This window comes from Rhodococcus sp. Eu-32 (assembly GCF_003336925.1).
GTDB lineage: Bacteria > Actinomycetota > Actinomycetes > Mycobacteriales > Mycobacteriaceae > Rhodococcoides > Rhodococcoides kyotonensis_B.
In genome coordinates this window covers 112,744-228,086 of the sequence record NZ_QGNK01000005.1, presented here as the reverse complement: position 1 = coordinate 228,086, position 115,343 = coordinate 112,744, and the positions used below count along the sequence as shown (strand labels likewise).

Here is a 115,343-nt window from a genome sequence, read left to right as displayed (position 1 = left end):
CACGTGAATCAGCGAACATATGAAGAAGCACTCACGACGCGATCTGCTCTAAAGGAATGCGCCCCCGGCTTTGTTGGTCAGTCGTCGATCTAGCTGATCGGCGATTGTTCAGATCTGGCCACGAGGGTGGAGTCGTCCTCCGCCGAACTTGGTTGTGGCAATGAATGTCCGACGTCATGCCGATTGTCGGCTCGTCCGAGTCGACTGCTGTGACCGACCTTCGGCACGAGCCGCTATATCAGTAGCGCCCGGTCTCCTGTTCGATATGAGCGTGAGCGTGTGGTTTCACGTGAAGCGTCGGCTCGCGAGAAGTGCTTGCGACGGCGCACCCGACCTGACCCGGGCCGCATCCTGCGTCGACACATGAGGACCGCGGGCGCAGCCCGGGCGTTACCGAACGTGTTGAACTACAGCACAGCATTTGGGTCTCCCCTCCCCCAGGGGACATCGTCGTGCCAAGGGGCAGTGCTCGGCGCCGGGCATCCCGTGAACGACGGATCGGGTAACCACCGTCTTTGGAATGGGCTCGGTTCAAGCCCGCCGGTCCCGCACACAGATTCACGCAACCAACAGCTGCTCTCGGCTCGTGTGGTCCGCTCGTCAATTTCGCAATCCCCGCGCCGATCCGAAGGTGTAAGTACGGCGGGTGGTCTGTCGGCGATCGTCGTTGCCGTCCGATCCGTGATGTGTGCGGCTGTGTTGCTCGGACGAGGCCCCCACGAGCGTTGCGGTCGAAACCGACGTCCGCGAGATCATTCGTTTCGACGGGCTCAGAGGACAGAGTTTCACGTGAAACCCGCGCCCGACGTTTCACGTGAAACCCGGACTTGGAACTCGGCAATACTGGATTGTGATCGAGAGAACGAAGAGAAACGTGTCGGATGCGTCGGATAGTTTGGCGAAGTGAGGCCCGACGCGGGAGGATGATTCAGTGGACTCTGAGGCGTTGAATGACGACCATGTGATGGCAACTGCAGAGCGCATATTCGGCCCTCGCTTCGATCTCGCGAAGAAGTATCACGAGTCTCTGGCAACCGATGGCGTCGAGCGCGGACTCATCGGACCCCGTGAGGTCCCCCGGTTGTGGGAGCGGCACATCTTGAATTGCGCCGTCGTAGCCGAGCTGATCGACGAGGGCGAGCGAGTCGTCGATGTCGGTAGTGGTGCAGGCTTGCCCGGAATCCCACTCGCGATCGCTCGGCCCGATCTACACGTCACGCTCGTCGAGCCACTCCTCCGCCGGACCGTGTATCTGGCGGAGTTCATCGAGGAGAACGATCTCAACGTTCTGGTCGTCCGAGGACGAGCGGAACAACCCGGTGTGAAGAAGGAAGCCGGCGGCGCCGACGTCGTGACGTCTCGGGCCGTCGCTCCGCTGGAGAAGCTCGCGAAGTGGTCCCTTCCGCTGATCCACGAGGGCGGGCGGATGCTCGCGTTGAAGGGCAGCAGTGCTGAGGAGGAGATCGAACGTGATCGGACTTCCCTTGCCCGTATGGGTGCTGGCAAGCTAGAGGTCGTGCAGTGCGGCGTCGGCGTCGTACCGACGCCCACCATCGTCGTTCGCGCTGAACGGGTTCCACGACGCTTTCAACGTTCATGACGTCTTCCGAGTTGTCACTAGTTCTGCACCAATCCAGTTCCGCACTAAGGAGCACATATGTCGGGTGGATCTGATCCAGCTGTTTCACGTGAAACACAGTCCGAGAACGGCAGCAAGACGCCGCGAGTCGATCGTCCGTCGTCAGCCGGTTCGGACTTCGGCGCTTACAGCAGTATCTCCCCCGACGACACTCCCATCGGTGCGGCCGCGCATCGCGCCAGCCAGGTACTCCACCCTGGCAGCGTGACGCTTCCCAAGCCAGCGCAGCGCCGCATGCTCACCATCGCCAATCAGAAGGGTGGCGTCGGGAAGACCACGACTGCGGTCAACCTCGCCGCTGCGCTCGCGGTCCAGGGACTGACGGTGCTCGTGGTCGATCTCGACCCGCAGGGCAACGCCAGTACCGCTCTGGGCGTCGAGCATCACTCGGGTGTGCCGTCGAGCTACGAAGTTCTCCTCGGTGAGGTCACTGCCCGCGAGGCGATTCAGAAGAGCCCGAACAGCGATCGTCTGTACTGCATTCCGGCGACCATCGACCTGGCCGGTGCCGAGATCGAACTCGTGTCCATGGTGGCTCGTGAAGGTCGCTTGAAGACCGCGCTTGCCGATCTCGAAGAGGTCGACGCCGATTTCATCTTGATCGACTGCCCGCCGTCGCTCGGCTTGCTCACCGTCAACGCATTGGTGGCGGCGACCGAGGTGCTGATCCCCATCCAGTGTGAGTACTACGCGCTCGAGGGCGTCGGTCAGCTTCTGCGCAACATCGAGCTCGTGCAGGCGCACCTCAACCCGGTGCTGCACGTGTCGACCGTCATTCTCACCATGTACGACGGCCGCACGAAGCTTGCCGATCAGGTTGCCGAAGAAGTGCGAAAGCACTTCGGCGACGCGGTACTGCGAGCTGTCATTCCACGAAGCGTCAAGGTATCCGAGGCGCCCGGGTACGGTATGACGGTCCTCGACTACGACCCGGGCTCCCGTGGAGCAATGAGCTACTTGGACGCAGGCAGAGAGTTGGCAGCCCGATCGGCGGTCGCGGCAACGGATGGAACGCAGGAGCGCTAGAGATATGAGTCAGGCACGAAAAGGTGGGCTGGGTCGCGGACTTGCGGCACTGATCCCTACAGGTCCGGAGGCCGGACCTCGCCTCGGCAACGCGGCTGCAGACGTCATCATCGGTAAGGAACGAACTGCCGCCGACGTCGAGAAGCCCGGTGTCGCGAAGGTCGAGAAAGAGAAGACGGCGTCTGCGCCGACCCCCACTCCCCCGGTGCGGAACACGGACGAGGATCTGGAGCCGGCCGGCGCCGTCTACCGCGAGATCGCACCGTCGCAGATTCGTCCGAACCCGAAGCAGCCGAGATCGGTCTTCGACGAAGAAGCACTCGCAGAACTCGTGCACTCGATCCGTGAATTCGGGTTGATGCAGCCGATCGTCGTGCGCGCCCTCGGTGACGACAAGTACGAACTCGTCATGGGTGAACGTCGGTGGCGCGCGAGCCAGGAAGCCGGCCTCGAGTCGATTCCCGCGATCGTCAGGGAAACCACCGACGACGCGATGCTTCGAGACGCACTGCTCGAGAACATTCACCGCGTGCAGCTGAACCCCCTCGAGGAGGCGGCTGCGTACCAACAGCTCCTCGAAGAGTTCGAGGTTACACACGAAGAGCTGGCAGCGAAGATCGGTCGATCACGGCCCGTCGTCACCAACATGATTCGTCTGCTGAAGCTGCCGATTCCGGTGCAGCGTCGCGTCGCCGCGGGAGTTCTGTCTGCCGGGCACGCCCGTGCTCTCCTGTCGTTGGACGCTGGCTCCGACGCGCAGGAAGCGTTGGCAGCACGCATCGTCGCCGAGGGTCTGTCGGTGCGCGCGACCGAAGAAGCGGTCACGTTGGCCAACCGAAACGACGATGGTTCGCCATCCCCGGCGCCGCGGCGCAAGCCGATCCAGATGCCTGGGCTTCAGGATGTGGCGGATCGGCTGTCGGATTCGTTCGATACCCGCGTCACCGTCAGTCTCGGGAAGCGAAAGGGCAAGATCGTCGTCGAATTCGGCTCGGTCGACGATCTCCAGCGCATCGTCGACATGATGGAAAATCAGAAGGGAAAATAGCTCCGAATTTTCAGGTGCAGACGTACCGGCTACTTACGTCACTGTGACGAAGGTAGGACCACAAAGGTCGTCGAGCGACGAAGGAGGATCGAAAAGTGTTGTTGCACAGACCTTTCCGATCCTCCATGATCCACGACGGTCGCAATCGGAGCGATCGCATATTCTTGACGAGGGTAAACGGCAACGGACGCTCACGATTGCCTGGATTCAGTGCTTGGAGGCTGAGGTAAGCAGTGTCGTCGTTCGTCACGGGGGTCACGCTCGACTCGTTCGATCAACTACCGGCGCACACTCGCCGGTGTCGCTTCTGGGTGCTCGATCCAGGAGTCGACGCACCCAGTTCCGACTCACTCGACCTCGAGTTCGAGAACGAAGCGTGGCTGTCGATGATCATGCTCGAGTGGGGGTCGTGCGGTCAGATGCTGTCGACCGGAGGAGAGAGCATCGGTTGTGCGTTGTACGCCCCGCCCGGAGTGGTCCCCCGCGCTTCGGCGTTCCCGACCTCACCCGTCAGCGCCGATGCGGTTTTGCTGACGACGCTTCGGGTCGAGTCCGAGGTCGATCGTGAGGACCACTCGGCCGCGCTGATGCAAGCCGTCGTTGCCGACCTCGTCAATCGAGGCGTGCGCGCACTCGAGGCGTTCGGAATACGCAAGACTGCTGACGATGCGAAGACCGGACCGACGGCCACATCGCAGCTGACATGTTCGGACACCGTGTGCATGATCGACGCAGATTTCCTCGAGAAGATGGGCTTCGACGTCGTCGCGCCTCATCATCGTTATCCGCGGCTTCGGCTCGAGCTGGATCGCGATCACGGGTGGAAGCAGGACGTCGAGAGCGCCCTCGAGCGGTTGCTGCTCGCGGCCAGCCTCACGATGGTCGATATCGAACACAAGGATCCGGTCGGCGTCGGATAGGAACCCGTGAACGACCGAGGGGCCGCAGGAGTGAATCCTGCGGCCCCTCGGTCTATATCGTGCTCAGCCTCGTTCGGCGGCAGCCAACTCCTCGGCCAACAACTCGGCGAAAGTGAATGTGCCGGTGGGCTGATCGTCCTGCCCGAGCAGATACAGACGCTTCACGGCGATGAGAATGGCTTCGGCGATGATGTCACGCGATCGAGGATCGCTGAGTACTTCGACGTCGGATGCGTTGGTGAGGTATCCGATGTCGACCTGAACCGTCGGCATGTTGGTGAGTCGCAACAGATCCCACGTACGTCCGTGGCTACGGCAGTCGAGAAGTGGTGTGCGAGCAACGATTTCACGCTGGATGTAACCGGTCAACACCTGCCCGATGAGCGAGGTCGATCCGTGCGAATTGCCGAAGTGGAAGCTGGCGACGCCGTTGGCTGCAGGGCTGGAGCTCGAGGCACATCTCAGCGAGATCATCAGATCGGCGTTGAATGCGTTCGAGGTCTCGGCGCGTTCGGCGACTGTGGGGTTGGTTCCGCGAGCACGGGAGAGGAAGGTTTCCATTCCCGTTGCGGCCATACGGCCTTCGAGTCGACTGGCGACGTCCCACAGGATCTCGGCCTCGCTGATACGACCGAACATGCCGTCGACGATCAGTCCGGTGTCCGCGCCTCCCAGATCGGGATCGATGACGATACGTTTGCCGGTCAGTTGCGGACCGGACTGCCGGACCAGTTCTTCTTCGCTGATCGCATGTGGTGATCCGCCGGTGACGCGAGCACCCAGCAAGTCGAGCGACCGCAGGGTCGCCGGGCCACAGATGCCGTCGGGCGACAGGCCGATCTCACGCTGGAACGACGAGAGCCCGTCGTGCGTCTTGGGACCGAAGTAGCCGTCGACCCGTTCGCTGTAGAAACCGAGGTCTTGAAGCCGGGTCTGCAGAGTCGCGACGTCGTCGCCGTACAGCGGGGCGGACAGCTGATAGATGAGGGTGCGGGCGCCGAGCCGGTACGACGCCTCCTTCAGGAAGCGATAGGTGGCCGGTCCGACGACGCCGTCGACCAGGAGGCCGCGATGCTGCTGAAACGCGCGGACGGCGCTGTCGAGCGCATCGTCGAACTCCGACACCGGTGCGGTCCAGTGCAACGGGTCCGACGAGTGCGCCGCCGCGTCCTCGTGCAGAAATCCCAGGGAGACGAGAGTGCTCCGTACCTCCGCAACGGCGGGTCCTGAATCGCCGCGACTGAGTCGGTGCATACCTGATTACCTCTCGTCGAAATTAGGTCGACTGCCGTGGAGACAGTATCCGCCTCCGGACGACATCTCGAGGGACGTCCGGAGGGCACGATGCCTCATTCAGTAGCCGATGTGCCGACGAACGCGTCGGCACATCGAATGATTGTCGCAGAAAGTGTTCGCCGAACTGCAATCCAGGCCGTTCGGCGACGGGTCACAACACCGCGTCGAGGTCCTTGAGCAGGGCGGCCTTGCCCTTCGCGCCCACGATCTGCTTCACGGGCTTTCCGCCCTGGAACAGGATCATCGTGGGAATCGACATGACCTTGAAGTCACGAGCGGCCTGCGGGTTGGCGTCGATGTCCAGTTTCGCGATCGTGAGCTTGTCGGAGTGCTCGGCAGCAATCTCTTCGAGGACCGGTGCAACCATCTTGCAGGGACCGCACCAGGTAGCCCAGAAATCGACGAGGACGGGCTTTTCGCTGGTCAGGACGTCATCGACGAACGATGCGTCGGTGATGGTGACGGTCTTCTTGTCATCGGACATCTCGGGTGTCTCCTCGGTTGGTCGAACGTGGGTTTTCGTTGGGTCAGGCGTTGACAGCGTCGACAGGCTGGTCGGCGTGCTCGAGCGTGTTGCTGGTGATGTCACCTTGCTCGGCGAGCCACCGCTCGGCGTCGATCGAGGCGGTGCAGCCTGTGCCTGCGGCCGTGATGGCCTGCTGGTAGACGTGATCCACCAGGTCGCCTGCCGCGAAGACGCCTTCGACGGACGTGGCGGAGGTCGGCGACGCAACCTTGACGTAGCCGGCGTCGTCCAGCTCGACCTGGCCCTTGACCAGTTCGCTGCGCGGGTCGTGACCGATCGCGACGAACATCCCCGTGACGTCGAGCGTCGACTTCTCGCCGGTGAGCGCGTTCTCGAGCGTGAGACCGGTCACCGACGTGTCTCCGAGAACCTCCAGGACGTTGGTGTCGGTGACGAAACGAATCTTCTCGTTCTTCTTCGCACGCTCGAGCATGATGCGGGATGCTCGGAATTCGCTGCGGCGGTGCACGATGGTGACACTGCGCGCGAAACGCGTCAGGAACGTCGCTTCCTCCATTGCCGAGTCTCCGCCGCCGATGACCGCGATGTCCTGGTCGCGGAAGAAGAAGCCGTCACACGTCGCACACGCACTGACGCCTCGTCCGAGAAGCTTCTCCTCGCCGGGGATGCTGAGGTAGCGAGCCGCTGCACCCATCGCAAGGATGACGGCGCGCGCTCGGTAGGTCTCACCACCGGCGGAAATGGTCTTGATCTCGCCGGTGACGTCCAATTCCTCGACGTCCTCGGTGCGGATGTCCGCGCCGAACCTCTTGGCCTGCTCGCGCATCTGCTCCATCAGATCAGGGCCCATGATGCCGTCGCGGAATCCGGGGAAGTTCTCGACCTCGGTGGTGGTCATCAAAGCTCCGCCGAACTGTGTGCCCTCGAACAGGATCGGCTCCAACTCGGCCCTGGCGGCGTACACACCAGCGGTGTACCCGGCCGGTCCCGAGCCGACGATGATGAGATCGTGAACCTTGGGCGTAGTCATGCGGGCCTTCCGATAGTCGTTCAGTGCTGAGCCGGTGGGCCGTGCCGCCGACGGATATGACAACACCAGGGTAGAGGGTGTTGTTCCCAGCCGGGTCGAGGCGCGGATCGCGGGACGTTCAGCTCAGGTCACGACGGAACAGGGGCTGTGGGTCGTCGACACCACAACCGGCACCCACTGCGAGGACGGTCAGACCGGCGTCGGGGCCACGGGAGAGGACGAGCATGGTGCCCTCACTTCCGTCGATGTCGACGGCGGCGGCACCCAGAACGACGCTGTTGCGATCGATTCCGTTGGCTTGCAAGCAATCCGGGAGAAGCCCGGCTTCGACGAGCTGCACCGGATCGCGGTTGGCCATCACCGACTGCACCACGGAGTCGTCGATGAGGGACGACTGTAGCGTCAGGACCGATTCCTCGCCCGGTAGGGCGACCACGTCGGGCTCCGAGGTGGACGCAGAACGAACGAAAAGTGTTGTGGCGACGGCGATCACGATCGACGCAGCCGCAGCGATCAGCAGGGGACGGACCGAACGGGGAAGTCCGCGCGAGGATCCTGTCGACCCCGCGTTCCCGGCACCGGCGAGCGTCCGGTCGATACGTTCGGCCACGTCGGGTGGCATCGACTCTCCACCGTCCAGATCGGCACCGACTGCGCGGAGCCGGGCCGACACCGCGTCGAGCGACGCCAAGATCCGCCGGGCATCGGCGTCGGCTTCCACGAGCGGCCAAAGCTTGGTGCTGACCGACTCCGGCAGAACGCCGGCATGGAGATCGGCGAGCAGTTCGACCGAGTAGGGCGCCATGGGTAGTGGCTCGGTACCGCGTGATGTCACTGCGGTCTCCTCTCCCGGCGCAGACGTACCTACACAGGGTAAGACGCGGTGGGTCGACTAACGGTTCCCGTCGTCCTGCAAGTACCGCAGCTGCACCGCCAGCTTCTGACGCGCTCTCGCGCAGCGACTCTTGACGGTTCCGGTGGGAACACCGAGCATCGCAGCGGCGTCCGCGACCGAGTAACCCTCCATGTCGACGGCCACGACTGCGGCACGCTGCTCCGGCGGGAGTGACATGAGGGCGCTGCGAACCTCGATCGAAGTCTCGACGTCGGACATCCGGTCGCGCGCATCGGGCGGTTCCTGCACATCGATGTCGGCGAGCGGTGTGGTCGGTCGCGACCGGTTCCGTCGAATCCGGTCCAGACACGCATTGACGACGATCTTGTGCATCCAGCTCCGCACTGCGGCGTCCGCTCGGAACGAGCCGGCCGTGCGGTGCGCCGACAGCAGCGCCTCCTGAAGCGCGTCGGCGGCATCCTCGTTGGTGTAGCTGGTGCGTCGCGCAGTCATCCACAGATGCTCGTGGTGCCGATGAACGAGCGCTGCGAACGCGTCGGGGTCACCCTGGACGTGCGCGTTCAGCAGTTCGACGTCGGATCGGCCCCCGAGAAGCCCCCCGGCTTCCCCCTTGATCCCGAAAATCCCCATACGAAAACGGCTCCCCCCGTGTTACCGCATTGGGGAGAGCCTAGGCCATGAAGACCGAACAGTACGAAACGTTCGATTTCACCTCTTTGCGTAGGTGAAACCGAACGTCTGCGGGGAAAGTGTCAGCTTCGGCCGGTGAAGCCGAAGTCGGCGATCGAGGACTGGTTGCGACCGTTCTCGGTGCTCAACCCGGTGATCCACAACAGCACGTGGTCGGTGGGTTCGGTTGCGGTGAGCGGAATGTCCGTGACGCCCTGTCCGAGCGTGGCCTGCCCGATCACGGTGGTGTCGCTCAAGCTGGGCGAGTCGCTGGGCGCAGAGCGGATCTCGACGACCGTTCCAGCAGACGGTGAGTTGACGAATGCACTGGTCAACACCTCGGACGACGGCAGCGTCGCCAGCAGGCCCACGCCGTTCTTCAGCGACGGGAACGGCTGGAAGTACGCGTCCGTCTGCCACACGGTCGACGGGTCGCCGTCGATCGCGTTCTGAGCCGTGGCAGCGCTGTCGGCACTGCCCTGCGGCGAGAAGACCTCGACCGAATCGATCGTGACGGGTGCTGCGGCCGGTGCCTGCGCTTCGGCAGCGCCCGGTGCAGCAGGGGCGGGCACGCTGGTGGTCAGTCCGAAGTCCTGCTCGGTCAGCGGCTCGTCGGAGCTACCGCCTGCAAGGAACGTGAACAACCAGTATCCGGCGAACCCGAGCACGACGACGGTGAGCACACCCAGCACGACCAACGCGATGTTGGTGCGCTTGGACCGCAGTTGCTGAGCCGCGATTTCCTCCGGGTCCGCCAACGAATGTCCCGACGCACCCGCGGGCCGCTGGCCGAGCCGCAGCGCAGGCATGAGGTCGGTCTTGTCGTTGACGACGGCCGCCTGGTCGAGCACGTGCTGAACCGTCGCAGCCGTGCGGATTCCGCTGTTCTGCTCGAGTGCGCGTGTCGCGACGGCCGAGATCTCGAACGGCACGTCGGAGCGAATACGACGCGGCTCGACGGCATTGCCGCCAGAATCGCGATCGGCGGGCTTCATACCTCCGACGGCACGCGGCGGCGCACCGGGACGGTCCGACGCGTCGGCCAGTGGCCAGCGCGCGGTGATGAGCGCGTAGAGCATCGCGCCGAGTCCGCGCACGTCCGACGCGGGTTCGGCGTCGGCGAGCGTTGCCGGGAACGCGAGCACCGCGTTTCCGCTGGTGCTGATGCGCACGCGATCGGGGTGATCGATGGACAGCGCGCCACCGCTGCGGTGTGCAGCTTCGGCTGCTGCCGCGAGCGCCTTGATGGCGCGTGCTGCTCCCGTCGGCGACGGTACGGTGTCGGCCATTTCTCGCAGTGAGCGTCCCGGCGTCCATTCGGCGACGACGATGCCACCCGAGCTGCCGCGGACGACGTCGAGCACTCGGGCGAGACCGGGAGAGTTGATACGGCCGAGACGCAGCGTCCGCGACAGGATCGCCTGCGGGCCCTCGGGCCGGTCGGGAGACACCGACGTCGCCTGCTGGTCGGCGTCGACGAAGGTCAGCGCGACTTCGCGGTCGAGTTTGACGTCGTGCGCCTGCCAGAACTTCAGTCCGCGTCCACCGCCGTGCGGGGCGAGCAGACGGTAGCGACCGCCGGCGACCGAGGCGCCGGGAATGAGCTTCGGTCCGCGCAGCGCACGCGTCGGCTCGGGCTGCGACTCGGGCCGACCTTCGACGGCAGGTGCTCGCACGGTGGCAGGCGGTTCCGTAGCGTTCTTGCCCGCGTCGGCGTCCTTCTCGTCCGCCGAGTCCTCGGGTTCGACCTGTGCCGCTCGAGCTGTGTCCACCGAAGCCGTCTTGCCCGTGGTGGACGCGTCGGTCGCAGGGACGGCCTTTACCTCGGCCGTTTTGTCGGCGTCGGGTGCCGGAGCAGCCGCGTCGCCGGATGTCTTCTTCTTGTCGGGTGACGACGCCGTCGGTGTGGCCTGGGTGGATGCGGCCTTCGCGCGCTCGTCCACCTCGACTCCTCCGGTCTTCTGGTCCGTGCCGTCGGCAGTGGACTCGGCCGGCCCCCCAGCCACTTCGTCGTCCGTCACTCTCTCTCCTTCGCGCGCTTCTACCCCGAGTTGTGCTGCCTGTCTGCTCCCGTAGGGCTGACCTGCAGAAGTCTGCGGCCCGGTCCGCCGGGGTCCAGGGTACGGGAGTCCCTGCTCCGCAGCGCCCCTTGCAGGGGTAGAGCGAACGACCGGTATCGAATCGGTAGTTTCGGGCGTCGCAGGCACGGGGTTCGTCGCGCTCTCGGCGGGTCGCCCGCGCAGTTTCCGCACGACGCGTCCGACAGCGACGGTCACCGCGAGCACCTCGGGTATGCGGCCGAACCACAGGATGCCGAAGGTGATGCCGAGCATGAGAACCGCGCAGATACCGACCCGCAGCATCGCGCCGATCATGCCCAGGGGCTCGGTGAGTCCGCCCAGGTCGGCGACTCGGTCGATGGCAAGCATGGCCGTTCCACCGGCGGCGGACGCCATCAGGACCATCCAGATGGTCTTGCCCACGTTGATCATGCGCAGATCGCCGAGGCTGCGGTGCAGCAGGAAGCCACCGATGCAGGCACCGACCACGAAACCGAGACCGTTGGCGACACCGAGCCAGAGCACGACCTGCTCGTCGTCCGAAGCGATGACCGGGGCGAGAGCGGACAGCGCGATCTTGACGCCGGTGATGCCGAGGATGATCCACGTCGGCGTCCAGGCCTGTTCGCGGGCGTAGAACACGCGCAGGTGGATGAGGACGAGTGCGTACGGAATCAGCGTGAAGGCAGACCAGCTGACGGCTTCACCGAGGCGGGGGGCGTCGTCGGCGAAATTCCCGAAGCCGAAGAGTGCCTCGCCCACCCATGGCCCGGCGAACGTCAGGAACACCACGATCGGAACGAGCGCGACGAGCGTGAGCCGCGTCGCGACCGACAGATCGTCGACGACGGCAGGGTCGTTGCCCTCGGCTGCGTTACGGCTGAGGCGCGGCATGATGGCCGTCAACACGGTGACGCCGAGGATGCCGTACGGCAGTTGGAGAAGAATCCAGGCCTGCGAGTAGATCGCGGGGCCCGAGGCGTCGGCACCAGACGAGATGTTCGTCGCGTAGATCAGTCCGATCTGGCTGATGACGACGTACAGGATGATCGCCGCGGCCATCCCACCGAACGCCTTGAGGCGGGCGTCGAACCCCCACAACGGCCGGAGGTCGACCTTCTCCCGCTTCAGTGCCGGAATCAGCGCGGCTACCTGCGTCACGACACCGGCCGTGACTCCGAGACCGAGGATCAGCACGTGCGGATCACTCATCTCGACGGGATCGAGCGTGATCTCGCCGGGAACGAAGAAATAGAGGGAGAAGATGCCCAGGACCACCAGGTTGTTCCACACCGGCGCCCACGCGCCGGGACGGAAGTTCTGACGCGTGTTCAGAACGGCCGTGAGCAGGCCGGACAGGCCGTAGAACAGGATCGCGGGCAACAGTAGATAGGACAGCGCGGTCGTCAGCTCGTTGCTGACCTTGGCGTCGTCCTTGATCAGCATGGTGCTCAGGAGCGGTGCGCCGATCGTGGCGATGACGGCGACGACGAACAACATCGTGAACGCGACGGTGAACAGCCGACGAATGAACGACGTACCGCCGTCGGGATCCTCCATCTCGGCCCTGACCAGGACCGGAACGACGATGGCGGTGAGCACGGCGCCGAGGACGAGCTCGGAGATCATGTTCGGCAGGATCGTCGCCGCGGTGAACGAACTGGCGATCGCGCCGCCGAGGATCGCCAGCATGACGATCTGCTTGAAGAATCCGGTGATGCGGCTGACGAGCGTCGCGACGGCGATCGATCCCGTCGACGCCAGCAAGCTCTTCTGCGGCTTGGGCTCGGGCTTCTCGGGTTCCGGAACCGGAGCGGTCGTGACCGGCGCGAAATCCTCGTCCCGGAACCGCGGGATCAGCTGCGTGACGGAATTGTCCGGGGCGGGTCCGCCGTCGGGCGACGGCGGTGCCGGGTAGCTGCGCATCTCACGGACGGGTTCGCGTTCCCACGGCGCCTGCCGAGGCGGTGCCGTGCGACGGAATACCTGTGCTGCGGGCAGCCGTGGGCGCGGGACGTCCCCTTCGTACGGGATGTTCCCGGTCATGGTCGTTCGTACCCTTCGTCGGCCGGGTCGGGTTGCCCCCTGAACCTGTGCCACAGTCGGCGCCCTGCGAGCAACAGCAGAAGGATTCCAGCGCAGGCGGTGATGATCGCGAGAGCCTGTCCGTACGCATTCGACCGTACGGACACAGTGGTTGCCTCGCCCAATTGTTGCCCGTCGAGCGTCGTCAACGCGAAGTCGACCGACAGATTGCGGGAGTCGTCGACCTGCGCGGGCACGGTGATCGTGCGGCTCCCGCGCGCGGGAAGAGCCGTTGCGCCGACGTCGGAGATCGTCATTTCCGCTGGTGCGTCGACCTTCAGCCGCACGTTGACGGGTACGGGGAGGTCGTTGCGTGCGACGAGCAGCAGCGGACTCTGCTCCGATGCCAGCGTGTAGACGCCGCCGGGTGCGACGACCGTCACTGCTCCGAACATGCGGTCCAGCGACGTTTCGGACGCATCCATCCGGGTCCGCGACATCGCGGCTGCGTATTCGGGGTCCGTGTCGCTGCCCGCGGTCGTGAGTGCGCGCAGTAGGTCCTCACGCAGCGGTGCGGTGAACAGCCGCGGGGTCAGGGCCGACTGCGGATCCTCGACGACGGACGCACGAAGCGATTCGATGCGCGCACTCTGCGCGCGCACGCGGTCTTCGAGGTTCGTGTCGCGGTCCACCTGCGGCACCGTCCTGGTCTCGACGGGCATCCCCGTCGGTGCCTCGGCGACCAGACTGGGCAGGGGCCGCGGCGTCGCGAGACCCGACCGCAGCATCGACGACACGGACGACAGAATCGTCGTCGGCTCGTCGCCGCCTGCGGTCCAGTACTGCGGCGGGGCGATCGTCACGGCCCGCGGGGAACCGTCGGGTTCCTCGAGCGCGTGATAGAACATCGCACCGACGGCATCCTGCAGTCGGGCGGCGCGGGAATCCCCGGACAGGTCGTAGCGCTGGTCTTCGGGTGTGAAATCGGGGGTCGACGGCACCTCACCGACTCCGGCGAGCGCGGTGGCCGACGCCGAGTCGAACACCGTCGTGTTCAGTGGGGCGTCGACGGTACTGCCCCCTGCGACAGCGGCGACGCCTCCCGCTGCGGCAGGCGCGATGCTGTTGTCGGCGAGCAGCGCGGTGGTCGGGCCGGTCGAGCGCAGGGCCGCGGCCGCAGGCGCACCCAGCTGTCCCGACGCGCTCCACACGACATCGCGCACCGACGTCACGCCCAGGATCGAATCGACGATGTCCGACGGCGACTCGAGGGCGCTCGCCGCCAGGGTGGCGTCGCCGACGTTGCCGATCGCGTCGAGGTCGACCTGCGCGAACGGGACCGCGGTGACGCACATCGAGTCGGCGAGGGTCTGCAGGCGGGACAGCCACGCTGCGGCGGCGTCGCTGCCGGTTCCGTCGCGCGCGGGGCCGGACGGGTTCGCCGGATCGTCGACGACCAGATAGCCGCGCTGCATGTTGGCGACGGTGACGAGCAGGTCGGGGTCGATCGCCAGACACATGCTGTCGGTGAGTCGATTCTCCGGATCGAGTTGATCGGTCGTCGTGAATTCGACGGCTTGGAGCAGTTCGTCGAGCCGGCCGCCCGTCGCGAGTTCGCCGGCGAGGTCGTCGTCGACGAGCCTGATCTTGTCCTCGATGGTCCCCGGGTTTCCTGCGGCCAGCCGTGGTTTGTCGGCGAGGGGCCAGAGGATCGTCGTCGCGACGGGATCCGTCGTGCTCGGCGGCAAGGGCACCGACGTCGGATCCGACGGGTCGCGCGGTACGCCGGTGACGGGCAGTAGGAACCGGGCGTCGTCGAGTCGCGCTGTTCCGCCGTACTCCGGGGTGCCGTTGACGTTGAGCAGCAGCGGGTAGACGCCGGGGCGATCGATGTTCAGCGACGGGTTCGTCGTGCTGCGCAGTGGCATCGAGACGGTGAACTGCGTGCTCGCGCCTCGCTCGAGGCTGTCGGTGACCGTCTGGAACTCGCCCGCGTACGGGTATTGCTCCTGATCGCGCGACAGGGACGTGCGCAGTTCCGACGGCTGATCGACGGCGTCGGCGCCCTGCATGCGCACGCTGATGTCGTCGACGCGTCGGTCACCGGTGTTCGTGACGGTGGCACGCACGGTCACGAACGGTTCGCTGCTGGTGGTCACGGTTCCGGGCGCGACCGTGTCGATCGACAGCTCCAGGAACTGATTGCCGCGCGTCGTCTCGGGAAGGTCGCTGTCGGCGGACTGATAGGTGACCTCGGTGCTCGACGACGGGATGCTCGAATCGGACCCGTCCGGCTCCTGCGCCAGAGCCAGCGAGGGCGCCGACGCAAGGAGGACTGCGGTCAATGCAGCCGCAGTGACCCGTGGCAACCGCACTTCTCACTCCCTGCCGACGGGCGTCTCGGGATCCGGGTTGCTCATGCCCTCGATCAGTTGGCTGGCGATCGCGGCCAGTTTACGTTCGTCCGCGTACGCGAGCTTCGACGACAGTTCGCTCAGCGGAACCCACGCCACCTCGGTGACCTCGACGTCCTCGTCGGACAGCTCGCCGCCGAGAAAGCGCAGAAGGTAGTGGTGGACGGTCTTGTGGACGCGACGGCCCTCGGTGACGAACCAGTAGTCGATGCTGCCCAGCGAAGCGAGCACATCTCCGCGGATGCCGGTCTCCTCGGCGACCTCGCGCATCGCGGTCTGTTCCGCGGTCTCGCCCTGCTCGATATGGCCCTTCGGCAGCGACCACAACAACCGTCCACGACGGTCGGTGCGGCCGATGAGAGCGGCGCAACGCTGGGACGGAGGGCCGTCGAGACCGTCGACGACCAGGCCGCCTGCCGACGTCTCACGCACGGTTCTGAGTTTGGGCTTGTCGCCGTCGGCACGTGCGGGCCGCCGCCGCGGGTTGCGGCGGCTCCTGTTCGCACGTTCGCCAGCAGACACCCAATCAATACTAGAGGGAAACCACGGCTTTCCTTTGCTCCCTCTCCGTCCTGCCGCACGACCTCTCGCCTAGGCTCTATCCACGTGGCAGAACAGTCTCCGTCCCCCCGACACTCCGATGCGCCCTCGGGTGCCGGTTCGGACGCGGACCGCCGCGAGCGCCTGCTGACGTCGGCCCGCGAGACGCTGTCCGGATTGTCCGACCTCTTGACCCCTCTGGCCGCCCGGTTCGCCGCCGAGGGACACGATCTGTACCTCGTCGGCGGGAGCGTTCGCGACGCGGTTCTGGGGCGGTTGTCCGGAGACCTCGACTTCACCACGGACGCACGACCCGAGGTCGTCCAGAAGTTGCTGACCGGTTGGGCCGACAATCAGTGGGACACCGGGATCGCGTTCGGGACGATCAGTGCCGCCAAGAACGACCAGCTGATCGAGATCACGACGTTCCGCACCGATTCGTACGACCAGGTCTCGCGCAACCCGGAGGTCGAGTACGGGAAGAGCCTCGAGGAAGATCTCGTGCGACGCGACTTCACCGTCAACGCGATGGCCGTTCGGATCGGCGCCGACGGCACCCAGGAGTTCGTCGACCCCCTCGGCGGCATGGACGCGTTGCTCGAAGGACTGCTGGATACGCCGTCGTCGCCGGAGAAGTCCTTCGGTGACGACCCACTCCGCATGCTGCGTGGCGCGCGGTTCGTCTCGCAGCTCGGTTTCGCGCTGATGCCTCGCGTACACGCCGCGATCACCGAGATGGCCGGCCAGATCGAACGCATCACGGCCGAGCGTGTGCAGGTGGAGCTCGACAAGCTGATCCTCGGTGAGTACCCCGTCGAGGGAATCGACGTCATGTGCGAGACCGGGCTCGCCGGCTACGTCCTGCCCGAGGTGCCCGCGATGAAGCTCGAGATCGACGAGCATCACCAGCACAAGGACGTCTACTGGCATTCGCTGACGGTGCTGAAGCAGGCCATCGACCTCGAGGACGGCGACCCCGATCTCGTATTGCGTTGGGCTGCACTGCTTCACGACATCGGCAAGCCCGACACCCGACGTCACGAACCGGGCGGCGGCGTCAGCTTCCATCATCACGAGGTCGTCGGCTCCAAGATGGTCAAGAAGCGTATGCGAGCGCTCAAGTACTCGAAGAGGATGATCGACGACGTCTCGCAGCTCGTCTTCCTGCACCTGCGTTTCCACGGCTACGGCAAGGGCCAGTGGACCGACTCGGCAGTGCGGCGCTACGTCACCGATGCCGGCGAGCTACTTCCCAAGTTGCACAAGCTCGTTCGCGCGGACAGCACGACGAGGAACAAGCGTCGAGCAGCGGCACTGCAGGCCACGTACGACGACCTCGAAGAGCGAATCGCGGCGATCGCCGCGCAGGAGGACCTCGCCCGTGTGCGACCGGATCTCGACGGCAACGCGATCATGGAACTGCTCGGCATCCCCGCGGGGCCCGAGGTCGGCAAGGCGTGGAAGTTCTTGAAGGACCTTCGGCTCGATCGGGGGCCGCTCCCCCGCGAGGAAGCGGAGCGAGAGTTGTTGGCGTGGTGGAAAAGCGCTTCGCGCTCGTGAGTGTTTATGTATAGCCCTCTATACATTCGCACTCACGTGCGGCGGAGCCGCATCACCACCGCCGCCAATCCCAGCAGATAGACGACACCACCGCCGAGCACGACGGCGTGTGCGGATGCCTCACCCGCGAGATCCGTCGTCGACGGGCCGACGACGAACGCGGCGACGGCGAGCGCCGCGACGAAGAAGATGTTGAAGACGGTGTCCTGCAATGCGAACACGCGCCCGCGATGGTCGTCGTCGATCTCGGTCTGCATCGACGCGTCGCCCGTGAGCTTGATGGTCTGGCCTGCGATGCCGAGCAGGAACGCGCCGATGAGCAGACTCGTCTGCGTGAGCCCGTCGATGAATGTCACCTGTACGACGGCGGCCAGTGCGAGTGCGCCGATGATCGATCGGACGCGACCGAACTTCGGCAGCAGGAAGGGCGTCAGAACTGCCGCGATCAGCATGCCCGCAGCCGTCGCTCCGACGGCGATGCCGAAGCCGGCCAACCCGCCGGGCAATGAGCTCGACGTCGCTTCGCGCAGGATCAACACCATGACGAGAGTGTCGACGCCGAACACGATGCGGTGGGTGCCGATGCCCATCATCGCGGCGGTGACCGTCGGCGACTTCCATACCGCGACGGCACCGGACTTCAATCCGGCTGCGATGTCCGCGAATGCACGTGATGTTCCGTCGTCGGGAATGGTTGCAGGACCCAGCGATTGGCGCGGAAAACGTGCCGCGGCAACCGATCCGACGATCGATCCGACGGCCGAGACTGCCACGGCGACACCCGATCCGGTGTCACCGGCGCCGATGTACCCGATGATCCCGACGGCCGCTCCTGCTCCCGCGGCTGCGAAGCCCGAACCGATGGTCGCGAGAAGAGAATTCATCGGCACGAGCCACGATGTTCGGACGACGTGCGGCAGGGACGCGGACACACCGGCCAGAACGAACCGACTGAGGCCGACGGTCGTCAACGCGAGGAGAAGCAGCGCGGTCTCGCCGCCCCCGGTGAACAGAACCGTGGCGGTGACGGCGATCAGGACCATGCGAAGCACGTTCGCCCACAGCACTACTGCGCGCCGATCCCATCGGTCGAGCATCGCGCCTGCGAACGGCCCGATGATCGAGTACGGCACCAACAGAACGGCGAATCCGGCGGCGATGGCCGCCGGATTCGATTCGCGTTCGGGGTTGAACAGAATTGCTCCGCTGAGCGCCGCCTGGAACAGGCCGTCGCCGAACTGCCCTGCGAAGCGGATCGCGGTGAGCTTGCCTGCACCGGGCGAATTGCGCAGTCGCGCCAGGAAGGTCTCGTCGCTCACTTACAGGACTGTAGCCCCAGTTACCTACGACGCCTGTGCCAGCTCCTTGTCCTTCCACCAGGCGACGGTGGCAGCGGCACCGTCGGACAGCGGTGTCGGACGTAGCCCGAGCATCTTCTCGCTCGCCGAGCTGTCGAGCACGTATGGGTGCTCGAACTGATACAACGTGTCGCCGAGCTCCTTGATCGGATCGGACACGACGCCGAGCGACTTCATCATCCACGCCGGGATGGTTCCGACTTTCGGTGTCGGAGCGTGTGCTGCCCGCGCGAAGGCCTCGATCATCTGGCGCTGCGTGACGGCGGGGGCGGTCGGCGCGTGCAAGAAGGTGTTCCACGGCGACGGGGTGGCTGCTGCCTCGATCATCGCGACGGCGAAGTCGGGCACGTACGTGAACGAGTGTGGCAGATCGGCGTCGGCGATCACTCGAACAGTGCTGTGCGACAATACTTTCGGTACCACGCGATCGCCCATGTGTGCCGACAGGACGCGCGGCCCGTAGAAATCCGAGGCGGCGACGCTGACCGTCGGTGTCGCGTGCGCATCGCGGGCGGCGAGCAATTCGGTGCGGACGCCGAGCTTGCGGTGGGTGGCGACGCGCGGCGAGTCCTCACGAATCGGGCCGTCGATGTAACCGTAGGAGTAGAGACTCTCCGGGAACACGACGACGGTGCCGGCAGCTGCGTCGAGCACGCGCCGTTCCATGGTGGGAAGCTTTGCGCGCCAGACCTTGTCCTCGTACGCGACGTGAGTGCAGTGGTAGATCGCCGTCGCGTTCTCGAAATGACCACGGAGATCGTCGGTTTCGATGTCGACGCGTCGCTTCTCGATCGACGGGTGGTCGGGGCCCGAACCGGAACGGGTGAGCACTCGGACGCGGTGACCTCGCTCGGCGAGCTGTTCGGCGACGGTCCATCCGACGGGCCCTGCACCGGTGACGACGTGTAGCTGGTTCATGATCTCTCCTTCAAGTGTGAGCACTGCTCTCTGTTTGTACTTCGAGTGTGCACCCGCCCGCCGCAGAAAGCAAGAGCACTGCTCTCATTCGGAATCGACCGAACAGCCGGAGAGCACTGCTCGCTATTGTGTGAGCCATGCCGACTACCCCCCGCGAACGAGCTCGCGCGCAGACGCTTGCCGACATCACCCGAATCGGCCGTCAGCACCTGGCCGCCGACGGGGCTGCTGCGCTGTCGTTGCGCGCCGTCGCACGAGATCTCGGGGTCGTGTCGTCCGCGGTCTACCGGTACGTCAAGAGCCGCGACGAACTGCTCACCCTTCTTGTCGTCGACGCCTACAACGAGCTCGGTGACGAGGTGGACGCTGCGGTGGATGCGGTCGACGACTCGATGGAGAAATTCCTGACGCTCGGCCGGGCTGTCCGTGCCTGGGCGAGGCGAGAACCCGCGTCGTACGCGCTGTTGTTCGGCAGCCCTGTTCCCGGCTATCACGCGCCGGCCGAGCAGACGACCGGACCGGGCATACGCGTCATCGTGAAGCTCGTGCAGGTCTTCGACCAGGCGGATCGCGACGGCCGGTTGTCGACGCCCCCGTCTCCGGTCCCGCTCGAGTCTTTGCACGACGACTTCGCGACGGTTCGTAACGAAATGGGAACGGAGATGTCCGACGCGGCCCTCGCCGGTGGCGTTCTGGTGTGGGCGTCGCTCTTCGGCGCGGTGAGCTTCGACGTGTTCGACCAGTACGGATCGGCGAATTTCGTGGATCGTGAGCTGTTGTTCGAGCATCAACTCGCGCTGCTGGCGGGGCTTGTCGGGCTGTCCTGACGCGACGAAACTTTCCGGCATTCCTTGCGGTACATCGGGTGGTCGGCGGTGCCACAATGTCTCCATGGCTACACATGCGGAGGAACCCGAGGACCAGACGGCAGAGAACCACGCTGCGTCGGTCGACGAAGCGGTGCGTCCCGGTAGCTTGCTCGTCAGTTCGATCGAGCTCGTCGAGCCGACGTTCCGGCGCACCGTCGTCTACGTCATCGAACACAACGACGCGGGCAGTCTCGGCGTCGTGATCAATCGTCCGAGCGAGACGGCCGTGCACGACGTGCTCCCGCAGTGGAGCGAACTGGCGGCGCGACCGCAGGCACTCTACGTCGGCGGACCGGTGAAACGGGATTCGGCGTTGTGTCTCGGCGTCGTGCGGACGGGCGTCGACGTCGAGGGTGTCGCCGGCCTCCGGCGGGTCGACGGCCGAGTCGTCATGGTCGATCTGGACTCCGACCCGTCGGACATAGCCCCGCTCGTCGAGGGCGTGCGCGTGTTCGCCGGCTACTCGGGGTGGACGATGGGCCAGCTCGACGGTGAACTCGCCCGCGACGACTGGATGGTGGTCTCCGCGCTGGCGTCCGACGTCATCGGCCCGCCGAAGATCGACCTGTGGGCCCACGTGTTGCGACGCCAGCCGATGCCGTTGGCGATGCTGGCGTCGCATCCGATCGACGTGGAACGTAACTAGTGCGAAGCCGCACTAATGGGCGAAATGCGTTGCGGTCGAGTGTCCTTCGCCCGCGGCCGACGCATTGAGCTGCTCGATCACCTCGTCGATCGCGATGCACAGTAACCGGCCCAGATCCGCGCTGAAACCCTCACGCACGACGATACGAAGCACGGCGACGTCGGTCGCGTCGTCCGGCATCGTGTAGGCGGGCACCTGCCATCCGCGGGCTCGAAGTTCGTGGGAGATGTCGAAGACGGTGTACGGGTGCTCGCCGGTGAGCGTGAACGCGATGACCGGGATGGCACTACCGTCGGTGACGACGACGAAGTCAGGATGCGCAGCCAGGTGCGCACTGACCCGAACGGCGGTGTCGCGCAACGCTTTCATGATGTCGGTGTAGCCGGGCCGGCCGGGACGGAGGAAGTTGTAGTACTGCCCGACGACCTGATTGCCCGGGCGTGAGAAGTTCAACGTGAAGGTCGGCATGTCGCCACCGAGGTAGTTGACGCGGAACACGAGGTCCTCGGGCAAGTCCTCTTTCGTGCGCCAGACGGCGAAACCGATTCCGGGATAGACCAATCCGTACTTGTGCCCGCTTGCGTTGATCGACTTCACGCGCGGCAGCCGGAAGTCCCACTCGAGGTGCGGGTGGAGGAACGGGACGACGAAACCTCCGCTGGCAGCGTCGACGTGGACGGGAACGTCCGGTCCCCCGTTCGCCGCGATGGTGTCGAGGACGTCGCAGATCTCCGACACCGGTTCGAGCTCGCCGGTGAACGTGGTTCCGAGGATGGCGACGACGCCGATCGTGTTCTCGTCGACGGCTTCTCGCACCTGCTCCGGCGTGATGACGTAGCGACCGGGCTCCATCGGCAGATACTTCGGCTCGACGTCGAAGTATCGGCAGAACTTCTCCCATACGACCTGAACGTTGCTCCCCAGCACGAGGTTCGGTCTGGAGCCGTCGGAAACCTGTGCACGCCAACGCCACTTCAACGCGAGACCCGCCAACATGACCGCTTCGCTCGAACCAATCGTCGACACACCCGTCGCCGACGACGGATCCTCCGGGTCGAGTCCCGGCGCATGGAACAGGTCCGCGACCATGTTGACGCAGCGTTCCTCGATCGACGCCGTCGCCGGGTATTCGTCCTTGTCGATCATGTTCTTGTCGAACGTCTCGGCCATCAACATCTCGGCCTGCGGATCCATCCAGGTGGTGACGAAGGTGGCCAGATTGAGTCGGGAGGAGCCGTCGAGCATCAGTTCGTCGTGGATGAATCGGTACGCGGCGTCGGGGTCGAGTTGCTCGTCCGGAAGTCGGAGCGCGGGTACCGGATTCGTGGCGAGCCTGCCGGTGTAGGCCGCCGAGATCACGCCGTTCGGATGCTTCTTACGGGCCACGTCGTCCTCCAAGTCATAGGGGTGTGACCTGACGCTAACCCCGCGGAGCGGGCTTCGCATCACCCTCGACAGGCGAAGCGCGCGCGTAGCGCTGGGCCAGGACCGCGCACACCATGAGCTGGATCTGATGGAACAGCAGCAGCGGCAACACGATCAGGCCGACGGGTTGGCCCGCGAACAGAACCGACGCCATCGGCAGACCGCTGGCCAGGCTCTTCTTGGAGCCGCAGAACACCAGGACGATGCGGTCGGCGCGGGTGAATCCGAGCGCGCGGCCGATGACGGAGGTGAGTGCGAGGACGATCGCGAGAAGCACGATGCAGGTGGCGACGACTGCCACGATGCGCCACACCGAGACCGACGACCAGACGTGCTGGTTCATGCTCTCGCTGAATGCGGCGTACACGACGAGAAGGATCGAACCTCGGTCGACGATCTTCGTGGGCTTGGAGTGTCGTGACAGCCAACCGGTCACGAGCGGCCGGATCAGCTGGCCGACGAGGAACGGAATCAGCAGCTGGGCGACGATGTCGAGAATCGACGACGCATCGACGTGGGCATCGCCCGACGTGTTCATGAGCAGGATCACGAGCAGTGGTGTCACGAAGACGCCGACGATGTTCGAGAACGACGCGCTGACGACGGCACCGGCGACGTTGCCCTTCGCGATGGACGTGAACGCGATCGACGACTGCACCGTCGACGGCACGAGACAGAGGAACAGGATGCCGGTGTAGAGGTCCTGCGTCAGGACGGTCGGTTCTAGGATCCGCAGCGCGAGCCCGATCAACGGAAAGATCACGTACGTCATCGCGAGTACGACCGAATGCAGCCGCCAGTGCTTGACGCCTTCCCACGCCTCCTGCGGGGACAGTCGTGCGCCGTAGAGGAGGAACAGGAGGCCGATCGCGATCTTCGTCGCCCATCCGAGGACGGTCTCTGCCGTGCCGGTGGCCGGAAAGATGCTGGCGAGCCCGGCCACGGCGAAGATGCCGAGGACGAAGCCGTCGGGACGAGCCTGTCGGAGAACGTTCACTCGGCTCACGATATCCCCGGCGGTCGGCGCTGACGCACGCGACCTTGTGACCGACCCCAACCGGAGATCGGCACGAAGCGTGGATGTCCCGAAAGTCGCGCAATGACTTCCGCGCGCTCGTCGTTGCGCTCTACTGTGTGGCGAGGTTCAGCGGACAGCATCGACGTTGTGCCACAGGGGGGTTGAGGTCCGGGGGGCCGTTCATGCTGCGTACTTACCTGGTTCGACCCCGAGACGTTTCACGGGATTTTTCGAGATCTCGCTGATTCGTGTCGTAATCGGTGCAGCCACGGCAACTTTCGCGTGATGCCGTCAGTAGAGAGCAGACGAAGAATGTCGATCAGAAGAGTCCGAGCTGGAAACATGTCCCGAACTACCGCGTCCGTTGCAGCGCTGTCGGCCGCGATCATGTGCGCGGGCATGTCCGTCGCGTCGGCGCAACCCGCCGAGGAACCGGCGCCGCCGGCCGTCGTCACCGAGGACGGGACAGAGGTCGTTCCTCCGGAGGGTAGCGAGGAGGAGCGCCCCAAGGCCGAGGAACAGGGAATCGAGCGCCCGGACATCTCCGAGGTGCCGTCCGAGGCACGATCCACCTACGATCCGGAGAGCGAAACCGTCGGCTACGGCCCGGTTCAGAAGAACTTCATCGCCGGGTTCCTCTACAACATCGTCCATCCTGACGTGGCACCGCAGGGCGCCAACGACTGGAACTGCAAGCCGACCGAGGCCCACCCGAATCCCGTTGTCCTGCTTCACGGTACGTGGGAGAACGCGTACAACAACTTCGCGCGTCTGTCGCCGGCGTTGAAGGAAGCGGGTCACTGCGTGTTCGCGTTGAACTACGGTGACACCGATTCGAGCGGACTCGGACACGTCAAGTCCATCCGTGGTACCGGCCCTGTCGCCGAGAGTGCCAAGGAAATCGCCACGTATGTCGACGCGGTCCTTGCTCGCACCGGGGCGGACAAGGTCGACATCGTCGGTCACTCGCAGGGTGGTCTGGTGACCAGGCAGTACCTTCGATTCGAAGGCGGAGCCAACCCGGCCGACCCGAGCCAGAACAAGGTCGGCACGGTCGTCAGTGTCGCCGGATCCAATCACGGAACCACTCTCGTCGGCATCGGCTCGTTGGGCCGGACGATCAACAACCTCGGACTGAACGTGCTCGGTCTCGTGGGCGCCATCGCCGGGCCCGCGGCTTCCGATCAGGTGATCGACTCACCGCTCGTCAAGGCGCTCGACGCGGGCGGCGACACCGAGCCCGGCATCGACTACACGGTCATCGGAACTCGCTTCGACGAGGTCGTGACTCCGTACAAGACGACGTTCCTCACCGCCGGTGAAGGCGCCACCGTCAACAATGTTCTGCTCCAGGACGGTTGCGGCGTCGACTTCTCGGACCACCTGTCGATCTCGGTGTCCCCGAGGGCAATCGGCATCATCAAGAACGCGCTCGATCCGGAAGGCACGCCGGCCAGTGCCATCCCGTGCGTGTGGAACGGACCTGTGACCGGCGGCTGATCGCCGGATGAAACCGAACCGCATCGCGTCGTCAGAGAAATGTCGACGCGGTGCGGTTTCCGCCGTCGTACTTGGCCTGGTACATCATCGAGTCCGCGGCGCGGGTGGCCCGGGTGACCACCGATGTTTCCCCGCCCCAGATCTCGCCGGGTCGAGCGATGATGGCAGCGCCGACGCTGACGGTGACGGGAACCTGATCGTCGCGCCGGTACAGAGCGTGGCCCACCTGACCTATGCGAGCATGAGTGGTCTCGTACGGCGCGCGGAACACGACGACGAATTCCTCCCCTCCCGTCCGCGCGACGAGGCCGTCCGGGTCGAAGAGCGCGGCCAGACGGTCCGACACCGTGACGATGACGCGGTCTCCCGTGTCGTGGCCGAAGTAGTCGTTCACCTGCTTGAAGCGGTCGATGTCGATCACGAGAACGACGAGACACTGCCCGAGTTCCTGACTGAACGAGACGAGTTCCTCGGCCGCGTCCTCGAGGCCCCGGCGGTTGAGCAGGCCGGTGAGCGGGTCGACGAGGGACCGCCGCGCGTCACGGCCGATCGCGGTCCACGCGATGTGCGCGAACAACGGGATCGCACCGTTGACGGCCAGGACGACGAGACCCGCGGCGAGGATCGTCGCAAGGTCTTCTTCGACGGACAGGCATGCACGAATGGTGATGACGACGATCAAGCCCACACACCAGATCAGATGCGCGAGCAGCAACCTCGGGCTGCAGAAGTAGGTGCAGAGCGCGCCGGTGACGACGAACAGGCAGCACCCGATCAAGGCCCCGATCGGTTCGTAGAGCACCAGGACGGACGTCAACCCCAGGTCTCCGAACACGGCGAAACCGATGAAATCGCGTCGTACTGGGAGCGGACCGAAGAAGCACCGCAGCGCGACGGCGAGCTGAACGAGCAGCATGACGCCGACCCACGCCTGTGCCCAGAATCCCTGCGGCCCGCGCGAGGAGAACAACATCAGGATGGACGACGCAGCGAACAGCAGTGTCGCTGAACCGAACACGATTCGAAGTGGTCCGTGCAGTCCACGCGTCGACCGATGGGAGACGATCCATTCGTAGTCGAACGGCTGGGTGTACCACTCCGTCAGTACGGCACGAACCGAATAGGTGTTCGGCCGACGATGACTCGCGGGTCGGCTACGTGAGACAGCGTCCTGTGCCGACGGCCTGTTCTCGTTCGTGCGAGCCTCCAGTCGTCACCCAGTGGTTGAAAAAGAGCCTAAACGACAAAAACGGCGATCGGTTTGTTTTCGGCGAATCATCGGGAGGATGCGAGCGTGTTGAGTGCCCCGGCAATCCGTTCTGCGTGCTCGGTAGTGATGGTCAGGCGCTGGCCGTTGGCGAACGTCACGAACACCGCGGGACCTTTCGCGGTCGCGACGGCGTAGTTGCCGCGTCCCTTGACGCGTAGGCCCCACCCTCCGAAGTCCTCGAACGGAGTGACCTCGCGGACCGACGCTCCGGTGATCTCGTCGATCGAGTAGTCGAACGCCGCCATTCCGAGGCTGCGCACGTGCAGACCCGCACGGTCGACGACGAGTTCGTAGCGCATCAGCGACACCGGGAGGATCGCCAGCGGGACGAAGATGGCCAGTGGCCACCACGACTCGACCAGCCAGCAGGTCAGGACGGCCGCGGCAGCGACGATCGCGAAGAGCACGATGGTCCCGACGCGACCGGCACCCAGCGGCTCGACGATCGGTAGGTCCGCGTCGGCGCGTGGGAGCGACGAGGGCGGCGGCTCGGTGGCGACGACGCGATCGCGGTAGTCACGCAGCAGCGACGCACCGAGAAGGCCGACGGCGAACCCGACGGCGGTTCCGAAGGCGAGCGCCCAGCCGGGAATCTCGATCGTCGTGACGTCGGTGACGTCCAGCTGACGCGACAGGATGGCTACCTGCAGTACGACGATCAGGCCGACGACGGTCGAGCCGATCATCAACATGGTTCTGCGCATGATAAGAAGGGCATGCGCGAGCGACGCGATCGCGCTGCAGCCACCGCCGACGAGAATCACGACGATGGCGAGGGTGATGGAGCTGGCCGTCGGGCTGGTGAAGCCGTCGGGAGCCGTGCCGGACCAGTGCGTCGCGATCTGGTCGGGTAGGCGTGGGCGCCAGATCCGGGTGAGCACGATCCCGAACACACCTGCCGCGATCGGCAGGAAGACGCCGAAAACAACGCCTGCCGGATCGAACGTCCGTTGCTTCATCGCCGGTTCAGCTTTGCTCACTCCGCAGGCTCCGCTCCCGGCATCAGCTCGGAGCGCACGCATCCTTGAGGCTGCAGGAGATGCAGGAGTGCCCGCATCCGCCCGTCTCCTCGACCGGCTTCGCGGCGGCGGCGCGAGCGCCGATGGAACCACCGACACCCGCGGTGACGAACGCCGCGATCAGGCAGGCCACCACCGCGACGACGGCGAACACCCCGCTCAGCATGAGGCCGGCGGCGCCGCCGATCAGCAGCAGGAGTGCCGACGCGGCCGTGGTGGGACCGGCCACCTTGTTGGCCATGGCGAACGTTTCGTCGTCACGCATCGACTCTGCGGTACGGACGCCTGCCCAGCGGTTACGGGGGAGTTTGCCCGTCAGGCTCGCGGCGGCGACGGAGCCGACGACGAGAGCGAGTACGAAGAGCAGTATCGACACGACGATCACGCCGGTAAGGATACGGCCACCACGGGTCCTCATACCAGGCGGCCCGATGGACCCCACTACTCTGGTTGCGTGATTGATCCAGTGGACGCAACTCCCGAGCACCGCTACACCGCGGATGTGGCCGGGCGCATCGAGCAGCAGTGGCAGGACCTGTGGGACGAGCAGGGCACGTTCGACGCCCCGAACCCGGTCGGCCCGCTTGCCGGTGACGTGCCTCAGGACAAGCTCTTCGTTCAGGACATGTTCCCGTACCCGTCGGGCAGCGGTCTGCACGTCGGACACCCGCTCGGGTACATCGCGACGGACGTCTTCGCGCGGTTCCACCGGATGCACGGACGGAACGTCCTCCATGCTCTCGGATACGACGCCTTCGGGTTGCCGGCCGAGCAGTACGCCGTTCAGACCGGCACGCATCCCCGCACCACCACCGAGGCGAACATCGCCAACATGCGCCGTCAGCTGCGTCGCCTCGGGCTCGGACACGACCGTCGCCGTTCGCTCGCGACGACGGACGTCGATTTCTACCACTGGACGCAGTGGATCTTCCTGCAGATCTTCAACGCGTGGTACGACGTCGACCTGAAGAAGGCGCGTCCGATTTCCGAGCTCGAGAAGGAATTCGCCGACGGTTCACGGCAGCTGGAGGACGGCCGTGACTGGTCGTCGTTGAGTGCCGGTGAGCGCGCGTCGGTGCTCGACGGGTTCCGCCTCGTCTACGAGTCCAACTCGCTCGTCAACTGGTGCCCGGGTCTGGGCACCGTGCTGGCGAACGAGGAAGTCACCGCCGACGGCCGCAGCGACCGCGGCAACTTCCCGGTGTTCCGAAAGAACCTGCGGCAGTGGATGATGCGCATCACCGCGTACTCGGACCGGCTGATCGACGATCTCGAGAACCTGGATTGGCCGGACAAGGTCAAGACCATGCAGCGCAACTGGATCGGTCGCTCGCGCGGCGCGCAGGTCTCGTTCTCGGGGATCGAGGTGTTCACGACGCGCCCCGACACCCTGTTCGGTGCCAGCTACGTCGTTCTCGCTCCCGAACACGATCTGGTCGACGGCCTGGTTGCGGCCGAGTGGCCGTCCGACGTGCCTGCCGTCTGGACCGGAGGCGCTGCCACTCCTGCGGAAGCCGTTGCGGCCTACCGCGCGTCGATCGCGGCCAAGTCCGACCTGGAGCGTCAGGAGAACAAGGAGAAGACCGGTGTGTTCACCGGCTCCTATGCCGAGAACCCCGTGAACGGAGAGCAGGTTCCGGTCTTCATCGCCGACTACGTGCTCACCGGGTACGGCACCGGCGCGATCATGGCCGTCCCGGGTCACGATCAGCGCGACTGGGAGTTTGCAACCAAGTTCGATCTGCCCATCCGTGAGGTCATCTCGGGCGGAGATGTCACCGAAGCTGCTTTCGTCGGCGACGGCGCGTTGGTCAATTCCGGCTTCCTGGACGGACTTTCGGTCGACGACGCCAAGGCTGCGGTCGTCGCGAAGTTGGAGGAGGACGGCAAGGGCCGCGGCACCATCCAGTACAAGCTGCGCGACTGGCTGTTCGCGCGTCAGCGGTACTGGGGTGAGCCTTTCCCGATCGTCTACGACAAGGACGGCAACGCCCACGCGCTGCCGGATTCGGTTCTGCCCGTGGAACTTCCGGAGGTCGAGGACTACGCCCCGGTCTCCTTCGATCCCGACGACGCGAGCTCCGAGCCGTCGCCGCCGCTCGCCAAGGCGTCGGACTGGGTGAACGTCGAGCTCGATCTCGGTGACGGCCTGCAGACCTACCGCCGCGACACCAACGTCATGCCGCAGTGGGCAGGCAGCTCGTGGTACCAGCTGCGCTACATCGACCCGACCAATTCCGAGACGTTCGCGGACCCGGAGAACGAGAAGTACTGGGTCGGACCGCGTCCCGAGCTGCACGGACCGAACGACCCCGGCGGTGTCGACCTGTACGTCGGCGGCGTCGAGCACGCGGTGCTGCACCTGCTGTACTCGCGTTTCTGGCACAAGGTGCTGTTCGACCTCGGACACGTCAGCTCCAGCGAGCCGTACCGCCGGTTGTACAACCAGGGCTACATCCAGGCGTACGCGTTCACCGATGCGCGCGGTGTCTACGTGCCGGCCGACGAGGTCGAAGAGCGGGACGGTGGGTTCTTCTACCAGGGAGAACCGGTCAACCGCGAGTACGGGAAGATGGGCAAGAGCCTGAAGAACTCGGTCTCTCCCGACGACATCTTCGCCGAATACGGAGCCGACACCTTGCGTGTCTACGAGATGTCGATGGGTCCGCTGGACACGTCGCGCCCGTGGGCGACGAAGGACGTCGTCGGCGCACAGCGTTTCCTGCAGCGCGTGTGGCGTCTCGTGCTCGACGAGGAGACCGGCGCTGTCCGCGTCACCGACGACAAGCCGACCGAGGACACACTGCGTGTGCTCAACCGTGTCATCGACGGTGTGGAAGCGGATTACACTGCGCTGCGCGACAATACGGCCGGTGCCAAGCTCATCGAGCTGACGAACCATCTGACGAAGGCGTACCCGGACGGCGCCCCACGCGGTGTCGTCGAACCGCTGATCCTGATGCTCGCCCCGATGGCTCCGCACCTGTCGGAGGAGCTGTGGAAACGTCTCGGACACGACCGTTCGCTCGCGCACGGGCCCTTCCCGCGTGCCGATCAGAAGTGGCTCGTCGCCGACACCGTCGACTACCCCATCCAGGTCAACGGCAAGGTGCGTAGCCGCATCACCGTGCCCGCGGATGCCACCAACGGCGATGTCGAGAAGACCGCGCTCGCAGACGAGAAGATCGTTGCTCTGCTGGGTGGCAAGGCGCCGACCAAGGTCATCGTCATCCCGGGTCGAATGGTCAACATCGTCGTGAAATAGTGCGCTGACGCACCCGTGCGCGGAAAGTCGGCCTCCGCTGCAACTTTCCGCGCAGGGGTGGCGACGCCGCACTCTCACCCTTTTCGTGTGAATGCACAGCCGAGATTCTTGGCATGCGCTTTAATTCGTTCCATGTCACAGGTCGGTAAAGCGCTCGTCCTCACGTTGATTGCCTTCGTCGTCGGAACAAGCGCTCTCGTCGCGCAGGCCGACCCGGGGCCGGGCTCGCCCATTCCGGCCGACGACCCGTTCTACAGCTGGGACTCCTCGCTCGACGTCGCGCCGGGATCCGTCCTGCGGTCCCGGCCGATGACGTTCGCGACGCCCACGCTGACCACGCCCATCCGGGGTGAGCAGGTGCTGTATCGCACCACCGATCAGCAGGGTGACGCCGTCGTGACCGTGGCGACGGTTCTGCGACCCCTCGTTCCCGGGCCGACGAAGATCGTCTCGTACCACATGGCGTACGACGCCCTCGGTTCTCAGTGCGACCCGTCGTACACGCTCAGCGGTGGTGCGACGAGTCCGATCGCGACCGCGGAGCAAGGCGTCATCGCCGGTTATCTGGCCGCCGGATACACCGTCGTCGCACCGGATTACGAAGGCGAAGAGCTCGAATGGACCATCGGGCGGCAGTCGGGGTACGCGGCGCTGGACGGCATCCGTGCGGCTCAGTCGTTCCTGCAGGTGCCGTCGTCGACACCCGTTGCGATGATCGGCTATTCGGGCGGATCGGTGCCGACGCAGTGGGGCGCCGAGGTCGCGCCGACGTACGCGCCCGAGCTGAATCTCGTCGGAATCGCGGCGGGCGGGTTGCCCGTCGATCTGGCACACAACCTGCCGTACGTGAGCGGAAGTGCGCAGTGGGCGGGCGTCATTCCGGCGTTGATCGTGGCGTACCAGCGCGCATACGGACTCGACACCGCGTCGTTCCTGTCCGAGTACGGGGCACAGGTGATCGATCAGGTCGACCAGGAGTGCATCGCGCAGTTCGCCGACGACTACCCCACCCTGACCGACGCGAGCATGGTGCGCGCGCCGTACACCTCGCTGCTGGAAGTGCCGGAAGTCGTCGAGGCCATCAACGACAACATCATGGGTACGGCAGGCACACCGAGGACCCCGATGTTCCTTGCGGTGGGTCACGCGGATCCGATCGGCGACACCATCATGATCACCGCCGATGTGCAAGCGCTCGCGCACCAGTACTGCACCGACGGCGTCGATGTTCAGTACGCGCAGTACGACGGGCTGACGCACGGAGAAGCGTTCCTGCCCTTCGAAGCTCAGGGCCTGCAGTTCCTGACCGAACGCTTCGCGGGATCGCCGACGCACAGCAACTGCGCCACCATCCCGGTCGGCAACAGTCTCGCCCCGACGCCCGTGCCGTGATGCGCCTTCGGGTGCCGCAGGCGCACTAGATTCCCCCGTCGACGCGCACTACCGAGCCGTTCGTAGCGGACGCTGCGGGACTGGCGAGGAACGCCACCATGTTCGCGATCTCGTCGGGCTCGATGAACCGCTGCAGCAACGACGTCGGATTTCCGGCCATGATCGCGGCCTTCATCTCGGCGACGGGTATGGACTGTGTATCGGCGATGGCTTCCACCGTCCGTGCGACGCCGTCCGAGTACGTCGGGCCGCCGAGCACCGAATTGACCGTCACCGCAGTGCCTTTCGTGAGCTTGGCGAGGCCGTTGGCGACGGCCAGCATCGCCGACTTCGACGTGCCGTAGTGAATCATGTCCGCCGGGACGTTCACGCCCGACTCACTGCTCACGAAAAGGACACGGCCCCAGCCTCGGTGGAGCATGGCGGGTAGAAGTCGGCGCGACAACCGCACCCCGCTCATGACGTTGACGTCGAAGTAGCGGCGCCAGTCGGCGTCGGAGATGGTGTCGAACGCCTTCAGCTCGAAGAGGCCGACGTTGTTGACCAGGATGTCGACGTCGGCGATGGTGCTGCACAGTCGGTTCACCTGCTCGTCGTCGGAGAAGTCGGCTGCGATGCCGTCGACGGATGCACCGGGTGCGTCGCGGCGTAGGCGTTCGACGGCCGTCGCGAGTGTGTCGCGGTCGCGGCCGTTGAGGGTGACGTCGACGCCTTCTCGGGCGAGTGTTCGGGCGACCGCGTAGCCGATTCCCTGCGTCGACCCGCTGACGAACGCCGACTTGCCGGAGAGTTTCAGATCCATGCCCCGATCGTCGCGCGGTCCGATCAGCACTCGATCAGCGCACACTAGAATTCGGCCGGTGAGCGAGCTACGAATCCGCGTTCTCGGCCAGGTCGAGGCGGAGATCGACGGCGTGGCAGTGCCCCTGTCGAAACCGCGGCACCGCGAGATTCTGAGCTTGTTGGTGGTGGGGCGCGGACGCACGGTGTCGACGTCCAGCCTGGTCGACGACCTGTGGGACGACGCCCCCGCCGGCGCCGTCGGATCCGTCCGCACGTTCATCGGTGAACTCCGCAGGATCCTGGAGCCGACGCGTCCGCCGCGGGCGGCGTCGGCTGTCGTCGTGACGCGAGGATCCGGATATGCGCTCGAACAGTGCAGCGTCGACCTGTGGCGGGTGGAGGCGGGAGAAGCCGGCCTCGACGAATGGCGCGGAACGGCTTTCGACGAATTCGCGACGCGTCCCTGGGCGGCCGGGGAGCGTGCTCGGAATGCCGAGCTTCGAGCAGGAATGACGGAGCGGCGCGCGGGAGAGCTCTTGGACGAGGGGCGTCCGGGTGCGGTGGTTCCCCTGATCGACGCGTTCGTCGACGAGCACCCGTGGCGTGAGGAAGGATGGCGAATCCTCGCCCTGGCGTTGTATCGCGTGGGGCGACAGGCGGATGCGCTTGCGGTGCTGCGCCGTGCCCGCGTGACGTTCACCGAGGGACTCGGTTTGGATCCGAGTGATCGTCTGGGAGACATGGAAGAGCGAATACTGAACCGCGATCCGGGACTCGACCGAAGTGGCTCCATCCTGATGCAGGTAGCCGAGCAGTCTCGGCCGAGCACACGGTCACAGCTCGAAAGTGCCTCTGCGCTCGTGCCTTTGCTCGCCCTGTCGGGATCCGTCGGTGCGGCGACCGAACAACGTCTCGCGACGATCGCCGCGGCCGAGCAGGTGGGCGATCCGGAACTGACCGCACGGGTGATCGTCGGCTACGACGTTCCCGGCAGCTGGACGCGGTCGGACGATCCGGAGTTGTCCGCCGCGATCGTCGCCGCAGCGGACCGGGCGTTCACAGGATTGCCGGCGTCGGCGTCGAAACGTGTTCGTGCGCGGTTGCTTTCGACCATCGCGATGGAATCCCGCGGGGTGGGCAGTCGGATGGCGGAGGCTGTGGAAGCGGAGGCCATTGCCCGACGGCTCGGCGACCCCGCGCTGCTGTGCCTGACGCTCGGCGCGCGCTACCTGCAGACGTTCGGGTCGACGGGTCTGGCACGCGACCGATGCGACATAGCCGACGAGACAGTGGAACTCGCGGTGGAGGCCGAACTGTCGACGTTCGAGATCGCCGGCCGGCTGTACCGGATGCAGTCACTGTGCGCGCTCGACGATCTCGCAAGTGCCTCGGTGGAAGCAGACCTGATCGACGGGTTGGCGCAGCGGTTCGATCGTCCCCTGGCGTCGGTGTTCACCGCGTGGTTCCGGTACACGTTCGAGGACGGACCGGAGCCTGTGGAAACCGCTGAGATGCCGGGCTTCACGAACGGATTGCACGCGCTATCCGATCTGACAGTCGCCGTGCGGAACGGAAAGCCTCTGCCCGACGGCGATTTCGGGCCCTACGAGCCATGGGTGCGTGGATTGTTCGAGCCGAAAGTGCTCGACTCCGTTCCCGATCCCCCGCACGACCTGATGTCGGAGGTGTGCTGGTACCTGACGGGTGTGGCGGCACTCGCTGCGGGACAGAGGGATTCGATGCAGCGCGTCCACGAGGCGTTGCTGCCGGCGGCATCCGAACGCGCAGCCGGCAGTGGATGCATCGACCTCGGGCCGATCGCGCCGCTGCTGGAGCGGTTGGCTCTGTAGTCCGCGCGGGCGAAATTTACCCTCCTATTGTGCGGAATCCGGGTTCGAAACCGCACAATAGGAGGGTAAATTTCAGCGGGAAGCGGCTGGACAGTCGGTCTGAGTGGCGCCATAATCGCGCCATGCCAAGCGTGCAGATCAAGGACGTGCCCGACGACGTCCACGCGACGCTGCGACGTCGTGCAGCGGAAGCTCATCAGTCGTTGCAGGAGTACTCGCGAACTCGTCTGATTGAGGAGGCGAGTCAGCCAACGGTCAGCGAGGTGCTGGAACGAGCGGGCCGTAGAAGCGGCGGATCGGTGTCCTTCAGCGAGGCCGCGGCAGCGGTTCGGGAGGATCGTGATCGTCGTTGATGCAAGCGTCACGTTGCGTTGGCCGAGCTGATGGGCGCTCCGCTGTGGACCGGTGATGCCAGACTCGCGAATGCAGCGGGTCCGAGATGCGAGCTCGTTGTCTTCGCTGATGTCAGAGGAACCGATTGACCAAAGGCCCGACCAGACCGAACGCGGTGGCGTCGGGAACCAGGTACTTGGCGACGGTTCCGCTGACGAACGCGTGCCATGCCGGCCCGCCGTCGGATTCGACCCCGGAGACGACGAACGCCTTGCCGACGAAGACTCCCGGGAAGTGGCGGGTGGCCAACTCTTCGTTGTGGGCTGCGACGGCGAGTAGTTCCTCGACGCGGCTGCGGTCGATGACGTCACTCATGCGCGACAGCAGGTCCGGCTGAGGGCGGTGGGCGAGCGGATCGCTGTCGACGAGGACCAGGCTGTCGACCGCCACGCCCCTGGCTTGCAGCTCGACGGCCACCGCGTGCGCGAGCAGTCCGCCGAACGACGCGCCGAGCAGATGCAGCGGGCCGTCGCTGTGGACATCGAGGATGTGGTCGGCGTAACGGGCCGCGAGTGCAGTCAACGATGCAGGCCGCTCACCGATCGCCTGGACTCCGAAGACGGGGCGATCGTCGTCGATGTGCTCGACGAGTTCGGCGTAGCAGCTGGTCAGGCCTTCGAGCGGGTGGATGCAGAAGACGGGCGCCTGGGTTCCGGTTGCTCGGATGGTCACGATGGCCGGGGCCGCGTAGGCGGTGATGGTGTGATCGGGCAGCTCGGTGGCCGGCTTCGAGTAATCGTTGACGACGGTCATGCTGAGCCTCCGAGGGGTGTGTGTCTTCGTTCTGCCTGATGAATATGTCGGGTGAGAGTCGCAATGTGTTACCCGGGTCTCATAACGAATCGGCACGCATGGAGAAGCCGTCGAGCGAAGAGCGGAAACCCGGCGACCCCGACACCTACCATCCACATGTGACCGAGACTGCTGCTCGACGCCGACGCATCCGGCTGGCGCTGTGCGCGGCCGTCGTATTCGCCGTGACCTCGCTGACGACCGGAACCGCCCACGCTGCGGCCCATCCCCTGAAGGTGTCGATCATCGGCGATTCGTTCAGCGCCGGTGTCGGGGCGAGCGCCGGAGCCGGGTACGCCACCGTGCTTGCAGCGCGCGCCTGTTGGGACTCGAACCTCGTCGCCGAATCGGGCAGTGGCTATGCGGCGAGCCCGAACCCGTTCGTCAGTCTGCAACGAGTCACGAAGGCCGCGTCGACGCTCCCCGACGTCATCGTCATCCAGGGCTCCGGCAACGACCGCGGTGACGCGAGGCTGTTCGCCGCGGCCACCGGTCTGTACGCGACGTTCCGCGTCATCGCACCGCAGGCACGGATCGTCGTCGTCGCGCCGACGGGTGCTCCGAATGCCAAGCACGACAACATCGACGCGATCCGACGCACCCTGCGGGACGCGGCTCAGCTCGCCGGCGTCACCTTCCTCGACCCGCGGGCCGAGGGTTGGCTGAACTTCTCGACCGATTATGCGCCCGACGGCATCCACCCGAACACCCGCGGCCACGCGCGAATGGCCGACCGGTTGTTCGACGACCTTGTCGCACTGGGTATTCCGCGCGTCGACAGCTGTTAGACGACCCAATTCAGCAGCACGACGCACACTGCAGTCCCGGAGAGGATGCTCAGGGCGACGTTGCGTCGCCAGAGGTGCACGCCTGCGGTGACGAGAACGCCTGCGATCTGCGGAATCCCGTGATGCGAAGCGCCGACGTCGATCGACGACAGCGCGTACATGGCCAGAATCGCCACTGCGCCGAGAGGCATCCACCGTCCGATGGAGTCCAGCAGTGCGGATTCACGTAGCCGCGCGCGAACCGCGAACGGTATGGCGCGCAACGCAAATGTGATCGCAACGGCCACCCCGACCGCTCCAGCAAGATAGCCGTAATCAGGCACGAGCGCTCCTCACATGCCGAACGATCAACGTCATCGTGAATACGCACATCGACACCACCAGCATCGACCCGGGCGAGAACAGCAACCCGATTGCACCCGACAGGACGGCAAGCACGAGCGTCACGCGGTTCGGGTCCGCGCGGTACGCGTCGACTACGAGGACGACGAACAGAGCTGTCAGCACGAAATCGAGGCCCTGAACGTCGCCGAGCACCGTGTGCCCGACGAGCCCTCCGAGAAAGGATCCGACCATCCACGACATGTGCAGTCCCAGCTGCGTCCAGAGGATCCGACCGCTGCGCATGCGGCTGGTGATCATCGCGAACGCCTCGTCGCACAGCGCAAAGATGCTGTACAGCTTGGCGAATCGGCCCTCGACACGATGCAGCGGGAACGACAGCCCGTAGAAGAGGTGTCGCGAATTGACGAGAAACGTCGTCACCGCAACCGCTGCCAGAGGCGCAGCCGCCGCGAGCATGCCGATGAGAACGAACTCGACCGATCCGGCGAACAGCACTCCCGAAATGATCGGCGCGATCCACCACGGAAATCCGTGCGACGTCACGACGACGCCGAAGCCGAGTCCCAATGTGAACAGCCCGAACCAGATCACGCCCGCCGAGCGGAACGCGTCGACGAACGATCCCGTGGTGGTCGGCTGAAGTTCTTCGTGCACGGTCATGACGCAAGGATAGGAAATTCGGTGCGTGATTTTATTGCCCGATCTTGCCGATGCGGGGATACACGCGCAAGATATTCACGTGGATTCGATCGACGAACATATCTTGTTGCTCCTGCAGGAGAACGGTCGCCTGACCAACCAGGAATTGGCGGCCCGTGTCGGCCTCACCCCGGCCCCGTGCCTGCGGCGTGTCCGCAAGCTCGAGGACGACGGCATCATCACCGGATATTCCGCGATCGTCGATCGGACCCGCCTCGGCAAGGGGTTCGAGGTCATCATCCACGCAGACCTCGTCGCCAAGAATCTGGCGACGACGCAGGCGTTCGAGGATCGGATCGCAGCGATGCCCGAGGTTGCCGAACTCCGACGCATGTTCGGCATCCCCGACTACTTCATTCGCGTGCGCGTCGCCGATCTCGCGGCCTACGAGCAATGGTTGACGGTCCAGCTGATGGGCGACAAAGCCATCGCCCGCGTCGACTCGCGCATCACGATGAAGCTCATCAAGACCGACGCGCCTTAGACGGTGACGAGGTCCGCGGTCTTGTTCAGCTGCAGATCCCGCATCCAGACCAGCAATGCCACGACTGCGAAGGCAGCTCCCGTCACGCAGACGCCCGTCCAGCCGAAGTGCGTCCAGGCGAACGTGCCTGCAGCCGATCCCGCCGACGCGCCGACGAAGTACGTCGTCATGTAGATCGAGTTGATCCGTGCCCTGGCCTCCGGCTCCAGCGCGTAGACGACGTTCTGGTTGCTGACGTGCACCCCCTGCAGAGCGAGGTCGACGAGCACGAACGCCAGCACGAACACGAGCCAGTACGTGCCTCCGACGGCGAACAGCAGCCACACCGAGACCAGCAGCACGACGCCCGAGCCGGTGGCCCATTGCACGTATCCGCGGTCGGCCAGGCGACCGGCGATCGACGCCATCAAAGCACCGGCGACGCCCGAGAGTCCGATCAGACCGATCTGGGCCGCCGAGAATCCGTACTCCGTGGTCAGCAGGAGCGTCATCGTCGCGAACACCGTACTGACCGACGCGAAGGACAGCGCCCCGAGCAGCGACCGCGTGCGCAGCCGTGGGTGACGACGCACGAGTCGGCCCATCGACGCCAGGGCGGGCAGATATGCGACGCCGGCAGTCGTCGTGTTGCGGGGCAGCACTCGCCAGAGGCCGAAGGCCGACAGCAGCATCAGTACCGCCGCCAGTCGATAGACCCCCTGCCATCCGGTGACTCCGGACAGAACGCCGGAGATGCTGCGCGCCAACAGGATTCCCGTCAGCAGCCCACCCATGACGATACCGACGATGCGCCCCGAGTCCGAGGGATGGGCCATCGAGGCCGCGAACGGAACGATGACTTGCGCTGCGACGGAGAACAATCCGGCCATCGCGGTACCGACCAACAGCCACGACAGAGCTGGGGAGAACCCGACGATCGCCTGTCCCGTCGCGGCGAGCACCATCAGTCCGACGCTCAACGTCCGGCGATCGACCACGTCACCCAGCGGTACGAGAAGAAGCAGCCCGAGCGCGTAGGACACCTGTGCAACGGTCACCGACACCGCGGCAGCGGATTGCGAGACGCCGAACTGGGTGGCGATGAGATCGAGCAGTGGCTGATTGAGGTAGTTGCCACCGGCACTCAGGCCGGTCGCGACGGCCATCAGGGCGACGACCGGGGTGCCGATGCCGGATTCTCTGGACGATGTGTTCACGAGTACCAGCATTCTCTCGCGAGACTGTGCTGTCCAATAGATCGATCAGCATGATCCATCTCTTCGAGAGATAGAATTTCGGCGTGGAACTCCGTCACATCCAATACGCCGTCGCAGTGGCCGAGGAGCAACATTTCAGTCGCGCCGCCGCCCGACTCCATGTGGCACAGTCGGCGCTCAGCAGTCAGATCCGCGACCTCGAACGCGAGTTGGGCGTCGAACTGTTCTCTCGAACGAGCCGAAGCGTGACCGTCACCGACGCCGGACGCGTGTTTCTCGAACGCGCCTACGGCGTTCTGGGGTCGGTGTCGCGCCTGGTCGCCGACGTCTCGCCGTCGACCACCGAGGTACGACGCCTCCGCGTCGGCATGATCGTGCCGCTGACGCGTGTCGACGTCGTGGCAGCGGTCGCGTCGCTGACGGCGTCTCACCCCAACATGGCGGTGTCGTTGCTCCCCAGAGGCAGCGCGATCACGCTCGACGGGGTCTCCGACGGCTCGCTCGACGTGGGGATCGTCGGCCTCGCGCCCGGTCGCACGCACACGGGTCTGACGTCGACGGCCCTGTGGACCGAACCGTTGTCGCTGTTCGTCGCCGCCGAGCACGAGTGGGCGCGGAGGCGGTCCGTCAGGCTCGTCGAGTTGGACGGCATGACGATGATCGACCGGCCGGCAGGCAGCGAGGCCCGAATGCAGACCGACTACGCGTTCACACAGTCCTCGGTGCCGAGGGGCACGATCATCGAAGCCGATTCCTCGGACATCGTTGCCGGACTGACGGAATCGGGCCTCGGCGTGACCTTGCTGCCGACGTCGTTGGCGTCGCTGTTCCCGAGGTTGCACAGAATCGACGTGGTCGACGCGCCCACCCGGACGGTGTCCGTCGTCACGAATCCGAGCAACACCACGTCGGTCACCGCGGCGTTCACCGACTACCTGCTTCGGCAGGGGTCCTGACTCAGCGGGGCAGCGGGAACGTACCGTCGCCGAGGTCGGGGTCCGGCAGCACCCCGTCGGGATCGACGAGGACCACATCGCGGCCGTCGAGCTTGATGCGTCGCATCCCCTCGAGGAGCATCCGCCTGCCGACGTCGGAGAAGCGATCGACGCGGGAGGCGTCGAACACCACCGTGCCGGTACCGGTGTCGTGGGACAACGCGTCGAGGATGCTCTCCGCACCGCTGAAACGCACCGCACCCTGTAGCTCGACGCGCAGTTCACCCGACCTGTCGGACATGCTGCGCAGCGCCGACGATCCGTAAGGCTCGGCCGCCATGAGGTGCATGCCCATGTCGTCGGACAATCTCTCGAAGACCTTCACGCCGCGAACACTGTTGCCGTGCTTGTCCAGTCGCGGTGACATGACGCCGATGCCCACCTGGCCGGGCAGTGCACCCAGAAGACCGCCTGCGACGCCGCTTTTCGCAGGGATGCCGACGGTCGTCAACCAGTGGCCCGCGGCGTCGTACATGCCTGCGCCGGCCATCACCGACAGTACTTGTCGCGCAACGGCTCTGGAGACGATGCGTTCTTCGGTTCCGGGCCGCACTCCCCCGGCGGCGAGCGTCGCACCCATGACCGCGAGATCGCGCACGGTCACGTTGATCGAGCATTGCGTCGTGTATCCCTCGACCACGGCGTGGGCCGAGTCGGAGAGAATTTCGTAGTTACGCAGCATGTGGGCGATGGCGAGGTTTCGGTCCGCGGTATCCAATTCGGATCGGCAGACCGATTCGTCGACGGACAACTGCCGCCCGGCGAGCGTCGAGAAGAAACTCAGTGCGCGGGAAACGCGTTCGTCGACCGAGGCACCCAGAAGGGAGTGCGTCGCAATGGCGCCTGCGTTGATCATCGGGTTCTTCGGTCGACGCGTCCCGCCTTCGAGGGACAGCTCGTTGAAGGCCTCTCCCGACGGCTCGACACCGACGATGGCGGCGACGGCGTCGAACCCGCGGTCGGTCAGTGCGGCCGCGTACGCGAACGGCTTCGAGATGGACTGGATGGAGAACTCGACCTCGTCGTCGCCCACCGAGTGCGTCCGGCCGTCGACGGTGGTGACCGCGATTCCGAAGACGTCGGGATTCGCCTGTGCCAGATCGGGAATGTAGTCGGCGACCTCCCCGTTCGTGTTGTCGACCAGGCTGTCGAGGACTTCGCGCAGGTAATCGGGAACCGGTGATCTCACGTCGGAAATCTATCAGTGCGCCTGCGGCACCCGTGCGCGGAAAGTTGGCCTAGAGGCGAACTATGTACGCACGGGTGGCGCAGCCGCACTAGATGGCGCCCATATCGGCAGACAGCCAATGCTCGGGCTTCAGGAAGAACACCGTGCTGTCACCGTGGTCGCTCTTGGCGAACTGCACGTATCCCTCGACCTTCTCGGGCGCCAGGTAGCGTTCGGACACCTCGCGGAGGTACGCGTCGGTTGCTTCCTCCTCGCGAACGACGGGCCCATCGACGGCGACGTATTTGATCGTGGGTTCGACGCGTTCCACCATGAGGCTGAACCGTCCTGCAGCCCTGATCAATTCGGCCTTCTTCGAGTACTTTCCGGTGAGCACCCACGCTTCACCGCCCGGGCTGTACTGGTACCAGATCGGCACCGTCAGCGGACCTCGATCGTTGCCGGCGAACACCGACAGTGCCGCGATGTGCGGCTCGGACAGAAATTCTTCTCGTTCCGATCTCGACAGTGGCATGCAGCAACCATAGGGCGATCGCTCGAGGTCGTCGACGGGTTTCGCGTATCGAAACGCACCGTTCACCGGGCGTCCGTGAGCGTGCGTCGGCGCCGCCTACCGCGGCCGGATGACGATCTCGGTCGGGTGCGCGTCGGCAGGGGTGTCGACGGCGTTCCGGATCGCCAGCGCGACGGTCTCTGGTTGCAGGAACTTCGAGCCGTCGTACTCGTCGCCCTCGTGCGCGACGATCGCTCGCTGCATGTCCGTGTCGATGCGCCCGGGGTGAATCGACGTGACCCGAATCGACGGCTCCTCCTGTCGCAGGGCGTCGCCGAACGCGCGCAGCGCGAACTTCGACGCGGCATAGCCACCCCAGCCCGGATTGACGCGCAAGCCGGCGCCGGAGTTCACGAGGACCACGTGGCCTCCCGCGCGTCGCAACGCAGGAAGCAGCGCCTGCGTCAGCGCGACGACGGCGAGGACGTTGCTCTCGTACTGGCGACGCCACTCGTCGATCGAGGATTCGGCGATGGATCCGAGGGACGCGACGCCTGCGTTGTGTACCAGCACGTCGAGCGAATCGATCTCGCCGGCTGCGCGTGAAACGGCGTCGTGGTCGGTCAGGTCGACGGGCCACGGCGTCGCGCCGTGCAGTTCTCGCGTGATGTCGGCCAGCGACTCTTCCGTCCGTCCACCGAGGAACACACCGTGATCGGACGCGAGCTGCCTCGCCACGGCTGCGCCGAGGCCCCGGCTCGCGCCCGTCACCAAGGCTGTAGGAGTCATGCCTCCAACGTAGCTAGTCGAACTGCATACCCGCCTCCGCAGCCATGGCTGCGGTCGTGTTGCCGCCGTCGAGCGACTCTCTGATGATGTCGGCGTGTCCCGCGTGCTGCGCGATTTCCCGCAGAATGTGCAGCAGTGTGAAACGTGCTGACTGCCAGGCACGTTCGGGCGCCCACGGTGCCGTCGGCAAAGGTACTTGGATGTCGAGATCCATATCGGCGACGGCGGTTTCCGTCGCCTCGGCGACGCGCGCGTACTCGGCGATCAACCCTTCGACGGTCTGGTCGGGGCCCATGACGTACTCGGTGCCCATGCGCGACAGGTCGAACTCGGCGTTCTCGTCCATGTCCGCGATGACCTTCATCCAACCGCGTTCGTTGCTGACGACGTGGTTGAGCAGACCGCCGAGAGTCAGTTCGCTGACCGTGGTGCGCTGCCTCGCCTGCTCGTCGGTGATGCCGCGGACGGTGTAGAGGAAGTTCTTGCGCTGGTCGGCGAACATGCGAAGGATGTCGGCCTTCTCACCGGTGAGGGTCATGTCGGGTCCTTTCGTGGCTGGTGAGAACTACTGTAGGAACGATTGCGGACAGATACGGTCCGCTTTCGATTCGGTCTCTCGAAAGGCGGAAAACGGGGAACGGTCGCACACTTGGTCTCATGGCCGACCGCGGATTCACCTCGACACAACTGGCCGCTCGGGCCGCCTACCTTCTGCGCGGCAACGACCTCGGCACGATGACCAGCGCCGCCCCGCGGCTGTACCCCCACATGTGGAGTTGGGACGCGGCGTTCGTGTCCGTCGGACTCGCACCGCTGAGCGTCGAACGGGCCGTCGTCGAACTCGACACGCTGCTGTCCGCGCAGTGGAAGAACGGGATGATTCCGCACATCGTGTTCGCGAACGGTGTCGACGGCTACTTCCCCGGCCCGGCACGGTGGGAGACGGGACAGCTGGCCGCACATGCGCCGACAGCGCCTCAGACGTCGGGCATCACGCAGCCGCCGGTGCATGCCATCGCCGTCCAACGCATTCTCGATCATTCGCGACGCCACGGCCGGACGACTCGGGCCGTCGCCGAGGAGTTTCTCGATCGTCGCTGGGAGAACCTCGTGCGATGGCATCGTTGGCTCGCCGAGGCGCGCGACATCGAGAACAACGGGCGCATCACCCTCTTCCACGGCTGGGAATCCGGCATGGACAACTCGCCGCGGTGGGACGCGTCGTACCGGAATGTCGTTGCGGGAGCGATGCCTCCGTACCAGCGCGAGGACCACGCCGTCATCACGGATCCGTCGCAGCGTCCGACCAACCACGAATACGACCGGTACATCTGGCTCGTCGAAGAGATGAAGCAAGCAGGTTACGACGACGCGGCCCTGGCGGCCACGATGAGCTTCGCGGTCGAGGACGTCTTCGTCAGTGCGGTGTTCGCGATGGCGTGCGACGTGTTGGCGACGATCGGCGAGGAACATTCGAAACCGAATTCCGACGTCCGTGAACTCCGCGCTTGGTCCGAACGGTTCGGGAAGGGCGTCATCGCGACGACGGATGCCCGCTCCGGTGCAGCCCGGGACTACGACGTGCGCGCGAACCGGTGGATCACCACCGACACCATCGCCATGTTCGCACCGCTGCTGTGCGGTGGGTTGCCGCGGGAACAGGAACGGACGCTGCTGCGGACGTTCGAAGGCACCCGGTTCTGTGGACACCCCGACCTGCGATACGCCGTTCCGCCGTCGACGTCACCGGTGTCGAGGGACTTCCGTCCACGCGAGTACTGGCGCGGGCCGGTATGGCCCGTCATCACGTGGCTCTTCTCGTGGGCGTTCGCGCGGCGAGGGTGGGCCGAACGGTCACTGTCCTTGCGCGAGGAGGGCTTGCGTCAGGCCAGCGACGGCAGCTTCGCCGAGTACTACGAACCGTTCACCGGGGAGCCGCTCGGCAGTATGCAGCAGTCGTGGACGGCGGCGGCGGTGTTGGACTGGCTCGGCTAGCGCACGTGCGTGCGAATGTATAGCGGGCTGTACATTCGCGCGCACGAGGTCTGTGACGACTCACCATTGAACCGTCGCTGCCGGCTACCTACCGTCAGCGAGTGGCCATGAAACGCAGTGTTGCGACCGTCGTTCTTGCCAGTGCGCTCGTGTGCGCGATGCCCGCGGTGGCGTCGGCGAATCCACAGGGGCCCGATGTGTCGTCGTGGCAACACATCGACGGCACCGAGATCGACTGGTTCGCGGTGCGCGAATCGGGCCACGACTTCGCGATGGTCAAGGCCACCGAGGGTCTGAACTACGTCAACCCGTACTTCGTGCAGGACTGCGTCGTCATGCGGGTCGCGGGTGTCGCTCGCGGCGCGTATCACTACGCGGACGTCCGGGAATCACCCGAACTGCAGGCGGCGTACTACTCGACGGTCGTCCTCGGCATCAACGGACCGGGTGATCTGCCGCCGGTACTGGATCTCGAACGGTCGCACGGTCTTTCGCCGGCTCAACTGATCGACTGGACACACCGCTACCTGAACGCGGTGCAGGCGCTGACCGGACGCCAGCCGATCATCTACACCTATCCGAACTTCTGGCGGACGGCGATGGCCGACACTCACGAGTTCAACCACTATCCCCTGTGGATCGCGGACTACAACGACACGCTCGGTCCCCTCCCGGGAGGGTGGACGCAGTGGATGTTCTGGCAGTTCACCGACAACGGCCGCATCCCGGGCATCGAGGCGCCGACCGACATCAACAACTACAGCGGGTCCGGCGGCGATCTTCGGCGGTTGGCTCGCTGGTAGCCCTCGTGCGTGCGAATGTATAGCCCGCTATACATTCGCACGCACGTGGGCTAGGCGCCCAACGCCCTCGCCAGCGTCGGCCACGACGCCCGCAGCGCATCCTGCCAGTACATCCACGAGTGCGTGCCCGGGAACCCGAGGTCGAAGTCGGCGGGTATGCCCAGGTCGTCGAGACGCTGCTGCAGCCGCATCGCGCAGCTGTTCGTGATGGCCTCGATTGCGCCACCGACGACGATCTGATCGGGTAGCGGAGGTGATCCCGCAGGCCGGACGACTCCCGGCACCTCGTACGGCCCTGGCAACCCGGTCGCGTTGGAGACGAACAGCTCGAGTCCGCGAAGCTTCTCGGCGTTGACGTACGGATCGTGCTCGACCCAGCGCGGGTCTCCGTCGGGACCCCACATGTTGTCGGTGTTGCCGCGGCCGCGCGCTTCGACCAGCAGCCGAACGAAGTTGCGTGCGAGAGGATCCGACGTCTGCGCACACCCGCTGTACGACGCCACTCCTCGATACAGGCCGGGAGCCTGAATCGCGAGATCGAGCACCGATCCGGCCGACATGGACAGTCCACCGATTGCGTTGACGCCGTTGGCATCCAGTGCGTCGTCGAGTACGGGCGGGAGCTCGTGCGTCAGGAAGGTCTGCCATTTGTTGCGGCCGAGCACCGGGTCGTCGTGCTGCCAGTCGGTGTAGTACGACAGATAGCCGCCGACGGGGATGACCACGTTGACGTTCTTGTCCCCGAAGAACTGAGACATGTCCGTCTGCCGCAGCCAGTTCGCGCCGTCCTCGCCGCCGCCTGCACCGTTGAGCATGTACAGCGTCGGCCGCGGTGCGGACGTGTCGGCGGGACGAAGCACCTGCAGCTGGATGACGCGATCCATCGACGGCGAGTAGACGAAGACGTCCCAGCGGCGATCGTCCTTCTTGTCGATACGGTCCACCGAGCTGGGCGGATCGGCGACGGCAACAGCCGTCGGCATCAGCAGAAACAGAGCCAGAACCCCGAGGACCGCGCGGCGTAACCAGATCACCGCCCACCACCTCGGGCCAGCCGCCGCGCAACCACCGGGCCGTAGGTCTTGACGGCAGGCGCGGACATCATCTGCCAATGCGAGTGTGCGACGGACACATTCGTGATTTCACCGCGGACGTAGGGATGCCACGTGGCGACACCCGACCGATCTTCCATCCCTGCCGCGACGTAGAGGACGTCGCCGTCGTACACACGTGGACGATGGCGCACCGCCAGGTCGTGATTGTGCAGTGCCGCGGCGAGAAGCCGTTCGGCGTCGGAGGTCTCGATGATTCCGGACCCGCCGAGCAATGTCGGCAGAGTGTCGAGCGCGACGACTTGATTCTCGACGCCGGGCAACGACAGTCCCACCGCGTCGAGCAGATCCGACGCCGGAATCTCGGCGTTCCAGACGTCCTCGGGTTGCACGGCGTGGCTGTCGAGCAGAGTCAGCGACGCCACGTCCTTGCCTGCGTCGCGCAGTTGCACGGCCATCTCGTGCGCTATCGTGCCGCCGAGCGACCAGCCCAGCAGGTGGTACGGCCCGTCGGGTGCGATCTTCTCGATCTCCTCGATGTAGCGGCGCGCCACACCGCCGAGTGAATCGGGCAGGTCGGCGGGACCGGGCGTCTGCAGGCCGTAGATCGGGCCGTCCGTGTATCGATCCAATCCGGTGTAGCACCAGGACAATCCGACGATCGGATGGATGCAGAACAGCGGTGCGGACGTTCCCTCCGTACGGATGGGGAACACGATGTCGTAGGACGAGCCCGTCGACCCCCCTGAATCGAGCAGAGCCGCAATCGATTCGGGCGTCGGTTCGGTCAACAGCGCCTGCAGCGACAACATCGTCCCGGTGTTCTCTCGAATGGCCGAGACGACGCGCATCGCCGTCAGCGACGTCCCGCCGAGGGCGAAGAAGTCGTCGTCGATGCCAACCTTGTTCATATCGAGTACCTCCGCGAATACACGTGTGACGATCTCTTGGGATTCTGTGGTGGGCGGTGTGTAGCTCCGCTCGGCATGATCCGGAGCGGGCAGCCGCGCCGTGTCCAACTTGCCTGTCGGTGTCCGCGGCACCGCGTCGAGAACGACGACCGCCGACGGAATCATGTAGCTCGGCAGCATCTTCCGAAGATGGGCACGCGCATCGTCGGGACTGCCGAGCACGTAGGAGACGAGAATCGTCTCCCCCGACGGGCCGGGTCGGCCGATCGTGACGGCGAAGTCGACGTCGGGATGCGTCGACAGTGCCGCGTCGATCTCCCCCAGTTCGATCCGGAAGCCGCGTACCTTCACCTGGGAGTCACCGCGGCCGCTGTAGCGCAGACGGCCGTCGCGGGTCCACCGCACGATGTCGCCGGTGCGATACATCCGGCCCGCCCCGAACGGGTTCGCGACGAAACGCGTCGACGTCAGACCTTCTCGCCCGTGGTAGCCGCGCGCCACCGCGGGCCCTGCGACGTACAGCTCACCGGGAACGCCGACCGGCACCGGGTGCAGGCGGGAATCCAGTACGACTGCCGCGAAACCTGTTATGGGTGCGCCGATGTCGACCGGCGCGCCGACGTCGACTGCGCCGAGTGTCGAGATGTCGGTGGCCTCGGTCGGTCCGTATCCGTTGAGCATGAGCCGCCCCGGTGCCCAGCGCGCGACCAACTCGGGACTGCACGCCTCACCTCCGACGCAGACGACGCGCAGCGTCTCGAGGCCGTCCGGGTCGAGTGTCGACAGCGCGGACGGTGTCATCAGCGCATGGGTGACGCCCTCGGATCGGATCAGGTCGCCCAGTTCGTCACCACCCAGAATCTCCGGCGGAGACACGACGAGCGTGGCCGACGCGGACAACGCCGACACCATCTCACCGACGGCCATGTCGAAGCTCGGGGACGCCGCGTGCAGGAACCGCGACTCGGCCGTCACGCGATGCAGATCACGCCGTGCCGCAGCGAGATTCGCCAGACCGCGATGGGGAACGACGACTCCCTTCGGCAGCCCGGTCGAGCCGGACGTGTAGATGACGTACGCGGCGGAATCGAGCCTCACGAGCCGGGCGAGTTCGTCCGCGCCCAGCGGTTCGGCGGACGCTCCCTCCTGATCGGCGACGGTGTCCGCGTCATCGAGTTCGAGCCACGTGATCCCATCGGGCAGAGACGATCTGTGTGCGGCGAGCGTGATCCCCATCGCCGCTCCGGAATCGGACACCATGTGTGCCAATCGATCTCGCGGATAGGTGGGATCGACGGGCAGATAGGCCGCTCCCGTCTTCGTCACCGCCCACACTGCCGCCACCGACTCCCACGACCGCGGGAGACCGAGTGCGACGACGGTGTCCGGCCCGATCCCGTACCCGAGAAGCACCCGAGCCAGCCTGTTCGACGCCTCGTCCGCCTCGCGGTAGGTGTGTCCGTGGCCGTTCCACCGGACGGCGATGCCGTCCGGGTTGGCCATGACGGCCGAGTCGATCAGCTGCGAGAGCGTCTGTGGCCTAACCGCGTTCGCGCCGCGTACCGGTGTCGACGCCGCTCGCTCGGCCGCGGACAGCAACTCGATGTCTCCCACCGCCCGACTCGGATCCTGCACCGCCGCAGTCACGATCACACGGAACATCGATGCGAACCGCCTCGCGGTGGCCGCGTCGAACAGGTCGGTGCTGTAGCGCAGCGATCCGTGGATGCCGTCGGCCACGTCTGTGAGGGTGAGTGCCAGATCGAATCGTGTGACGGGTGACTCGTACGGAAACTCCGACACGGTCAGACCCGGTAACTCCAGCGTGGTCGGCCGCTGCGGTTCGTACGCGAGCAACGCCTGGAACAACGGCGCGTGCGACGTCGACCGCGTGGGCGCGACCGCCTGAACGACCTGTTCGAACGGAATGTCACTGTGCGCCAACGCGTCCAGATTCGTCTCGCGTACCCGCTGCACCAAGTCCTCGAAACTCTCGCCGGCGCGGTACTCGGTCCGGAGCACGAGCGTCCCGACGAACATGCCGACCACGTCGTCGAGTGCCCCGGCGCCGCGGCCCGACACGGTGGTACCGAGGGCGATGTCCGTCGTTCCCGACAACCGTGCGAGCAGAACCGCGTACGCGGCATTCATGACCATGAACATCGAGGCCCCACAGCGCAGTGCAAGCGATCGGACGGCCGCCGCCTCGTCTCGTGTGAGGTCGAATCCGACTTCCGCACCGCGCTGCGACGCCACCGCCGGACGCGGCCTGTCGGTGGGAAGTTCGAGCAGGTCGGGCAGCCCGTCGAGCGTGCGACGCCAGTAGCCGAGCTGCTGTGACGCGACCGAGTCCGCATCGTCGGTGGATCCGAGTACCGTGCGCTGCCAGACCGCGAAATCGGCGTACTGCACGGGAAGCGGATCCCATCCGGGTGAAGTGCCCTGCAGCCGAGCCGAATACGCGGTGACGACGTCCCGAGCCAGTGGCGCCATCGACATGCCGTCGGCCGCGATGTGGTGCACGACGAGGACGAGCACATAGCTGTCGACGTCGGTCCGCAGCAGAACGCCGCGAATCGGAACAGCCGCGGTGACGTCGAATCCGCGACCGAGGACATCGGTCACGGCGGCGAGTACGTTCTTCTCGTCGACCTCGGCGACGCGCAGATCCAGGCCGACATCGGCCGCGTCCACGATCACCTGCTCGGGCTCGTCGGCGACCGGGTACAGCGTGCGCAGCGACTCGTGCCGCTCGAGAACGTCGTGTACGGCCAGGCGCAGCGCATCGGCGTCGAGCGCTCCGGTGAGTCGTACCGCGAACGCGATGTTGTACGCCGGGCTGTCCGGCGCAGCCTGATTCAGCAACCACATTCGAGTCTGGGCTGCCGACAACGGGATTCGGTCCGGACGATCGGCGGCGATCAACCGCGGCAGCGACGACCGCTCCGCACCGTCGACCCGCGCCGCGAGCCCGGCGACGGTCGATGCTTCGAACAGAGCGCGTACCGCGAGTGCGGTCCCGGCTTCCTCGTTGATGCGGGCGATCACACGCGTCGCGACGAGCGACGTGCCGCCGAGGTCGAAGAAGTCGTCGTGGGCGCCGATGCGGTCCACCGCGAAGACCGTCCCGAACACGTCGGCGACCAGAATCTCGCTGTTCGTGCGCGGTGCGACGTAGTCGGCGCCTGCAAAGACTGGTCGCGGCAACGCCTTTCGATCGATCTTGCCCGCCGCCGTCATCGGGACGCGGTCGATCGTGGTGATCGAGCGAGGAACCATGTGCGACGGCAGAGACTGTCGCGCGAAGTCCGTCAGCGCCGCGTCGTCCACGTTCCCACCGGCGGGGACGACGTAGCTGACGACGCTGCCGGAATGCACCGCCGACACCGAGTGGGCGACGCTCGGATGCCGCGCGAGTACCGCGTCAACCTCACCGAGTTCGATGCGGAAGCCGCGGACCTTCACCTGCGCGTCCGCCCGGCCGAGGTATTCGAGGCTGTCCCCGACGACGCGCACCCGATCGCCGGTGCGATACAGCCGCTCACCACCGGGCCCGGCGACGAACGACGCTGCCGTCAGTGCCGGGTTGCCGTGGTACCCGCGGGCGAGCGCGTCACCGGCCACGTACAGCTCGCCCACGACCCCGAGACCGACGGGATGCAGTCGCGCATCGAGGACGTAGGCGTCGATCCCGCGGGTCGGTCCGCCGATACGAACCGGTGTGTCGGCGTCGAGCGGGCCTTCCAGGGTGGCGACGATCGTGCACTCCGTCGGCCCGTAGGCGTTGAACAGCGAGACGCGGTCGGCCCAGGTCCGCACCAGCTCGGGACTGCACACGTCGCCGCCGACGACGAGTACTCGTAGCTCGGGGAGGGCATCCGGATCGACCGTGGCGGCGGCCGCAGGCGTCAGGAACGCATGCGTGACGCCGTGCATAGCAGCCGTGAGCTCGGCGCCACCGTAGACGTCGGGGTCGACGATCGTCATCGTGCCCCCTGCGCCGACGGTCATCAGGAGTTCCAGAATCGAGGCATCGAAGCTCGGGGACGCGAAATGGAGTGTGCGACTGCGGGGATCGAGTCCGAAGCGTTCGACGAACTCGGCCGTCAGATGTGCCAGGCCCGCGTGTGTGACGGCAACACCTTTCGGCACGCCCGTCGAACCGGATGTGTAGATGACGTACGCGCGATGCTCGGGCCTCAGCGGCAGCAGGCGGTCTCTATCCGTTATCGGTGCCGTGGAACCGTCGGGGAGATCGCCCGGGTCGATCCACTCGATGCCCCCGAGCCGGATCGTGTCGGAGATACCCAGCACCGCTGCGGAATCGGTGATCATGTGTTCGATCCGGTCCGCCGGATAGCGCGGGTCGACGGGCACGAACGCGGCACCGGTCTTAACGACGGCCCACACCATGGCGATCGACTGGACGCTCCGAGAGAGCGCGACGACGACCGACGTCTCCGGTCCTGCGCCGCGGGCGATCAGTTGTCGAGCCACGGAGTTCGAGACTGCGTCGAGTTCGTTGTAGCTGCAGACTCTTTCACCGTGAAGCAGAGCGACATCTCCGGCATTCAGCGCTCCAGCCATGATGTCCGGCAGGGTTCGTCGCGTGGCACCCGGCCGGCCGCGCAGCACCGACGGGCGGCTCGCCGGAATGTCCCCGACCACCGTCGCCGGATCTGCGAGCACCGCCGTCAGAATGCGCACGAACTGCTCGGCGAATCTTTCGACGGTACTGCGGTCGAAGAGATCGGTTGCGTACGTGAGAGTTCCGTCGTACGTAGTGGAATCGATACCGAACTGCAGATCGAACTTCGCGATCGGTGCGACGCCGGTCAACGGGGTGACGGTCAGATCCGGCAGTTCGACGGCCGGGGCTGGCTCGTCGAGCGACAACATCACCTGGAAGAGCGGATGGTGCGCGGTGGAACGTGCGGGAGCGAGGAGTTCGACGAGGCGGTCGAACGGCACGTCGGCATGCGCGTAGGCGGCGAGGTCACGATCCCGGACCTGCTGGAGAACCTCGGTGAAGCTCGACGCCGAGTCCACGAAGGCCCGTAGTGCCAACGTGCCGACGAACATTCCGACCAGATCGTCGAGCGCCTGCTCACCGCGGCCCGCCACCGGGGTACCGATCGTGATGTCCCGCTCCCCCGACAACTGTGCGAGCAGAACCGCGAGTGCCGCGTGCAGCACCATGAACGGGGTCGTTCCGGTGCGCGCGGCGAGGTCGGCGACGGATGTGCGGACGTCGTCGGGGATTGCGAACGACACCGAGTCTCCGCGATAGGAGAAGATCTGCGGCGCAGGACGATCCGTCGGCAGAGCAAGCCGGTGCGGAACACCGTCGAGTTCTCGCGTCCAGAAATCGATCTGACGTGACGCCACCGACTCCGGATCGTCCTCCGCGCCGAGCTTGTCCAGCATCCACAGCGCATAGTCGGCGTACTCCACGGGCAGGGCGTTCCACGACGGAACGGCACCGTGCGCGCGAGAGGTGTACGCCAGCATCACGTCTCGCGCGAGCGGTCGCATCGACCAGCCATCGGCCGCAATGTGATGCGTGACGACGAGCAGGACATGCTCGGTCGCGGACAGACGGAACACCGTGGCGCGCAATGGCGGCCGATCCGTGACGTCGAAACCGCGGCCCGCGGCGGTCAGCAGCGCGGCGGTCAGGCGATCCGCGGCGGTGTCGACGACCGGAACATCGAGTGCGACATCGTCGAGTATCACCTGACGTGGGCCCGTCGGCGAATCCGGATAGAAGGTGCGCAGGGGGTGGTGTCGCGCGACGACGTCCGCGACGGCCTGGGTGAGTGCGCCGACATCCACGATGCCGTCGAGCCGGACCGCGCCTGCGATGTTGTAGGCGGGCGACGACGGATCGAACCGGTTCAGCAGCCACATGCGATGCTGGTTCGGCGCGAGCGGAATGGTCGACGGTCTCGGTCCGGCAACGAGAGTGGTTATCGCCGAACCGACCTCGACTCTGGAGGCCAGACCACGCACCGTCGGATCGTCGAACAGATCACGCACGCTCAGGGAGCCGCCGAGGTCGGAGTTGATGCGTGCGATCACCTGCGTCGCGGTCAGCGAGTTCCCCCCGAGTTCGAACCAGCTCGTCGTGGCACCGACGTCGACTGCCTCGAGCACATCGGAGAAGATATGCGCCACGGCGACTTCCACGTCACCGGCGGGTGGCTCGAAAACAACAGGTGACGCCGACGGTTCCGGTAGTGCCGAGCGGTCCAGCTTGCCGTTGCGCCCGAGGGGCATGCGGTCGACGTCGACGAACACCGTCGGCACCATGTACGCGGGCAGTTCCGACTCGACGTGCGCGCGGATCGTGTCGACGTCGGCAGTTCCACAGACGTACGCGACGAGGCGTTCCTTCGTTCCTTCGCCGTACACCGTCGCAACGGTCGACGCGACGCCGGGCGTCATCAGGATCGATGCTTCGATCTCGCCGAGCTCGAGACGCTGCCCGCGCAGCTTCACCTGGAAGTCGTTGCGACCCAGATACTCCAGCGTCCCACTCGCCGTCCATCGCACCAGATCCCCGGTGCGGTACATGCGGCTGCCGACCGCGAACGGGTCCGCGACGAAACGATCCGACGTCAGCGCGCTGCGTGTCACGTATCCCCGAGCGAGCTGCACACCCGACAGATAGAGCTCGCCGACGGCGCCGATCGGAGCCGTGCGCAGCGCCGAATCGAGTACGCGCACGCCGGTGTTCCACACCGGCACGCCGATCGGAACGGCGCCTTCGCCGTCGGCGTCGGTGCGGTGGTAGGTGACGTCGACGGCGGCCTCGGTGGGCCCGTACAGGTTGTGCAGCTCGGTGGTGAGCGCTGCATGGGTGCGCTGGACCGTCGAGCGGGGTAGGGCTTCGCCGCTCGCGAAGATCTGCCGCAGCGAGCCGCACGCGTCGAGATCTCCGTGCGCGAGGAACAGATCGAGCATCGACGGCACGAAATGCATCGTCGTGACGGCCTGCTCGTGGATCAAGCTGGAGAGGTACTTGGGGTCGCGATGGCCACCGGGTTCGGCGATGACGGTCCGCGCCCCGATCATGTGCGGCCAGAACAGCTCCCACACGGACACGTCGAACGTCGTCGGGGTCTTGTGCAGAACGACGTCGGATGCGTCCATCGGGTAGGTGTCCTGCATCCACACCAGTCGGTTCACGATGGATCGATGCGATACCGCGACGCCTTTCGGCCCTCCGGTCGAGCCCGACGTGAAGATGACGTACGCGGTGTTGTCGGCGCGCAGCGGTGTCGGGCGCTCGCGGTCGAGAATCGGACCGGTGTCGAACGACGACAGGTCGAGCGCCCTCGGATCGATGACCGGCACGGCACTCTCGATCTGCGTCCCCAGGACGAGCGTCGGCGCTGCGGTGGCAATCATGTGCGCGAGCCGAGCCGCAGGCAGTGCCGGGTCGAGCGGGAGATAGGCGCCTCCCGCATGCACGATCGCGTGGATAGCGACGAGCTGATCGATCGATCGCGGCAGCGACACGGCGACGACGCTTTCCGGCCCGATCCCGCGTGAGATCAGGTAGCGCGCCATGCACCGCACGCGGGCGGCGAAGTTGCCGTACGTCAGCGACCGGCCGTCGGACACCACGCACGTGCTGTCCGCGTACGTCGACGCCGGTTCGCGCAGTAGATCGAGCAGTGTCGTCGGCGCCACCTCACGCCTGGTGTCGATCCACCGATCGGTGACGGCGAGTCGTTCCTCCTCGCCGAGGACGTCGATATCGACGACGCGCCCCCCGGGTGCGTCGATCATCGCGGCCATGACGCGTTCGAGTCGCTGCGCGATCGTCGTGACCTCACCGTGGGAGAACGCGTCGGGCGCGAACCGCAGCGTCATGGCCGGTGTCGGTTCCAGCACCGTGACGAGGGTCAGGGGGTAGTGCGTCGAGTCGGCGACGTCGATGCCGAGCACGCGCATGCCGCCGATGTCGGTCGCGTTGCCGAGCGCATTGTGGTCGACGGGGTACGACTCGAACACCGTCAGCGTGTCGAACATCGCGCCCGGTCCCGCTGCTGCCTGTATCTCGGCCAGCCCGACGTGGTGGACATCGAGCAGGTCTGCCTGCTCCTGCTGGATGCGGGTCAGCAGTGTCCGTGCGGTGTCCGCGACCTCGGTGCGCACTCGGACCGGCAGCGTGTTGATGAACAGCCCGAGAGTGTCCGTCGCGCCGGCCAATTCGGCGGGACGGCCGGAGACCGTCGCGCCGAAGACGACGTCGCGTCGAGAGAGCACCGCGGACAGCACGATCGACCAGGCCACCTGCACGACTGTGTTGACCGTGACGCCCAGGCTGCGTGCCAGGTCGTCGAGTGCGCGGCCGTCGAGTCGCACCGGAACGTCCTGAGGCAGAACGGTCGTGCCCGTGAACCGGTCGGCCACCAGGGTCGGTTCGGTCGAGCCCGACAGCACGTCCGTCCACCGCGTGAGCGCAGCGGCACCGTCGCGTCGCGACAGCCAGGCCAGGTAGTCGCGGTAGGACGGAGCGGGCGTCGGGATCGGACCGTCGGCCGCGTACAGCACCAGCAGGTCCCGGACGAAGATCGGCATCGACCAACCGTCGAACAGGATGTGGTGATTGGTGACGACGAGGTGCGTTCGCTCCCCGCTGCGCACGACGGCGAATCGGACGAGCGGGCCCGTGGCCAGGTCGAACGGCTGCGAACGTATCCGGGCGACGGCGTCACCGAGGTCGTCGGCCTCGATCTCGGACCACGGCACGTCGTGGTGGTGATGCACGATCTGTACGGGACGTCCATGAGCGTCGGAGTCGAACGACACGCGCAGCGCGTCGTGACGGTCCAGCAGGCGGGCGGCAGCGCGGCGCAGCCGTGCGGTGTCGACGTCGCCACCGAGTGCGAAGACGATCTGTGCGGTGTACGGATCCACCCCGCCGCGCGTCAGATCGGCGTGGAACAGCAGTCCGCGCTGCAGCGGCGACAGTGGCCATGCATCGTCGAGGGCTCCGAAACGGCTCTCCCACAGCTCGATTCGCTTCTGCTCGACCGAGATCAACGACATGTCCGACGGCGTGAGCCCGCCCGCGTCCGGAGCGGACGCGCGGTCGACGATCTCGACGATCGCGCGGTGCCACAGTTCACCGAGCGCGTCGGCATCGACGAGGTCTACGGCATATCCGATGCGCGCCTGCAGAACTCCGTCGACGACGGCGAGGTCGATCTCGACGGCGAACTCCTGGGCCAGGTCGCGTCCGCTGTCGGACCCCACGGTTCTCGCGAGATCCGGAATCCAACCCTGGCCGGCCAGAGCGTCGGGAATGCGGGTGGAGATGCGTCCGAGGTAGTTGACGGAAATCTGCGGTCGCGGCAGGTCGTCGAAGGCGCCGGACGCCGCGAGCACGCCGTATGCGGGACCGCGGCTCGGTACCGAGCGGATCTGTTCCTTGATGGACTTCGCGACGACATCGACGTCGGCGTTCGGTACGTCGAGCCGTACCGGATAGGTCGTGGTGAACCAGCCGACCGTCCGGGTGAGATCCGACCCCGGTATCGAATCCTCGTCCCGTCCATGGCTTTCGAGCTGCAGAAGCAACGACGGGGACGACTGCCAGCGCGAGAGCGCCATCGCCAGCGTCGTCAGCAGCACGTCGTCGGCGCTCATCCGGTAGGTGGTGGCGACGTTGCCGAGAAGCTTCTCGGTGAGGTCGGCTTCGACGGTCAGTTCGCTGTGCGCGAGGGAAATCCGTGTGTTCTCCGAGTCGAACGGACCGCACGGACCGTCGAGAACGGCTCTCCACGAATCGGTTTCGGCGACGACTTCGAGATCCTGCACCGCGTGCGACCACCGTCGCATCGAGGTCTCGACGGGCGGCAGCACGATCGACCCGGCACGCTGCGACCATGCGGTCGCGAGATCGGGAACCAGGATGCGCCAGGAGACACCGTCGACGACGAGGTGGTGGGCGACGAGCACGATACGATCCGCGTCGATCAGGCGAACCACCTGCAGCACGACTCCGTCGCGCGGACGCAACCGCTCGCCTGCGCGTCGAACCACTGCGTCGAGATCACCCGTATCGGTCGAAACCAGTTCCGCTACAACGGTAGTGCCTACCGGGTCGACGACGAGTTCGTCATCGACGAGGCGAGCGCGCAGCATGTCGTGATGGTCGACGACGGCGGCGACTGTGCGCACGAGGTCGTCGTCGGTCAGGCCCGGTGGCGATGTCAGCACGAGTGCCTGGAAGAAGTAATCGATGTCGGACGGCCGCGACGTGCGCGCCAGCACGCTGCGGGCGATCGGGAGCAGAGGCATCGACCCGACGCCACCACCGGGTAGTTCTTCGAGTCGCACGCGGTCGGCCACGGACGTCGCGACGCGTGCGAGACCGGCAACCGTGCGCTGCTCGAACACGTCGCGCGGGGTGAATGCGATTCCCGACGCCTTTGCCCGCGAGACCAGTTGGATCGCGACGATGCTGTCGCCGCCGAGGGTGAAGAACGAGTCGTCGATGCTGACGGCGTCACGGCCGAGTACCTCCGCCATCGCGTCGGCGATGATCTGTTCGGTCTCGTCGGTCGGGGCACGGTGGGGCGTGGCCTCGTCGTGCTTCCTGGGGTCGGGCAGTGCGGACCGGTCCACCTTGCCGGACGGTGTGAGAGGCACGGACGTCAACTCGACGATGTGGACCGGAACCATCTGCGACGGCAGGAAATCCGATGCGAGCGCATGCAGCGATGCGGCATCGAACTCGTGGTCAGGTTTGATCTTGACGTACGACACGAGCTGCGACCGGCCACCGCGTTCGAGGACGACGGAGACGACGAAGTCGGTGGACTGATGCCACGACAGCACGGCATCGACCTCACCGAGTTCGATTCGGAGACCGTGCAATTGAACCTGGAAGTCACTGCGTCCGACGAACTCGAGCTCGGCGTCGGCGGGATCGTTCCCGCGCCAGCGCACGATGTCACCGGTCCGGTACAGCCGAGTGCCGCTGCCGTTCGGGTCGGCGACGAAACGGTCGGCGGTGACACCCGCACGATGCAGATAGCCGCGAGCGAGACCAGGCCCGCCGACGTACAGTTCACCGGCGATGCCGAGCGGAACCGGTCGCAGCCACCGATCGAGAACGAGAGCGGACGCGCCCTGCAGCGGGGTGCCGATGGTGATGGCCCGCGGATCGGTCAGCGGCGGCGTCATCGTGATGACGATGGTCGATTCGGTGGGACCGTAGCTGTTGTGCAGAACGGCGCGGCCGCGAAGCCGCTCCACGAGGTCGGGTGGGCAGGAATCTCCGCCCACGACAACGTGTTCCAACGATTCGACGGCGCCGACGTCCACCGTCGACAACAGTGCGGGGGCCGTGATGACGTGCGTGACGCGCTGCTCGTTCAGCAGGTCGGTCAGGTCGGTGCCGCCGTGGACGTCGGGTGGTGCGATGACCATCGTCGCGCCCGCACCGAACGCGGCGATCATCTCGAACAGGGACGCGTCGAAACTCGACGACGAGAACCGCAGCACTCGCGCCGACGGGGTGAGTTCGAGTTCGGGCCGCTCCCGCGCCGTGAACGTCGTCAGTGCGGCGTGCGTGACCGCGACTCCCTTGGGCGTCCCCGTCGAACCGGACGTGTAGATGACGTACGCCGTGTTGTCCGGACGCAGCGGGCTGCGGCGGTCGTCGGGCGTGATCGGCGCGTCCGACCTGTCGGCGATCTCGGACTGGAACGCCGGGTCGTCGAGGGCGATCCAGTGCACCCGGTCCGGCAGGGTGTCCGCGACGGCGAGCGTACTGAGTCCGACGAGCGCGCCCGAGTCGGTGACCATGTGTGCGATGCGTTCGGGCGGGTACGACGGGTCGACGGGCACGAACGCGGCGCCGGTCGCGGCGACGGCCCAGAACGCCGTCACCGAGTCGATGCCGCGCGGAAATGCGACGGCGACGACGGTCTCCGGTCCCGCGCCGCGGGCGATGAGAGCTCGCGCGATCGCGTTGCTGCGGCGTGCGAGCTCGCGGTACGTGACGTGCCGTTCGCCCTCGATCAGTGCCGTGCCGTCGGGGTGGGTGGTCGGACCGCAGGCGAGAATGTCCGGGAGCAGTGCAGGCGTCGCGACGCCGGGGCCGCGCGCCGGAACGAGCAGGCGGGCCTCGTCGTCGTGCAGAATCTCGAGGTCGTGCACCGCCGCGGCCGGATCCGCGTCGAGGAAGCGACCCAGCATTCGCAGGAAGCGCCGGTAGAGGCCGTCGAACATGTCCTGCGTGTAGATGTTCGGGTTGGCCTCCAAGTCGATGCGCGAGCTGCCCGACGGGCCTGCCGGATAGATGTTCACCGACAGGTCCTCGACGGGTCCGGTGGACAGAATATTGAACTCACCGATCCGAGAGCCGAGTCGAACGTCGCGGTCGTAGGCCATGATGTTGATCGCCGGGCCGAAGAAGCCGCGCTGGTCCTGCGACGAATTGCCCTCTCGCCGAATGTCTTCCGCGCGGTAGCGCTGATGCCGCAGCGCTCCCGTGAGTTCGAGTTGCACGGCCGAGACGAGATCGGCCACGGTCGTCGACGCGTCGATGCGGACCCGAATCGGCAGCACGTTCGAGACCATGCCGCCGGACCGTCGAAGTAACGCTGTCGTTCGGCCTGCGACAGGCAGACTCATGACGACGTCGTCCGACGCGGTCATCCGCGACACGAAGGCGGCCACTGCGGCGACGGCGATCGGTGCGAAGGCGGAATCCAGCCGATCGATGGCACCGGCGAGGGCCTGTTCCATCGCGGCGGGCAGCGGTGCGCCGCAGATCCGCGACAGAGCGGCAGGCGGGGCGACGACACCGGTGATGCTCGGCGGCGACGGCAGGGCGTGCGTCTTGGCCTGCCAGTAGCGTGCGTCCTTGTCGAAGCGCGTCGACGCCCGATACTCGTCCTCGGCTCGGTAGACGTCGCGCAGACTGCCCGCTTTCGACGGTATCGGTTCCTCGCCCGCCGAGACGGCCGAGTAGATCTCGGCCGTGCGGTTCATCAGCTGAACGGCGCCGTAACCGTCGAGCGCGAGGTGGTGGACGTGCGAGTACCAGAAGGTGCGGTCGGGAGCGATTCGGAGTATCGCGGCGTGAACGAGCGGCCCGCGGGTCGGATCGATCGGACGTGAGTAAGTCCGACGCATCCAATCGTGTGCGGCCCGAACGGGGTCGGACTCGTCACCGAAGTCGAGTTGCTCCGCGGCGTCGTCGGCAGCCTCGAGATATTGGTGCGGTTCACCATCGATCTCGATCAGTCGCAGTGATCCTGCACCGAGTTCGCGGACGGCACGCCGCGCGGCGTACCGCATCAGTTGCTCGTCGACCTCGCCGCGGATGTCGATGTAGTTCGCGATCGTGATCGGTACGTCCGGCATGAGGTGCTGGGCGAACCAGAGGCCACGTTGTGCCGCTGTGAGCGGGAAGGGTTCGGACGTTCCGTCGGCGCGACGATCGACGCTGAATTCACGCAGTTCCAGCGATTCCACAGATTCCACGAGTCGCTCTCTCGAATTCGGGAGCCCTGCACCGGTGTGATTGCCTTCGGGATGCCGGCAGAACGCGCTGCCCCGTAACGCCGTCTGCACTCGTGACTGGAAATTCCCTGGTCACCGGTTTGTCTGCAACCGAGGTTTACACAATCGTTACCACCGGTCAACCGCGTTACAGGGTGCGCCGAGAGCCTGAAGAGAAGTCACAGAACTGCTGTGACGATTGGAGGAGAACTAACAACGAGGAAGGCGCGCACAGCCGGAACGAACCGGCTAGTACGCGCCCTCCTCGGTCAGCGTCGTGCTGGAGTCAGGCCTTCCAGACCGCCACCATCGCGGGCCGCGGCTGCGAGCTGCCGCCGTCGGGCCAGTGCGAGATGGGGTTGTCGGCAGACGCCTCGTCGAACTCGCCCGGGTGTTGGACAGCGACGACGACGCGCTCGTCCTGGATGATCGGGCCGCACGTCTCGGCGCCTGCGGGCACGGTCAGGAACTGACGGGTCTCGCCGCGACGTTCACCGTCGAGCACGACGGCGAACAGGCCGTCGTTGGACTCGAGGGCGTTGCCGTCGGTGGAGATCCACAGGTTGCCCTTGCTGTCGAACGCGAGGTTGTCCGGGCAGGAGATCGGGCTGACCTGGCTCTTGTCGAAGCCGCCGAAGTAGGTGTCGGCCTCGTTCGGGTCACCGGCGACGATGAGCAGGTTCCACACGAAGGACGTGCCCGCGTGGTCGTCCTCGATCTCGAGAACCTGACCGTTCTTGTTCTTGTTGCGCGGGTTGGCCTCGTCGGCTGCTGCCTTGCCCTCGGTGCCGCGATTGGTGTTGTTGGTCAGTGCGACGTACACCTTGCCGGTGACCGGGTTCGGCTCGAAGTCCTCGGGGCGGTCCATCTTCGTCGCGCCGACCTTGTCGCCTGCCTGACGCGTGAACACGGCGACCTCTTCGGCGGACATGCCGTCGACGAGGGACTCTCCGCGCCCGTCCTCGTTCGTGCGCAGGATCGGGATCCACTCGCCCTTGCCCGCGAACTTGCCGGACTCGGGAAGCGTTCCGCTGCCGTCGATCTGGTCGGGAGCATCGCCGGTGAGGACGGCGACGTACAGGGTGCCCGCGTCGAGTATGCGCATGTTCTCGCGCATCGCGGCCTGTCCGTTGCCGGGCATGACCTTTCGGCTCGAGACGAACTTGTACATGTAGTCGAAGCGCTCGTCGTCACCGCTGTAGGCGACGACCGTGCCGTCGTCGGTGACGTAGATCGTCGCGGCCTCGTGCTTGAAGCGTCCGAGGGCGGTGTGCTTGATCGGGGTCGAGTTCGGATCCCACGGATCGACCTCGACGACGTACCCGAATCGGTTGACCTCGTTGGGTTCCTGCGCGATGTCGAAGCGCTTGTCGAAACGCTCCCACTTGCGGTCGCTGCCGGCCCCTTCGATGCCGTAGCGCGCAAGGCGTTCTGCTGCAGCGGGATCCGTGACCGTCTCGGCGTTGCCGAAGTACTGGTTGAAGTTCTCTTCGCCGGACAGCACGGTGCCCCACGGCGTCAGGCCGCCGGAGCAGTTGTTGAACGTGCCGAGCACTCGGGTGCCCGTCGGGTCGACCGACGTCTTCAGCAGGTCGCTACCCGCAGCGGGGCCGGTGACGAGGAACTCGGTCGTGCCGGTGATACGACGGTTGTACTGGCCGAACGCGGGAGTCAGCTTGCCCGAACCGGATTCGCCGTTGACCTGCACGACCGACAGGCCGTGAGCGGCGAGGCCGATCTCGAATTGCTCGCGGGTCGGGTTCTCCTCGTCGTATCCCTTGAACAGGAACGGTTCGGTCGTGTACTCGTGGTTGACGACCAGGAGGTAGGCGTTCGGGGTGCCCTCGATCGGCAGCAGGCCCGCGAAGTCGTTGTTGAAGCCGAACTGCATGGCCTGAGCCGCAGCGGTCTGGTTGTCGAAGTCGAACGCCGGCGCACCCTCGACGACCGGGTCGCCCCAGCGAAGGAACACCTGCTGCTCGTAGCCCTCGGGCACGACGACGGCGTCCTCGGTGTTGGGCGCGACCGCGGTGAAGTCGACGCCGTCGACCTCGGGAGCGGTGGTGCTGCCCGATGCTGCAGTGGTCGTGGACGAGTCGTCGCTGCTGCACGCTGCGAGCACGCCGCCTGCACCGACTGCGACAACCGCCATCGCACCGCCGCGCAGGATGCCGCGCCTGGTCATGGCCGTCTTGACGATGTCACCGAAGTACTGCCCCTTCGAGGTGTTCGGGACCTCGTGGAAGCAGGCGTCGCCGCACTTGTACTTGCAGGTCATGTTGGAGCGTGCGGAGCTTCCGTCGTGCACCGCGAACAAGGGTAGTGGCTTCATGACTCGGCACAGTGTCAGTCAAAAGCAAAGGTAAAGGAACGTCTCGGTTACGCCGGGACCAACGGGAGGCGGCGTCGCCACCCGTGCGCGCGAATGTACAGCCGGCTATGCATTCGCGCGCACGTGGGCTACAAGACCTGCGACAGAAACTGCTTCAATCGATCGGTGTGCGGATCGTCGAAAAGCTGCTCGGGCGTACCGGTTTCGACGGCCATGCCGTGATCCATGAACAGCACCTTGTTCGACACCGAACGGGCGAAACCCATCTCGTGCGTGACGACGACCATCGTCATACCACCGGATGCGAGGTCAGCCATCAACGCGAGAACGCCTTTGACGAGCTCGGGGTCCAACGCCGACGTGGCCTCGTCGAAGAACATGACCTGCGGCTTCATCGCGAGGGCACGGGCGATCGCGACGCGCTGCTGCTGACCACCGGACAGGTTGCCGGGCCGCGAATCGGCCTTGTTGCTCAGCCCGACGAGCTCGAGCTGTTCGAGCGCGGCCGCGCGAGCCTCCTCCTTGGACATGCCCTTGAGCTTGCGCAGACCGAGCGTGATGTTGTCCGCAACGGTCTTGTGCGGGAACAGGTTGAAGTGCTGGAAGACCATGCCGATGCGCTGACGTAGCTCGTCGGGATTGTCCCTGAGGACCGACTTTCCACCGAGCAGGATGTCGCCCTGATCGGGTTCGTGCAGCCGGTTCAACGCGCGCAGCAGCGTCGACTTGCCGGACCCCGACGGCCCGATGACCGTCGTCGTCCTGCCTGCGTCGACGTGTACGTTGACCCCGCGCAGCACCTTGTTGGTACCGAACGCGAGGTGAATGTCGGTGCCGGTCAACGACACTGATGTCATGTCTACCTCTCCACCACGAGCGAGACCTCGACCGGATCGAGGGTTCCCGAAGTGTCGGCCTTGCCCGAGCGCAGCCGCTTGTCGATGTAGTTGACCAGGTGCGTCAGCGGAATCGTCAGGATCAGATAGAACACGCCCGCCGCCAACAGAGGCGACAGGTTGCCGGTCTGTGCAGCGGTGTCCTGGCCCACTCGGAACAACTCGCGTTGCGACGCGAGCAGCCCGAGGAAGTAGATCAGCGAGCTGTCCTTGATCAGCGAGATGAACTGATTGACGATCGCCGGGAGGACCCGTCGGATGCCCTGCGGGACGACGACGAGTGCCATCGATCGCCGGTAGCTGAACCCGAGCGCCCGCGACGCTTCGAGCTGTCCTGAATCGACGCTCTGGATACCGGAGCGGAAGATCTCACCGAAGTACGCCGCCGCCATCAGCGACAGCGCAGCGATTCCCAGCGGGAACGGACTTCGGCTGCCGGTGAACTGCGTGAGCGTCGGCCCGAAACCGAGCCCGATCAACAGAATGACGACGGCCGCCGGGAGCCCACGGAACACGTCCGTGTACACCCGCGCAGGCCACCTCAGCCAGCGGGAGCGGGAGATGCCCGCCACCGCAAGCCCGAGTCCGATCACCGTACCGATCACCCCGGAGGACGCAGCCAAGATCAGGGTGTTCGGCAATCCGACGGTGATCAGCTTGGGAACGGTCTCCCAGATGAGTTCCCAATCGAAGAACGTGTCGTACAGATTCGACAGTGTGCTCATGAAATCGGTGAATCAGTTGGCAGGAGGCGTGGAAGCCTTGCTGCCCGGCTTCCAGTCGGACGGAACCTCACGGTCCGGGTACCACTGCTTCTCCAGCGTGGCCCAGGTGCCGTCGGCGACGACCGCGTCGAGTCCGGAGTTCAGCGCGTCGATCAACGGCTGGTTGTCCTTTGCGACGGCGAATGCCGTGAAGTTCGTGGTGTTGATCGTCTTCTCGAGGATGGCGACGCCGTCCTCTGCCTTGACCTGACCCGATGCCTGCTGCGACGGGGCGACCCACGCGTCGATCTGTCCGGACTTCACGTTGGCGTACGCGGTGTTGTAGTCCGGGAACCGAACCGGCTCGATGCCGAGCGTGTTGGTGACGTAGTCGTCCTGCACGGTGCCCTGCACGACGCCGATGCGCTGCTGGTCGTCGAGCTCGGCGATCTTCTTGATGGCGTAGTCGTTCTTCGCGACCAGTGCCATCTCACCGAAGTCGTACCCGTTGGTGAAGCCGACGGTCTGACGGCGGGCATCCGTCGTCGAGATGGACGAGGAGCCGGCGTCGTACACCTTGTTGTTGACGGCGGCGAGCAGCGCCGAGAACTCGGTGGCCGAGAACTCGACCGTCAGGTTCAGCTTTGCGGCGACGGCCTTCAGCAGCTCGTTGTCGAAGCCGGTGAAGTTGCCCGCCGCGTCGATGAAGATGTTCGGCGGCGCGTCGGACAGCGTTCCGACGTACAGCTTGCCCGGCTCGATCAGACCGAGGTTCGCGGTGTCGATCTGATCGAGCGGGGTGACGTCGTCCGTCGTGTACTTGTCGAGAGATGCCTGGTCGGAGCCCGCAAGCGCGTTCTCACCCGTCCCGCCGGAGCTGTTGTCGCTCGAACAGGCGACGGCCCCGAGTGTGAGTGCAAGCGTCGCAGCAATGGCTGCGATGGCACGGCCTCGTAAACGTCGACTGGTCACGGCGGAACTCCTCGATATGTGGATGAAAGACTCCTGAGGCTAGCGCGGCTGCGCTGACGTCCAGAAATCGGAGTGCGGTTGGAACCAACCAGCACCGACCGAATCGTATTCCGCCGCGAGCGGTCCGTGTGATCTAGCGGTGCGCGTCACGCCACGCGATGGCGTCCTTCACTTCGGTCAGGTCGTACTCGGGACCGCCCGTTCCGACGGTGAACAGCGTGGCACCGGCGTCGACGAAATCCTGAGCCTTGTCCGCCCCCGGCCAGGACACCGACCGAGCGATGGACGTGACGTCGCGGCCGACGGTCTGCCCGTGCCCCGCGAGGATGCCGGACTTGCGCTTCAGCTCGTCCAGATCGGCGAAGCTGTGCCAGATGTTCGCGTACTCCGCGACCAGCTTCAGCGTCTTCTTCTCGCCCCCACCACCGATGAGGAGGGGGATCTCACGCGTCGGTGCCGGGTTGCCGACATTCAAGCGGTTCACGATGCGAGGCAGGTATTCGGCCAGGAGCTTCAGGCGCGAGCCCGGGGTGCCGAAGTCGTAGCCGAAGTTGTCGTAGTCCTTCTGATTCCACCCGGCGCCGATTCCGAGGATCAGCCGGCCGCCGCTCATGTGGTCGACGGTGCGGGCCATGTCGGCGAGCAGGTCGGGGTTGCGATAGCCACCGCCGGTGACGAGGGCCCCGATCTCGACGTTCGACGTCTGCTCGGCCCACGCGCCGAGCATCGTCCAGCACTCGAAGTGAGCGCCGTCGAGGTCGCCGTACAGGGGATAGAAGTGATCCCAGTTGAACACGATGTCGACGCCCGCGTCCTCGGAGCGCAGAACCGCGTCGCGGATGAGGCCGTAGTCGGGAGCATGCTGGGGCTGAAGCTGAACACCGATCTTCACAGTCATTCCGCCATTGTGCGCCTGCACGGGCGGCGCAGCCGCCCTAGCGAATTTGCACACCCGCCTCGAGCATCGTCGCCCGTAGCAGAAAGCCTGCTTCCTGCCCGATGATCTCCTCGACGAGCGTCACGAAACGCTCGACGAATTCACCTCCGTGCGAGGGCAATTCGGTATCGGGCGGTTCGAAGTGGTGGGCCAGTTCGTGCAGCACGACGAGCTCCCGCAGTGCCCACGCCTCGTTCCGGCGATGCAGGGGAACCGCGATGGTCTGCGTGTCCCGTTCGTAGTGCGACGCGCCCGCTCCCGACCGTTCTCGCACATGTACGACGCCTCCCGCATCCGGCCAGCGCTCGCGGACCCAGTTCAGCTGCAGGACCGCGTCGACGTAGGCCTGCACCGACTCGATCGACGCGAACTTCCGCTCGATCGGCAGCGTGATGGTCGACCCGTGAATCTGCACGGTGCGCAGGTTGCGCTCGTCGGCGCGGTCGAACATCAGACGCACCATGGTCTCCGCGTCGTACACCTTGGAGCGCTGCGCATCCTTCGTCTTCACCGGCGCGAGCTTAATGTCCTAGGTGTGTGCCGCGTTGTACTCCAGCGCGACGCCGACCCAGAAACGCACGCCGTCGCCCTCCAACGCGTCGGCCGACACGATGATCCAACTGTCTCCCATGTCGCGGCCGCCCATCACGGCCCGCCGTACGCCTGGCCGTGCCGTCAGTTCGTCGTTGCAGGCGGGGTCGATCTTCACGAGCATCTCGCCATCTGCATGCGCGCCGACGGCGATCTTGCCGCGGACCATGAACTCGAGGCCGCCGAACATCTTCTTCTCCACCACCGGTGGTTCCCCCGCCAGCGCGTCACGAATGCGATCTGCCAACTCCGCGTCGTAGGCCATGGAACAGAGTGTGCGCCTGTTCGCCCGTCGGCGCTGGAAACTCGTAGCGCTCCGTGTGATCGCCCGACTGCACGACGACGGCCGCGAGCGTCGGCCGACCGGCGGGCAATATGCGCACCGTGATGGAACCCGATGTGGCGCAGCGTAAATGGTCGACGATGGCACCGCGGATCTCGTCGGCGACGTCGGTTTCGTAAAGTCCGAGGCCACCGTCGTCGAGCAGGTGAACGGTGACGCCCCGTTCCCGCGCCGCCCGCGCGGCCTCGGCTATGTCCGGCACGTCGAGTGCCTTCGCGCGGATGCTGTCGCGCAAGGTGGCTTCGACGAGCACGGCTTCTCGACGAGTTGCGTCGTCGAGAGTGCGATCGGCGATGCGGCCGAGAACAGGACGAACAAGGTGGTCGAGCCGTCGGAGCTGGCGTTCGAACTACTCGCGCATCAGCGCCCGAGCTGCCTGGTCGAGTGACCGATCTCGGTCTCACCGCCGAGCCGGGCCGCCCGGCCTGCTCGGTCGCCCGCCGAACGCGCGCCGCGGGAGTAGCCGGCGCCGGCGCTCTGACGCCTCCACGTGCCCCGTGCAGTCGACGTCGACGAGTAGTAGTCCTGTAGTTCGACTTCCTTGTTGCGCAGCGCGAGCGCGGTACCTGCGTCGGCCCGTTCCTCCGCGATGGCCGTGGCCTCGGCCTCCTTCTTCACCGCCTCCAAACGCTTCCCGATGCGTTCGGCGAACGCCGTCTGGAAGTTGAGACGGGCCGTCACCGCGGCGACCGGCACTGTCTCCCGACGCTTGTATCGTCGTCGCCCGACCGTCTCGACGACCGTCCGCACCGCGGTCTCGCTGCGGTAGGCACCCGATTTGATGTAGGCGTCCGACGCGCGAACCATCTGGATCAGCAGGCTCGAGTAGAGAGCCTCGCAGGTATCGATGTCGGAGTCGTAGCCATAGGCGAACACCTGCGTCGACGTCCTGGCCACGTCGCACTTGACGTCGTTGGCGAACGCGATGGACACGAAGAGATGCACGAACGTCTTCAGGCCGCGTTTGCCGGGCTCACCGATGGTGATGACGCGGTGCGACGGCGTCGCCTGCTTCTCACGGGACGCGCTGTGCGACCGCGCGACCGCGAGATCGATCGAAGCCGACGTCGCGAGCCGCTGCGCAGCCTCCATGAAAGCCTCGGCCTCGTGCGGGTTGTCGGTCGACTCCGCCTGCCGCAGCAGCCCGCCGATGCGGGTCAGCATCTTCTCGGAACTCACCCGCGTGACGGTACCCCGCGACACCGACAGCATTGTTGACCGATTCAGTGATGGCGTAATCACCCCTTTCGGGTGATTTGTGTGCCACAGTGCCTATCGACATGTGCGTGGGGGACGGCACATTCGGTGTTCCGTGTGACTTCTCCCGCGCACACCACGTTGTACGAATCAAGTGGAGAGACAAATGGCGTCTTCGATCACGAAGGTAGCGGTGGCGGCGACCGCTGCGGCCCTGCTGACGATCACCGCATGTTCAAGTGACAGCGGCTCGAGCGATTCTGCGTCGGAAAACACCGACGGTCGCGGCCCCATCACCTACGTCGAGGGCAAGGACACCACCGAGACCGGTGTCGTCCGCCAGATCATCGACGAGTGGAACGCGGCCAACCCCGACGAGCAGGTCACGTTCAAGGAACAGTCGAACGACGCCGACCAGGCCCACGACGACCTGGTCCAGCACCTGCAGGCAGAGCAGACCGACTACGACGTCATGGCACTCGACGTCATCTGGACCGCCGAGTTCGCAGCCAAGGGCTGGCTCGTTCCGCTCGAAGGCGAGTTCGCACTCGACAACGCCGGTGTTCTCCCGGCCACCGTCGAGAGCGCCACCTACAACGGCACGCAGTACGCAGCACCGAAGAACACCAACGGCGGCCTGCTGTTCTACCGCAGCGACCTCGTTCCCGCCGCGCCCACCACGTGGGACGAGCTCACCGCGAGCTGCACTGTCGCGGTGGAGAACAACATCGACTGCTACGCAGGACAGTTCGCGTCGTACGAGGGTCTGACGGTCAACGCGTCGGAGATCATCAACGCACACGGCGGATCCTTCGTCGGCGAGGACGGCACGACGCCGACCGTCGACAGCCCGGAGGCCAAGGCCGGTCTGCAGGCACTGGTGACGGCGTTCCAGAACAATGTCATCCCCGCTCAGGACACCACGTTCAAGGAGCCCGAGAGCCAGCAGGCGTTCGAGGACGGCAAGGCGCTCTACCTGCGCAACTGGCCGTACGTCTACGGCACCGCCGCCAAGGAAGGCTCGGCAGTCGCAGGCAAGTACGCGGTCGCACCGCTGCCCGGAGTCACCGGTGTCGGCACCTCGACGCTCGGCGGCTACAACGCCGCGATCAGCGCGTACTCGGAGCACAAGGCCACGGCTGCCGACTTCCTGCGCTTCCTGCAGGGCGAGCAGGCTCAACGCATCATCGCCGAAGGCGCACTGCCTCCCGTGCTCGGCTCGCTGTACGACGACCCGGCCCTGATCGCCGAGATGCCGTACCTCCCGGCTCTGAAGCAGTCGATCGAGAACGCTGTTCCTCGCCCGGTCACCCCGTTCTACCCGGCCGTCTCGAAGGCCGTGCAGGACAACGCTTTCGCCGCTATCAAGGGTGAGAAGACCGTGGACCAGGCCATCGCGGACATGCAGGCCGGTATCGAGTCGGCAAGCTCGAACTGACGTCCTCTTTCTTCAGCAGGAGAATTCATATGGCTGTGCCTACTGGTGAAACCAGTGGGGCTGCACCGACGACCGCGGCCGGGGGGGATTCCCCCGGCCGCGGTCGACATGCACGCACCGAGAAGAAGCGCCGGTTCGGACTGACCTCCGGCCGGGCCTGGTTGCTGATCGCGCCGACACTGGTGATTCTGGCGATCGTCATCGCCTACCCGGTCATTCGAGCCGTGATCATGTCCTTCCAGAAAGACCAGGGGCTCGATCCCGCGACGGGAATGTTCGTCAAGGGCGGCAGTGCTGGATTCTCCAACTACACGCACTGGATTCTGCAGCAGTGCACGTCGGCGTCGGGCACGCTCGTGCCCTGTCCCCCCGGCACTCTCGGTTCCCAGTTCTGGGGAGCCGTCGGCAACACCGCCTTCTTCACGGTGGTGACGGTGGCCATCGAGGTCGTCATCGGATTCGCGATGGCCGTCATCATGGGCAAGACGTTTGCCGGACGAGCTCTGCTGCGTGCGGCCATCCTGATTCCGTGGGCCATTCCGACGGCCGTCACCGCGAAGCTCTGGTACTTCATCTTCGCGTACGACGGAATCGCCAACAAGATTCTCGGAACCGACATCCTGTGGACCGGTGATGCGTGGCCAGCGCGGTTCGCGGTCATCATCGCCGACGTCTGGAAGACGACGCCGTTCATGGCGCTGTTGATTCTCGCTGGGCTGCAGATGATTCCAGCCGACGTCTACGAAGCTGCGCGCGTCGACGGTGCGTCGGCGTGGCAGCGGTTCACCCGGATCACGTTGCCACTCGTGAAACCCGCTCTGATGGTTGCCATTCTGTTCCGCACGATGGACGCGCTGCGCATGTACGACCTTCCGGCGATTCTCACCGAGGGCAATCCCGCGACGCGCACCATCTCGATCCTCGTCGTCGAACAGATCCGCCAAGGATTCAACAGCGCCGCGGCACTGTCGACCATCTCGTTCATCATGATCTTCATCGTCGCGTTCGTCCTGGTGAAATTCCTGGGCGCCAATGCGGTTGCGACGCAGGAGAAGCAGCGTAAAGGTGAGATCCGATGAAGACAGCACGCATCTACCTCGGTGTCGTGATCATCCTCGTCTGGGGTCTCGCGCCGTTCTACTGGATGGTCGTCACCGCGCTGCGCGATCCGCGCTACACGTTCGACACGACGCCCTGGCCGACGCACGTGACGATGGAGAACTTCTCCAACGCACTGTCGACGAGCAACGGCAACAACTTCCTGCGCGCCGTCGTCAACAGCCTGATCATCGGTGGTGTGACGACGCTCGTCGGTCTCGTCATCGGCATCTTCGCCGCATATGCTTTGTCCCGCATCGACTTCCGCTTCAAGTACATCGTCGTCGGCATCGTGCTGGGTGCGTCGATGTTCCCGGTCGTCGCCCTCGTGACGCCGTTGTTCCAGTTCTTCACCGATATCGGGTGGATCGGGAGCTACCAGGCGATGATCATCCCGAACATCTCGTTCGTGCTGCCGCTGACCATTTACACGCTGACGGCGTTCTTCGCCGAATTGCCGTGGGAGCTCGAAGAAGCCGCGCGCATCGACGGTGCAGGACGCTTCCAGGCCTTCCGTCTGGTGATGTTGCCCATGGCCGCACCCGCGCTGTTCACCACCGCGATCCTGGCCTTCATCGCCGCGGTCAACGAGTACCTACTGGCGAGCCAGCTGTCGAGCGACAAGACCGAACCCGTCACCGTCGCGATCGCGCGGTTCTCGGGCAACGACCCACACGTCGTGCCGTACGCGGCGATCATGGCCGCAGGAACCATCGTCGCCATTCCGTTGGTCGTCATGGTGTTGATCTTCCAGCGCCGCATCATCTCCGGTCTGACCGCGGGCGGCGTCAAGTCGTGAGTGCTCAGGACCACCTGCAGCTCGTGGCGGGCATCCTCGGGTTCTTCGCGCTGATGGCGTTCGTCGCTGCGGTCGCGGGCATCGTGCGCGGTGAGCCGAGCATGATGGCGTCGGCGGTGCTGGTGGGCCTCCTGGCTGCACTCTGGTTCGTCGTGCGGCGGATCAGGGCCTGAGCTAGCTGCCCTGATCGGATGTCAGGGCTGGACCAGACGTCGTGCAGCGTCCAACAATTCGTGCCGATGTTCGGTGACCGTCGACGGCCCGTGCTCGACGACGTGGTGCAGCACGCCGTCCGACAAAATGCGAAGCCAGAGTGCACTACTCGCAGCCGTCCGGTCGACGCGCATGGTCTTCTGACGTTGCCCTTCGGAGACGATCCGAACAAGAGTGTCGTGAACGAGATCTGTCTCGGCGTTCAACGCACTGGTCACGTCGTGGTGGTCGGGGACGGTGGCGAGAGCCGCCACGAACCCGGGAAGGTCGCTGTCCGACGCGTCGGCAATCACGTACTCCGTCCACAATGCCAGCGCACCGTCGGCGTCGCGCGTCGCGTGCCGAGCGATGTCGTTCAACAGCTGTCGAATGCGCTCGAGGTCCCGCTGAAGTATGGCAACGAGAACAGAAATCTTGGTCGGAAAGTGGTGGAAGAACGTACCCGAGGACACGCCTGCAGCCGAGCAGATCTGCGCTGTGCTCGTCCGTTCGTATCCATCCTGGGCGATACAGCGATAGGCGGCGGCCACGATGTCGTCTCGTCGATCGGTTGAGCGCGCTCGTGGGGTCACCGATCGTATCCTCCGAATCATGATCACTAGAGTGTTCGCTCTAGAGTATGTACTCTATCGTCCATGGTAGCGGAGGAATCGTCTGCGCTGGACATGTCGCGGAAAAGACTGCTGCTCAGCCTGGTCCTCGGGGCGACCGTGATCGTCGGCATCTACGGTCGTCCGCCGGACATCGAGATAGCAGGGCTGGATCTGCGATTCGGATTGAGCGGACCGTCGGCGGGCGATCCATGGAAGTGGTTCGGCGCTGCGCTGCTGCTGGTCGTCGTCGTCGCTGTCGAACGCCGTGGTCTCGGATCGCTGCTCATTCGTAGGCCGACCTCACGCGACATCGAATGGGTCTTGTACGCGTTCGGCGCAGTCATGTCGTGGGCCTGGCTGGTAGGCCTGATTGCGCCACAGCGAAACAACGACGGCATCGAGACCGTCATCGCCCTCGGAGTGGTCGGCGTTCTGGCATTGATCGTCACCGCCGCCGTCACCGAGGAGATCGTCTACCGAGGATTTCTCGCCGAACGGCTCGGGGAGCTGTTCGGGGGTGGACAGGCCGCACGGTGGTTGGGGGCAGCCACGAGCCTGGCAATCTTCGTTCTACCGCACCTGGTGTTCTTCGGACCGTCATGGCTGCTGCATCAACTTCCCGGCGCCGCCGCCATCGCCGCCATCGCCCTGGTGCGTCGCAATCTGCCGGCCGCAATGCTTCTGCACCTGCTGATCAACCTGCCCATGCTCATACCGACCGTCATGGGTGGATGACCCGTTCGCGACGGCTACTCCCCCTTCAACCGGGCAAGGGTGACGAAGATGGGCTCGTCGGCGTCGAGATCGACTTTCTTGCGCCGCAGGTACGCGTCGAGCACTCCCCACACGAGGTCGGTGACGTTGTCGACGAATTCGGCCGGCTGAGCGTCGGGTGCGTCGAGCCACAAGTCGGTCGCCGCGAGAAGAACCCCGACTGCGGCGCGGCAGGCGTAGTCGATGCCGTCGGTGTCCACGTCGACCGACTTCAAGATCGACGTCGCCACGCCTGTGAAACGATCGCTGATGTCGCGTCCGATGTCGAGCGGCGGTGCGGCGCCCGAACCCTCTGGTGCCGAACGTGATTGGGCGAGGAAGCGGAACACGTTGGGATGCCTGGCCACGACCTGTGCATAACCGGTGATCGCATGTCTCAGCGCCGACGACGGGGCGTCGAGAAGGAAGTTGAAGTCCGACACGGCGAGCTCGTAGACCTCGTCGGCCATCCGCTGTGCGACGGCGCTGTAGAGGTCGGCCTTGTCCGCGAACTGGCGGTACAGCCGTGGCTTCGTCGTGCCGGCCTCGCGGGCGATGTCGTTCATGCTCGGATTCGGGCCCTGGTCGTCGAGAACGCGAAAGGCAGCATCGACGAACTCTTCGCGGATGTGCGTCCTGCGGGCTTCCGGGTCTCGTGACGTCGGCATCGCACCATCCTAGGTGTTACCGCAGGTAGTCGTGGCGAAGCCTTGACACCGCCGTCGCCGATGGTGGATTGTCGAGTAAGCCGTACCGACGGTAACGTTTATCGTACCGTCGGTAACAACGACCTGGAGTACGCATGATCATCGAGAGAGAACGGCAGATCACGTCGGTGCGCGTCGACGGTGCCGAACTGGCCGTGTTCGTCAGCGGCAACCCCACCGGACCGACGCTCGTCCTCGTGCACGGCTGGCCGGACACGCATCATCTGTGGGACGGGGTCGCGTCGCGTCTCGCCGATCGATTCTGTCTCGTCTCGTACGACACGCGCGGCCACGGTCGGTCCACCGGAACGGGAACCGTCGCCGAGATGCGGCTCGAGCAGCTGGCCGACGACTTCATGGCCGTCGTCGACGCGGTGGCCGGGTCGACGCCGGTACATGTCCTCGCCCACGATTGGGGGTCGATCCAGGTGTGGGAGGCGATCTGCGAACCGGGTGCCGAGGTGCGCGTCGCCTCGTTCACGTCGATCTCCGGTCCGAGTCTCGATCACTTGGGCAAGTGGATGCGGCAGGCGGCGTCGACTCCGAAAGGTCTGTGGCAGCTGTTCACTCAGCTCGTATCGGGTGCGTACACGCTGTTCTTCATGGCGGGAGCATTGCCGCGCGCGGTCTTTCGTGTGTTCGGCCGTCGCTGGACGTGGGCACTCGGTCTACGCCTGTTCGAGCGGGTTCCGGGACGACACATTCATCTCGCGGATACCCTGCAGCAGGACATGATTCGCGGTCTTCGCATCTACCGCGCCAACATTCCGCGCAAGATCCTGCGTCCCGATGAGCGCTACACCCACGTTCCGGTTCAACTGCTCGTCCCGTCGCGCGACCCCGCTGTCCGGCCTGCGTCGTTCGCAGGAATCGACCGCTGGGTGGCCGACGTCAGCCGAACCGATGTGCGCGCCGGCCACTGGCTGCCGCTGAAGGACCCGGATCTGGTCGCCACCGCCACCGCCTCGTTCGTCGAAAGGAACTCGAAGTGAACGCCCATGAGCCCGGCGATATTTCGCTGCAGGCACGCAATGTCTCGTTCGACTGGTCGAGCACGCCGCTGCACTGGATGCCGTCGGAACCCGTCGCGTCGCACACGGTCAGTGCCCTGAATCTGCTTCTGCCCGAGGGTGAGCGATGGTTCTGCGCAACGTACACCGAGGCCCTGCCTCTGATCGCCGACGCGAAACTCCGCGAGGACGTGCTCGGATTCATCGGCCAGGAGGCGATGCACGCGGAGACCCACAACGTCGTGCTGTACGACTTTCTCGACGCGCACGGCGTCGACCCCAGGCCGTTCGCGGCGCACGCCGAATACCTGATGCGCAAGGTTCTCGGGCCCCGACCTGCGGCGACGCCCACAGCGCAGAAGCAGCAACTGGTCGAACGCATCGCCTTGATCGGTGCCATCGAGCATCTGACCGCATTCCTCGGTGACTATGCGTTGAACTCTCGCTGGGACGAATTGGGCGGCGACGCAACGATGATCGACCTCTACCGGTGGCACGGGGCCGAGGAGGTGGAGCACCGCAACGTCGCACACGACGTCGCGATGTACTTCGGGGTCGGGTACTTTCGGCGCAACGTCGCGATGGTCATCGCGTTCGTCGCCTTCATGGTGCTGTTGCTGCGCGGCACCCGTTACATCGTCACCCAGGACGCGAGTATGAAGAATCGCGGGTACGTGAGGCTGTGGCTCGGCTGGCTGGGCGCGACGCGCCGCGGCGCGCTGCCGTCGCTGATGCAGATGACGAAAGGCGTTGCGCGGTATCTGAAACCGTCGTACACACCGGAGAACGAAGGAAGCACGGCGCAAGCCGTCGCCTACCTCGCGAAGTCGCCCGCTGCTCGGGCGGCACACCGATGAACGTCGCGCTACCCGTTCCCGACGCCATCCCGGGCGACCTGTACGGACGTCGGGAGCGGGATCCGTTGCTCCGCGTGTTGGAACGATTGATGAACGCACACATGCAGTCTGTACGGCTCTGGCATCGAAAGGATGTCGTGGGCGAGCAGAACGATCGACGCATGTCCGTCGTCGTGGTCGGACGAACCGTCGAGGCGCACGACGAGAACGTCGTCGGTTTCGTGTTGGCAGGTGCAGGTGAGCTGCCGTCGTGGCGTGCGGGTGCGCACATCGACGTCGAACTGCCGTCCGGGCGACTGCGGCAGTACTCGCTGTGTGGCGACCCGGCGGACAGTACGACTTATCGAATTGCCGTGCGCCGCATACCCGACGGCGACGGCGGTTCGATCGAGATGCACGACGAGGTGAGCGTCGGCACGCGACTGACGATTCGAGGCCCGCGCAATGCGTTCGCGTTCGCGATACCCGGGCACGGCTCCGACGCCGACCATCTGCACTTCGTCGCGGGCGGCATCGGGATCACGCCGATCCTGCCGATGGCACGGCTGGCCCAGCGGCTCGGCGTCGACTTCTCGATGGTCTACACCGGTCGTAGCGAGGACTCGCTGCCGTTCCTCGACGACGTGCGCAGCTTCGGCGACCGTGTGTCGATCCGAACCGACGACGTGGACGGAATCCCCTCTGCGCAGACACTTCTCGAAGGTTCGACGCAGGCGTCCGCGATCTATGCGTGCGGTCCGATGCCGATGATCGACAGCCTGCACCGCGGTGTTCACCCGGAATCGGAGTTCCACTTCGAGCGCTTCTCGGCGCCGCCGATCGTGAACGGCGTACCGTTCACCGTGGTACTGAATCGCACCGGTGAGCGGATCACCGTGCCCGCCGACAAGTCGATGCTGGACGCGGTCAAGCCTTTTCGGCCCGACGTCGCCTATTCGTGCCGCCAGGGATTCTGCGGCACCTGTCGCGTGCCGGTCGAGGGCAGGCCCGACGGCATGCTGATCTGCACCGAGCGGACCGAGGGGGAAGAAGTGACACTGCACATGTGAGTGGGAATGTATAGCCCTCTATACATTCCCACTCACATGCGCCGAAGTCGCCTATGCGTCGATGATGAACGCCTCGAGCTGCTGACGCGCGACGTCGTCGGCGAGCTGCTTCGGCGGGCTCTTCATCAGGTACGCCGATGCCGGGATGACCGGTCCGCCGATGCCGCGGTCGAGGGCGATCTTCGCCGCACGCACCGCGTCGATGATGACGCCTGCGGAGTTGGGCGAGTCCCAGACCTCGAGCTTGTACTCGAGGTTCAGCGGCACGTCACCGAAGGCGCGGCCTTCGAGGCGCACGTACGCCCACTTGCGGTCGTCGAGCCAACCGACGTGGTCCGACGGTCCGATGTGGACGTCCTTGGTGTTGAACTCGCGCTGCAGGTTCGACGTGACGGCCTGAGTCTTGGAGATCTTCTTCGACTCGAGGCGGCTGCGCTCGAGCATGTTGAGGAAGTCCATGTTGCCACCGACGTTGAGCTGCATGGTCCGGTCGAGCTGAACTCCGCGGTCCTCGAACAGTTTTGCCATGACGCGGTGCGTGATGGTGGCACCGACCTGGCTCTTGATGTCGTCGCCGACGATGGGAACGCCTGCGTCGACGAACTTCTGGGCCCAGACGGGATCGCTGGCGATGAAGACGGGCAGTGCGTTGACGAACGCCACGCCTGCATCGATGGCGGCCTGCGCGTAGAACTTGTCGGCCTCCTCCGATCCGACGGGAAGGTAGGACACGAGCACGTCGACCTTCGCGTCGCGCAGTGCCTGTGCCACGTCGACGGCGTCGCCGTCGGCCTCGGTGATGGTCTCGCGGTAGTACTTGCCCAGTCCGTCGAGCGTCGGTCCGCGCAGAACCTGCACGTCCTTCGGCGCCACGTCGGCGATCTTGATGGTGTTGTTCTCGCTCGAGAAGATCGCGTCCGACAGGTCGAAGCCGACCTTCTTGGCGTCCACGTCGAACGCGGCGACGAACTCGACGTCGCGGACGTGGTACTTGCCGAACTTGACGTGCATGAGGCCGGGAACGGTGACGTTCTCGTCCGCGTCCTTGTAGTACTCCACACCCTGAACCAGGGAGGCGGCGCAGTTGCCCACACCCACAATTGCTACGCGAATGCTGTTCTCACCCATGGTCGGGCTCTCCTTCTTTCGAAACGCTCTTCGGGTTCGATGGGTTCGACGGTCCCGCCTGTTCGGCTGCGATCACCTCGTTGAGCCAGCGAACTTCACGTTCACTGGACTCCAGGCCGAGCTGGTGCAGCTGGCGGGTGTAGCGATCGAGCGTGCCGTTGGCTCGGGAGATGGCCTCCCGCAATCCTTCTCGACGCTCCTCGACCTGGCGACGCCTGCCTTCGAGAATGCGCATCCGTGCTTCTGCCGGCGTGCGACTGAAGAAGGCGAGGTGAACGCCGAAACCGTCGTCTGTGTAATTCTGCGGTCCCGTGTCCGCGACCAACTCGGCAAAACGCTTCTTGCCGAGTGGCGTCAGCTCGTAGACGCGTCGGGCACGACGCTTGACGAGCGCGTCGGGTCCAGCGTCTTCGGCGATGAGCCCGTCTGCTTGCAGACGACGCAGAGCCGGGTAGAGCGAGCCGTACGAAAACGCCCGAAAGGCTCCGAGGAGACCCGTCAGACGCTTACGCAGCTCGTATCCGTGCATCGGAGCTTCGAGGAGCAAACCGAGAATCGCAAGCTCGAGCATGCTCATCTCCTCCCCGACGCCGGTACCGCACAACCTGATGCGATTTCCGAGCATATACACAAAATGTATCGCGTCGATATATGTACATACATAGCGACAAGTTATCTTGTAAAGACATTAAAAACTAGTTGTCGACGCGTGAGACGTACGTCGGATTGCCCGAGAAGTCGGTCTCGACGCGTCCGCCCATGGAGTCCGGAGCCTCGACCGAGACCGAAATGCGTTGCAGACCACCGTCGTTGTCGATCTGCGCCCAGTCGGCATTGCCCCTCGTGTCGCCGACGGTGGCCGGTGCTCCCGCGATCACCCCGGCGACGACGGACGAGTCGAGCAGTGCCCAGTCGAAGGTCTGCTGACCTTCGGCTCGCAACGACGTGTCGGGCTGAACTTCGAACCCGCCGTGGACCATGACGCGTTCGACGCGTCCCTCGGCGTTCAGTCGGTAGATATCGGCCCGGTTGTCCTCGTCGACTTCCAGCCTGAGCTCGACGACCTCGGAATTGCCGAATCGTTCGAGGTATCGCGCGCGGAAGTCGTCGAGGCCTTCGGCGGTGTCGAACACGAACGGCGCGGCGACGATCGGCGTCACCGACCCAGGCAGTGGCATCGACACCTCCGGCGCCTGGGTCTGCGTCGGTTCCGCGGCAGCAGGTTCGTCGTCCGCGCTCGTCAGGATGACCGCTGCGGCCACGGCCAGGACGACGACCGCACCCGACGCCAGGAGCAGGACGGGTCCCCGTCTCGACCGCGGCGGCGTCGGCTCCGGGAGGTCGACGTCGAGCTGAAGATCGGAAACGAGTGCGTGCAGTTCACCCAGGGTGACCGCTGCCCGCGCCGCGGCGGTGCGCGAATGATGTTCGTCGACGCTCAACTGCCCGTCGGCGTAAGCCTGATCCAGTGCGCTCGCGATGAGCCCACGGTCGATGTCGCGCGCTCGAAGTGCGGGGGCGCGGTTCTTCGGTGACAGAGCCACGGTCGTCCTACTCTCCGAATCGGAACGGATCGACGTACAGGAAGTTGCCCGACGGATCGACGTACATCATTCCTCGCTCCTCGTCCGTGTTGTCCGCGTTGATCAAGACCTGTGGTCCGTCCGACGTACCGCGGATCTGAATGTTCAGGCTGTCGATCCTCGACAGGTTCAGACTGTCCGCCGCGCCGGCCACGACACCGGCGATCCTGGGCAGATCGAGCGTCGTGAGGTCGATCTGGCCTTGGTTCGCCTCGCGTGCGCTCGACCAGGTGTCGTCGAAGTCGTCGAGTTCGCCGTCGCGGAAGTCGTAGGACACCTGCTTCTGCGGCAGGCCGGGAGCCGGCATGCGGACGATCGCATACCCGGGATACAGACCGAGACTGTCGACGACGGTCGTGCCGGTCTTCTCCGCCAGGGCGCGTGCGATGTCCGCCACGACAACCGGGTTCTGGTAGCCCATGTCTCCGTACGTCGACACCGGATCGCCGTCGGCAGCACACGACCGGATTCCGAACACCAGCGCGACGACAGCCGCGACCGCGGGCACCGCGACGGCGAGGCAACCCGTACGCGACGCACGCGCGGTTCGGACCGGGTGGGCGGGCTCGATCGGTGCCGACATCGGCGTCAATCGGGTCGTGCCCTGCAAATCCTCGATCAGCGCGTGCAGATCGGCGAGAGTCTCCGCCTCGAGCGCGAGGTCGATGCGCGCCGCGTGTTCTGCATCGGACAGCTGCCCGTCGGCGTGGGCCTCGTCGAGTGTCGCGGCGGCGTCGGTCCGATCGACGTCGCGAGCCCGTGTCGAAGGGGGCAGTCGTGTCGGCACAGGTGGAGCATAGTTTCCGCGGCCCCGATCGGACAGCTTCGACGGTGGCCGATCCGCATGTCCTCGGCCGCACGTACTCTGGTCAGCGTGCGACTTCAGCGACAGGTGGTGGACTACGCCCTTCAGCGACGGTCGCTGCTCGCCGAGGTCTATTCCGGCAGGATCGGCGTCAGCGCTGTGTGCGACGCCGACCCCTACCTTCTGCGAGCAGCCAAGTTCCACGGGCGCGGAAGCGACGTGGTCTGCCCCATCTGCCGGAAGGAACAGCTCACGCACGTGTCGTGGGTGTTCGGAGAGAAGCTCGGTCCCCTGTCGGGGTCGGCACGCACGGCAGACGAACTGGTCCGACTCGCGGCGACTCAGGAGGAGTTCTCGGTGCACGTCGTCGAGGTCTGCCGATCCTGCAGCTGGAACCACCTGGTTCAGTCGTACGTGATGGGTGCAGTTCCAGCCCCCAAGAGGCCGCGCCGGTCGCGGTCCGGATCCCGCCAACCGAACCGTCGCACCGCGAGCGAATGACACAATCGCTGCGATGATCGATCCGGTCGGCATACGGATGTGCCTGCCGCAACTACTGGAGACCTGTACGTGAGCAACCCCTACGACAACCAGTCGGGTGGTCGGCCTGGAGATCGCGATCCCAGGCGACCCGCTGATCAAGGCCCCGGCCGACGTCCTTCGGGCCCCCCACCGTCCGGTCCCCCTCCCGTTGGTCCTCGCTCGTCGACGCCGCCTCCCGGTGGCCGTCCGATGCCTCCTCAGCGGCCCGCGGGCCAGCGCCCTCCCGGTCAGGGTCCCGTCGGACCGCCGCCGCAGCGTGACGCGCAGGGTAGGCCGTTGCTGCCACCTCCCGGCCGCGCGCCGCAAGGCCCGCCGCAGGGTTCGCGGCCCGGTCCGCCCCCTCAGGGCGCGCGTCCACAAGGCCCTCCGCCCGGACGACGTCCCGTCGGCCCTCCGCCCGGTCGTCCCCCTGTGTCCGGTCGCGGCCCCGAGGGCCCACCCACGTCCCGCGTCGCAGGTGGCATTCCGCCGGCTGGGCCGCCGGACGACACATCCCCACGCTCTTCGGGCAGTGAACCGCCCGAGCCGCCCGAGAGAGGTACTGCCGCGAAAACGAAGAAGAAGTCCCGCTGGCGTACCGTCCGCCGAACTCTGTACGTCCTGATCGCGTTGGGGCTCATCGTCCCGATCCTGGCGTTCATGGTCGCGTACACCGTCGAGGACGTCCCGCGTCCCGGTGACATCAAGACCAACCAGGTTGCGACCATCCTCGCGTCGGACGGCGTCACCGAACTCGGTCGCGTCGTCCCGCCGGAGGGCAACCGCACCGACGTGACGATCGACCAGATCCCGCTGCACGTCCGTAACGCCGTGCTGTCGGCCGAGGACAGGGACTTCTACTCGAACCCCGGCTTCTCGGTCACCGGTTTCGGTCGCGCGTTGCGCGACAACGTTCTCGGCCGCGACAGCGCAGGTGGCGGCTCGACCATCACCCAGCAGTACGTCAAGAACGCCCTCGTCGGTTCCGAGCGCACGCTGACTCGAAAGATGCGTGAGCTCGTCATCTCGTCGAAGATGGCTCGCCAGTGGTCCAAGGACGACATTCTGGCCGCGTACCTCAACACCATCTACTTCGGCCGCGGTGCGTACGGCATCGCTGCGGCGTCGACGGCGTACTTCGGCAAACCGGTCGATCAGCTGTCGATCGAGGAAGGTGCCGTGCTCGCGGCCACCATTCAGCAGCCGTCGGGACTCGATCCGGAGTTCAACCCGGAAGGTGCGCAATCCCGCTGGGACTACGTGCTCGACGGCATGGTGTCGCAGGGCAACCTCGACCAGGCGCAACGCTCCGCGATGCAGTACCCCCAGTGGGTGCCCAGCACGCAGGCCGACAACTCCGACACCGACAGCGGCCCCAACGGCCTGATCAAGTCGCAGGTTCTGCGTGAACTGTCGGCCGCGGGCGTCAGCGAACAGGACCTCAACACCGAGGGTCTGCAGATCACGACGACGATCGACCCCGTCGCGCAGCAGGCGGCGATCGATGCGGTGAACTCGAACCTCGAAGGCGAGCCGTCCGAGTTGCGTACCGCGTCGGTGTCCATCGATCCGAGAACCGGCGCCGTGAAGTCGTACTACGGCGGCGCGGACGGACGAGGATTCGACTTCGCGCAGTCCGGGTTGCAGACGGGTTCGTCGTTCAAGGTGTTCGGCCTCGCCGCAGCCCTCGACCAAGGCATCCCGCTGTCGCAGATGTACGACAGCTCCCCGCTGACCGTCAACGGCATCTCGATCGGCAACGTCGAAGGCGAATCCTGCGGCACCTGCACCATCGCGGAAGCGCTCAAACGCTCGCTCAACACGAGCTTCTACCGGATGCAGCTGTCCATGGACGACGGTCCGCAGTCCATCGCCGACATGGCCCACAAGCTCGGCGTGGCAGAAGAGCTTCCCGGCATCGGCCCGACGCTGACCGAGCCGAACGGTGCAGGTCCCAACAACGGCATCGTTCTCGGGCAGTACCAGTCGCGCGTCATCGACATGGCCTCGGCCTACGCGACGCTGGCCGCATCCGGTGTCCACCACGATCCGCACTTCGTGCAGCGCGTCGTCACCGCCGACGGAACCGTGCTGCTCGATCGCGGCGCCGAGCCGGGTGAGCAGGTCGTGTCCTCGGCCGTCGCCGACAACGTGACCGCCGCGATGCGTCCGATCGCCGGATACTCCAACGGCCACAACCTGGCCGGTGGACGTCAGTCGGCGGCCAAGACCGGTACCGCGCAGCTCGGCGACACCGGGGAGAACAAGGATGCCTGGATGGTCGGCTACACGCCGTCGCTGTCCACGGCAGTCTGGGTCGGCACCGAGCAGGGCCTGCCGTTGCAGAACAGCTACGGTGGCTCGATCTACGGTTCGGGCATCCCGTCGGACATCTGGAAGGACACGATGGACGGTGCGTTGGAAGGCACCTCCAACGAGACCTTCCCGACGCCGGAGCCCATCGCCGGTCAGGCAGGCGTGCCGCAGTACACGGCTCCTGCCGCTCCCGCGCCGTCGGTGGCGCCGACGACCGTTCCGCCAGCGGTCACGCTTCCGATTCCGACGGAGATCTCCCCGCCTGTCGTCATCACTCCTCGACAGGTCGAGATCCTTCCCGGCGTGACGATCCCGCTCCCGGGACTCGCTCCCGCGCCGACGACGCAATCCCCGGCGACCCCCCAGTCGCCTGCGACGCCGGAAGAGATCGAGCCCGAGCCGGCCCGGTAGCCTTCACGGAGTGAGCGACGACGGATCCTCCCGGCCCGCAAGCGGCCGGAGTGCAGCCCGCGGAACGACTCATCGAGACCGCATGCTGGCGAGCCCAGGTCCGCTCGCTCCCGATCGCTCGTCCGACCGCGCGCGGGATCAGCCCGCCGTGACCGATCCGATGACCGCAGAATTGGCTGCGGTCATCGGCGGCCCGGCCGGTAAGCATGCCGTGATCGGGCGTCAGCGATTCATGACGCCACTGCGGGTTCTGCTCCTTCTGGCCGTGGTGTTCCTCAGCCTCGGCTGGTTCGCGAAAGCCGGGTGCATTCAGCAGGCACCCAACGGACCGGAGGGTGCCCTCGGCCTCGACTGGAGCGGAAGCCGTCAGTACGTCGCGATGTGCTACTCCGACACGGTGCCTCTGTACGGCGCCGAACGCCTCGACGAGGGCGCCTTCCCGTACAAGAAGTCCTGGGAGGAAGCGAATTCCGACGGGACCACCCAGATCCGATACATGGAGTATCCGGTTCTGTCCGGCCTGTACCAGTACGGCTCGATGGTGGTCGCGAAAGCCTGGACCGCGATGCCGTTCCTGCCGCAGGCGCTACAGGTGGTCGTCTACTTCAACGTCGTCGTCGTCGGTCTCGTACTGGCATGGTTGATCACGGTGTGGGCGACGGCTCTTTCTGCCGGACGCCGAATCTGGGATGCCGCGCTGGTCGCGGGATCACCGTTGGTGATCGTGCATGCATTCACCAACTTCGACGCTCTCGCAACGGCTTTCGCCGCGTGCAGCATTCTCGCGTGGAGCAGGAAACGTCCGGTGCTGGCCGGTGTTCTGCTCGGACTCGGCGGCGCGACCAAGCTCTATCCCCTGTTCCTGCTCGGACCGCTCCTCGTACTGTGTTGGCGCGCAGGCAAGATGCGCGAATGGTGCATCGCCGCATGCTCGACGCTGGCGGCGTGGCTCGTCGTCAATCTCCCTGTAGCACTGCTGTATCCGCACGGCTGGTACGAGTTCTTCCGGCTCAACTCGGCGCGCGGCGCGGATCCCGATTCCCTCTACAACGTCATCTCGTCGTTCACGGGATGGACCGGATTCGACGGAACCCTCTACCCCGGCGACAAGCCCATGGTGCTGAACGCGGTGACACTGCTGCTGTTCGTCGCGGTGTGCGTCGGCGTCGCCTACATCGCGATGAACGCGCCGACCCGGCCTCGGCTGGCGCAGTTGACGTTTCTCGTCGTCGCCGGGTTCCTGCTCACCAACAAGGTGTGGAGTCCGCAGTACTCGCTGTGGCTCGTGCCGCTCGCGGTGTTGGCACTGCCCCATCGTCGAATTCTGTTGGCGTGGATGACGATCGATGCTCTCGTGTGGTTTCCGCGGATGTACTACTACCTCGGTATCGAGAACAAGGGAATACCCGAGCAGTGGTTCACCGCGACCGTCGTCGTGCGTGATCTCGCTGTAGTGCTGTTGTGCGCGTTGGTGATACGCCAGATCTATCGGCCCTCCGAGGATCTCGTGCGGCGCGGCGGCGTCGACGATCCCGTGGGTGGAGTGCTCGACGGTGCACCCGATGTCGCAGGCAGAACGCGGGTCACCGGCCGTCGACACGAGCCGGTACCCACGTCCTGACGAACGGACAGGCGTGCGCGTAAACTTCCTGCGTGCGACGCCCTACAGGTACTTGCCGAGCTGAGGGACCGCCTCGCCTGCGTGTTTGGCCTGGATGCCGTCGCCGATCGCCTGCAACTTCCAGTTGCCGCCTTCGCGGAAGACCTTGGCCATGACCAGTCCGGTGAACGGCATGCCGCCCTGCAGCGTGAATCGCGCCAACTCGATGTTGTTGGTGTCGTCGACGAGTCGGGTGAACGCATTCTGGATCTGCTCGAACGTCTGGCCGCGGTACGACGTCACGGTGAACACGATCGCGTCGATGTGCGCGGGCACGCGGGTCAGGTCGACGTTCACGACCTCGTCGTCGCCTTCGCCCTCACCGGTCAGGTTGTCACCCTGGTGCAGAATCGAGCTGTCCTTGGACTTCAACTGGCCGTAGTAGACGATGTCGGCGACATTTCGGTTTGCGAACAGGATCGCCGACGCGTCCAGGTCGATGTTTCCTCCGCCTCGGTTACCGCCCCCGAAGAAACTCGTCTTCTTCGGAGCTTGCACCGGATCCCAGCCCAAGCCCATACGGATGATGGTCAGCGCGACGCCGCCGTCCTTGCGCAGCGTGACCTTCTGGCCCTTGGTGAGGCTGACGGGCCGAGCCTTGGTGAGACTGACCTCGGGCGGTCCCGCGGGCGCGGCAGGAGGGGGCGTGGGTGCAGGGGGGGCGGGAGGCGGCGTCGGCGCGGGAGTCGAGACCGGCTGCGCCGGCGCGGGTTGTGCGGCGGGCTCGTCGTCGACGCTGACTCCGTGATCGGTGACGAGGGCGGCGAATCCACCGGCGTATCCCTGGCCGACGGCGCGGACCTTCCACGCGCCCGCGCGCCGGTACACCTCGAGCGCGATGACGATGGACTCACTGCTCAGGCCGTCGACGGTGTAGTGAAACAGGGGCGTGCCCTGCCCGTCGGAGACGAACGCTGTGGGCGCCGCGGAACGACCGAAGTTGCTCGACGCGTCCTCCAGCGTGATGACGGCGCGGATCTGCTCGATGTCCGCGGGGATCTGCGCCAGCGAGATGGCCAGCTGCGCGGGCTGTCCGGCTGCGCCGGGTACGAGGCGAACGCCGGGGCCCTGCGGCTGGTTGAAGAACACGAAGTCGGCGTCGGAGCGGACTTTGCCGGTGGAGGTGACCAGCAGGGCCGACAGGTCAGCGGGTGCGGTGAGCTGCACCGACACGATCACGTCACTGGCGGAGATCGGTCCGTTCTGTCCCTTCACCAAGGGCTGACCGGCGGGAGCAGACAATGTGTGTCCTTCGATTCGAGTGGGATAGCGGATGGCCTCCTCCAATGTACTGGGTCGATTTGTCCGATTGCTCGTACTCAGTCGCGGACGGTGAACAGCTCGCCCGGGCTGCAGTTCAACACCCGACAGATGGCGGTCAGCGTCGAGAATCGAATTGCCTTGGCCCGGTCGTTCTTCAGCACCGAAAGATTCACGACGCTTACTCCGGCCAGACGTGACAGCTCGGCGAGCGTCATTCCGCGGGCGTCGAGAACCTCGCCGAGATGACAGGTGATCAGGTGGTCGGGGGCGTCACCCATCAGACGAGGCCCTCGGTGTCCTCGGCGAGTCTGGCGCCCTGCTGCATGGCGGCGAACACGATCTGCAGGAAGAACGCAATTCCGATCGCTGTCCAGACACCCACGGCCGAGCTCGCCGAGTCGAACGTATCCAGATCGAGTGCACCGATGACGGAATTCGTGCCGAGACGCCCGAAGATGCCCGGCACGATCGGGTAGGCGACGACCGCGACACCCACCATGAGCAGGTTCGAATTGGCGCGCTTCGTGAAGGGCTGCCCGGTCAGCACGTCGACGGTGAATCGGTAGAGAAACAGCAGGCCGAACAACAGTACGACCATCACGGCGATGGGCTGGGCGTATCCGCAGAACGTGACGAACCCCTGCAGGTGGCCCAGATCCGACTTCGCGACGGTGATCTCGACGATGTTTCCCGGCGTGAACTCGGCGCCGAACATCGGGAGGGCGGGCTGCTTCTCCGATGCTTCGATGGTGGCGTCGACCGTGGACGAGCGGTGGAACTGTACGAGATTCAGTACCGTCCAGATCGCGATTGCCGCGGCGAACCCCCATGCGAGCAGCTTGTTCTGGCGCACCGAGCCCAGCTGATTCATCACGACGCCTCCCTATCGACAATCGATAACAACGACTATCGATAGGGTATCGAAAATCGATGGGGTGTCAACGGGTGACGTCATCGACTGCGCGCCTCACCTCCCGTTCGAGATCCGCCGGGGAGGCAGGAAGAATGCTGACGATCGATCCGTGCCGGACGATGTAGCGTCCGTCGCCGTCGATGTCGATCCAGTGGAAGCCGGCTGCGGTGTCATCGGGGCGTCCGTCGATCGACGCACCTCTGCAGATCAGAATTTCGCCCGCACTCGACTGGGGACGGCCGAGAAGCTGGTCGGCGCGCTCGCGGTCCGATGTGCGCGTCGCAGCACGCACCATGGCCTCGTTCGAATCCGCCTGTCTCCGAACCACGTCGAGCCGTGGTGTGTCACCCGAACCGCAGACGGGAAGAGCCCCGAGGACGAGACGTGCCGCGTGACGACTGTCGACGAGCGTGACCGTCACATCGTGTCCGGTCGCGTCGTCGACGCCGGGATCCTGGACCAGGACGACGCCCACGTCGTGCTGCACTGCGGCGTGCGCGCGAACCTTCTCCGGCTCGGATCCACGCCGTCGGTGGTGACCGACGACCTCGATGCGATACGTCGGGTCCACGATGGCACGCAACGAGACTCGAAGATCGTCGTCGAGGGCGGACGTCGCCAGGACGTCGGCGTCGTGTTGTTGGCGGGCGTACTCCTCCGCCGACGCGACGAGCGGACGGAACTGGAGCGGAAACGGCAGTCTGTCCCGACCGACGCTGCGCATCAGGCTCCTGAACTCGAGACCGCGAAAGACCCACTGCCGCTGTATCATTCGCCGAGTACCGGTGGCGCTACCAAGGGAAGGGTGCCGATCAGCTCGTCACCGTTGATCGCGTCGACGAGGTAGCCCGGAGTCTTGTGGACGTCGTCGCCGTCGGTGACGCCTCTACCCGCGCCGGGCGCCATCGCGCCCATACCCGGAGCGCCGGGCCGTCCGTGCGCCGTCGTCGCACCTGCGACGCCGCCTGCGCTGCCGCCCGTCCCGCCCGGGCCGCCCGACGGGGTGCCGCCGAGTGTCGACCCACCGAGTGACGAGCCACCACGCGGAGCTGTTCCGAAGCCGCCGGTTCCACCCATTCCCCCGGCGCCCGAACCGCCACCGAGGCGTCCGTTGGATCGCGAGTCACCGGGTCCAGCGGCACCGCCCCGACCGCCGACCGGTGCACCGAGCATCGATCCGCCACCGGACGTGGAACCACCACCGGGCGTGGAACCGCCACCCGTCCCGCTGCCAGCTGCAGAGGTCGTCGGCGCAGCACCGAATGCGGAGTCACCGGACGTCGGAGTCCAGCCTGCTGCCTGCGTCGCGGTCTCCTGGGGTGTCGACGGCGACGTCGTCGCGGTCGATCCAGACTGACCGCCGGGTTCGGCCTGCGGGCCGGGAAGTGAGCCGCCCGACGACGACGTCCCTCCTCCGGACCAGGTCGATCCCGAGGACCCGCCGTACGGAACGTAGTGCCCTGAACCCGAGCCGCTCGCCTCGCCGCCGTTCGACGGATCGAGCGCCCGAGGGAGAACCGGGATACGGTCGCTCGCGTCGCGAATGGCCGGTTGGTACAGCGTCTTCATGATCGTGCGAGCCTGTTCCTCGGCTTCGTCGCGCTCGAACTGGGAGTTCTTCATCGAACCGGGGACGACGAGGTTGCCGACCGACGCGAAGACGTCGAGGACACGGTCGGTCTTCGAGATCGGTTGCGGCGCAGGCACGCTGCTCTTGGTGTCGGAGAGGGCGTCGTGCGCGGCGGCGATCGTGCCCGAGAACGTGTGCGACGCGATCATCAGCTCGACGGCCGACACCGCGTAGCGCTGCACGCCCGCTCCGGCCGCCTCGGCAGCGGCACCCTGCCAGTCCTGCCCGATGACGTTGCCGATATCCGACGCGAACTGCCCGGCGTCCTTGGACGCGTTCCCCCCGATCGTGCGCCAGTTGTTCGCCATGTTCTGCAACGTGTCCGGGGTGAACTCGGAAACCTTGCCGTAGATCTCGGCGTGGCTCATCGCGTCGAACACGTCGTCGGCCGCACCGCCGGGTCCGTCGTACCGAACGGCGTACCCGGCGCGCCTCGAGATGTCGGAAACCACACCGTCGAGTCCCAACGCGAGCCCCAACGGCAGGGGAGATCCGCCCTGCAGAACGGACGGAAGTGCGACGTCCAGCTTCTCCATCACGCTGGGAAGATCGGAGAGAACGAACTCCGGTTCCGGACTCACCGGGACCCCCACGGCATGCCCGAACCGTCTACCTGCGTGTTCATCCGTATCCCCCCAGCTACGAACCGACCTCGACTACTTGGACGCACCTCCGACGCCGACGGTTCCGTCCTGTTCGACCAGTGCCTGCATCCACGCGAGTATCTGTTCGCTCGCCTTGCCGCCCGCCGCGTCCGTGACCTCGAGCCGCTCGTGTCGGAAGCCGAGGAGTTCGAGTTCGCCGTGCTTCGGCCGGATCGCCCGATCGGCGGCGATGAGCATCTCGGCGTCGAGGGCGCCGTCGCCTGCCGCGAGTGTGACGGCGTCGGCGTCGAGGGTTCCGTCGTCGATGCAGCGGGAGAGCACCTCCGCGACGGCTCGGCTCTTGCAGACGACGTCGGGCATCGTGTACACCTTGCGGCCCTGCTGCGAGACGTTCCATCCGCGTTCGGCACACCACGTCGACCAGTCGGCGAGGAAGTCCGCGGGCACCGATGCCGTGTCGACGACGAGGTAGCAGAACAGGTCGTCGGCAGTGCGACGCTTCAATACCCAGTCGCCGACCGCGCGGCGTTCCAGTTCGCCGCGCACACCGTCCAGATCGACCGTCGAAAAGCTCTGGCGCCACGCCTGATCCGCTACGCCGTCGACGAGAATGTTGCCGCCGTTGCTGGTGATGGCGTACCGCCACGGCGCACCCGGTAGCGCGATCCGCTGGAACTGCTCGATGGTGCGCGTCGTCGTCGGCACCACGACGGCCCTGCGCGTCAGCGTCTCCAGGGATTCGGCGGCCACGTGGGTCATGTAGGACAGTGGGGCGCCGTCGTACATCTCGACACAGCGTACGGAGTCGTCGACGGGGAACCCCAGTGCCGCAGCGGAATAGATCATCGTACGGTCCAGGTCGACCGAGATCAGAATGCTCACGTGACGTCCTTGATCAATCCCATGCACGAGTACGCGAGATCCGGCACCTCGACGACGGGTACTCCCCGGGCCGCGGCGAGCATCCTGATGTGCTCGTGCTCCGGAGCGTCGATGTCACGCACCAGAATTCGCCAGGGAACGCGTCGGAGAAGTACCCGCGTCGTCTCCCCGACTCCCGGCTTGACGAAGTTGACGTGCGAGATTCCGAACTCGTCGCGCACCTTCTCCACCGATGCCCAGCCCGACCACGTCGGCGTGCGATTGGACGCGGTCACCGCGGCGACGGAGGCGGTGACATCGTCGCGTACCGCATCGAACTGCGCGGCGACGGTATCGAGCAGATGGTTGGACACGTCGTCGGGGGCGAGGTCCGCGTAGTACTTCGCCCCGTGGAATTCGCCGTCGCGAATCAGATCGCGGTTGAGGACGGTGCGTGAAACCAGTCCGGACACCGTCGAATTGAGGCATGCCGACGCGATCAGGAAGTCGTCACGCGTGCCGTAGGTGCGCGCGCACTGGCCCGGATCGGCGAGGACCGCGAGGTCGGGATCGAACCGGGGACCGTCGAACGCGTCGAGCGCCGCGGTCAGCTCACGAGCGATCGCCCCCTTACCGGTCCATCCATCCACGAAGACGACCTTGCCCGGGTCGTGGTTGTCGGCGAGGTAACGCAGCGCAACGGAGTCGATTCCGCGGTCGCGGACGATCGACACCGCGTAGTGCGGCAACTCTAGTCCGTGCACCTGGTGTGCCCAGCGCCGCATCAGTATGCCGACAGGTGTTCCCGCCCGTGCCAGGGACGCGAGCACGACGTCGTGGCCGCGCTCGGCAAGCACGATCTCGGTCACCGTTCCGACGGCGATCGCCAAGCGAGAAGCGCTCTCCTGCAGGACTTTCTCGAACAGCTCGCGGTAGGCGACATCGGGTTGGTACTCGATGGGGAGCGACTCGGCGTAGTGCGCGGTACCCGCTTGAATGTTCTTCTCGCGCTCGGCGATTCCTGCTTCGAGTTCGACGTGCGAGAGATCTTTCAGCAGCCAAGTGACCTCGTGTGGTGCGTACGATCCGAACGCCGGCCCGGTCAACGGAACCGCGCGGCGTGATGCGGTGAGCGCTAACGGATCGGCCCCGGAGACCACGACGACCAGAACGTCGGATCCCGACGCCGCGAGAGTCCGTGCAGCTCCGCCTTCGCCGAACAGGCGTTCGGTGTCGGCGGGATCGTCGACGACCAGGACCAGAATCGCGTCCTCGGGTCCCGACGCGTTGTAGACGTAGCGCGCCTCGGATTCCCCGTGCTCGGGGGCGACGAACTGGAAGCCGCGTCGCAGCGGGTAGTCGGGTCGATCGAGCACGTATGCCGGTGAGCGCGTGGTGGTCTGGAACAGCGCGGGATGTCCGCCCGCCCGCAGAATCGACGCCAACCGAAGCGGCAGGTACATCAATTCCTCGTGTCCGAGCACGACGATCGGCGCGCCCGGTGGCAGTGCCGCGTCGACCTGAGCGGCGACGCGGGCGATCGCCGCCTCGAACGCAGGCGTGTCGAAGGACAGGAAGCCGTGGCGGCCGCCGTCGGGAACTGCGTCGGGCCACTCCGCGTCGACGCGCGTGACGGTTCCGGCCTTGTCCGCGACGGGATTGAACTGCGGCTCGGGCAGCGCGGCGACGTCGTCGACGAGTGTGTCACCGAGGTCGACGCTGCCCTGAGCCAGGCTGACGCTGTCGATGACGACACCGAGTTCGGCTGCGACGGAATCGGAGTGGGCACGGTGCTCGGGCGCGCGCATGTCGACGAGCGACGCGATCACGTAGTGCTGCCGCGGCGTCGTCGCGTGCACCGAGCGGATCGCTTCCAGCGCGGTCTTGCCGGTCGAGATCTCGTCGTCGACGAGAACCAGCGGCAGCGGCACGTCAAGAACGTCCGCGGACGTCGGCAGCAGGCGGTGGTCCGTCGCGTGCGAGTGCCCCTCCTGGAACTCCCCGTACACCTCGATGCCTGGCACGTCTCGACGCGTCGAGTGCAGGTAGCAGTGGGCGTTGAGCCGAGCTGCGACGCCGTGGCCGAGACCGGTTGCCGTCTCGGCGAATCCGAGTACGACGACGTCGGATCCGCCGACGGCGTCGAGTACGAGAGTGCCGAGGCGGTCGGCGGCCGCGGTGACGACCTCGGGATCCACCGGAATGTGCTTGCCGAGCACCTCCGACACGAGAAGGTGTGCGCGCCTTGGGTTTCGGCGTAACCCGGGCTGAACGAGTTGCTCCACCGTCCAGTCCGACGACGACCCGGTGCCGGTGACGACGACACCCGATGCCGGGTTGGGCGTCGTCATCGGCCCGCCAATGCCGTGAGCAGATCCACGAACGTGATCCCTTCGTTGGTGACGCCGAACGCATTCGCGCGCAGCATGGTCTGTCGGGCCCAATTGCGGTGTGGGCCGAGCTCGTTCATCTTGTTGCGGTATCCGGACGGGCGTACCCCGCCCGAGTTCGACTCGAGAATGTCGAGCGCGTCGTGATACTCCTCGTGCGTGACGGCCGACAGTGCGTGCACCGCAGGAACATGCGACGGATGTATGACGGTCTTGCCCTGGATTCCGTTGGCCCGATCGAGTGCGACCTCACGCAGCAGCCCGTCGAGGTCGCTGCTGACGAGTTGCTGACGGAACCGTACCGCTTCGTGTTCGACGAACGGCGTCTGCCGCAGCATCGGGCGGAACATGCGTTCGTGGTCGGCGAAGTACTCCCAGACCGGGCCGGTGATGACGAATCCCGAATCCCCCGAACGGCCGAGGTGGTTGACGATGGCGCTGATCGCGTCGGCGACCACACGGACGTCGTAGATCGTCAGGTCGCGGTCGCGTCGGATGCCGAAGTTGCCGCACATGTCGGTGGCGCCGATACGTACGGCGAGGATGCGGTCCCGATGCGCGACGAGGAGTTCGCGAATCGCCATCAGTTCCGCATCACGTGTCTCGCGGAAGAGCACCTCCGTGGATTCCAGAACGGGCATGGCGAACAACCGCTTGCCGTGCACGTCGGAGGCTGCGGCGATCTCGTCGAGGAACGACGCACCGCGTGCGGCCGTGAACTTCGGGACCACGAAGCCGGACAGCGCGCGGGCGCCGTGTGCGACCTCCGTGCTGATGCGTCGGATCTGTTCCGGTGTACGAGCCCTGACGAACACCAGCGAGCCGAGATCGTCGGAAAGATGTAGCTCGTCGAGCGTTGCGACGGTGTTGCCGATGGCCTCTTCGAGATTGTCGTCGGCGACGGCGTCCTCGAGGTCGATCACCAACGAGCAGACGCCTTCCGCGCTGCGCTTGACGAGCGTGGCCGTCAGATCCTGCCGTGTCGCAGGCATGTACAACGTGGCTCCGAGAGCCGTTGCGACACTGGCCAAATCGCCGTTCGGGTCGACAGGTGACGGCGACCGGAAGAACAGCGCGGCCTGCGTGGCGGCGTCGAGGTGTCGAAAGTGTTGCACCGGATTCCTTAGGAGTTGTCGAGCGGGTCCTGCCGCGGCAGGTGTTGCCGAGCCGGGTGTCATCGGGCGGAGGCTCGCATGCGGTCGATCACCCCGGCGATGAATCCGGAAATACTGTCCAGATCCTGCAGATACGACCAGTAGTCCGGGTGGGTTCCGGTCAACGCGGTGCTTGCTCGCTCGATCCGAGCCAGCTGAGCATCCAGTACCGATCCCCACTCGGCAACCAGTCCGCGGTTGAGCGCCAATTGTTGGGCGTCTCGTAACTTGAAACGCACCGCTTGTTCTTTCTCTCGCGGGTTGGCTTTCACCGCACGAAGCAGGTCGACGCGGTCGGTCACCGCGTCGACGAGCTCCTCCGCGTCGCTCAGGTGTGCTCGCGCCTGCGTGATGTAGTCCAATGCTTGCTCGGGATTCCCGGAATCCGCCGCTGCACGGGCCGCCGACATGTCCTCGGCAGCTTGCTCGATGTGGCGATCGCTGGCCTTCTCGTTGCCGGACAGATCCGCCGAGCTGGCGACGTTGAACTCACGCAGCAGCGTCGAGAAGGCAGGTGCCAGGCGTTCGGAGCGTGTACGGACGGCTTCGAGGCGCGTGCGCACCGAAGCGAGGGCCGAGCGTGCCTCGCGCTCACGTGCCGGGGCCGCGTCGATCGCCGCCTCCAGCGCACTCGCGGCATCACGGACGTCGCTTGCAGCGGCGCGTGCACCGAGGGCGTTCTGCGACGCCATCGCTGCATCGAGAGCGGCGACGGCGGCGTCGACCGACGACCACGCCGCGCGGATCGACGGATAGCCGATGTATTTCTCGTCGGCATCGGCGACGGCCATCTGGGCTTTCTGTGCGAGGGCTTTCGCGTCCTGCGCCAGGCGCGGTGTCGCAGCGAGCATCGCCCGGGCCTGCTCGAGGTCGGTGCGGTGCGCCTCGTAGAACGCATCGACTGCTCGGCTCGCCTCACCGAGTGCGCGCGTCGCGTTGTCGAACGCAGCCTGCGCCGCTGGTGTGGCGACGCCGTCGAACTGGTCCATCGCGGCGAGATACGCCGCGCCGGCGTCGAAACATTTCTTCTGCGCGCCCGCCCACGCGGACGAGACGTCACGATCGGGCGTCAGTGCTTTGATGGCGTCGACGCCGGTCGACGCGATCGACTGTCGCTTGTCCATGTCGAGGAATGCGGCGACGGCGGTGTCCTGCGACGCGCGCGCGGCGGATTCGGCTCCCCCTCCGCGGCGAAAGGCCCCAGGCCAGCGACTTGTCACGAGCCCGATAGTACTGACGGGAACTTCGGCGTGTGGTGCGCGCGTTGGCTGAGTACAACCGGATGAACTCGCACGAATCGGACACACGACCACTACGGTGAATGCCGTAGCGGAATCCACATCGAAAGGACTTCTCCATGGGCGTCAGCCTCAGCAAGGGCGGCAATGTCTCACTCACCAAGGCAGCTCCCAACCTGACCGCGGTCACGGTCGGTCTCGGCTGGGACATTCGTACGACGACCGGAACGGACTTCGACCTGGACGCCAGCGCCATCGCGCTGAGCACCGAGAAGAAGGCGTTGAGCGACCAGCACTTCGTGTTCTTCAACAACCTCAAGTCTCCCGACGGGTCCATCGAGCACACCGGTGACAACACCACCGGCGAGGGCGAGGGCGACGACGAGCAGATCAAGGTCGATCTGGCTGCTGTTCCGCCGAACGTCGACTCCATCACGTTCCCCGTCTCCATCTACGACGCCGATGCCCGCTCGCAGTCGTTCGGTCAGGTGCGCAACGCGTTCATCCGCGTCATCAACCAGGCCGACAACTCGGAGCTCGCTCGCTACGACCTCAGCGAGGACGCCTCGACCGAGACGGCCATGGTCTTCGGCGAGCTGTACCGCAACGGTGCCGAATGGAAGTTCCGCGCGGTCGGTCAGGGCTACGCCTCCGGACTCGCCGGAATCGCCCGCGACTTCGGAGTAAACGTCTAGTAAAGGCGTTCTCAAGATTGGGGATACCCCCGTTCCATCCTCCATGATGGGCGGGGGTTTTCCCGTTTTCTGACGTTCTTCACGATGGCAAGAGAAAGGCCACCGACAGTGGTTCTGCGAATATTCGGTTGGTCCATCGGAGTCACCCTCGTCTCGATGGTCGTGGCCTTCCTCTACGGCGGCTGGCAGGCGCTCTTCCTCGTCGCGATTCTGGGCGTCCTCGAAGTGTCTCTGTCGTTCGACAATGCCGTCATCAACGCGACCGTGCTGCGACGCATGAGCGAGTTCTGGCAGAAGATCTTCCTGACCATCGGCATCGTGATCGCCGTGTTCGGCATGCGCCTGTTGTTCCCGCTCGTCATCGTCTGGGCGGCGTCGGGCAAGGGGCCGGTCGAGGCTCTCGACCTGGCGCTCAACCCGCCGGCCGACGACGCCGCGTACTTCCCGGACGGCTCACCGAGTTACGAGACGCTGCTGACCGACGCGCACCCGCAGATCGCGGCGTTCGGCGGCATGTTCCTGCTGATGCTGTTCCTGAACTTCATCTTCGAGGACCGCGACATCACGTGGCTGAGCTGGCTCGAGAAGCCGCTCGCGCGCATCGGCCGTCTGGACCAGCTGTCCGTCGTCGTCGCCGGTCTGTTGCTGGTGCTCAGCGCCGAGTTCCTCGCCGAGGACGACAAGATCTCCACCGTCATGGTGTCGGGTGTGCTCGGCATGATCACCTACATCGCCGTCAACGGTCTCGGTGAACTGTTCCATGTGGACGAAGAGGGCGAAGAGTCCTCGGGTGGGCCGTCGAACCTCGCCAAGGCAACCGGCAAGGCGGGCTTCTTCCTGTTCCTCTACCTCGAGGTGCTGGACGCGTCGTTCTCGTTCGACGGCGTCATCGGCGCGTTCGCCATCACCGCGGACCCGATCATCATCGCGCTCGGCCTGGGCTTCATCGGTGCTATGTTCGTCCGTTCCATCACGGTCTACCTCGTCCGCAAGGGCACGTTGTCCGACTACGTCTACCTCGAGCACGGCGCGCACTGGGCCATCGGTGCGCTGGCCGTCATCTTGCTGGTCTCGATCGGCGTGCACATCAACGAGATCATCACCGGTCTCGTCGGCGTCTTCTTCATCGGTGCGGCCTTCGTCAGCAGCATCATGCGCAACCGCAAGCTGGAGTCGGAGGGCGTGGACACGCACACGCACGTCTAGACGTCACCAATCGTCGAGCTTCGTCAGGCCGTCCTGTAGCGCACGCGCGAACAGGGCGGCCTTCGTCGGTGCGGGACGCCCGACCGACAGATACTTCTGGCGAATGCGCGTCAGGTGCGTGTTGATGGTGCCGACGGAGATGTGCACCGATTTGGCCGCTTCGGGCTTCGAGTCCGACGCGAACCACGCGATCATGACTTCGACCTCGCGTGCGCTCAGCGGGGGCTTGCGATACAGGTGACCGTCCCGGTCCAGGGGCGAATCGTCATCCGAGGGTGGGTTCGGCGGACGTGGTGGGGTCATTGCGTGTCCGACCTCCTTCGAGTGGGTTCGACGCCGGGTGTTCCCGGGCGCCGGCGTCCGACCGCCTGGTCTGATTTTGCACGGACAGCTGCTCGGTGTGCCACTTCGTCGCCCGAGTCCGTACAGGGTCAATACATTCGGTCGGGCGTTGACCTGGCGAAGAGCCGGTATTGCCCTATAGTTCGCGCATGAATACCGACCGCCCGGATCCCTCGGCGATAGTCACCAGGGCCGAGCTGGCAGCCGGACTTCGCGCTCTGCGCGAGCAGTCCGGTGTCACGTATCGCGAACTGGTCGAGCGCTCGGGCGGCCTGCACGGCACCGTCAGGGGATGGTTCTTCGGGCATCACGTGCCGGTGAAGGCCAGCTCGGAGATGTTCGACCGGGTACTCGCCGCATGCGGAGTGGACAGCAGAGCCGAGCGACAACGGTGGTGGGATGCCGTCGGGCGGGTCCGCTCGTCCCCGGGGCGGAAGCACTCGCGCAAGGGGCAGGCGCCGTACAAGGGTCTCGAAGCGTTCGGCGAGCAGGATCGCGAATGGTTCTTCGGCCGCGACGACGTCACCGGCACCCTCGTGGCGCGGGTCGACGCGCTCGCCGAGGCAGGTGGAGGCGTCGTCGTCGTGCTGGGGGCGTCGGGCTCCGGCAAATCCTCGTTGCTGCGTGCGGGCCTGGCGGGCGCCCGAGAAGGTGTCACGGTTCGTTCCGGTTTCGTAGGAGCGCGGGACTTCGTCGACACCGAGACGCACACTGCGGTCCTGGTGTTCGACCAGATCGAGGAGCTGTGGACGCTGGCGACGGACGACGAGCGAGCGGCGTTCCGTGACGCTGTCCGACGGGTGCTCGACGGCTCGAGCGTCGTGGTCGTCTTCGGTCTGCGTGCGGACTTCTATCAGAACGCCATCGGGGAAGACGTCTTCGTCCGAGGACTCGGTGACAGTCCCGTCGTCGTCGGGCGACTGGGTCCGAAAGAGGTGGCCGACGTCATCGTCGAGCCGGCGCGCAAGGCAGGCATGACCGTCGACGACGCCCTGCTGCGTGCGCTGATCAAGGAGTTCGAGCCTCGTGGCTCGACGTTCGCACACGACCAGGGTGCGCTGCCGATGCTGTCGCACGCCCTTCTCTCGACGTGGCAGTTGGCCAAGGGAAACAGGCTGACCGTCGACGACTATCACGCCACCGGAGGACTCGCCGGTGCCGTGCAGCAGAGCGCCGAGACGGTCTTCGCGTCGTTGACACCCGCCCAGCAGGAACAGGCACGACGCATCTTCGTGCGGTTGGTCAACATCGACGGAGAGGTACTGACGCGTCGACGCGTGGCTCGTGCCGAGCTGTTCCACGGCGACGGCGTGGACGCCGATGTCGAGACGGTGTTGGAGGCGTTCACTGCGAGTCGTCTGCTGACGGTCGAGGAAGAAGCCGTGTCGGTGACCCACGAAGTGCTGCTGACGGCCTGGGACCGGATGCGGCTGTGGATCGCGGACGATCGGCAATGGTTGCTGACGCACAGGAGGCTCACCGACGCCGCGGTGTTGTGGGACGAGGCCGGACGCGACACCGGGTCGGTTCTGTCCCGCAGTCGGCTCGACGCCGTCGAGGACTCGCTGGCAGACGGTGACCACCGCGACGACCTGAATGCCGTCGACCGTGACTTCCTCGCCGCGAGCCGCGACCGGGTCGATCATTTCCGGTCGCAGCGTCGTCGTCGGCGGCGGGTGTTGGAGGGACTGGCTGCTGCCCTCGCCGTCGTCACGGTCGTCGCAGTCGGTTCCGCCGGCGTCGCCTTCTCCGCACGAGCGGACGCGGACCAACGCCGTGCCGACGCGGAGTCTGCGCTGGCGGGTCAGGTCGCCGGGACCGCAGAGCGACTCCGCGAGCTCGATCCGGGCCTGTCGGTACACCTTGCGCTCGCGGCGTACGAGACGAACCCGACCCAGGCTGCGCGCTCGGCGCTGCTCGACGCGTCGGCAATCCACGCGCCGGTGCGGCTCCCCGGCGTTCCCGGACAATCGCGGGCGCGGATCGATTCGACCGGAACCGTGCTGGCAACGGCAGGTGCGGACGGCGTCGTGCGTCTGTGGTCGGTCGACGGGTCGGCCGCGCAGTCCCGCGGGACCATCACGCTGTCAGGACCGGGTTCGGCGGTGGCGCTTGCCTTCGCTCCCTCGGAGCCGATCGTGGCCGTCGGAGGCGCGTCGGGCACGAGTCTGTGGGACGTCTCGGATCCGGATGCGCCCGTCGAGCTGGCTGCTGTGGACGATGCCCGGTCGAAGGTGCTGGCGTTCGACGCGGACGGTCGTGCGCTGGTCATGGTGTCCGCGCAGGGCGACGTGTCGTTGTGGGATGTGTCGGACCGTCGCGCACCTGCTCTCGTCGCGAATCCCGGGACGTCGGGCGCCGTCAACGCCGCCGCGTTCGCCCCCAGCGGTGCGCTGCTCGTGACCGCGGGCGTCGGGCGGTCGCTGCGGGTCTGGAACACAGCGGACCTGCGAGCGCCCGTCGTCGACGTGCCCGCCGACGGTTCGACGAACGACTACCTGTCGCTCGCGTTCGCGCCGGACGGCCGCACACTCGCCGCCGGGACAACCGGACGGGAGGTGGTGCGATGGGCCGTCGACGAGCGTGGTGGCCTCACGAGCAGGCCCGCGCTGACCGGGTTCACCAGCTACGTCAACGACGTCGCATTCAGCCCCGACGGCTCGGAGCTCGCGGCGGTCAGCTCGGACAGTTCGATGCGGACCTGGGATACCGTCACCGACGATCCGCGCGAGGTCCTGCCTGGTTCGAGCGTGGTTCTGTCGGTCGCGTACAGCCCGGACGACAGGTCGCTGATCGCCGCAGGCCAGGACGGGATCACGCGCCTGTGGCCGATGCCGGGTCCGGTGATGAGCGGCCAGACCGACACCGTGTTCGTCAATCCGATCGACGGCAGCGGCACCCGCATCGTCGCGGGTGTCGGCTCACGGGGAGACGGGCTGCGATTGTGGGACGTCACAAATCCTGACCGACCGGTCTCTGCGGGACAGAATCTGACGTCGACCGTGCCCTCCGACCCGCTGACGGGTGCCGCGGCCATCTCGTGGGACGGAACGGTGGTCGCGGGTGGCACCGCGTCGGGAGCCTTTCAGCTGTGGAACATCGAGAACCCGCGTAACCCGATCCCGCTGGGCGGGCCGCATCCTGCGGTCGCGACGCTCGTCGGAGCCCTTGCATTCTCGAGAAACGGTGACCTCCTGGCCGTGTCACCGCAGAACTCGTCGGACATCTCGCTGTGGGACGTGAGCACACCGGACCGCCCGGTACAGCTGGCTACGTTCGACGCAGGCAACAACCCGCAGGTCATGGCTTTCAGTCCCGATGGCCGCGTGATCGCCGTCCCTACCCTGGCCGACGTCGTCGAACTGTGGGATGTCACCGTGCCCGACGCACCGAGGCTTACGACGACCCTGGACGGATTCGACGACGATGCGACGACGGTCGCCTTCGACCCGGACGGGCGAATTCTGGCTGCGGGCAGCGCTGATCGGACGGTCCGGTTGTGGAACGTCGAGGATTCGTCGGCTCCCCGACACGTCGCGCGGATCCACGGTCCGCGCGACGCCGTCTACTCCCTCTCCTTCGACCCGAGCGGTACGCGCCTCGCTGCCGGCGTGGGCGGTCGGTCGATGTGGATCTGGGACGTGAAGGATCCGTGGAATCCGGAGAGCTACGCGACGCTGACCGCCTACGGGGACCGAGTGAACGACGCAGTCTTCACGGCCGACGGCAACGCTGTCGTCGCCGGCGGACCGAAGCAGGATCTACGTGTGTGGAGAACCGATCCCGACGAGGTCGCCTCCCGCATCTGCGATCGCGGCGGCTTGTCGGTGACGCCCGACGAGTGGGAGCAGTACCTACCCGGCTCGCCGTACCGCGAATTGTGCTGAGAGCCTTACAGATCCGCGATGTCGATGAGGCCGTCCTGCAGTGCGCGGGCGACGAGGGCGGCCTTCGTCGACGCGGGGCGGCCGACGGCTGCGTACTTGGCGCGGATACGCGTCAGGTGCGTGTTGATGGTTCCGAGGGACAGGAACAAAGACTTCGCGACCGCGGTCTTCGAGTCGCAGCGGATCCAGCCCGTCAGAACCTGAACTTCGCGGTCCGTCAGGATCGGCCTGGGCAGAAAGGGTCCGGTCGCGGGTGTGGTCGGGGGCAGCTGAACGGGCGGTGGGACGAGGCTCATGGTGCGCCGCGTCGACAGTTCGACGACGGGTCCGACCGCGCTCGACGGACGTACCACTGCGGCTTCGAAGCTAGCTGACATGAGATTCTCCCCGGGTTCCAAATGTTGTGGCAATGCACAACCAAAGCTGAAACTAAATCTTCACAGCTGGCGACCGGACTGTCCTGCCCTGAAAACTAGGGGCATTGAACCGACAACCTTTTCGCCCGCCCGCGCAGGCCGTCAGCTGTGTGGATGCACTTCCGGCATCGGCAGCCAGCCGTCCTCGACGGCGCGCTTGTACAGATCGGTCTTGGTCGGAGCCGGTCGGCCTGCCTCGGCGTACTTGTTGCGGATTCGAACGAGGTAGTCGTTGACGGTCTGTTCCGACAGCCCCGCCAGCCGTGCGACGCGGCCCGCCTTCTCGCCCGACGCGTACAGGGCCAGGACTTCGCGCTGACGAGGACTGAGGCCGACGTCGGGAAGCTGCGGATCACCGTCGATGGCCGCGGCCCAGTCGGTGGTGACGACCTGACCGCCATCGGCTGCGCGTCGAATCGCGGAGACGATCGCCGCGGCCGGTTCGGACTTGCGGACGACCCCGAGCACACCCGCGCGTGCGGCGGAACGGACGAGGAACGGGTTCTCGGCGCTGGTGTAGACGAGTACCTGCATCCCGCAGGAGTGCAGCTTCTCGACGTTCGCGCGGGGCGACGACCCGTCGCCGAGACGAAGATCGAGAACGACCAGATCGAGAACCCGAGTCTGGACGAGGAGTTCGTCGACGGTGGGGGCGACGGCCACCAGGTCGAGATCGGACTCGTCGGCAAGGATCGCTCGCAGTCCCATTGCAACGGATTCGTGGTCTTCGACGAGACCGATCCTGCGTGACGCGACGCCGTCCGCCGACGTCGTCGATTCCCCCGTGCCGAAAGTCATGTCCTGCCCCTGTTTCACCCGATGGGCAGTAATCGATCCGCCCGCCCGACTAGTCGACGGAACGCAGTAGTTCGTTACGGATCGAAAGTGAGATCTTCAGGAGGTGGCAGACGCCGGGGTCGACTCGATCTCCGGAGCGGGCGGCGGTGACGTGGTCGGGGCGCCGTCGAATCTGAGCCGGGCACGAGCGAAGAGGAAGAAGAGGACGACGAGCAGACCGGCCCGTCCCCAGACGCCGACCTCGACGAAGAACTGTTCGGTGGTGGCATCGGAGCCTGCTGCCAGGGCCGCGAAGTACTTGAAGACGCCGATTCCCATCGACAGGTCCGCGACGAGATAGGCGACGACGACGCCCCACGGAACCCGCAGCAGGACGAAGAACGGCACGAGCCACAGCGTGTACTGCGGTGAGTGCACCTTGTGGAACAGCAGGAAGCCGCACAGCATGGATCCGCTCACCGCGATCCAGGGGTACATGCCGTCGAGCCGAGCTCGGCGCAGCCCGAGTATCAGCGCGAGTCCGAACGCCGCGAACACAAGCAGCGGCGACAGGATGTCGACGGTGTTCTGAAAGCTCGCTTCCGCGTGTTCGTAGTCGTCCGCGGTCATCGAATCGGTGATGTAGAAGTGCCGCACACCCCAATACCAGATCGAGTTCGTCGTGATGTCGGCCTGCCTGAGGGACTGGAAGACGAACGACGCACGCCACCCTTCGTAACCGCCGAGAGCAAAGGGCAGATTGATCGCGACGACCGTCGCTGCTGCTGCGCCGAGCACGGCGAGCCCGCCCCGGAAATCCCATCGCCCGCGGCCACCCTCGTAGACGACGTACGCGGCGAGCGGCAGTACGAACGCGCCGGGATAGAGCTTGAGACAGAAACCGATCGCGAGCAGCACCGACGCGAGCACCGCACGGGTTCGCAGCGGCAGCCGCGACGCCATCACGAAGACCGCTCCGACGGCCGCCGCGACGACCGGGAGCTCCCAGTTGTGGAAGGCGTACATGACGAGCGGTGGACCCGCCGACCACAGGAACGCGGCCCGGCCGGCGAGGCGTCCGAGCATCCACGCCGTGAGAAGACCGAACGGCGCGAGCAGCAGCGCGGACCACAGCAGGAACTCGGCGTCGGTGTGCGACGGGATCGCACCGAGCCACATCAGGACGCCACTGAGTACCGGGTATTCGACGGTCCCTCCCGTCAGCACACCGTTCGACGTGATCGCACCGTCGAGGTAGGGAAAGATGTGGTTGTTTATATCCCGGCCCAACCACAGGAACTGGATGTCCGAGTAGCAGACCGAACTGTCCTTGATCGCATCGAACGCGGTACTGCGGCCGTCGTCGTCGAACGGTGCCAACGCACAGCGGGCCTTGTTCAGATAGCCGAGGATCAACGTGAACGCACACAGCGTCACCACGGCGATCATCGTCGCCGGTGAGGTGCGCACCCCTGATCGCATGAAGCAAGACTATGTCGCCGACGGCCCGGCATCGGTACCGTCATCTGATTTCGCAGGTCAGGAGCCGCTCGTGTACCCTCCAAGGGTTGCTGACGCAACGACCCTCCTGCCACGGATAGTCCGTGGCCGTTTTCACTAGTCCACAGGAGGTGATGAGGTCTTATGCGTCATTACGAATTGATGGTCATTCTGGACCCCAGTCTGGACGAGCGCACGGTCGCTCCGTCACTGGATACGTTCCTCAATGTCGTTCGCAAGGACGGCGGCAGCGTCGACAAGGTCGACGTCTGGGGCAAGCGTCGTCTGGCCTACGAGATCGCCAAGCATGCCGAGGGCATCTACGCCGTTGTGAACCTCAACGCCGAGCCCGCCACTGTCAGCGAACTCGACCGTCAGCTCGGACTCAACGAGTCCGTTCTGCGTACGAAGGTCCTGCGACAGGGCAAGTGATTGTCGTTGCCCGCCTCTAGGCTGGCATCAACAAACGACTTTCTACTGAAAGAGGAACCATGGCAGGCGAGACCGTCATCACCGTCATCGGCAATTTGACGGCAGATCCCGAACTTCGTTTCACCCCGGCCGGTGCGGCCGTGGCCAACTTCACCGTTGCGTCCACCCCGCGCACGTTCGACCGTCAGACCAACGAATGGAAAGACGGCGACGCACTCTTCATGCGCTGCAACATCTGGCGTGAAGCTGCGGAGAACGTGGCCGAGAGCTTGACCCGTGGCTCGCGAGTCATCGTGAGCGGCCGGCTCAGGCAGCGTTCGTACGAAACGCGTGAAGGCGAGAAGCGGACTGTCGTCGAACTCGAAGTCGACGAGATCGGTCCCTCCCTGCGCTACGCCACCGCGAAGGTCAACAAGGCCAATCGCGGAGGCGGCGGCGGGGGTGGCTTCGGTGGTTCCTCGGGTGGATCGGGCGGCGGCCGTTCCAACTCCAACTCGGGATCGAACTCCGGTGGAGACGACCCGTGGGGCAGCGCCCCGCAGGCGTCGGGCTCCTTCGGTGGGTCGCGTGGTGGGGACGACGAGCCTCCGTTCTAGATCCTTCGCGATCGAGAACAACCAGACGTAACGGAGAAAGACCCATGCCGAAACCGCCATTGCGCGACAAGGTGCTCAAGAAGAAGGCGTGTTCCTTCTGCAAGGAAAAGAACACGCAGATCGATTACAAGGACACGACGCTGCTGCGTAAGTACGTCAGCGACCGCGGCAAGATCCGCGCGCGTCGAGTCACCGGCAACTGCGTCCAGCATCAGCGTGACGTGGCCGTTGCCGTGAAGAACTCGCGTGAGGTAGCTCTGCTCCCCTACGCCGCGACGGCTCGATAAGAAAGGGGCGATCACTCATGAAGCTGATCCTCACCGCTGATGTGGACAACCTCGGTGCGCCCGGCGACACCGTGGAGGTCAAGGACGGCTACGGCCGTAACTTCCTGCTGCCCCGCGGCCTGGCCATCCCGGCCACCCGTGGCGCTCAGAAGCAGGTCGAAGGCATCCGCCGCGCTCAGGAAGCTCGCGCCGTTCGCGGCCTCGAGCACGCCAACGAGCTGAAGCAGGCCATCGAAGGGCTCGAGTCCGTGTCGCTGTCGGTCAAGACCGCAGGCGATTCCGGCAAGCTGTTCGGCTCGGTCACCGCGTCGGACGTCGCTTCTGCCATCAAGGCAGCGGGCGGCCCCGTCGTCGACAAGCGCAGCATCGATCTGCCGAAGGCTCACATCAAGGCAACGGGCAAGCACGACGTCGTCGTGAACCTGCACCCCGATGTGGCTGCCAAGTTCAAGCTCGAGGTCGTCGGAGCCTGATTCCGGCTTCCGGCCCACTACGGCTGAAGAAAGCCCCACGAAACACTGTTTCGTGGGGCTTTTTTCGTGCCTTGTCACAAGAATGAAGTGCTGCAAACGATTTCATCTGTGAAGCAGGTCTCATAGGGGGCGGTCGGTGTCCGTTTTGCGTACTGTCGGTTACTGGGCGACACACGAATAGGCAACTACGACAAGACACGCACATGACCGATCGACGTCTAGACGCCCGGAGGACCTGCCGTGACAACGACAGTGGACAAGGATTCAGCAGGGGCTGAATCATCGAAGAAGGATTCCGAGCAGACGTCTCGGGTCAGGGGAATTCTCAGATACGACGTTCCAGCGTCGCTGGTCGTTTTCCTTGTGGCAGTACCGCTTTCGATCGGCATCGCAGTCGCGTCGGGAGCACCCATCATGGCCGGCCTCATCGCTGCGGTCATCGGTGGCATTCTCGCAGGCGCCCTGGGCGGTTCGGCATTGCAGGTCAGTGGTCCTGCGGCCGGACTCACCGTGGTGGTAGCCGAACTGGTCAACCAATTCGGTTGGGCCGTAACATGTCTCATCACCGTCGGGGCCGGCGCAGTCCAGATCCTGTTGGGGCTCAGCAGGATCGCACGACATGCACTCGCGATATCTCCGGTGGTGGTGCACGCGATGCTCGCCGGGATCGGTGTCACCATTGCGCTGCAACAGATTCACGTCCTCCTCGGCGGGGAGTCCGAGAGTTCCGCAGTGGAGAACCTGCTCGCCATTCCGACGTCCGTCGCCGACGGTCAGTGGCCGTCCATCTTGGTCGGCGGCGTCGTCGTCGCGCTGATGCTGATCTGGCCCCGACTCCCCGGTGGGGCGTCGAAGGTGCCCGCCGCGCTCGTCGCTGTCGTCACGGCAACCGCGATCTCGGTGTTCATGGATCTCGATGTCGAGCGAATCGACCTGCCCGGCAACCTGATCGAGGCACTGGCACTGCCGGCCATCCCGGACGGTCAGTGGGCGGGCATCGCGACGGGTGTCCTCACGATCGCGCTGATCGCCAGCGTCGAGAGCCTGCTGTCCGCGGTTGCGATCGACAAGATGCACACCGGCCCGCGCACCAACTTCGACCGTGAACTGCTCGGTCAGGGTACGGCCAACATGGTCTCCGGTGTCGCGGGTGGTCTACCGGTCACCGGCGTGATCGTCCGCAGCGCCAGTAATGTCAAGGCGGGAGCCAAGTCTCGTGCCTCGGCGGTTCTGCACGGCGTGTGGATTCTGATCTTCTCGGTGCTGTTCATCTCGGTGGTGGAGCTGGTGCCGTTCGCCGCGCTCGCCGGTCTGTTGGTGATGATCGGTGTCCAGCTGATCAAGTTGGCGGACATCAAGATTGCGCGTAAGACGGGTGACATCGCCGTGTACGCGGTCACCGTCGTCGGCGTCGTCGTACTGAATTTGCTCGAAGGCGTGCTGATCGGACTCGCGCTCGCAATCTTCCTCGTGCTGCGTCGCGTCGTCTGGGCCAACGTGCACGCCGACGAGACCGTCGACGGTACGTGGCGAGTGCACATGCAGGGCTCGCTGAGCTTCCTGTCGTTGCCGCGTCTGACGCACGTGCTGTCGTCGGTTCCCGCCGGCACCAAGGTGCACATGGAGCTTGCCGTCGACTTCCTGGATCACGCCGTGCACGACCAGTTGCAGGAATGGATCCGTCAGCACGAGCTCGGGGGCGGAACCGTCTGCATCGAAGAGAACGGGTCGGCCTCGTTGGCTGCGGCAACAGAGGGGCCGCCGAAGCGTGGCCTCGGAGCGGTCCGCGGTTCGCTGGCGCCGTGGTCGGCATGGCAGCTCAAGAGTGACACCGTCGCCGACGACCATCCGCCTGCTCTACGGCCGGTGCTGTCCGGCGTGGCCGAATATCACCGCACGCATGCCGAGGCGATCAAGCCGCACCTCGAAGGGCTGGAGGAGTTCCAGGATCCCGACACGTTCTTCCTGTGCTGCGTCGATTCACGGGTCATGCCGAACACCATCACGAGCAGTGGCCCCGGTGACCTCTTCACCGTCCGCAACATGGGCAACATGATCCCGGCGCAGGGTCAGGACACGTCCGTTGAGGCTGCGCTGGCGTACGGCGTCGACGTCCTGGGCACCAGCTCGGTCGTCGTGTGTGGACATTCGGGCTGTGGAGCGATGAAGGCCGTCATGGCTGGTCCGGAGAAAGCCGGCGACGAGCGCGTCGGCGAATGGCTGGAACACGGACTGGCAAGTCTCGAGGCGTATCGGAGCGGCCACCCCGTCGGTCGTGCGGCCGAGGAACTCGGCTTCTCCGAGGGCGATCAGCTGGCGATGGTCAACGTGGCCGTGCAGCTGCAGACACTGACGCGGCACCGCGTCGTCGGCAAAGCGTCGGCCGAGGGCAGGTTGCGGGTGACCGGACTGTTCTTCGACATCCCGTCGGCCCGCGTCCTCCAGATCGGCACGAAGGACATCACCGTGCTCGACGGGCCCACGGACTAGGGGCTGATCGAGGGGTTGATCGAAACCCGCGTCTCGGATTCGTCCGCGGCGCGGGTTTCGCCGTTGCTGGGTCGCTGTCTGCGCGGGTTGCAGTGAGTGCGCGGGTTGCAACGTGCGCGGCTGCTGGAAGGTGCGCGGTGGGGTGGGTGCGCGGGGCTGGGCCGCTGTCTGCGCGGGTTGCAGTGTGTGCGCGGGTTGCAACGTGCGCGGCTGCTGGAAGGTGCGCGGGTGGGTGGGGTGCGCGGGGCCGGGCGGCTGTGTGCGCGGGTTGCAGTGTGTGCGCGGGTTGCAACGTGCGCGGCTGCTGAAAGGTGCGCAAATGCGAGGGACGCACGGCCGCAAAAACAGAGGCCGAACGTCCGCAATGTCGAGGACCGAATGGTCTGTATCTACCGCGGAGTAGCGAAACCGGGTCGACTGCCGGGATTTGTGAGTGTTCCCAGGCACTGTGACCGGATTCACTCTCCAGTTCACTTGCCATTTACTCAACACGCCCGAGTTGTCAAACTCGGGCGACACGCCGGGTGATAATTCATACACAGGACAGAAAGTTTCTACACAGTCCCTACGCTGCGCGTATGCCACCTCAGGGCGAAGTTATACCCAGGTTGTCCCCAGATGGTCAACACAGTTGTTCAACGCTATCCACATTCGTTCCACAGATTCATCCACAGCCCGTGTTGTGACGTGAGACGAGACCACATAACGTGCCTCCAGCGTGTCTCCGCGGCCCGGTTGGGCGTGAACGGCGGCGGAGACGTCTCGGCATCTACGGGGGTGTCGGTGTGCCGATGTACAACTTGTTCCGACGGGTCGCGAAGTGGTAGCGGCCGGCGGTGTGCGATGGGAAGGACGGTCGAGTTCGCGTGGCAGTTGTGGACGATCGAGGGCAGCCCGACTACTCCTCCGAACCACCCCCCAGCGAAGCGCCCGGTGAGGATTTCGGTCGACAGCCTCCACAGGACATGGCGGCGGAGCAGTCCGTCCTCGGCGGCATGCTGCTGAGCAAGGACGCCATTGCGGACGTTCTAGAGGTGCTTCGGCCGGGCGACTTCTACCGCCCGGCGCACCAGAGCATCTACGACGCCATCCTCGATCTCTACAGCCGAGGTGAGCCCGCCGACCCGGTGACGGTGTCGGCCGAGCTCGATCGTCGCGGTGAGCTCAAGCGCATCGGTGGTCCGCCGTACTTGATCACCTTGACGCAGACGGTGCCGACGGCAGCCAACGCCGGCTTTTACGCCGAGATCGTCGGCGAGAAATCGATCCTGCGCCGTCTTGTGCAAGCAGGCACTCGCATCGTGCAGTTCGGTTATGCGGGCTCGGACGGTCAGGATGTCGCCGAGGTCGTCGACCGTGCGCAGGCCGAGGTGTACGAGGTCACCGAGCGTCGTACCGCCGAGGACTTCTTGCCTCTGGAAGAGCTGCTGCAGCCGACGATGGACGAGATCGACTCCATCGCCAGCCGCGGCGGCATCTCGCTCGGTGTGCCAACCGGATTCGCGGAGCTCGACGAAATCACCAACGGTCTTCACGCAGGTCAGATGATCATCGTGGCGGCTCGTCCTGGTGTAGGTAAGGCCCTCGCGCTCGACACGAAGCTCGCGACGCCCGACGGCTGGACCACCATGGGCGAGGTCATGGTCGGCGACCAGCTCATCGACGCGCACGGTAAGCCCACCCGTGTCGTGGCCGCGACGGACGTCATGACCGATCGGCCCTGCTACGAGGTCGAGTTCTCCGACGGGTCGGTCATCGTCGCCGACGCACAGCACCAGTGGTTGACCGAGACGCGCGCTTCGCGCAAGTCCGCGCAAGCCGCAAAGACTCAGTACAACGGTTACCGCTCGCAGCAGACCTTCGCGGAGGTGCGTACCACCGAGGAGATCGCGAAGACCGTTCGCTGCAACACCAAGGATGCACGCCTCAACCACTCGGTGGTGAACGCGGAAGCAATTCAGTTGCCCGAGCGTGATCTGTTGGTGCCTCCCTACACGTTGGGTGCGTGGCTCGGTGACGGCTCGTCGTCGTGCGCTCAGATCACCAGCGCGGATCCTGAGGTTCTGACCCGTATCGAGGGAGAAGGGCTGCGGGTGACCAAGTCCGCCGCGGCTACCCTGCGCTATTCCATCCAGCTTCCTTCCGAAGAAGTAGTGGTGAAGGAATGCGTAGTGTGCGGCAAGGAATTCTCGCCGTTCCCACTGAACGTCCGAACCTGTGGTCAGTCATGCGGTGGCAAAGCGCGTTTCATGTCGGAGCCAGTGCCGGCGGCCGCGTGCGTCGACTGTGGAGCGCCGACCACCGGACTGCACCGTTGCCAGGCGTGCAGAAGCACAGTGGGCACAGTGCAAGCACGTCTGCGCACCATCGGTGTGTTGGGCGACAAGCACATTCCGACCGAGTATCTGAGAAGCTCCGAGGCCCAACGTCGAGCGCTCCTCGCGGGCTTGCTCGACACGGACGGAACGGTCACCGGTGGAGGCTCGGCGCAGTTCAGCGTCACCAACAAGCGACTGGTCGACGACGTGCGTGAGCTCGTCGTCAGCCTGGGTTACCGGGTGCAGATGTCGACGAAGCGAGTCAAGGGGCGTAGCGAGGCGTCGTCCACTGCCTACACGCTGACATTCGCAACCGATGACATCGTCTTCGGTCGGCATCGAAAGCAATTGCTGCACAAAGAACGTCGTGCTGCGTCGACGACCGTCCGGTCGGGCTCTCGGTTCATCGTCGACGTTCGCCCGGTCGCGTCGGTTCCCGTGCGTTGTGTCGAGGTCGACAATATCGAACACCTGTACCTCGCGGGCGAGTCGATGATCCCGACGCACAATTCCACGCTGTCTATGGACTTCATGCGTTCGTGCTCGATCAAGCATGGATTGCCGAGCGTCATTTTCTCCCTGGAGATGAGCCGCACCGAGATCGTGATGCGTCTGCTGTCTGCAGAGGCGAAGATCAAGCTCGGCGACATGCGTTCGGGCAAGATGACCGATGACGACTGGACACGGTTGGCGCGCCGTATGAGCGAGATCAGCGAGGCGCCGCTGTTCGTCGACGACTCCCCCAACCTGACGATGATGGAGATTCGTGCGAAGGCGCGTCGCCTGAAGCAGCGCCACGGGCTGAAACTCGTTGTGGTGGACTACCTTCAGCTGATGTCGTCGGGCAAGAAGGTCGAATCACGTCAGCAGGAGGTCTCGGACTTCTCTCGTCAGCTGAAGCTTCTCGCCAAGGAGTTGGAAGTGCCGGTGGTCGCGGTCTGTCAGCTCAACCGTGGCCCCGAGCAGCGCACCGACAAGAAGCCCATGGTGTCCGACCTCCGTGAGTCCGGATCGCTCGAGCAGGACGCCGACATGGTCATCCTGTTGCACCGTCCCGACGCGATCGAGCGTGACGACCCGCGTGGCGGCGAGGCCGACCTGATCCTCGGCAAGCACCGTAACGGTCCGACCGCGACCATCACCGTGGCGCACCAGTTGCACCTGTCGCGGTTCGTCGATATGGCGCGGGGTTAGGTTCTACCCCGCCGCTGATTCCGTCGAGGCACCGAACCCGAGTACGGATCGAATCGCCGAAGCGGGCCCGGAAATTACCGGGCCCGCTTTGGTACGTATCAGGCGAGGGGGCAACCGACGTTGTAATCCCAGTCGGTGCCACCGGGGCCGGTGACCTTCACGAGCACCGAGCTTTCTGCTCCCGGCGGTAGGTTGATGACAGTCCCGCCGGTGCCCTCGTTGATGTCGTCACCGATCGGTCCGGTGCTGAAGACGAGAGCTCCCTGATAGAAGACGTCGATGACGTCCGGGATGTCGTACGTCTCCCATGAAATCCCGAACGACAGTGGTCCGCTGCGTCCCAGGTCGTGGTTCGTCTGGGTGATGCCGGGCCCGCCGGCGATGGTGGCGTTGTTGCAGAATTGGCGTGGCGCAGCCGATCCCGACCCGGGAAGGCTGTTGAAGATCGAGATGCCTTCGTCGAACACTCGACGTGCACCGCCGCGAATATCGCCGTCCAGGATGCTGCTGCCGGCGTCGAGGAAGGCACTTCCAATGTTCACTGCGCCTTCAGCGCTACCGTTAGTGATCTCTGCGCTGCCCGGAATGGGCTGAGCCGCAGCGATTCCCGGTGCGAGCAACGCCAGTGACGCGGTTGCTGAGGCAGTCATTGCTACGAGAATTCGTCGTCCAATCAACATGATCTACTCCGACTCAGGGGTGAGGGCAGGGTCGGAAATCATGATGGCAGCGACGATGCGTCCGGAATATCCTCCGATCGGCTGTCCGTCGATGGATATACAGGTGAGCGTGTGCGCGGGCCCTGTCGTCGCCGTCAGGAACCGGACGCGGCGCCTACGATTGTCCGACCATGCACAGACGACGCGACCTGCGTCGCGACTTCCCGTACCTCCGCAGCCAACACGTCGGCCGGCTTGGTGTCCGACTCGTGCAACACGGTCGTCGAACCGACTGTCGCACCGCAGTATTCGAAGATTCCCCGCTCCATCTGGATTCGGATGGCGTCGTGGATGTCGTGCCGACGGAAGCTGTCGGCGTCGTCGCCCGCAACCGGGACCAGGTGGATCGTCAAGCGTCCCAGCCTCTTCTCGAAGCTGCTACCCGGTGTGTAGTCGAATGCCCACCCGTTCACGAACACCCGGTCGATCCACCCCTTGAGAAGGGCGGGGAACGACCACCAGTACATCGGGAACACCAGCACGAGGTGGTCGGCACGATCGATCCTTTGTTGCTCTGCAGCAACTGCTTTCGGCGTCGAACCCTTGCCCCGGTAGAAGTCGAGGTCACTGGAATCGAACCTCGGATCGAATCCTTCGGCAGCAAGATCCGCGAGTTCGACGCCTCCTCCCGCGGCGCGCAGGGCGTCGGCTGTCGCGTGTGCGACGTGGTGGGTCAACGAGTTCGGGTCGGAATGGGACACCACGACAAGGCTGTTCATGAGAAGTCCTTTCGGAGGCGAATACGCTATGTACCAACGGTAGGTTACTATCGGTACATAGCGCAAGGAGGTGTCCGATGGTGAGAACGCGATTGTCGCGTGCCGAGAGGTACGACCAGCTGATCGACGTGTCGTGGGCGTTGGTGCGGGAAGAAGGCGCCGACGCCCTGACGCTCGGCCGGTTGGCAGAGCGCGCAGGCGTCGCGAAACCTGTTGTGTACAGCCATTTCGCGTCGCGCGCCGCCCTTCTGGCCGACCTGTACACCGAGTTCGACGACCGGCAGGCTGCCATGCTCGAGCAGTACCTGGCAGACAGTGACGCAACGCTGTCCGGGCGCGCTGCCGCGATCGCGAACTCGTACGTCGGATGCACCCTCGCGCAGGGGCGGGAGCTGACGGGGGTTCTTGCCGCGCTGGAGGGCTCGCCCGAACTCGAACAGGTCAAGCGGACGGCCGAGGAAAAGTACTCGAACCGTTGCCGCGAACTTCTGGAACCGTTCGCCGGCCCCGCGGGAGTCACGCAACCGTCGATGACCGCAATCTTCGGTGCCGCCGAGGCGCTGTCCCGCGCGGCCGCGGCGGACGTCCTGGAACCCGACCAGGCTCGGGCTGAACTGTCGTCGTTGATCGAGGCGATGGTCGGTCGCATCTAGCGGACCGGCCGGAGAACGCACCTATTGTCATTTCGCCTGTCCAGGACTATACGCATATGTATGCGTATAACGACGGGGTCGGTTACGATGGTTTCGTGCCCAACAAGACCATCTACGTGTCCGACGCCGACCTGCCCCTACTGCAACGAGCGCAGGAACTCACGGGCGGAAACATGTCGTCGGCCATCGTCGAGGCACTGCGTCGGCTGGTCGACGTCGAAGAAGGCAAACGAGAGGGCTTCCAGGAGGTCGTCGTCCGGGTCGGCCCCGGCGAGGGTCGTAGGCAACGATTCGTCGGGGTGCTGCTCGTCGAGTGGGGTCGTTCCACCAA

General features: G+C 65.6%; 93 protein-coding genes and 1 pseudogene (1 of these 94 running past the window's edge). 40 read left to right on the top strand and 54 right to left on the bottom strand.

Features of this window, described 5'->3' with window-relative positions; all coding sequences use genetic code 11:
• Window positions 1-964: 964 nt before the first annotated feature.
• The 4 genes from rsmG to DK926_RS08620 all read left to right on the top strand — a co-directional run bounded on the left by rsmG (window position 965) and on the right by DK926_RS08620 (window position 4,633).
• Entirely contained in the window at window positions 965-1,600 is a 636-nt protein-coding gene (gene rsmG, locus DK926_RS08635) for a 16S rRNA (guanine(527)-N(7))-methyltransferase RsmG (RefSeq protein WP_068430053.1), read from the top strand.
• Between the two features lie 57 nt (window positions 1,601-1,657).
• Complete coding sequence (locus DK926_RS08630; protein ID WP_068429630.1) at window positions 1,658-2,665, top strand: ParA family protein; 1,008 nt, start codon at window positions 1,658-1,660, stop codon at window positions 2,663-2,665.
• 4 nt (window positions 2,666-2,669) lie between these two features.
• Complete coding sequence (locus DK926_RS08625; RefSeq protein ID WP_114330063.1) at window positions 2,670-3,713, top strand: ParB/RepB/Spo0J family partition protein; 1,044 nt, start codon at window positions 2,670-2,672, stop codon at window positions 3,711-3,713.
• A gap of 233 nt (window positions 3,714-3,946) precedes the next feature.
• Complete coding sequence (locus DK926_RS08620) at window positions 3,947-4,633, top strand: GNAT family N-acetyltransferase (protein ID WP_114330062.1); 687 nt, start codon at window positions 3,947-3,949, stop codon at window positions 4,631-4,633.
• 63 nt (window positions 4,634-4,696) lie between these two features.
• Here the strand turns inward: DK926_RS08620 and DK926_RS08615 are convergent, their stop codons facing one another.
• The 8 genes from DK926_RS08615 to DK926_RS08580 form a co-directional block, all read right to left on the bottom strand.
• A complete protein-coding gene (locus tag DK926_RS08615) occupies window positions 4,697-5,887 on the bottom strand; it encodes an N-acetylmuramoyl-L-alanine amidase (protein WP_114330061.1) in 1,191 nt (396 codons plus the stop codon).
• Between the two features lie 193 nt (window positions 5,888-6,080).
• Complete coding sequence (gene trxA, locus DK926_RS08610) at window positions 6,081-6,413, bottom strand: thioredoxin (protein WP_068429619.1); 333 nt, start codon at window positions 6,411-6,413, stop codon at window positions 6,081-6,083.
• Between the two features lie 43 nt (window positions 6,414-6,456).
• Entirely contained in the window at window positions 6,457-7,446 is a 990-nt protein-coding gene (gene trxB / locus DK926_RS08605; RefSeq protein WP_068430045.1) for a thioredoxin-disulfide reductase, read from the bottom strand.
• Window positions 7,447-7,564: 118 nt separating this feature from the next.
• Window positions 7,565-8,281: a hypothetical protein gene (locus DK926_RS08600; RefSeq protein WP_125833391.1), complete on the bottom strand. Its 717-nt coding sequence runs from the start codon at window positions 8,279-8,281 to the stop codon at window positions 7,565-7,567.
• A gap of 57 nt (window positions 8,282-8,338) precedes the next feature.
• Window positions 8,339-8,932 (bottom strand): RNA polymerase sigma factor SigM, encoded by a 594-nt coding sequence (gene sigM, locus DK926_RS08595; RefSeq protein ID WP_114330059.1) that lies wholly within the window; start codon window positions 8,930-8,932, stop codon window positions 8,339-8,341.
• A gap of 122 nt (window positions 8,933-9,054) precedes the next feature.
• Window positions 9,055-13,077, bottom strand: coding sequence for a lipid II flippase MurJ (locus tag DK926_RS08590; protein WP_243636719.1), 4,023 nt, complete (start codon window positions 13,075-13,077; stop codon window positions 9,055-9,057).
• Window positions 13,074-15,431: a DUF6049 family protein gene (locus DK926_RS08585; protein WP_114330058.1), complete on the bottom strand. Its 2,358-nt coding sequence runs from the start codon at window positions 15,429-15,431 to the stop codon at window positions 13,074-13,076. Before DK926_RS08585 ends, DK926_RS08590 begins: the two co-directional genes overlap by 4 nt.
• Before the next feature lie 3 nt (window positions 15,432-15,434).
• On the bottom strand, window positions 15,435-15,992 hold the full coding sequence (locus DK926_RS08580; protein WP_068429610.1) for an NUDIX hydrolase: 558 nt from the start codon (window positions 15,990-15,992) through the stop codon (window positions 15,435-15,437).
• An 84-nt stretch (window positions 15,993-16,076) separates the two neighbouring features.
• Here DK926_RS08580 and DK926_RS08575 point away from each other — a divergent pair, with 84 nt between their 5' ends.
• Complete coding sequence (locus DK926_RS08575) at window positions 16,077-17,570, top strand: CCA tRNA nucleotidyltransferase (protein WP_114330057.1); 1,494 nt, start codon at window positions 16,077-16,079, stop codon at window positions 17,568-17,570.
• Between the two features lie 32 nt (window positions 17,571-17,602).
• Here DK926_RS08575 and DK926_RS08570 read toward each other — a convergent pair whose 3' ends face one another.
• Both DK926_RS08570 and DK926_RS08565 read right to left on the bottom strand, forming a co-directional pair.
• Window positions 17,603-18,889, bottom strand: a complete 1,287-nt coding sequence (locus tag DK926_RS08570; RefSeq protein WP_114330056.1) for a hypothetical protein — start codon at window positions 18,887-18,889, stop codon at window positions 17,603-17,605.
• 24 nt (window positions 18,890-18,913) lie between these two features.
• The gene (locus DK926_RS08565) at window positions 18,914-19,846 is read right to left on the bottom strand and encodes an NAD-dependent epimerase/dehydratase family protein (protein WP_114330120.1); all 933 of its coding nucleotides are present in this window, start codon (window positions 19,844-19,846) and stop codon (window positions 18,914-18,916) included.
• Window positions 19,847-19,983: 137 nt separating this feature from the next.
• Here DK926_RS08565 and DK926_RS08560 point away from each other — a divergent pair, with 137 nt between their 5' ends.
• Both DK926_RS08560 and DK926_RS08555 read left to right on the top strand, forming a co-directional pair.
• The gene (locus DK926_RS08560) at window positions 19,984-20,673 is read left to right on the top strand and encodes a TetR/AcrR family transcriptional regulator (protein ID WP_114330055.1); all 690 of its coding nucleotides are present in this window, start codon (window positions 19,984-19,986) and stop codon (window positions 20,671-20,673) included.
• Window positions 20,674-20,737: 64 nt separating this feature from the next.
• On the top strand, window positions 20,738-21,361 hold the full coding sequence (locus DK926_RS08555) for a YqgE/AlgH family protein (RefSeq protein ID WP_114330054.1): 624 nt from the start codon (window positions 20,738-20,740) through the stop codon (window positions 21,359-21,361).
• A gap of 12 nt (window positions 21,362-21,373) precedes the next feature.
• Here DK926_RS08555 and DK926_RS08550 read toward each other — a convergent pair whose 3' ends face one another.
• Both DK926_RS08550 and DK926_RS08545 read right to left on the bottom strand, forming a co-directional pair.
• Window positions 21,374-22,747, bottom strand: a complete 1,374-nt coding sequence (locus tag DK926_RS08550; protein WP_243636718.1) for a glutamate decarboxylase — start codon at window positions 22,745-22,747, stop codon at window positions 21,374-21,376.
• Window positions 22,748-22,781: 34 nt separating this feature from the next.
• Complete coding sequence (locus DK926_RS08545; RefSeq protein WP_114330052.1) at window positions 22,782-23,783, bottom strand: bile acid:sodium symporter family protein; 1,002 nt, start codon at window positions 23,781-23,783, stop codon at window positions 22,782-22,784.
• A 363-nt stretch (window positions 23,784-24,146) separates the two neighbouring features.
• Here DK926_RS08545 and DK926_RS08540 point away from each other — a divergent pair, with 363 nt between their 5' ends.
• Entirely contained in the window at window positions 24,147-25,304 is a 1,158-nt protein-coding gene (locus tag DK926_RS08540; RefSeq protein ID WP_240931278.1) for an alpha/beta fold hydrolase, read from the top strand.
• 31 nt (window positions 25,305-25,335) lie between these two features.
• Here the strand turns inward: DK926_RS08540 and DK926_RS08535 are convergent, their stop codons facing one another.
• From DK926_RS08535 to DK926_RS08525, 3 genes are all read right to left on the bottom strand, one after another.
• A complete protein-coding gene (locus DK926_RS08535) occupies window positions 25,336-26,322 on the bottom strand; it encodes a GGDEF domain-containing protein (RefSeq protein ID WP_243636717.1) in 987 nt (328 codons plus the stop codon).
• Between the two features lie 257 nt (window positions 26,323-26,579).
• Window positions 26,580-27,533 carry a DUF1648 domain-containing protein gene (locus DK926_RS08530; protein WP_114330119.1) on the bottom strand — a complete coding sequence of 318 codons (954 nt, stop codon included), beginning with the start codon at window positions 27,531-27,533 and terminating at the stop codon, window positions 26,580-26,582.
• 43 nt (window positions 27,534-27,576) lie between these two features.
• Window positions 27,577-27,978 carry an SdpI family protein gene (locus DK926_RS08525; protein ID WP_068429594.1) on the bottom strand — a complete coding sequence of 134 codons (402 nt, stop codon included), beginning with the start codon at window positions 27,976-27,978 and terminating at the stop codon, window positions 27,577-27,579.
• Between the two features lie 69 nt (window positions 27,979-28,047).
• Here DK926_RS08525 and leuS point away from each other — a divergent pair, with 69 nt between their 5' ends.
• Both leuS and DK926_RS08515 read left to right on the top strand, forming a co-directional pair.
• Entirely contained in the window at window positions 28,048-30,858 is a 2,811-nt protein-coding gene (gene leuS, locus DK926_RS08520; RefSeq protein WP_207890776.1) for a leucine--tRNA ligase, read from the top strand.
• 132 nt (window positions 30,859-30,990) lie between these two features.
• Window positions 30,991-32,250, top strand: coding sequence for a lipase family protein (locus DK926_RS08515; RefSeq protein ID WP_114330049.1), 1,260 nt, complete (start codon window positions 30,991-30,993; stop codon window positions 32,248-32,250).
• Window positions 32,251-32,275: 25 nt separating this feature from the next.
• Here the strand turns inward: DK926_RS08515 and DK926_RS08510 are convergent, their stop codons facing one another.
• A complete protein-coding gene (locus DK926_RS08510; protein WP_114330118.1) occupies window positions 32,276-33,052 on the bottom strand; it encodes an SDR family NAD(P)-dependent oxidoreductase in 777 nt (258 codons plus the stop codon).
• A gap of 58 nt (window positions 33,053-33,110) precedes the next feature.
• Between DK926_RS08510 and DK926_RS08505 the strand changes: the two genes are divergently transcribed.
• Together DK926_RS08505 and DK926_RS08500 are read left to right on the top strand one after the other, a co-directional pair.
• Window positions 33,111-34,883 (top strand): BTAD domain-containing putative transcriptional regulator, encoded by a 1,773-nt coding sequence (locus tag DK926_RS08505; protein WP_114330048.1) that lies wholly within the window; start codon window positions 33,111-33,113, stop codon window positions 34,881-34,883.
• Window positions 34,884-35,005: 122 nt separating this feature from the next.
• Entirely contained in the window at window positions 35,006-35,236 is a 231-nt protein-coding gene (locus tag DK926_RS08500) for a hypothetical protein (RefSeq protein ID WP_114330047.1), read from the top strand.
• Window positions 35,237-35,348: 112 nt separating this feature from the next.
• Here DK926_RS08500 and DK926_RS08495 read toward each other — a convergent pair whose 3' ends face one another.
• Window positions 35,349-36,029: a thioesterase domain-containing protein gene (locus DK926_RS08495; protein ID WP_114330046.1), complete on the bottom strand. Its 681-nt coding sequence runs from the start codon at window positions 36,027-36,029 to the stop codon at window positions 35,349-35,351.
• Between the two features lie 158 nt (window positions 36,030-36,187).
• Here DK926_RS08495 and DK926_RS08490 point away from each other — a divergent pair, with 158 nt between their 5' ends.
• Window positions 36,188-36,856: an SGNH/GDSL hydrolase family protein gene (locus DK926_RS08490; protein WP_243636716.1), complete on the top strand. Its 669-nt coding sequence runs from the start codon at window positions 36,188-36,190 to the stop codon at window positions 36,854-36,856.
• Here DK926_RS08490 and DK926_RS08485 read toward each other — a convergent pair.
• Window positions 36,853-37,179, bottom strand: a complete 327-nt coding sequence (locus DK926_RS08485; protein ID WP_114330044.1) for an AzlD domain-containing protein — start codon at window positions 37,177-37,179, stop codon at window positions 36,853-36,855. The genes DK926_RS08490 and DK926_RS08485 overlap by 4 nt on opposite strands.
• Window positions 37,172-37,861: an AzlC family ABC transporter permease gene (locus DK926_RS08480; protein ID WP_114330043.1), complete on the bottom strand. Its 690-nt coding sequence runs from the start codon at window positions 37,859-37,861 to the stop codon at window positions 37,172-37,174. Before DK926_RS08480 ends, DK926_RS08485 begins: the two co-directional genes overlap by 8 nt.
• 79 nt (window positions 37,862-37,940) lie before the next feature.
• Between DK926_RS08480 and DK926_RS08475 the strand changes: the two genes are divergently transcribed.
• Window positions 37,941-38,384: an Lrp/AsnC family transcriptional regulator gene (locus DK926_RS08475; protein WP_068430035.1), complete on the top strand. Its 444-nt coding sequence runs from the start codon at window positions 37,941-37,943 to the stop codon at window positions 38,382-38,384.
• Here the strand turns inward: DK926_RS08475 and DK926_RS08470 are convergent.
• Window positions 38,381-39,592: an MFS transporter gene (locus tag DK926_RS08470; protein ID WP_114330042.1), complete on the bottom strand. Its 1,212-nt coding sequence runs from the start codon at window positions 39,590-39,592 to the stop codon at window positions 38,381-38,383. The genes DK926_RS08475 and DK926_RS08470 overlap by 4 nt on opposite strands.
• Window positions 39,593-39,663: 71 nt before the next feature.
• On the opposite strand from DK926_RS08470, the gene DK926_RS08465 reads away from it, so the two are divergent.
• A complete protein-coding gene (locus tag DK926_RS08465; protein WP_114330041.1) occupies window positions 39,664-40,536 on the top strand; it encodes a LysR family transcriptional regulator in 873 nt (290 codons plus the stop codon).
• A gap of 1 nt (window position 40,537) precedes the next feature.
• On the opposite strand, the gene DK926_RS08460 is transcribed toward DK926_RS08465, so the two are convergent.
• The 4 genes from DK926_RS08460 to DK926_RS08445 all read right to left on the bottom strand — a co-directional run bounded on the left by DK926_RS08460 (window position 40,538) and on the right by DK926_RS08445 (window position 43,584).
• Complete coding sequence (locus DK926_RS08460; RefSeq protein WP_114330040.1) at window positions 40,538-41,764, bottom strand: glutaminase; 1,227 nt, start codon at window positions 41,762-41,764, stop codon at window positions 40,538-40,540.
• Window positions 41,765-41,852: 88 nt separating this feature from the next.
• Entirely contained in the window at window positions 41,853-42,278 is a 426-nt protein-coding gene (locus tag DK926_RS08455) for a pyridoxamine 5'-phosphate oxidase family protein (protein WP_114330117.1), read from the bottom strand.
• Window positions 42,279-42,374: 96 nt separating this feature from the next.
• Entirely contained in the window at window positions 42,375-43,046 is a 672-nt protein-coding gene (locus DK926_RS08450; RefSeq protein ID WP_114330039.1) for an SDR family oxidoreductase, read from the bottom strand.
• A 13-nt stretch (window positions 43,047-43,059) separates the two neighbouring features.
• The gene (locus DK926_RS08445; RefSeq protein ID WP_114330038.1) at window positions 43,060-43,584 is read right to left on the bottom strand and encodes a DinB family protein; all 525 of its coding nucleotides are present in this window, start codon (window positions 43,582-43,584) and stop codon (window positions 43,060-43,062) included.
• 119 nt (window positions 43,585-43,703) lie between these two features.
• Between DK926_RS08445 and DK926_RS08440 the strand changes: the two genes are divergently transcribed.
• Together DK926_RS08440 and DK926_RS08435 are read left to right on the top strand one after the other, a co-directional pair.
• Window positions 43,704-45,041 (top strand): glycogen debranching protein, encoded by a 1,338-nt coding sequence (locus DK926_RS08440; protein WP_114330037.1) that lies wholly within the window; start codon window positions 43,704-43,706, stop codon window positions 45,039-45,041.
• A 107-nt stretch (window positions 45,042-45,148) separates the two neighbouring features.
• Window positions 45,149-45,844, top strand: a complete 696-nt coding sequence (locus DK926_RS08435) for a glycoside hydrolase family 25 protein (RefSeq protein WP_114330036.1) — start codon at window positions 45,149-45,151, stop codon at window positions 45,842-45,844.
• A 50-nt stretch (window positions 45,845-45,894) separates the two neighbouring features.
• On the opposite strand, the gene DK926_RS08430 is transcribed toward DK926_RS08435, so the two are convergent.
• The 8 genes and pseudogenes from DK926_RS08430 to DK926_RS08390 form a co-directional block, all read right to left on the bottom strand.
• Entirely contained in the window at window positions 45,895-46,827 is a 933-nt protein-coding gene (locus DK926_RS08430) for an alpha/beta hydrolase family protein (protein WP_114330116.1), read from the bottom strand.
• A 47-nt stretch (window positions 46,828-46,874) separates the two neighbouring features.
• Window positions 46,875-61,322, bottom strand: a complete 14,448-nt coding sequence (locus DK926_RS08425) for a non-ribosomal peptide synthetase (RefSeq protein WP_243636715.1) — start codon at window positions 61,320-61,322, stop codon at window positions 46,875-46,877.
• A gap of 304 nt (window positions 61,323-61,626) precedes the next feature.
• On the bottom strand, window positions 61,627-63,672 hold the full coding sequence (locus DK926_RS08420; protein ID WP_068430621.1) for a PhoX family phosphatase: 2,046 nt from the start codon (window positions 63,670-63,672) through the stop codon (window positions 61,627-61,629).
• Between the two features lie 128 nt (window positions 63,673-63,800).
• On the bottom strand, window positions 63,801-64,529 hold the full coding sequence (locus DK926_RS08415; protein ID WP_068430635.1) for an amino acid ABC transporter ATP-binding protein: 729 nt from the start codon (window positions 64,527-64,529) through the stop codon (window positions 63,801-63,803).
• A gap of 2 nt (window positions 64,530-64,531) precedes the next feature.
• Window positions 64,532-66,244, bottom strand: a pseudogene (locus DK926_RS27000) (ABC transporter substrate-binding protein/permease).
• 133 nt (window positions 66,245-66,377) lie between these two features.
• Complete coding sequence (locus tag DK926_RS08400; protein WP_114330115.1) at window positions 66,378-67,142, bottom strand: LLM class F420-dependent oxidoreductase; 765 nt, start codon at window positions 67,140-67,142, stop codon at window positions 66,378-66,380.
• A gap of 37 nt (window positions 67,143-67,179) precedes the next feature.
• Window positions 67,180-67,692, bottom strand: a complete 513-nt coding sequence (locus DK926_RS08395; RefSeq protein ID WP_279387068.1) for a TIGR04338 family metallohydrolase — start codon at window positions 67,690-67,692, stop codon at window positions 67,180-67,182.
• An 18-nt stretch (window positions 67,693-67,710) separates the two neighbouring features.
• Window positions 67,711-68,037, bottom strand: coding sequence for a TfoX/Sxy family protein (locus tag DK926_RS08390; RefSeq protein ID WP_068430646.1), 327 nt, complete (start codon window positions 68,035-68,037; stop codon window positions 67,711-67,713).
• Between the two features lie 148 nt (window positions 68,038-68,185).
• Between DK926_RS08390 and DK926_RS08385 the strand changes: the two genes are divergently transcribed.
• Window positions 68,186-68,503 (top strand): hypothetical protein, encoded by a 318-nt coding sequence (locus DK926_RS08385; protein WP_114330034.1) that lies wholly within the window; start codon window positions 68,186-68,188, stop codon window positions 68,501-68,503.
• Here DK926_RS08385 and DK926_RS08380 read toward each other — a convergent pair.
• Window positions 68,476-69,294, bottom strand: a complete 819-nt coding sequence (locus tag DK926_RS08380) for a DUF2786 domain-containing protein (RefSeq protein ID WP_068430991.1) — start codon at window positions 69,292-69,294, stop codon at window positions 68,476-68,478. The genes DK926_RS08385 and DK926_RS08380 overlap by 28 nt on opposite strands.
• Window positions 69,295-69,478: 184 nt before the next feature.
• Between DK926_RS08380 and DK926_RS08375 the strand changes: the two genes are divergently transcribed.
• Genes DK926_RS08375 through DK926_RS26630 form a run of 4 tightly spaced genes read left to right on the top strand, consistent with a single transcriptional unit; the run spans window position 69,479 to window position 72,820 of the window.
• On the top strand, window positions 69,479-70,750 hold the full coding sequence (locus DK926_RS08375; RefSeq protein WP_114330033.1) for an ABC transporter substrate-binding protein: 1,272 nt from the start codon (window positions 69,479-69,481) through the stop codon (window positions 70,748-70,750).
• Between the two features lie 29 nt (window positions 70,751-70,779).
• Window positions 70,780-71,829 carry a sugar ABC transporter permease gene (locus DK926_RS08370; protein WP_207890775.1) on the top strand — a complete coding sequence of 350 codons (1,050 nt, stop codon included), beginning with the start codon at window positions 70,780-70,782 and terminating at the stop codon, window positions 71,827-71,829.
• Window positions 71,826-72,647, top strand: coding sequence for a carbohydrate ABC transporter permease (locus tag DK926_RS08365; RefSeq protein ID WP_068430655.1), 822 nt, complete (start codon window positions 71,826-71,828; stop codon window positions 72,645-72,647). The genes DK926_RS08370 and DK926_RS08365 overlap by 4 nt, the downstream gene beginning before the upstream one ends.
• Complete coding sequence (locus DK926_RS26630; protein ID WP_165839539.1) at window positions 72,644-72,820, top strand: hypothetical protein; 177 nt, start codon at window positions 72,644-72,646, stop codon at window positions 72,818-72,820. The genes DK926_RS08365 and DK926_RS26630 overlap by 4 nt, the downstream gene beginning before the upstream one ends.
• 21 nt (window positions 72,821-72,841) lie before the next feature.
• On the opposite strand, the gene DK926_RS08360 is transcribed toward DK926_RS26630, so the two are convergent.
• Window positions 72,842-73,432 carry a TetR/AcrR family transcriptional regulator gene (locus DK926_RS08360; protein WP_243636714.1) on the bottom strand — a complete coding sequence of 197 codons (591 nt, stop codon included), beginning with the start codon at window positions 73,430-73,432 and terminating at the stop codon, window positions 72,842-72,844.
• A gap of 63 nt (window positions 73,433-73,495) precedes the next feature.
• On the opposite strand from DK926_RS08360, the gene DK926_RS08355 reads away from it, so the two are divergent.
• A complete protein-coding gene (locus DK926_RS08355; protein WP_114330032.1) occupies window positions 73,496-74,188 on the top strand; it encodes a CPBP family intramembrane glutamic endopeptidase in 693 nt (230 codons plus the stop codon).
• A 14-nt stretch (window positions 74,189-74,202) separates the two neighbouring features.
• On the opposite strand, the gene DK926_RS08350 is transcribed toward DK926_RS08355, so the two are convergent.
• Complete coding sequence (locus DK926_RS08350; RefSeq protein ID WP_114330031.1) at window positions 74,203-74,874, bottom strand: TetR/AcrR family transcriptional regulator; 672 nt, start codon at window positions 74,872-74,874, stop codon at window positions 74,203-74,205.
• A gap of 134 nt (window positions 74,875-75,008) precedes the next feature.
• Between DK926_RS08350 and DK926_RS08345 the strand changes: the two genes are divergently transcribed.
• Genes DK926_RS08345 through DK926_RS08335 form a run of 3 tightly spaced genes read left to right on the top strand, consistent with a single transcriptional unit; the run spans window position 75,009 to window position 77,829 of the window.
• Window positions 75,009-75,905: an alpha/beta fold hydrolase gene (locus DK926_RS08345; RefSeq protein WP_114330030.1), complete on the top strand. Its 897-nt coding sequence runs from the start codon at window positions 75,009-75,011 to the stop codon at window positions 75,903-75,905.
• Window positions 75,902-76,780 (top strand): metal-dependent hydrolase, encoded by an 879-nt coding sequence (locus DK926_RS08340; RefSeq protein ID WP_114330029.1) that lies wholly within the window; start codon window positions 75,902-75,904, stop codon window positions 76,778-76,780. Before DK926_RS08345 ends, DK926_RS08340 begins: the two co-directional genes overlap by 4 nt.
• Window positions 76,777-77,829: a PDR/VanB family oxidoreductase gene (locus DK926_RS08335; RefSeq protein WP_114330028.1), complete on the top strand. Its 1,053-nt coding sequence runs from the start codon at window positions 76,777-76,779 to the stop codon at window positions 77,827-77,829. Before DK926_RS08340 ends, DK926_RS08335 begins: the two co-directional genes overlap by 4 nt.
• Window positions 77,830-77,880: 51 nt before the next feature.
• Here the strand turns inward: DK926_RS08335 and DK926_RS08330 are convergent, their stop codons facing one another.
• The 4 genes from DK926_RS08330 to DK926_RS08315 all read right to left on the bottom strand — a co-directional run bounded on the left by DK926_RS08330 (window position 77,881) and on the right by DK926_RS08315 (window position 81,327).
• Complete coding sequence (locus DK926_RS08330) at window positions 77,881-78,957, bottom strand: inositol-3-phosphate synthase (RefSeq protein WP_068430677.1); 1,077 nt, start codon at window positions 78,955-78,957, stop codon at window positions 77,881-77,883.
• On the bottom strand, window positions 78,950-79,528 hold the full coding sequence (locus DK926_RS08325) for a PadR family transcriptional regulator (protein WP_114330111.1): 579 nt from the start codon (window positions 79,526-79,528) through the stop codon (window positions 78,950-78,952). The genes DK926_RS08330 and DK926_RS08325 overlap by 8 nt, the downstream gene beginning before the upstream one ends.
• Window positions 79,529-79,652: 124 nt before the next feature.
• Complete coding sequence (locus DK926_RS08320; protein ID WP_243636713.1) at window positions 79,653-80,501, bottom strand: DUF1707 domain-containing protein; 849 nt, start codon at window positions 80,499-80,501, stop codon at window positions 79,653-79,655.
• A gap of 7 nt (window positions 80,502-80,508) precedes the next feature.
• Window positions 80,509-81,327, bottom strand: coding sequence for a DUF1707 domain-containing protein (locus DK926_RS08315; protein WP_243636712.1), 819 nt, complete (start codon window positions 81,325-81,327; stop codon window positions 80,509-80,511).
• 57 nt (window positions 81,328-81,384) lie between these two features.
• Between DK926_RS08315 and DK926_RS08310 the strand changes: the two genes are divergently transcribed.
• From DK926_RS08310 to DK926_RS08295, 3 genes are all read left to right on the top strand, one after another.
• Window positions 81,385-81,846 (top strand): DUF5318 domain-containing protein, encoded by a 462-nt coding sequence (locus tag DK926_RS08310; RefSeq protein WP_114330027.1) that lies wholly within the window; start codon window positions 81,385-81,387, stop codon window positions 81,844-81,846.
• A 231-nt stretch (window positions 81,847-82,077) separates the two neighbouring features.
• Window positions 82,078-84,594, top strand: coding sequence for a transglycosylase domain-containing protein (locus tag DK926_RS08300; protein WP_243636711.1), 2,517 nt, complete (start codon window positions 82,078-82,080; stop codon window positions 84,592-84,594).
• Between the two features lie 82 nt (window positions 84,595-84,676).
• Window positions 84,677-86,215 carry a glycosyltransferase 87 family protein gene (locus DK926_RS08295; RefSeq protein ID WP_207890779.1) on the top strand — a complete coding sequence of 513 codons (1,539 nt, stop codon included), beginning with the start codon at window positions 84,677-84,679 and terminating at the stop codon, window positions 86,213-86,215.
• A 42-nt stretch (window positions 86,216-86,257) separates the two neighbouring features.
• On the opposite strand, the gene DK926_RS08290 is transcribed toward DK926_RS08295, so the two are convergent.
• From DK926_RS08290 to DK926_RS08250, 9 genes are all read right to left on the bottom strand, one after another.
• Window positions 86,258-87,472: a TerD family protein gene (locus tag DK926_RS08290; RefSeq protein WP_114330025.1), complete on the bottom strand. Its 1,215-nt coding sequence runs from the start codon at window positions 87,470-87,472 to the stop codon at window positions 86,258-86,260.
• 101 nt (window positions 87,473-87,573) lie between these two features.
• Window positions 87,574-87,795: a helix-turn-helix transcriptional regulator gene (locus DK926_RS08285; protein WP_114330024.1), complete on the bottom strand. Its 222-nt coding sequence runs from the start codon at window positions 87,793-87,795 to the stop codon at window positions 87,574-87,576.
• Window positions 87,795-88,391 carry a hypothetical protein gene (locus DK926_RS08280; protein ID WP_125833390.1) on the bottom strand — a complete coding sequence of 199 codons (597 nt, stop codon included), beginning with the start codon at window positions 88,389-88,391 and terminating at the stop codon, window positions 87,795-87,797. The genes DK926_RS08285 and DK926_RS08280 overlap by 1 nt, the downstream gene beginning before the upstream one ends.
• A gap of 64 nt (window positions 88,392-88,455) precedes the next feature.
• Window positions 88,456-89,202 (bottom strand): ESX secretion-associated protein EspG, encoded by a 747-nt coding sequence (locus DK926_RS08275; protein ID WP_114330022.1) that lies wholly within the window; start codon window positions 89,200-89,202, stop codon window positions 88,456-88,458.
• Entirely contained in the window at window positions 89,199-90,641 is a 1,443-nt protein-coding gene (locus DK926_RS08270) for a hypothetical protein (protein ID WP_114330021.1), read from the bottom strand. The genes DK926_RS08275 and DK926_RS08270 overlap by 4 nt, the downstream gene beginning before the upstream one ends.
• Before the next feature lie 75 nt (window positions 90,642-90,716).
• A complete protein-coding gene (locus DK926_RS08265; RefSeq protein WP_207890774.1) occupies window positions 90,717-91,547 on the bottom strand; it encodes an HAD family hydrolase in 831 nt (276 codons plus the stop codon).
• Complete coding sequence (locus DK926_RS08260; protein WP_114330020.1) at window positions 91,544-93,877, bottom strand: phosphoribosyltransferase; 2,334 nt, start codon at window positions 93,875-93,877, stop codon at window positions 91,544-91,546. The genes DK926_RS08265 and DK926_RS08260 overlap by 4 nt, the downstream gene beginning before the upstream one ends.
• Window positions 93,874-95,031 carry an HpcH/HpaI aldolase/citrate lyase family protein gene (locus DK926_RS08255; protein WP_114330019.1) on the bottom strand — a complete coding sequence of 386 codons (1,158 nt, stop codon included), beginning with the start codon at window positions 95,029-95,031 and terminating at the stop codon, window positions 93,874-93,876. The genes DK926_RS08260 and DK926_RS08255 overlap by 4 nt, the downstream gene beginning before the upstream one ends.
• Window positions 95,032-95,090: 59 nt before the next feature.
• Window positions 95,091-96,194, bottom strand: a complete 1,104-nt coding sequence (locus DK926_RS08250; RefSeq protein ID WP_114330018.1) for a hypothetical protein — start codon at window positions 96,192-96,194, stop codon at window positions 95,091-95,093.
• Window positions 96,195-96,427: 233 nt separating this feature from the next.
• On the opposite strand from DK926_RS08250, the gene DK926_RS08245 reads away from it, so the two are divergent.
• Entirely contained in the window at window positions 96,428-97,003 is a 576-nt protein-coding gene (locus DK926_RS08245) for a TerD family protein (protein ID WP_068430700.1), read from the top strand.
• Window positions 97,004-97,111: 108 nt separating this feature from the next.
• Complete coding sequence (locus DK926_RS08240) at window positions 97,112-98,209, top strand: DUF475 domain-containing protein (RefSeq protein WP_068430703.1); 1,098 nt, start codon at window positions 97,112-97,114, stop codon at window positions 98,207-98,209.
• 3 nt (window positions 98,210-98,212) lie between these two features.
• On the opposite strand, the gene DK926_RS08235 is transcribed toward DK926_RS08240, so the two are convergent.
• Window positions 98,213-98,512, bottom strand: a complete 300-nt coding sequence (locus DK926_RS08235) for a LuxR C-terminal-related transcriptional regulator (RefSeq protein ID WP_347812639.1) — start codon at window positions 98,510-98,512, stop codon at window positions 98,213-98,215.
• Window positions 98,513-98,700: 188 nt separating this feature from the next.
• Here DK926_RS08235 and DK926_RS08230 point away from each other — a divergent pair, with 188 nt between their 5' ends.
• Window positions 98,701-102,438, top strand: coding sequence for a hypothetical protein (locus DK926_RS08230; protein ID WP_114330017.1), 3,738 nt, complete (start codon window positions 98,701-98,703; stop codon window positions 102,436-102,438).
• 5 nt (window positions 102,439-102,443) lie between these two features.
• Here DK926_RS08230 and DK926_RS08225 read toward each other — a convergent pair whose 3' ends face one another.
• The 3 genes from DK926_RS08225 to DK926_RS08215 form a co-directional block, all read right to left on the bottom strand.
• A complete protein-coding gene (locus DK926_RS08225) occupies window positions 102,444-102,815 on the bottom strand; it encodes a LuxR C-terminal-related transcriptional regulator (protein ID WP_114330016.1) in 372 nt (123 codons plus the stop codon).
• A 141-nt stretch (window positions 102,816-102,956) separates the two neighbouring features.
• A complete protein-coding gene (locus tag DK926_RS08220; RefSeq protein ID WP_068431025.1) occupies window positions 102,957-103,652 on the bottom strand; it encodes a response regulator transcription factor in 696 nt (231 codons plus the stop codon).
• Window positions 103,653-103,748: 96 nt separating this feature from the next.
• Window positions 103,749-105,113, bottom strand: a complete 1,365-nt coding sequence (locus tag DK926_RS08215) for a hypothetical protein (protein WP_174551492.1) — start codon at window positions 105,111-105,113, stop codon at window positions 103,749-103,751.
• Window positions 105,114-105,275: 162 nt separating this feature from the next.
• Here DK926_RS08215 and rpsF point away from each other — a divergent pair, with 162 nt between their 5' ends.
• From rpsF to dnaB, 6 genes are all read left to right on the top strand, one after another.
• Window positions 105,276-105,563: a 30S ribosomal protein S6 gene (gene rpsF, locus DK926_RS08205; protein WP_068430711.1), complete on the top strand. Its 288-nt coding sequence runs from the start codon at window positions 105,276-105,278 to the stop codon at window positions 105,561-105,563.
• Between the two features lie 59 nt (window positions 105,564-105,622).
• Window positions 105,623-106,159 carry a single-stranded DNA-binding protein gene (locus DK926_RS08200; RefSeq protein WP_114330015.1) on the top strand — a complete coding sequence of 179 codons (537 nt, stop codon included), beginning with the start codon at window positions 105,623-105,625 and terminating at the stop codon, window positions 106,157-106,159.
• Between the two features lie 44 nt (window positions 106,160-106,203).
• Window positions 106,204-106,446: a 30S ribosomal protein S18 gene (rpsR, locus tag DK926_RS08195; protein ID WP_019665161.1), complete on the top strand. Its 243-nt coding sequence runs from the start codon at window positions 106,204-106,206 to the stop codon at window positions 106,444-106,446.
• Window positions 106,447-106,463: 17 nt separating this feature from the next.
• Window positions 106,464-106,919, top strand: coding sequence for a 50S ribosomal protein L9 (rplI, locus tag DK926_RS08190; protein WP_068430717.1), 456 nt, complete (start codon window positions 106,464-106,466; stop codon window positions 106,917-106,919).
• 240 nt (window positions 106,920-107,159) lie between these two features.
• On the top strand, window positions 107,160-109,409 hold the full coding sequence (locus tag DK926_RS08185) for a bifunctional SulP family inorganic anion transporter/carbonic anhydrase (RefSeq protein WP_068430720.1): 2,250 nt from the start codon (window positions 107,160-107,162) through the stop codon (window positions 109,407-109,409).
• Window positions 109,410-110,284: 875 nt separating this feature from the next.
• A complete protein-coding gene (dnaB, locus tag DK926_RS08180) occupies window positions 110,285-112,921 on the top strand; it encodes a replicative DNA helicase (RefSeq protein WP_114330014.1) in 2,637 nt (878 codons plus the stop codon).
• A 98-nt stretch (window positions 112,922-113,019) separates the two neighbouring features.
• Here the strand turns inward: dnaB and DK926_RS08175 are convergent, their stop codons facing one another.
• Entirely contained in the window at window positions 113,020-113,571 is a 552-nt protein-coding gene (locus DK926_RS08175) for a hypothetical protein (RefSeq protein WP_114330013.1), read from the bottom strand.
• 164 nt (window positions 113,572-113,735) lie between these two features.
• Window positions 113,736-114,359: an NAD(P)H-dependent oxidoreductase gene (locus DK926_RS08170; RefSeq protein ID WP_114330012.1), complete on the bottom strand. Its 624-nt coding sequence runs from the start codon at window positions 114,357-114,359 to the stop codon at window positions 113,736-113,738.
• A gap of 77 nt (window positions 114,360-114,436) precedes the next feature.
• Here DK926_RS08170 and DK926_RS08165 point away from each other — a divergent pair, with 77 nt between their 5' ends.
• Window positions 114,437-115,012: a TetR/AcrR family transcriptional regulator gene (locus tag DK926_RS08165; protein ID WP_114330011.1), complete on the top strand. Its 576-nt coding sequence runs from the start codon at window positions 114,437-114,439 to the stop codon at window positions 115,010-115,012.
• A gap of 95 nt (window positions 115,013-115,107) precedes the next feature.
• Window positions 115,108-115,343: the beginning of an EXLDI protein gene (locus tag DK926_RS08160; protein ID WP_114330105.1), read on the top strand. It continues 283 nt past the right edge of the window; only the first 236 of its 519 coding nucleotides appear in the window; the start codon lies at window positions 115,108-115,110; its stop codon lies beyond the right edge, outside the window.

Bases quoted from the DNA above. Each gene is read 5' to 3' on its own strand.
- sigM (WP_114330059.1), bottom strand. From the start codon at position 8,932: ATGGGGATTTTCGGGATCAAGGGGGAAGCCGGGGGGCTTCTCGGGGGC.
- DK926_RS08615 (WP_114330061.1), bottom strand. From the start codon at position 5,887: ATGCACCGACTCAGTCGCGGCGATTCAGGACCCGCCGTTGCGGAGGTA.
- DK926_RS08450 (WP_114330039.1), bottom strand. From the start codon at position 43,046: ATGACTCCTACAGCCTTGGTGACGGGCGCGAGCCGGGGCCTCGGCGCA.
- DK926_RS08445 (WP_114330038.1), bottom strand. From the start codon at position 43,584: ATGACCCTCACCGGTGAGAAGGCCGACATCCTTCGCATGTTCGCCGAC.
- DK926_RS08275 (WP_114330022.1), bottom strand. From the start codon at position 89,202: ATGATACAGCGGCAGTGGGTCTTTCGCGGTCTCGAGTTCAGGAGCCTG.
- DK926_RS08625 (WP_114330063.1), top strand. From the start codon at position 2,670: ATGAGTCAGGCACGAAAAGGTGGGCTGGGTCGCGGACTTGCGGCACTG.
- rpsR (WP_019665161.1), top strand. From the start codon at position 106,204: ATGCCGAAACCGCCATTGCGCGACAAGGTGCTCAAGAAGAAGGCGTGT.
- DK926_RS08285 (WP_114330024.1), bottom strand. From the start codon at position 87,795: ATGGGTGACGCCCCCGACCACCTGATCACCTGTCATCTCGGCGAGGTT.
- DK926_RS08435 (WP_114330036.1), top strand. From the start codon at position 45,149: ATGAAACGCAGTGTTGCGACCGTCGTTCTTGCCAGTGCGCTCGTGTGC.
- DK926_RS08515 (WP_114330049.1), top strand. From the start codon at position 30,991: ATGTCACAGGTCGGTAAAGCGCTCGTCCTCACGTTGATTGCCTTCGTC.
- DK926_RS08245 (WP_068430700.1), top strand. From the start codon at position 96,428: ATGGGCGTCAGCCTCAGCAAGGGCGGCAATGTCTCACTCACCAAGGCA.
- DK926_RS08370 (WP_207890775.1), top strand. From the start codon at position 70,780: ATGGCTGTGCCTACTGGTGAAACCAGTGGGGCTGCACCGACGACCGCG.
- DK926_RS08165 (WP_114330011.1), top strand. From the start codon at position 114,437: ATGGTGAGAACGCGATTGTCGCGTGCCGAGAGGTACGACCAGCTGATC.
- DK926_RS08480 (WP_114330043.1), bottom strand. From the start codon at position 37,861: ATGACCGTGCACGAAGAACTTCAGCCGACCACCACGGGATCGTTCGTC.
- DK926_RS08400 (WP_114330115.1), bottom strand. From the start codon at position 67,142: ATGACTGTGAAGATCGGTGTTCAGCTTCAGCCCCAGCATGCTCCCGAC.
- DK926_RS08225 (WP_114330016.1), bottom strand. From the start codon at position 102,815: ATGTCAGCTAGCTTCGAAGCCGCAGTGGTACGTCCGTCGAGCGCGGTC.
- DK926_RS08220 (WP_068431025.1), bottom strand. From the start codon at position 103,652: ATGACTTTCGGCACGGGGGAATCGACGACGTCGGCGGACGGCGTCGCG.
- DK926_RS08470 (WP_114330042.1), bottom strand. From the start codon at position 39,592: ATGCTGGTACTCGTGAACACATCGTCCAGAGAATCCGGCATCGGCACC.
- DK926_RS08215 (WP_174551492.1), bottom strand. From the start codon at position 105,113: ATGCGATCAGGGGTGCGCACCTCACCGGCGACGATGATCGCCGTGGTG.
- DK926_RS08440 (WP_114330037.1), top strand. From the start codon at position 43,704: ATGGCCGACCGCGGATTCACCTCGACACAACTGGCCGCTCGGGCCGCC.
- DK926_RS08295 (WP_207890779.1), top strand. From the start codon at position 84,677: ATGCTGGCGAGCCCAGGTCCGCTCGCTCCCGATCGCTCGTCCGACCGC.
- DK926_RS08540 (WP_240931278.1), top strand. From the start codon at position 24,147: ATGTCCCGAACTACCGCGTCCGTTGCAGCGCTGTCGGCCGCGATCATG.
- DK926_RS08260 (WP_114330020.1), bottom strand. From the start codon at position 93,877: ATGACGACGCCCAACCCGGCATCGGGTGTCGTCGTCACCGGCACCGGG.
- DK926_RS08420 (WP_068430621.1), bottom strand. From the start codon at position 63,672: ATGAAGCCACTACCCTTGTTCGCGGTGCACGACGGAAGCTCCGCACGC.
- rplI (WP_068430717.1), top strand. From the start codon at position 106,464: ATGAAGCTGATCCTCACCGCTGATGTGGACAACCTCGGTGCGCCCGGC.
- DK926_RS08495 (WP_114330046.1), bottom strand. From the start codon at position 36,029: ATGACCGTCGTCAACGATTACTCGAAGCCGGCCACCGAGCTGCCCGAT.
- DK926_RS08555 (WP_114330054.1), top strand. From the start codon at position 20,738: ATGGCTACACATGCGGAGGAACCCGAGGACCAGACGGCAGAGAACCAC.
- DK926_RS08565 (WP_114330120.1), bottom strand. From the start codon at position 19,846: ATGAACCAGCTACACGTCGTCACCGGTGCAGGGCCCGTCGGATGGACC.
- DK926_RS08175 (WP_114330013.1), bottom strand. From the start codon at position 113,571: ATGACTGCCTCAGCAACCGCGTCACTGGCGTTGCTCGCACCGGGAATC.
- DK926_RS08345 (WP_114330030.1), top strand. From the start codon at position 75,009: ATGATCATCGAGAGAGAACGGCAGATCACGTCGGTGCGCGTCGACGGT.
- DK926_RS08200 (WP_114330015.1), top strand. From the start codon at position 105,623: ATGGCAGGCGAGACCGTCATCACCGTCATCGGCAATTTGACGGCAGAT.
- DK926_RS08335 (WP_114330028.1), top strand. From the start codon at position 76,777: ATGAACGTCGCGCTACCCGTTCCCGACGCCATCCCGGGCGACCTGTAC.
- DK926_RS08355 (WP_114330032.1), top strand. From the start codon at position 73,496: ATGGTAGCGGAGGAATCGTCTGCGCTGGACATGTCGCGGAAAAGACTG.
- DK926_RS08530 (WP_114330119.1), bottom strand. From the start codon at position 27,533: ATGAAGCAACGGACGTTCGATCCGGCAGGCGTTGTTTTCGGCGTCTTC.
- DK926_RS08385 (WP_114330034.1), top strand. From the start codon at position 68,186: ATGGTCGACGATGGCACCGCGGATCTCGTCGGCGACGTCGGTTTCGTA.
- DK926_RS08230 (WP_114330017.1), top strand. From the start codon at position 98,701: ATGAATACCGACCGCCCGGATCCCTCGGCGATAGTCACCAGGGCCGAG.
- DK926_RS08390 (WP_068430646.1), bottom strand. From the start codon at position 68,037: ATGGCCTACGACGCGGAGTTGGCAGATCGCATTCGTGACGCGCTGGCG.
- DK926_RS08510 (WP_114330118.1), bottom strand. From the start codon at position 33,052: ATGGATCTGAAACTCTCCGGCAAGTCGGCGTTCGTCAGCGGGTCGACG.
- DK926_RS08250 (WP_114330018.1), bottom strand. From the start codon at position 96,194: ATGGACAAGCGACAGTCGATCGCGTCGACCGGCGTCGACGCCATCAAA.
- trxB (WP_068430045.1), bottom strand. From the start codon at position 7,446: ATGACTACGCCCAAGGTTCACGATCTCATCATCGTCGGCTCGGGACCG.
- DK926_RS08310 (WP_114330027.1), top strand. From the start codon at position 81,385: ATGTCCTCGGCCGCACGTACTCTGGTCAGCGTGCGACTTCAGCGACAG.
- DK926_RS08365 (WP_068430655.1), top strand. From the start codon at position 71,826: ATGAAGACAGCACGCATCTACCTCGGTGTCGTGATCATCCTCGTCTGG.
- DK926_RS08235 (WP_347812639.1), bottom strand. From the start codon at position 98,512: ATGACCCCACCACGTCCGCCGAACCCACCCTCGGATGACGATTCGCCC.
- DK926_RS08375 (WP_114330033.1), top strand. From the start codon at position 69,479: ATGGCGTCTTCGATCACGAAGGTAGCGGTGGCGGCGACCGCTGCGGCC.
- rsmG (WP_068430053.1), top strand. From the start codon at position 965: ATGGCAACTGCAGAGCGCATATTCGGCCCTCGCTTCGATCTCGCGAAG.
- DK926_RS08630 (WP_068429630.1), top strand. From the start codon at position 1,658: ATGTCGGGTGGATCTGATCCAGCTGTTTCACGTGAAACACAGTCCGAG.
- DK926_RS08560 (WP_114330055.1), top strand. From the start codon at position 19,984: ATGCCGACTACCCCCCGCGAACGAGCTCGCGCGCAGACGCTTGCCGAC.
- DK926_RS08500 (WP_114330047.1), top strand. From the start codon at position 35,006: ATGCCAAGCGTGCAGATCAAGGACGTGCCCGACGACGTCCACGCGACG.
- DK926_RS08330 (WP_068430677.1), bottom strand. From the start codon at position 78,957: ATGGGTGAGAACAGCATTCGCGTAGCAATTGTGGGTGTGGGCAACTGC.
- trxA (WP_068429619.1), bottom strand. From the start codon at position 6,413: ATGTCCGATGACAAGAAGACCGTCACCATCACCGACGCATCGTTCGTC.
- rpsF (WP_068430711.1), top strand. From the start codon at position 105,276: ATGCGTCATTACGAATTGATGGTCATTCTGGACCCCAGTCTGGACGAG.
- DK926_RS08590 (WP_243636719.1), bottom strand. From the start codon at position 13,077: ATGACCGGGAACATCCCGTACGAAGGGGACGTCCCGCGCCCACGGCTG.
- DK926_RS08350 (WP_114330031.1), bottom strand. From the start codon at position 74,874: ATGCCGACGTCACGAGACCCGGAAGCCCGCAGGACGCACATCCGCGAA.
- DK926_RS08325 (WP_114330111.1), bottom strand. From the start codon at position 79,528: ATGCTCGAGCTTGCGATTCTCGGTTTGCTCCTCGAAGCTCCGATGCAC.
- DK926_RS08170 (WP_114330012.1), bottom strand. From the start codon at position 114,359: ATGAACAGCCTTGTCGTGGTGTCCCATTCCGACCCGAACTCGTTGACC.
- DK926_RS08430 (WP_114330116.1), bottom strand. From the start codon at position 46,827: ATGCCGACGGCTGTTGCCGTCGCCGATCCGCCCAGCTCGGTGGACCGT.
- DK926_RS08415 (WP_068430635.1), bottom strand. From the start codon at position 64,529: ATGACATCAGTGTCGTTGACCGGCACCGACATTCACCTCGCGTTCGGT.
- DK926_RS08300 (WP_243636711.1), top strand. From the start codon at position 82,078: ATGCCTCCTCAGCGGCCCGCGGGCCAGCGCCCTCCCGGTCAGGGTCCC.
- DK926_RS08455 (WP_114330117.1), bottom strand. From the start codon at position 42,278: ATGCCACTGTCGAGATCGGAACGAGAAGAATTTCTGTCCGAGCCGCAC.